The organism is Pantoea sp. RIT413, assembly GCF_003057675.2.
In the GTDB taxonomy this organism is placed as follows: domain Bacteria; phylum Pseudomonadota; class Gammaproteobacteria; order Enterobacterales; family Enterobacteriaceae; genus Pantoea; species Pantoea eucrina.
The window spans coordinates 1-115,343 of record NZ_QBJB02000002.1; the positions used below are offsets into that span (position 1 = coordinate 1).

At 56.5% G+C, this 115,343-nt stretch carries 86 protein-coding genes and 1 pseudogene; 45 read left to right on the forward strand and 42 right to left on the reverse strand.

From position 1 onward, the window contains the following. Nucleotides 1-82: 82 nt before the first annotated feature. The 3 genes from DBY66_RS03695 to DBY66_RS03705 all read right to left on the reverse strand — a co-directional run bounded on the left by DBY66_RS03695 (nt 83) and on the right by DBY66_RS03705 (nt 6,096). Complete coding sequence (locus tag DBY66_RS03695; RefSeq protein WP_108569879.1) at nt 83-3,808, reverse strand: FAD-dependent oxidoreductase; 3,726 nt, start codon at nt 3,806-3,808, stop codon at nt 83-85. A 518-nt stretch (nt 3,809-4,326) separates the two neighbouring features. Then, nucleotides 4,327-5,475 (reverse strand): amidohydrolase, encoded by a 1,149-nt coding sequence (locus DBY66_RS03700; RefSeq protein WP_108569878.1) that lies wholly within the window; start codon nt 5,473-5,475, stop codon nt 4,327-4,329. A gap of 219 nt (nt 5,476-5,694) precedes the next feature. Then, nucleotides 5,695-6,096: an H-NS family nucleoid-associated regulatory protein gene (locus DBY66_RS03705; RefSeq protein ID WP_071668305.1), complete on the reverse strand. Its 402-nt coding sequence runs from the start codon at nt 6,094-6,096 to the stop codon at nt 5,695-5,697. Between the two features lie 582 nt (nt 6,097-6,678). Between DBY66_RS03705 and fhuE the strand changes: the two genes are divergently transcribed. From fhuE to DBY66_RS03750, 8 genes and pseudogenes are all read left to right on the forward strand, one after another. Further along, on the forward strand, nt 6,679-8,853 hold the full coding sequence (fhuE, locus tag DBY66_RS03710; RefSeq protein WP_104085681.1) for a ferric-rhodotorulic acid/ferric-coprogen receptor FhuE: 2,175 nt from the start codon (nt 6,679-6,681) through the stop codon (nt 8,851-8,853). Between the two features lie 648 nt (nt 8,854-9,501). Beyond that, entirely contained in the window at nt 9,502-10,701 is a 1,200-nt protein-coding gene (locus DBY66_RS03715; RefSeq protein WP_104085680.1) for a glycosyltransferase, read from the forward strand. 188 nt (nt 10,702-10,889) lie between these two features. Next, nucleotides 10,890-11,885: an MsnO8 family LLM class oxidoreductase gene (locus DBY66_RS03720; RefSeq protein ID WP_108569877.1), complete on the forward strand. Its 996-nt coding sequence runs from the start codon at nt 10,890-10,892 to the stop codon at nt 11,883-11,885. Nucleotides 11,886-12,048: 163 nt separating this feature from the next. Further along, a pseudogene (locus tag DBY66_RS17975) lies at nt 12,049-14,315 on the forward strand (NtaA/DmoA family FMN-dependent monooxygenase). A 9-nt stretch (nt 14,316-14,324) separates the two neighbouring features. Then, nucleotides 14,325-14,834 carry a GNAT family N-acetyltransferase gene (locus DBY66_RS03735; protein ID WP_108569876.1) on the forward strand — a complete coding sequence of 170 codons (510 nt, stop codon included), beginning with the start codon at nt 14,325-14,327 and terminating at the stop codon, nt 14,832-14,834. A gap of 10 nt (nt 14,835-14,844) precedes the next feature. After that, nucleotides 14,845-15,771 (forward strand): amino acid ABC transporter permease, encoded by a 927-nt coding sequence (locus tag DBY66_RS03740; protein ID WP_104085677.1) that lies wholly within the window; start codon nt 14,845-14,847, stop codon nt 15,769-15,771. After that, nucleotides 15,755-16,549: an amino acid ABC transporter ATP-binding protein gene (locus tag DBY66_RS03745; protein ID WP_040113455.1), complete on the forward strand. Its 795-nt coding sequence runs from the start codon at nt 15,755-15,757 to the stop codon at nt 16,547-16,549. Before DBY66_RS03740 ends, DBY66_RS03745 begins: the two co-directional genes overlap by 17 nt. Then, nucleotides 16,549-17,451, forward strand: coding sequence for an ABC transporter substrate-binding protein (locus DBY66_RS03750; RefSeq protein WP_108569875.1), 903 nt, complete (start codon nt 16,549-16,551; stop codon nt 17,449-17,451). The genes DBY66_RS03745 and DBY66_RS03750 overlap by 1 nt, the downstream gene beginning before the upstream one ends. On the opposite strand, the gene DBY66_RS03755 is transcribed toward DBY66_RS03750, so the two are convergent. Beyond that, nucleotides 17,445-18,839 carry an EAL domain-containing protein gene (locus DBY66_RS03755; RefSeq protein ID WP_108569874.1) on the reverse strand — a complete coding sequence of 465 codons (1,395 nt, stop codon included), beginning with the start codon at nt 18,837-18,839 and terminating at the stop codon, nt 17,445-17,447. The two genes, DBY66_RS03750 and DBY66_RS03755, sit on opposite strands and share 7 nt — an antisense overlap. A 337-nt stretch (nt 18,840-19,176) precedes the next feature. Here DBY66_RS03755 and DBY66_RS03760 point away from each other — a divergent pair, with 337 nt between their 5' ends. The 4 genes from DBY66_RS03760 to DBY66_RS03775 all read left to right on the forward strand — a co-directional run bounded on the left by DBY66_RS03760 (nt 19,177) and on the right by DBY66_RS03775 (nt 23,529). Continuing rightward, the gene (locus DBY66_RS03760; protein ID WP_040113457.1) at nt 19,177-19,737 is read left to right on the forward strand and encodes a non-canonical purine NTP pyrophosphatase; all 561 of its coding nucleotides are present in this window, start codon (nt 19,177-19,179) and stop codon (nt 19,735-19,737) included. Then, nucleotides 19,734-20,528, forward strand: coding sequence for an SIR2 family protein (locus DBY66_RS03765; protein ID WP_034829783.1), 795 nt, complete (start codon nt 19,734-19,736; stop codon nt 20,526-20,528). The genes DBY66_RS03760 and DBY66_RS03765 overlap by 4 nt, the downstream gene beginning before the upstream one ends. A gap of 71 nt (nt 20,529-20,599) precedes the next feature. Next, nucleotides 20,600-20,923, forward strand: a complete 324-nt coding sequence (locus DBY66_RS03770) for a YebG family protein (protein WP_071668310.1) — start codon at nt 20,600-20,602, stop codon at nt 20,921-20,923. A 665-nt stretch (nt 20,924-21,588) separates the two neighbouring features. Then, nucleotides 21,589-23,529, forward strand: coding sequence for a methyl-accepting chemotaxis protein (locus tag DBY66_RS03775; protein ID WP_108569873.1), 1,941 nt, complete (start codon nt 21,589-21,591; stop codon nt 23,527-23,529). A 32-nt stretch (nt 23,530-23,561) separates the two neighbouring features. On the opposite strand, the gene cybB is transcribed toward DBY66_RS03775, so the two are convergent. Both cybB and DBY66_RS03785 read right to left on the reverse strand, forming a co-directional pair. Next, the gene (gene cybB / locus DBY66_RS03780; RefSeq protein ID WP_071668312.1) at nt 23,562-24,101 is read right to left on the reverse strand and encodes a cytochrome b561; all 540 of its coding nucleotides are present in this window, start codon (nt 24,099-24,101) and stop codon (nt 23,562-23,564) included. Between the two features lie 92 nt (nt 24,102-24,193). Next, the gene (locus DBY66_RS03785; RefSeq protein WP_052246545.1) at nt 24,194-24,991 is read right to left on the reverse strand and encodes an SGNH/GDSL hydrolase family protein; all 798 of its coding nucleotides are present in this window, start codon (nt 24,989-24,991) and stop codon (nt 24,194-24,196) included. Between the two features lie 575 nt (nt 24,992-25,566). On the opposite strand from DBY66_RS03785, the gene DBY66_RS03790 reads away from it, so the two are divergent. From DBY66_RS03790 to DBY66_RS03800, 3 genes are all read left to right on the forward strand, one after another. Further along, nucleotides 25,567-26,694 (forward strand): acyltransferase family protein, encoded by a 1,128-nt coding sequence (locus DBY66_RS03790; RefSeq protein ID WP_108569872.1) that lies wholly within the window; start codon nt 25,567-25,569, stop codon nt 26,692-26,694. A 220-nt stretch (nt 26,695-26,914) separates the two neighbouring features. Further along, nucleotides 26,915-28,897: an autotransporter domain-containing protein gene (locus tag DBY66_RS03795; RefSeq protein ID WP_108569871.1), complete on the forward strand. Its 1,983-nt coding sequence runs from the start codon at nt 26,915-26,917 to the stop codon at nt 28,895-28,897. Nucleotides 28,898-29,012: 115 nt separating this feature from the next. Beyond that, the gene (locus tag DBY66_RS03800) at nt 29,013-29,543 is read left to right on the forward strand and encodes a DUF2058 domain-containing protein (RefSeq protein WP_094112280.1); all 531 of its coding nucleotides are present in this window, start codon (nt 29,013-29,015) and stop codon (nt 29,541-29,543) included. A 12-nt stretch (nt 29,544-29,555) separates the two neighbouring features. Here DBY66_RS03800 and DBY66_RS03805 read toward each other — a convergent pair whose 3' ends face one another. Both DBY66_RS03805 and DBY66_RS03810 read right to left on the reverse strand, forming a co-directional pair. After that, entirely contained in the window at nt 29,556-30,242 is a 687-nt protein-coding gene (locus DBY66_RS03805; RefSeq protein ID WP_108569870.1) for an RluA family pseudouridine synthase, read from the reverse strand. 51 nt (nt 30,243-30,293) lie between these two features. Beyond that, nucleotides 30,294-31,622 (reverse strand): glycoside hydrolase family 10 protein, encoded by a 1,329-nt coding sequence (locus DBY66_RS03810; RefSeq protein ID WP_304598652.1) that lies wholly within the window; start codon nt 31,620-31,622, stop codon nt 30,294-30,296. A gap of 114 nt (nt 31,623-31,736) precedes the next feature. Between DBY66_RS03810 and DBY66_RS03815 the strand changes: the two genes are divergently transcribed. Further along, entirely contained in the window at nt 31,737-32,057 is a 321-nt protein-coding gene (locus tag DBY66_RS03815) for a hypothetical protein (RefSeq protein WP_040113465.1), read from the forward strand. A 29-nt stretch (nt 32,058-32,086) separates the two neighbouring features. Here DBY66_RS03815 and gabP read toward each other — a convergent pair whose 3' ends face one another. Both gabP and gabT read right to left on the reverse strand, forming a co-directional pair. After that, nucleotides 32,087-33,481, reverse strand: a complete 1,395-nt coding sequence (gene gabP / locus DBY66_RS03820) for a GABA permease (protein ID WP_071668316.1) — start codon at nt 33,479-33,481, stop codon at nt 32,087-32,089. A gap of 101 nt (nt 33,482-33,582) precedes the next feature. Beyond that, nucleotides 33,583-34,839, reverse strand: coding sequence for a 4-aminobutyrate--2-oxoglutarate transaminase (gene gabT / locus DBY66_RS03825; protein WP_104085669.1), 1,257 nt, complete (start codon nt 34,837-34,839; stop codon nt 33,583-33,585). 109 nt (nt 34,840-34,948) lie between these two features. Here gabT and DBY66_RS03830 point away from each other — a divergent pair, with 109 nt between their 5' ends. After that, nucleotides 34,949-36,463 carry a PLP-dependent aminotransferase family protein gene (locus tag DBY66_RS03830; RefSeq protein ID WP_175540448.1) on the forward strand — a complete coding sequence of 505 codons (1,515 nt, stop codon included), beginning with the start codon at nt 34,949-34,951 and terminating at the stop codon, nt 36,461-36,463. Between the two features lie 49 nt (nt 36,464-36,512). Here the strand turns inward: DBY66_RS03830 and DBY66_RS03835 are convergent, their stop codons facing one another. From DBY66_RS03835 to DBY66_RS03845, 3 genes are all read right to left on the reverse strand, one after another. Next, on the reverse strand, nt 36,513-37,979 hold the full coding sequence (locus tag DBY66_RS03835; protein WP_040113468.1) for an aspartate aminotransferase family protein: 1,467 nt from the start codon (nt 37,977-37,979) through the stop codon (nt 36,513-36,515). A gap of 12 nt (nt 37,980-37,991) precedes the next feature. Then, entirely contained in the window at nt 37,992-39,374 is a 1,383-nt protein-coding gene (locus DBY66_RS03840) for a diaminobutyrate--2-oxoglutarate transaminase (protein ID WP_108569902.1), read from the reverse strand. 213 nt (nt 39,375-39,587) lie between these two features. Next, on the reverse strand, nt 39,588-40,343 hold the full coding sequence (locus DBY66_RS03845) for an A24 family peptidase (RefSeq protein ID WP_108569868.1): 756 nt from the start codon (nt 40,341-40,343) through the stop codon (nt 39,588-39,590). Nucleotides 40,344-40,804: 461 nt separating this feature from the next. On the opposite strand from DBY66_RS03845, the gene arnB reads away from it, so the two are divergent. From arnB to DBY66_RS03895, 10 genes are all read left to right on the forward strand, one after another. Then, entirely contained in the window at nt 40,805-41,953 is a 1,149-nt protein-coding gene (gene arnB, locus DBY66_RS03850) for a UDP-4-amino-4-deoxy-L-arabinose aminotransferase (protein ID WP_071668320.1), read from the forward strand. Beyond that, entirely contained in the window at nt 41,943-42,929 is a 987-nt protein-coding gene (gene arnC / locus DBY66_RS03855) for an undecaprenyl-phosphate 4-deoxy-4-formamido-L-arabinose transferase (protein WP_108569867.1), read from the forward strand. Before arnB ends, arnC begins: the two co-directional genes overlap by 11 nt. Beyond that, nucleotides 42,926-44,905 (forward strand): bifunctional UDP-4-amino-4-deoxy-L-arabinose formyltransferase/UDP-glucuronic acid oxidase ArnA, encoded by a 1,980-nt coding sequence (arnA, locus tag DBY66_RS03860; RefSeq protein ID WP_108569866.1) that lies wholly within the window; start codon nt 42,926-42,928, stop codon nt 44,903-44,905. Before arnC ends, arnA begins: the two co-directional genes overlap by 4 nt. Then, nucleotides 44,902-45,792: a 4-deoxy-4-formamido-L-arabinose-phosphoundecaprenol deformylase gene (gene arnD, locus DBY66_RS03865; RefSeq protein ID WP_108569865.1), complete on the forward strand. Its 891-nt coding sequence runs from the start codon at nt 44,902-44,904 to the stop codon at nt 45,790-45,792. Before arnA ends, arnD begins: the two co-directional genes overlap by 4 nt. Before the next feature lie 13 nt (nt 45,793-45,805). Then, nucleotides 45,806-47,461 (forward strand): lipid IV(A) 4-amino-4-deoxy-L-arabinosyltransferase, encoded by a 1,656-nt coding sequence (arnT, locus tag DBY66_RS03870; RefSeq protein WP_108569864.1) that lies wholly within the window; start codon nt 45,806-45,808, stop codon nt 47,459-47,461. After that, nucleotides 47,458-47,784, forward strand: a complete 327-nt coding sequence (arnE, locus tag DBY66_RS03875) for a 4-amino-4-deoxy-L-arabinose-phosphoundecaprenol flippase subunit ArnE (protein WP_040113474.1) — start codon at nt 47,458-47,460, stop codon at nt 47,782-47,784. The genes arnT and arnE overlap by 4 nt, the downstream gene beginning before the upstream one ends. Next, nucleotides 47,781-48,155, forward strand: coding sequence for a 4-amino-4-deoxy-L-arabinose-phosphoundecaprenol flippase subunit ArnF (gene arnF, locus DBY66_RS03880; protein ID WP_108569863.1), 375 nt, complete (start codon nt 47,781-47,783; stop codon nt 48,153-48,155). Before arnE ends, arnF begins: the two co-directional genes overlap by 4 nt. 123 nt (nt 48,156-48,278) lie before the next feature. Further along, nucleotides 48,279-49,100 carry a TIM barrel protein gene (locus DBY66_RS03885; protein ID WP_108569862.1) on the forward strand — a complete coding sequence of 274 codons (822 nt, stop codon included), beginning with the start codon at nt 48,279-48,281 and terminating at the stop codon, nt 49,098-49,100. Between the two features lie 25 nt (nt 49,101-49,125). Continuing rightward, the gene (locus DBY66_RS03890) at nt 49,126-50,136 is read left to right on the forward strand and encodes a Gfo/Idh/MocA family oxidoreductase (protein ID WP_108569861.1); all 1,011 of its coding nucleotides are present in this window, start codon (nt 49,126-49,128) and stop codon (nt 50,134-50,136) included. Between the two features lie 148 nt (nt 50,137-50,284). Beyond that, nucleotides 50,285-51,523 (forward strand): aromatic amino acid transporter, encoded by a 1,239-nt coding sequence (locus tag DBY66_RS03895; protein ID WP_071668325.1) that lies wholly within the window; start codon nt 50,285-50,287, stop codon nt 51,521-51,523. A 40-nt stretch (nt 51,524-51,563) separates the two neighbouring features. Here DBY66_RS03895 and uraH read toward each other — a convergent pair whose 3' ends face one another. The 9 genes from uraH to malE form a co-directional block, all read right to left on the reverse strand. Continuing rightward, complete coding sequence (gene uraH, locus DBY66_RS03900) at nt 51,564-51,977, reverse strand: hydroxyisourate hydrolase (protein ID WP_108569860.1); 414 nt, start codon at nt 51,975-51,977, stop codon at nt 51,564-51,566. Between the two features lie 127 nt (nt 51,978-52,104). Continuing rightward, nucleotides 52,105-53,208, reverse strand: coding sequence for an NADH:flavin oxidoreductase/NADH oxidase (locus DBY66_RS03905; RefSeq protein ID WP_040113479.1), 1,104 nt, complete (start codon nt 53,206-53,208; stop codon nt 52,105-52,107). Nucleotides 53,209-53,414: 206 nt separating this feature from the next. Beyond that, nucleotides 53,415-54,203 (reverse strand): hypothetical protein, encoded by a 789-nt coding sequence (locus DBY66_RS03910; RefSeq protein ID WP_139239662.1) that lies wholly within the window; start codon nt 54,201-54,203, stop codon nt 53,415-53,417. 222 nt (nt 54,204-54,425) lie between these two features. Continuing rightward, entirely contained in the window at nt 54,426-55,208 is a 783-nt protein-coding gene (locus DBY66_RS03915; RefSeq protein ID WP_158531828.1) for a class I SAM-dependent methyltransferase, read from the reverse strand. 53 nt (nt 55,209-55,261) lie between these two features. After that, on the reverse strand, nt 55,262-56,464 hold the full coding sequence (locus DBY66_RS03920; protein ID WP_158531829.1) for a YcaO-like family protein: 1,203 nt from the start codon (nt 56,462-56,464) through the stop codon (nt 55,262-55,264). A gap of 46 nt (nt 56,465-56,510) precedes the next feature. After that, nucleotides 56,511-56,642 carry a hypothetical protein gene (locus DBY66_RS18070; RefSeq protein ID WP_255402130.1) on the reverse strand — a complete coding sequence of 44 codons (132 nt, stop codon included), beginning with the start codon at nt 56,640-56,642 and terminating at the stop codon, nt 56,511-56,513. A 456-nt stretch (nt 56,643-57,098) separates the two neighbouring features. Further along, on the reverse strand, nt 57,099-57,989 hold the full coding sequence (gene malG, locus DBY66_RS03925; protein ID WP_108569857.1) for a maltose ABC transporter permease MalG: 891 nt from the start codon (nt 57,987-57,989) through the stop codon (nt 57,099-57,101). A 9-nt stretch (nt 57,990-57,998) separates the two neighbouring features. Continuing rightward, on the reverse strand, nt 57,999-59,531 hold the full coding sequence (malF, locus tag DBY66_RS03930; protein WP_108569856.1) for a maltose ABC transporter permease MalF: 1,533 nt from the start codon (nt 59,529-59,531) through the stop codon (nt 57,999-58,001). 58 nt (nt 59,532-59,589) lie between these two features. Next, nucleotides 59,590-60,780: a maltose/maltodextrin ABC transporter substrate-binding protein MalE gene (gene malE / locus DBY66_RS03935; protein WP_071668331.1), complete on the reverse strand. Its 1,191-nt coding sequence runs from the start codon at nt 60,778-60,780 to the stop codon at nt 59,590-59,592. Nucleotides 60,781-61,142: 362 nt separating this feature from the next. Between malE and malK the strand changes: the two genes are divergently transcribed. The 3 genes from malK to malM all read left to right on the forward strand — a co-directional run bounded on the left by malK (nt 61,143) and on the right by malM (nt 64,621). Then, nucleotides 61,143-62,267: a maltose/maltodextrin ABC transporter ATP-binding protein MalK gene (gene malK, locus DBY66_RS03940; RefSeq protein WP_040113486.1), complete on the forward strand. Its 1,125-nt coding sequence runs from the start codon at nt 61,143-61,145 to the stop codon at nt 62,265-62,267. Between the two features lie 26 nt (nt 62,268-62,293). Next, complete coding sequence (locus DBY66_RS03945; RefSeq protein ID WP_040113487.1) at nt 62,294-63,595, forward strand: maltoporin; 1,302 nt, start codon at nt 62,294-62,296, stop codon at nt 63,593-63,595. A gap of 114 nt (nt 63,596-63,709) precedes the next feature. After that, nucleotides 63,710-64,621, forward strand: coding sequence for a maltose operon protein MalM (gene malM / locus DBY66_RS03950; protein ID WP_040113488.1), 912 nt, complete (start codon nt 63,710-63,712; stop codon nt 64,619-64,621). Nucleotides 64,622-64,710: 89 nt separating this feature from the next. On the opposite strand, the gene malQ is transcribed toward malM, so the two are convergent. Both malQ and malP read right to left on the reverse strand, forming a co-directional pair. After that, nucleotides 64,711-66,765 (reverse strand): 4-alpha-glucanotransferase, encoded by a 2,055-nt coding sequence (gene malQ / locus DBY66_RS03955; RefSeq protein ID WP_108569901.1) that lies wholly within the window; start codon nt 66,763-66,765, stop codon nt 64,711-64,713. An 8-nt stretch (nt 66,766-66,773) separates the two neighbouring features. Further along, a complete protein-coding gene (gene malP / locus DBY66_RS03960) occupies nt 66,774-69,176 on the reverse strand; it encodes a maltodextrin phosphorylase (RefSeq protein ID WP_108569855.1) in 2,403 nt (800 codons plus the stop codon). Nucleotides 69,177-69,451: 275 nt separating this feature from the next. On the opposite strand from malP, the gene malT reads away from it, so the two are divergent. The 3 genes from malT (at nt 69,452) to DBY66_RS03975 (ending at nt 73,693) form a co-directional block, all read left to right on the forward strand. After that, complete coding sequence (gene malT, locus DBY66_RS03965; RefSeq protein WP_071668334.1) at nt 69,452-72,154, forward strand: HTH-type transcriptional regulator MalT; 2,703 nt, start codon at nt 69,452-69,454, stop codon at nt 72,152-72,154. An 81-nt stretch (nt 72,155-72,235) separates the two neighbouring features. Then, nucleotides 72,236-72,763 (forward strand): phenolic acid decarboxylase, encoded by a 528-nt coding sequence (locus DBY66_RS03970; RefSeq protein WP_108569854.1) that lies wholly within the window; start codon nt 72,236-72,238, stop codon nt 72,761-72,763. 198 nt (nt 72,764-72,961) lie between these two features. Continuing rightward, on the forward strand, nt 72,962-73,693 hold the full coding sequence (locus tag DBY66_RS03975) for a YoaK family protein (RefSeq protein WP_108569853.1): 732 nt from the start codon (nt 72,962-72,964) through the stop codon (nt 73,691-73,693). Between the two features lie 479 nt (nt 73,694-74,172). Here the strand turns inward: DBY66_RS03975 and DBY66_RS03980 are convergent, their stop codons facing one another. The 10 genes from DBY66_RS03980 to DBY66_RS04025 all read right to left on the reverse strand — a co-directional run bounded on the left by DBY66_RS03980 (nt 74,173) and on the right by DBY66_RS04025 (nt 83,909). After that, nucleotides 74,173-74,478, reverse strand: coding sequence for a HigA family addiction module antitoxin (locus tag DBY66_RS03980; RefSeq protein ID WP_040113493.1), 306 nt, complete (start codon nt 74,476-74,478; stop codon nt 74,173-74,175). Then, a complete protein-coding gene (locus DBY66_RS03985; RefSeq protein WP_071668337.1) occupies nt 74,478-74,756 on the reverse strand; it encodes a type II toxin-antitoxin system RelE/ParE family toxin in 279 nt (92 codons plus the stop codon). The genes DBY66_RS03980 and DBY66_RS03985 overlap by 1 nt, the downstream gene beginning before the upstream one ends. 256 nt (nt 74,757-75,012) lie before the next feature. Next, nucleotides 75,013-76,206, reverse strand: coding sequence for a formaldehyde dehydrogenase, glutathione-independent (gene fdhA / locus DBY66_RS03990; RefSeq protein ID WP_071668338.1), 1,194 nt, complete (start codon nt 76,204-76,206; stop codon nt 75,013-75,015). A 370-nt stretch (nt 76,207-76,576) separates the two neighbouring features. Further along, the gene (locus DBY66_RS03995) at nt 76,577-77,389 is read right to left on the reverse strand and encodes a beta-carotene 15,15'-dioxygenase, Brp/Blh family (protein WP_108569852.1); all 813 of its coding nucleotides are present in this window, start codon (nt 77,387-77,389) and stop codon (nt 76,577-76,579) included. Continuing rightward, nucleotides 77,386-78,099 (reverse strand): bacteriorhodopsin, encoded by a 714-nt coding sequence (locus DBY66_RS04000; protein WP_071668340.1) that lies wholly within the window; start codon nt 78,097-78,099, stop codon nt 77,386-77,388. The genes DBY66_RS03995 and DBY66_RS04000 overlap by 4 nt, the downstream gene beginning before the upstream one ends. A gap of 422 nt (nt 78,100-78,521) precedes the next feature. Next, complete coding sequence (locus tag DBY66_RS04005) at nt 78,522-78,944, reverse strand: DCC1-like thiol-disulfide oxidoreductase family protein (protein WP_040113881.1); 423 nt, start codon at nt 78,942-78,944, stop codon at nt 78,522-78,524. A gap of 53 nt (nt 78,945-78,997) precedes the next feature. Further along, nucleotides 78,998-81,259, reverse strand: coding sequence for a xanthine dehydrogenase family protein molybdopterin-binding subunit (locus DBY66_RS04010; protein ID WP_108569851.1), 2,262 nt, complete (start codon nt 81,257-81,259; stop codon nt 78,998-79,000). Nucleotides 81,260-81,271: 12 nt separating this feature from the next. After that, a complete protein-coding gene (locus tag DBY66_RS04015; protein ID WP_040113496.1) occupies nt 81,272-82,264 on the reverse strand; it encodes a xanthine dehydrogenase family protein subunit M in 993 nt (330 codons plus the stop codon). Next, nucleotides 82,261-82,749: a (2Fe-2S)-binding protein gene (locus DBY66_RS04020; RefSeq protein WP_071668343.1), complete on the reverse strand. Its 489-nt coding sequence runs from the start codon at nt 82,747-82,749 to the stop codon at nt 82,261-82,263. The genes DBY66_RS04015 and DBY66_RS04020 overlap by 4 nt, the downstream gene beginning before the upstream one ends. A 185-nt stretch (nt 82,750-82,934) precedes the next feature. After that, nucleotides 82,935-83,909: an XdhC family protein gene (locus tag DBY66_RS04025; protein ID WP_040113498.1), complete on the reverse strand. Its 975-nt coding sequence runs from the start codon at nt 83,907-83,909 to the stop codon at nt 82,935-82,937. A 183-nt stretch (nt 83,910-84,092) separates the two neighbouring features. On the opposite strand from DBY66_RS04025, the gene DBY66_RS04030 reads away from it, so the two are divergent. From DBY66_RS04030 to mqo, 7 genes are all read left to right on the forward strand, one after another. Then, nucleotides 84,093-84,425, forward strand: coding sequence for a gamma-glutamylcyclotransferase family protein (locus DBY66_RS04030; RefSeq protein ID WP_040113499.1), 333 nt, complete (start codon nt 84,093-84,095; stop codon nt 84,423-84,425). Between the two features lie 34 nt (nt 84,426-84,459). Then, entirely contained in the window at nt 84,460-85,245 is a 786-nt protein-coding gene (locus DBY66_RS04035) for an MBL fold metallo-hydrolase (protein ID WP_071668344.1), read from the forward strand. A gap of 107 nt (nt 85,246-85,352) precedes the next feature. Next, nucleotides 85,353-86,153, forward strand: a complete 801-nt coding sequence (locus DBY66_RS04040; protein WP_071668345.1) for a MetQ/NlpA family lipoprotein — start codon at nt 85,353-85,355, stop codon at nt 86,151-86,153. 550 nt (nt 86,154-86,703) lie between these two features. Then, nucleotides 86,704-92,763 carry an autotransporter outer membrane beta-barrel domain-containing protein gene (locus tag DBY66_RS04045; protein WP_108569850.1) on the forward strand — a complete coding sequence of 2,020 codons (6,060 nt, stop codon included), beginning with the start codon at nt 86,704-86,706 and terminating at the stop codon, nt 92,761-92,763. Between the two features lie 267 nt (nt 92,764-93,030). Then, a complete protein-coding gene (gene kup / locus DBY66_RS04055) occupies nt 93,031-94,899 on the forward strand; it encodes a low affinity potassium transporter Kup (protein WP_108569849.1) in 1,869 nt (622 codons plus the stop codon). Nucleotides 94,900-95,125: 226 nt separating this feature from the next. Beyond that, nucleotides 95,126-95,434, forward strand: coding sequence for a DUF1471 domain-containing protein (locus DBY66_RS04060; protein WP_040113505.1), 309 nt, complete (start codon nt 95,126-95,128; stop codon nt 95,432-95,434). A 295-nt stretch (nt 95,435-95,729) separates the two neighbouring features. Continuing rightward, nucleotides 95,730-97,376 carry a malate dehydrogenase (quinone) gene (gene mqo / locus DBY66_RS04065; protein ID WP_040113506.1) on the forward strand — a complete coding sequence of 549 codons (1,647 nt, stop codon included), beginning with the start codon at nt 95,730-95,732 and terminating at the stop codon, nt 97,374-97,376. 45 nt (nt 97,377-97,421) lie between these two features. Here the strand turns inward: mqo and DBY66_RS04070 are convergent, their stop codons facing one another. Further along, nucleotides 97,422-98,348, reverse strand: a complete 927-nt coding sequence (locus DBY66_RS04070) for a LysR family transcriptional regulator (protein WP_108569848.1) — start codon at nt 98,346-98,348, stop codon at nt 97,422-97,424. Nucleotides 98,349-98,466: 118 nt separating this feature from the next. On the opposite strand from DBY66_RS04070, the gene DBY66_RS04075 reads away from it, so the two are divergent. From DBY66_RS04075 to DBY66_RS04085, 3 genes are all read left to right on the forward strand, one after another. Continuing rightward, nucleotides 98,467-99,597, forward strand: coding sequence for a M20 family metallopeptidase (locus DBY66_RS04075; RefSeq protein WP_071668348.1), 1,131 nt, complete (start codon nt 98,467-98,469; stop codon nt 99,595-99,597). Then, a complete protein-coding gene (locus DBY66_RS04080; protein WP_108569847.1) occupies nt 99,594-100,988 on the forward strand; it encodes a Na+/H+ antiporter NhaC family protein in 1,395 nt (464 codons plus the stop codon). The genes DBY66_RS04075 and DBY66_RS04080 overlap by 4 nt, the downstream gene beginning before the upstream one ends. A 254-nt stretch (nt 100,989-101,242) precedes the next feature. Then, complete coding sequence (locus DBY66_RS04085; RefSeq protein WP_108569846.1) at nt 101,243-103,168, forward strand: methyl-accepting chemotaxis protein; 1,926 nt, start codon at nt 101,243-101,245, stop codon at nt 103,166-103,168. Nucleotides 103,169-103,265: 97 nt separating this feature from the next. On the opposite strand, the gene DBY66_RS04090 is transcribed toward DBY66_RS04085, so the two are convergent. The 5 genes from DBY66_RS04090 to DBY66_RS04115 form a co-directional block, all read right to left on the reverse strand. Further along, nucleotides 103,266-105,383: a TonB-dependent siderophore receptor gene (locus tag DBY66_RS04090; RefSeq protein WP_040113511.1), complete on the reverse strand. Its 2,118-nt coding sequence runs from the start codon at nt 105,381-105,383 to the stop codon at nt 103,266-103,268. Nucleotides 105,384-105,596: 213 nt separating this feature from the next. After that, the gene (locus tag DBY66_RS04100; protein WP_094111609.1) at nt 105,597-106,832 is read right to left on the reverse strand and encodes an MFS transporter; all 1,236 of its coding nucleotides are present in this window, start codon (nt 106,830-106,832) and stop codon (nt 105,597-105,599) included. A gap of 84 nt (nt 106,833-106,916) precedes the next feature. Continuing rightward, nucleotides 106,917-109,271: a GNAT family N-acetyltransferase gene (locus tag DBY66_RS04105; RefSeq protein ID WP_108569845.1), complete on the reverse strand. Its 2,355-nt coding sequence runs from the start codon at nt 109,269-109,271 to the stop codon at nt 106,917-106,919. A 1-nt stretch (nt 109,272) separates the two neighbouring features. After that, complete coding sequence (locus DBY66_RS04110; RefSeq protein WP_108569844.1) at nt 109,273-110,565, reverse strand: lysine N(6)-hydroxylase/L-ornithine N(5)-oxygenase family protein; 1,293 nt, start codon at nt 110,563-110,565, stop codon at nt 109,273-109,275. A gap of 10 nt (nt 110,566-110,575) precedes the next feature. Next, nucleotides 110,576-112,129 carry an aspartate aminotransferase family protein gene (locus tag DBY66_RS04115; RefSeq protein WP_108569843.1) on the reverse strand — a complete coding sequence of 518 codons (1,554 nt, stop codon included), beginning with the start codon at nt 112,127-112,129 and terminating at the stop codon, nt 110,576-110,578. A 607-nt stretch (nt 112,130-112,736) separates the two neighbouring features. Here DBY66_RS04115 and cspA point away from each other — a divergent pair. Then, nucleotides 112,737-112,949 (forward strand): RNA chaperone/antiterminator CspA, encoded by a 213-nt coding sequence (gene cspA, locus DBY66_RS04120; protein ID WP_071668354.1) that lies wholly within the window; start codon nt 112,737-112,739, stop codon nt 112,947-112,949. 264 nt (nt 112,950-113,213) lie between these two features. On the opposite strand, the gene yajD is transcribed toward cspA, so the two are convergent. Then, nucleotides 113,214-113,561 (reverse strand): HNH nuclease YajD, encoded by a 348-nt coding sequence (yajD, locus tag DBY66_RS04125; protein ID WP_065647414.1) that lies wholly within the window; start codon nt 113,559-113,561, stop codon nt 113,214-113,216. A gap of 257 nt (nt 113,562-113,818) precedes the next feature. Between yajD and DBY66_RS04130 the strand changes: the two genes are divergently transcribed. Beyond that, nucleotides 113,819-114,019: a hypothetical protein gene (locus DBY66_RS04130; protein WP_094111613.1), complete on the forward strand. Its 201-nt coding sequence runs from the start codon at nt 113,819-113,821 to the stop codon at nt 114,017-114,019. A 143-nt stretch (nt 114,020-114,162) separates the two neighbouring features. Here the strand turns inward: DBY66_RS04130 and DBY66_RS04135 are convergent, their stop codons facing one another. Beyond that, entirely contained in the window at nt 114,163-115,284 is a 1,122-nt protein-coding gene (locus DBY66_RS04135; protein WP_349254538.1) for a nitronate monooxygenase, read from the reverse strand. Nucleotides 115,285-115,343 lie beyond the last annotated feature (59 nt).

Consider the following 115,343-nt stretch of genomic DNA (forward strand, 5'->3'; position numbering starts at 1 on the left):
CCCCCCCCCCCCCCCCCCCCCCCCCCCCCCCCCCCCCCCCCCCCCGCCCCCCCCCCCCCCCCCCCCCCCCCCCCCCCCCGCCTCAGGCGATAGTTTTGCGATTGCTGAGCAGATCTTTCACGCTCTCTGCTACCCGCTTGCCCGCCAGGAAAGCGTGATCCGAATTGTAATACTCCCATTCGCTGTAGCGCCCGGCCAGATGGATACTTTGCGTGGCCAGCCAGCTACGGATCAGCGCCACGTTGGCACTGCGCGCATGATCGTAAACGACATAGGCGTACGGCATGTTTACGATACTACTGGTGAGGATCTCATCATCCTCATTGATAATGCCTACCCGGATACAGTCATCGATACAGCGCTGGATCAGCGCTTCACCCTCACAGGGCAGCGGTTGATCGTCACGCCAGGTGATTTCACAGGTCAGACCGAATCCGCCCGGAGGATTACAGTGCGGGCTGGCATTACCCTGCAGAAAGATGCGATGGAACAGCGTGTCTCCCGGATAGTAAATCCAGTGCTTTTCACTGATCGCCGGACGTCCGATACCAAGATTAACGCAGCACACAGAGGTATGACGCAGCTGAGAAGCCGCCTGCTGTACCGCCTGCGGCGCGCGGGCGCCCATCAGGCGCACCAGTTCCGGTAAGGGCAGCGTGCTGATGAGCTGGTCATACTGCAGATGCCTGCCGTCGCTGAGCGTGACGCTGCGCGACTGCGGCTGAATCTCGGCTACCGCCGTTCCGGTCTCCAGCGTACAGCTAAGGTGAGGCAGGAAACCGTTCATCAGCGCCTGAAAGCCGCCGCGCAGCGGATAGCCGAAGCGCGCGTTGGGCCCGACCGGTTTCTCCAGCGGCGCAAGCGCACCGCTGACGATCTGCGCCAGATCCGGCAGGGGTACGCGACCGCCCAGCCACGAGGTCTCCATGCTGGCCAGCGGCGTTTTCCACAGTTTACGGTTATAGGGAACGGCAAAATGACGGGCGATGCCTTTGCCCCAGACGCGATAGATAAAATGTTCAAAATCTTCACTGTCGCGCTGTTCAGTGATGCAGCCCTCATCCGCTACCACGCCGTCGGCGCAGCAGTCGCGCGATGCGTCTGCGCCAGGCAGTATGGCGGTATCGTTTTCTGCCGCGCCGTAGCGCGCTTCAATCGCGCCCAGCACACATTCACTAATCACCTCCGCCGGCAGGCCGTGCAGCGCTGACTGGAACGGGTAGCGCGTATAGACATCGTGGCTATAGACCCAGGCTTCGCGCATCTGCCAGTGCTGATTCTCACCCAGCAGCAGATCGTAGAGCTCCAGCACGTAGGGATCGTTGGAGAACATGATGTGACCGGCATAGTCAAAGGTAAAACCCTTATCTTCGATTGACCGGCACCAGCCGCCTGGCGACTCATTTTTCTCCAGTACGACGGCCCCTTTACCGTAATGATAACCGGCACTCAGGCCGGTAGGCCCTGCGCCGAGGATAAGACATTCAACCGGATGCAGCGTGAGCGGCTGCGTGCGTTCAGCCCGCCCGGCCTGCGTCGCAGGCCGGGCGGGCTGACGTTTAATGGCGCTGAGGTGCTGCTGCATCTGCGCCACCGTATTATCCCAGGACGTCGCGGCGACTACGGCAGCCATCGCTTCAGCCTGCATATGACGCCGTTCAGCTGTCTGGCGCAGAGCGTGTTCGCAGCCCTGAATAAAGGCTTCCTGCGAATCGGCTATTGTCACGACGTCAGCATACTGGCGCGCTACGTCAGCGATCGCTGTGCTGACAATCGGCAGCTGCGCGGCCATGTACTCCAGAACCTTTGTCGGGCTGATAAAGCGCGTGGAGGCATTGAGCGCAAACGGCATCAGGCAGACATCCCAGCCCGCCAGAAACTGCGGCAGGGCGGCATAAGGCTGCTGTCCGAACCAGTGCAGGTTTTTACGCTGCGGCAGCGTCGCAGGATCGATCTTGACCACCGGTCCCACCATGATGATCTGCCAGTCAGGGTGCGCGTCAGCCAGCGCGGTGACCAGCGGCAGATCCATGCGCTCATCAATCACACCGTAGTAACCGAGGCGCGGTTTAGGCAGAAACTGCTGCAGCGGATGGCCGTTGCTGCGGTCGAGCGCCTGTGCAAAGTGCCCGGCATCCACGCTGCTGGGAAAACAGTGAACGCGCGAGTGACGATCTTTTTTCGCTTCATACAGGCTGCGTCCGCCGGTAAAGACCAGGTCAGCGCGGCTCAGAAGAGCCGATTCGCGCTGCTGCAGCTGACGCGGCGCCTGGTCAAACGCGGAGAGTTCATCCATACAGTCATAAATGATCCCGCGGCTGTTAAACGCGCTAAGCAGCGGCAGCGCCATTGGGGTGTAGAACCAGACCAGCGGTTCAGTGCCAGGCTCCAGCAGGTTGCTGAGCAGCGGCTGCAGTAGCGCAATCTGGTCGTCATGAAAACCGGGGGCGTGTATCGGCGTATGCGGCTCGACCACGGTGACATTGGCCGCCGGCTGCGAGGTGCGCAATCCCGCTTCACCCGCCTGATAAACCGGCTCTTCAATAAAAATAATCCGGTGGTGCTGTGCAAGGCGTGAGAGCACATGCTGCGGCCGCTGAAACACAAATCCCCAGCGCAGATGACTAAATACCACCAGTACAGATTGATTCATGACGAACTCCTTTGGCCCAGCGGCCGGTGTGAGAAACCCCTGAAAACGCGCGAGTGCGCGTTGTGATTGCCGCAGCGCGGCAGCATAAGCGTGGTTAAGCAGGCGAACGTTTTGCGAATCGCTATCCCACAGACCGCTATGCGGCCAGTGCGTAATATCTTCCCAGAGAGGCCGATCGATAATCGGGTAGAGGCAAATGCCGCGAATATCGCAGCCTGCCAGCTGCGCCTGCGCGACCTGGTCGGTAATATGGGTTATCCAGGCCGCGCGGCCGCTGCCGACGTGGCTGGTTTCTGCCAGCAGCAGGGGGCGCTGATAGCGCGCCGAGAGACGGGCAAGCATGTCGGATAACGGAATGCGCCGGGCATCATCCAGATGCCACTCCAGCCGCTGGCCGGTCTGCGCCAGCCACTGGTTACCGTGATAATAGTTGGCTCCGATCAGATCCAGATAGCGCGGCGACCCGCCCAGCTCCGGTTCACGCAGCCCTGCCAGCATATCCCACGCCTGATACTGCGCGGCCGTCAGAGCGGCGGCGTGCTGTTGTGCGTGCTCGCTTTCATCCTCCGGCACCACATGAATAATGGGATCGCAGTGCAGAAAACGTGCGCGCGGATCGACGGCCAGAATGGCATCACAGCCCGCCAGGGCAGCGCGTACCAGCTGCCGCTTAATGGCATCGGGATCGCTATCGGCGTTGTTACCAAAGAGTCCTACTGAAATACCCCAGGCGAAAAAAGAGAGCTCGTTAACCGGTGAGTAAACCGGGGGCACGTCACGGTAAAATCCGGCCAGACAGGTCGCAACCTGATGGCAGAACCGCGCAAAACGCGGCACAAATTCAGGCGAGAACAGGGTGAGATCGTCCGGCCAGCCATAGTGGCTCAGCGTCCAGTTCACCTGAATACCCTGCTCGCTGGCCGACTGCATGCAGCGGGTCAGCCGGGCAAAGGTACGCTGTGGATCGGCTTCAGCCAGCCGCCAGCCCACGCTTTCACGCACTGACCGAATATTAAATGCAGCGAGCGCGGCATAATCCGTTGCAATATGCACGTCGTGTGCATTGATTACATTCATATCAAGTGCAATCCCGGCGGGATTAATATGATCGGCACCCTCAAAACCGGCCTGCCAGAAGCTGGAAAATGGCAACATTTAATTCTCCTGGAAAACAGGACAAAACAGCAGCCCTGTAAAGTAAATTACAGGACCAGCTTTAGTTGAAATTTATCAGGGCTGTGACTGGATAAATAAAAAGGCTGCCAGCGGGTTACACGACAACGTCAGGGCAGCGGTAAAAATTTATAAAGGTTGTTTGAGGAAATTATAGTCAGGTGCCGGGTTTCAGCAACCCTGTGAAGTTGCTGAAAAAAAGCAAAGCGGCAGCCAATGCTTTGCTTTATTGACTGCTGATCCTCTCTTTTTTCGGCGAATAACGCTATTTTTCAATGGCTACAGTAGAAAAATGGAAAAATTACTATTTCAGCGAAGGATAATTTATTCACAGCGATTTTTGATTTGCGCTTCACGTTTTTTAATCCAAAAAAAAGCTGCCGCTATGTTCAACATGTTGAATGGCATAATAATTGCGCCTGACGGTTTTTATTTGCAGCACTTTTAGGTTTAATTTTTGCGGCTCTGATTAGGCTGCAGAGAAAAAATTGCGTTACGTATTAAACCGGCCGCTGAGCAAAAGCTGCTTCGGCCAGCGCTGCAAGGTAGTGTGCAGCAGGCAACAGCACATCATCGTTAATGCGAAACGCAGGGTGATGCAGAGGCCAGGCTTCACCGGTGCCAATCATGATAAATGCGCCGGGTATGTGCGGCTGATAGTAAGCAAAATCTTCGCCAATCGGGGTGGCAGCAATTTCACGTGCGTCCAGCCCGTTAAGCGCTGCCTGCTGCAGGGCAAACGCTGTCCAGTGCGCATCATTTATCACTGCGGGTGGCCCGGCCTGCCAGGTGATTGCTATTTCAGCCGCAAACGCTGCGCTGATACCTTTTACCAGTTCACGAAATCGCTGTTCAATACGTTCGCGCGCTGCGGCGGAAAAGGTGCGCACGGTGCCTTCCAGCCAGGCGCTTTCCGGAATGACATTCCACGTGCTGCCGCTGTGAAGCTGGGTAATCGAGAACACAGCATTCTCTGCTGAAGGGAGGTTACGGCTGATCAGCGTCTGGACTGCAGAGACAATGTGCGCGGCAATCACAATAGGGTCGTTACCCTGATTCGGGTGTGCGGCATGGCTGCCGGTGCCGGTGATCTGTAGCGCAAAGCGGTCAACGGCGGCGGTCAGGGCGCCCGCCCGGCTGCCCGCCACACCTGCCGGCAGAGAGGGATCGTTATGGAGACCAAATATGGCAAACGCATCCTGCAAAGCACCGCTGGCAAGCACCGCGGGTGCGCCTTCACCGGTCTCCTCTGCTGCCTGAAAAATAAAGCGCACCTGGCAAGCCAGCTGTGTTTCGCGGGATTTCAGCAGAATGGCTGCGCCCAGTATGGCCGCACTGTGAAAATCGTGACCGCAGGCGTGCATGACTCCGGGATGCGCTGAAGTAAACTCTACTCCGGAGTGCTCTTCAATCGGCAAGGCATCAATATCGCCCCGCAGCACCACCAGCGGACCGGTTGCGGGACCCACTTCAGCGACCAGTCCGGTTGTCAGCGCCAGGGGGAGAATGCGGATATTGTGCGCCTCCAGCTGCTCACGAATGCGTTGTGTGGTGGCAAATTCCTGGTTTGACAGCTCCGGGAAACGGTGCAGCTCCTGCCGAAAAGCGACCAGCTGTTCTGTTAACTGCGTTAATTCTGACGGCGACATAGTTTGTTCCTTTCTCACGATTACGCTGCGCGGCGTGCAGCACGTTATCCGGGGAAGGTAACAGCAGAACGAGTGAGCGATATATCTCAATACCTGCAATGATATTGCAATAAGTGAATAACAGCAGCGGCTGATCGGTTCAGGGTTATAAAGAAGGGCAGGAAGAGTGGCGAAACCAGCCTCGGGGAAATGAGGCTGGGAAATATGCGTGTCAGCTAATCAGATTAAAAAATCGTCCAGCGATGCGCCGGCATCAATAGCGCTCTTAATCGGAGAAGGCGTGCGGCCCTGACCGGTCCACTGCTTTTCATTACCTTCTTCATCGGTATATTTATACTTAGCCGGACGCGGCGCGCGTTTGGCTTTAGGTTTAGTTTCTGCCTGGTTTAATTGCGCAAGTTCACTAATATCGATGCCATCATTCATCAGCATCTCTTTGTATAACGCCAGTTTTTCTGCTTTTTCGCGCTGAGCAGCATTATCTGCTTCAGCTTCTTCACGGCGTTCTGCAACGACCACAGCGAGCTTTTCCAGCATCTCATTTAATACCGCTACTTCAATATCACGCGTCTGAGCACGCAGTGTACGAAGATTATTCAATGCCTTTAGTGCATCGCTCATGAATATAACCCTTATTACTGATGTGAAAATTTGAAAGCGCGCATTCTACGATATTTTTTCTCAAATTAAAATATGCATCAGGGCGTTAAATCCGCTATATCGCACAATTATCAGACTCATTGAGTTATCACCTGCATCAGAAATTTATTAGCCGCAAACTGAATATTTAACGGACACCAGAATTTATAAAGTGGTCACGCTACCGGCAGTACGCCAGGGTCGCATTAATGCGACCCCTACGGGGGCATCTGTAGGGGCGGCATTAATGCCGCCCTGGTCACGTTCCGCACCTAACCCCAGGATCGCATCAATACGACAGGGTCGCATTAATGCGACCCCTACGGGGGCATCTGTAGGGGCGGCATTTATGCCGCCCTGGTTAGGTTGCGCCCCCAGCCCGCATCGCATCAAAATGAAAAATATGGTTTTTTTATCGGAGTGCCGGGTGACAGAAGTCGTAACAATTTCTTGCAATAGTAATCTAAATGAGTATATTTCTCATTTGCTTTCTTAGCTATGCCTGCTCCAGGTGACCGGCAGGGTGCGCTGACAGATAAACTAAAATGAGAATTAAGGATGGCTATGTCTTCTAAACCGATGCGCGTCCGCGCTGCGGCTGCAACGGCACAACCTGCGCTGAAAATGTCATTGCTGGCGATGCTGATTGCAGCCGGTGTTGCACAGGCGGCGGAACAGACCCTGATGGTGGAAACCAGCGCGTCTGACGTGGAAAATCAGAACGATCGGGATTACAGCATACCGGTAACGCGCGCAGGCACAAAAATGGCGCTGACGGCGCGCGACATTCCTCAGTCGGTATCGCTTATCAGTAAACAGCGTATGGCCGATCAGCAGCTGCAGTCGCTGAATGATGTTCTGTCCAACACTACCGGTATCAGGGGTGTTTCGGCGGATATGGATCGTACCAGTTACTACTCGCGCGGCTTTCTCATTGACAACTATATGGTAGACGGGATCCCGACCGCGTTTGCATCACGCTGGAATCTGGGTGATGCCCAGACCGACATGGCGCTTTATGAGCGGGTCGAGGTGGTGCGCGGCGCGACCGGGTTACTCACCGGGCCCGGGAATCCTTCTGCGTCGATTAATATGGTACGTAAGCACGCTGACAGTAAAACCCCTACCGGATCGCTGGAAGCGAGCTACGGCAGCTGGAATAAACAGCGCTATGTTGCCGATCTCTCTGCGCCGCTCACCCCTGAGGGTAATGTGCGCGGGCGCGTAGTGGCAGGCTATGAAGATAAAAACAGCTTTATTGAGCGCTACGGTTTTGAGAAAAAATTTATTTATGGCGTGATAGACGCCGATCTGACTGAGAGCACCACGCTTTCCGCGGGCTACGAATTTACGCAGGTCGATACCGACTCGCCGATGTGGGGTGGGGCGCCGCGCTGGTATACCGATGGCAGCCAGACGCATCTGCGTCGCGGCTATAACACTCAACCGGAGTGGGCTTACAACAATAAAGAGAACCGCAAGGTTTTCGTCAATCTGCAGCAGAATTTTGATAACGGCTGGAACATTACGCTCAACGGCACGCATAACGAAATGCTGCTGGACAGTAAGCAGATCTATCTCGACGGCTATTTCAATAAGGTGACCGGTGCAGGCAGCTCTGCCTACGCGAATTATCCGGTCATCGGCGGAACCGGTTATAACACCGGCAAGCGCAAAGTGGATGCGGTAGATGCCTTTGCCAGCGGCCCTTATGAGCTGCTGGGACGCCAGCATCAGCTGATGCTGGGGGTTAACTACAGTCGTCAGGATAATAAATATTACAGCGCCTGGACCAATATCTCCTCTGCTGAACTGGGTAACTTTAACGACTTCAACGGCAACTATCCGGAGCCTGACTGGTCGCCGCGCGAACCTGCCACGGACAGCCAGCTGGTGCGGCAAAAATCGGTCTATATGGCTACGCGCCTGACGCTCGCCGATCCGCTGCATCTGATTGTCGGGGCGCGATATACCAACTGGAACCGTCAGGGCATTACCTCTGAACTGGAAGAGAACAATACCACGCCGTATGGCGGTCTTATCTGGGACATCAATGACGCCTGGTCAGCGTTTGCCAGCTATACCTCGGTCTTTCAGCCGCAGGATAATCTGGATGCCAGCGGCAGTTTCCTGACGCCAGTTGTCGGTAAAAACTATGAGACCGGGGTTAAATCGGACTGGTTTGATAGCCGTCTGACCACCACGATCTCTCTGTTCCGAACCGAGCTGGATAATGCGCCGGTTGATACCGGACGTTTCAGCGAGAGCGGAAGCGCTATTTATGAAACCACCGATGGCGTTGTCAGCCGCGGCGTTGAATTTGAGATCAACGGTGCGCTGACGGATAACTGGCAGATGACGTTTGGCGGTACGACCTACATAGCAAAAGACAGCAAGGGTGAGGCCTATAACTCCCAGCTGCCCCGTACCTCTTTCAATCTCTTTACGCACTATCGCCTGCCTCAGTTCGATAAACTGACGCTGGGCGGCGGCGTTAACTGGCAGTCAAAGACCTGGAAAGATATCGGCGGACCTGAAGGTAACGGAACCTGGCGTGTGCGTCAGGGAAGTTATGCGCTGGTGGACCTGTTTGCCCGCTACGACGTGACAAAAAATCTCTCCCTGCAGGCCAACCTGAAAAACCTGTTTGATAAAGAGTATGACGAGAATGTGGGCAGCAGTGGCATCGTGTATGGCGAACCGCGCAGTTACTCGGTAACGGCGAGTTACCGCTTCTGATCCCGGCAGGCGCGTTCTGAACGCGCCTCTTCCCCTCAGGCGGCTAATGGTTTATACCCATCGCACTCTGCTCTCCTCTTAGGCTAAAGTGCATTCAGGCTGAATAGATTTTTTAATCTCCGGACAAAGTAACGCACCTTACTGTTTAACGCGGTTATGCATTGATGCGCCTCTTTTGCGTATATCACAGGCGGTCGCATGTATAGGCGTCCGGTTATGAATCAGGTCTGCAGGGTGCGCCTTCGTTTAATGGCATGATAATTAAGAATAATATCCACCATATTTACACTCTCCGGCCCGTTATTAAGGATTGTATCTCTGTCTGGTATCAGATAATGCCAGGCTGGCTAATGTTATCAACGTTAATCAAAAGACGATTTAATAGTCGTTAATTTCAATTGATTGATAATGTCCGCTATGCATTCAGGCAGGGAATTTTTAATTAGCAGGCTATAAGTTAGTGCGGTTATTTTAATATCTGCCGTAAAAATAATTAATATAAAATAACATGCTGAAATGATTTTCGGGGAATAATCCGAATAACCAATATGAAGGCTGATAAAGCATTATACTCGTCGGGCGATCTGCAATTTTTAACTTTTTGAATGCCGGGTTTGTAGTGCTTAAAGTTTATGGCCGGAGTATAAAATGAAAATCATCATTAGCGGCAAGGGATATCCCGAAAAAAGAAATATTGTTACTGATGTTAAGAAAACGTATATCGATTTTCACTCCAGAAATATCTGGACGTATATTAATGCGTTTCGTGGGAAAATTCTGAAACGCAATAAGCTGTTTATATTTTCCGCGCCGCTATGGTCAGCCGGTAGCGAAAAAAAGGTAGTTCATCTCTTTAATGAAGTGGCAACCAGCCGCGAGCGCTGGGTGTCAACCTTTGAAACCGAGCTGCCGCGGGTATTGCCGGTACCGGGCGTCGCCAAAACAGCTAATCCGCTGTTAAAAAAGCTGATGTACTATGTTGCAGCACCGGAATGTGCCGGCATTATCGCCATCTCAGAGGCAACGCGAAAAATTGAGCTGAAACTGCTGGACGCTTTTCCCATTGAGCGGGAAGCGATTAGCGACAAACTGCACGTGCTGCATCCGCCGCAGCCGGTGCTCTATGAGGGCGGACGCACGCCAGCGGCCGATAAAATGATCTTCACCTTTGTCGGTAATGAGTTCTACCGCAAAGGCGGAGCCGAAGTGGTAATGGCTTTCTCCGAACTGATGGACGAGGGTGTGATATCAGCTGACCAGATCGGCGTTAACCTGATCGGCGACATTAAAAAGCAGCATAATATTGCGCATCGTGAGTGGCAGGACGATGCCGCTTTCCATCATCAAATTGAAACCCTGATAGCTGAGCGCTCCGTATTCACCCATCATACTGCATTGTCTAATGATGAGGTGATGCAGCTGCTGCGTGAAACGCATGTCGGATTGCTGCCGACCTGGCAGGATACCTATGGCTTCTCCGTGCTGGAAATGCAGGCGTGCGGCTGTCCGGTGATTACCACTAACGTCCGGGCGCTGCCGGAAATTAATCCGGCTCAGAGCGGCTGGCTGATCAACTGTCCGCTCAACGATATGTTTGAACTGAATGTGGATACGCTGGCGGAGAAAATGGCGCTGCGCATATTAATTGTGTCGCAGCTCAAGGCACATATTAAGGCGATACTTGAAGACCGGATGCGCGTGGCTGATTATTCAGCGGCAGCCGTAAACAGGATCCGTCAGCACCACGATCCGGATAAATTTAACCGCGCGCTCTCTGCCATTTATGGCGCAAAAGATACGCATGATTCATTTGATCGCAGTGAAGCAGTCGCACTCAAACGCTCTTAATCTTTATCCGACAGCTACTCTTTTTTTAATCTGACTCCTGCAGCTGCTGCAGGAGTTTTTTTATTTCTGTTCCGGCCAGCCGGGTGATATGCGCAAAACAGCAATAGAACTAACAATATGATGTTTTACGTAACGGAATCATAGCCTGCAAACTAAACGCCATATTCATCAGGACAAGGACAGGGCGTATGTCTTACCAATTAAGCGTGCTCGATAAGTCGCCGGTTGCGGCAGGAGAAAATGCGACACAGGCGCTGGCGCGCTCGCTAAAACTGGCGCAGCGGGCTGAGAGCTGGGGCTATAAGCGCTTCTGGGTCGCAGAACATCATAACAGCGAGCAGCTGGCCAGTCCGTCACCTGAATTGCTTATCGCCTGGATCGCCGCGCAGACGCGCACCATACGCGTCGGCTCTGGCGGCGTCATGCTGCAGCACTACAGTCCCTATAAAGTTGCAGAGAACTTTAATCTGCTGTCATCGCTGGCACCGGATCGCATCGATCTCGGCGTCGGTAAAGCGCCCGGCGGTTTGCCGCTTTCAACGCGGGCGCTTCAGCTCGGGGTTAACCTGGCTGAAAAAGGCAGTTTTGCTGAACAGCTGGCGCTTCTCGATAGCTGGCTGAACGCATCTCCCTCCGCTGACGAAGAGACGCTGCGCGCCACGCCACAGCCACCGCATCCCGCCAGCCGGTTTCTGCTGGGTGCCAGCGAAGCAAGCGCCGGGCTGGCCGCAGAGCTGGGCTGGCAGCTGGTGTTCGCTGCACACCATAACGGCGATCCGCAGCTGATGGCGCGCGTTCTGCAGCGCTATCATGCCCGCAGCCGCGGCGGCCGTGCGCTGGTAGCGGTTCAGGTGGTTGTGGCGGATTCGCCGGCAGAGGCTGAACTGCTTACCGATGCGCTGCGTCTTTATCACGTCAGCGTGAAAAATGGCCCGGCGGTTAACGTTGCCAGTCTGGAACAGGCTGAACGTTACGTACGCCAGGGAGGATACGCGGATTACGTCATAGAGCCGCGCACGCCGTCACTGCTAAAGGGCACGGCTGCACAGGTGCATGCTCAGCTGGAGTCGATGCATCATCGCTACGGCATTGACGAATTTATTATCGATACGCCACTCGCTGACGAAGCCGCCCGGTTTAAATCCCTGGAGCTGCTGGCCACCGCGCGACTGGTTGCGGCCTGAGGATAGCGTAATGATCCGCTCCGCTTTTCTTATCTGCTGCTCATTCTGGCATCGCTGCGAGCGATGTTGCCCGGCACCGATCTGATTCTGCCTGCATAACAACGTTTACCTTTTTCGCCCGGCAACCTCTGCGCTGCCGACGGCTCTGCTTTGTCAGGAGTTTATAATGAGTAAAAGAGAATTACGTCTCGGTACGATATTACACGGCGCGTCAGGCAATATGTCCGCCTGGCGGCATCCGGCTGCGCAGGCTGACGCCAGCATCAGTTTTGACTACGCCAGAAAAATTGCGCGCAAGGCGGAAGCGGGCAAACTCGATTTTCTGTTTGTCGCTGACGGTCTCTATATCAATGAAAAATCGATTCCGCACTTCCTCAATCGCTTTGAACCGCTGACGCTGCTCTCAGCGCTGGCGGCGGTCACAGAGCATCTTGGCCTGGTTGGCACCGTCTCAACCTCTTATAGCGATCCTTTTACCATCGCCCGGCAGTTCGCCAGCCTCGACCATCTCAGCGGCGGCCGTGCCGGCTGGAACGTTGTGACCTCGCCGCTGGAAGGATCGGCAAAAAATTTCTCGCGTCAGCAGCATCCGGAACACGCGCTGCGTTACCGGATTGCGGATGAGTATTTGCAGGTGGTGAAAGGCCTGTGGGATTCCTGGGAAGAGGGCGCCTTTGTACGCGACAAGCGCAGCGGTCAGTTTTTCGATCCGGCCAAGCTGCATACGCCCGATCACCGCGGCGATTTCTTTCAGGTGCAGGGGCCGCTGAATATTGAGCGTACGCCGCAGGGGCGACCGATCATTTTCCAGGCGGGCGCCTCCGGAGACGGACGGCGGCTGGCCGCGCGCCATGCGGATGCGATTTTTACCCACCATGCGACCCTGGAAGAGGCGCAGGCGTTCTGGCGCGATGTTAAACAGCAGCTGGCCGAAAACGGACGCGCCGCGGATGACCTCCATATTTTTCAGGGCGTCAGCGTGATCGTCGGTGACGATGCCGCAGATGTTGAGCAGCAGTATCAGGCTACCGCGCAGCTGGTCTCAGTGCCGGATGCGCTTAATTATCTGGGGCGGTTCTTTGACCACCATGATTTCTCACGCTACCCGCTGGATGAACCTTTCCCAGAACTGGGTGATATCGGTCAGAACAGCTTCCGCAGCACCACCGATGAAATAAAACGCAACGCCCGCGTGCGCGGTCAGACGCTGCGCCAGGCCGCGCTGGAAGCGGCCACGCCGCGGCCGCTGTTTCACGGCACGCCAGAACAGGTCGCCGATGGCCTGCAGCACTGGTTTGAACAGAAAGCTGCTGACGGTTTCATTATCCAGGGCGGAACGCCCGACACGTTTGAACGCTTTGTCGATCGGGTTATCCCGCTGTTGCAGGCGCGCGGACTAAGCCGGCGCGACTATCCGGGCACCACGCTGCGCGCCAGTCTGGGTCTGCAGACCCCCGAAAATCAGTTCACATCATAATAACGATCAGGATGAATGCTATGCAGAAAAAATCATTGATAGCGCTGCTGTTACTGGGGCTAAGCAGCGCTGCCGGGGCGGAAAACGTCGCCGTTAACGGGCAGCAGGTCAGCGTGGAGGCGAATAAGACGCCCATTAACACTGCAAAAAATGCAGCGGCTATCGCGCAGATCCCGGCCGGACACCGGTTTGCTGTACCTGGCGCGTTTACCGTGGCGGTGGCCGCCCTTAATTCCCCTCCGCTTACGGTGTTCAGCGACGACAACAAAACGCTGCTTGGCAGCGAAGTGGATATGGCGCGTCTGGTGGCGGACAGCCTCGGCCTGAAGCTCAACGTCGTGCCAACCTCCTGGGAAGACTGGCCGCTCGGCGTGGCGTCCGGCAAATATGACGCGGCGATCACCAACGTAACCGTCACAAAAGCGCGCAAAGAGCGTTTTGATTTTGCCACCTACCGCAAAGACTCACTGGGCTTTTATGTGAAAAAGAGCAGCCCAATCGTTTCGCTCAGCAAAGCAGAAGATATTGCCGGCCTGCGCATTATTGTTGGCTCCGGGACCAATCAGGAAGCGATCTTACTGGCGTGGGATCAGGAAAACCGCGCAAAAGGCCTGAAGCCGTTTATCCCGGTTTATACCAAAGATGACGCAGCGCAGACGCTTTCACTGCAGGCCGGACGTGCGGATGCTTACTTTGGCCCCAACGTCATCGGCGCCTGGAAAGCGGCGCTCAACGGGCAGACCAGGCTGGTGGGCAGCGTGGACGGCGGCTGGCCTAAAGCGGCGCACATTGCAGTGACGGTGAAAAAAGATGGCGGGCTGGTGCAGCCAGTCAATACGGCGCTTAACGGCGTGATACAAAACGGCGACTACGACAAAGTGCTGAATCGCTGGGGCGAAGGCATTGAGCGGCTCGACCGCTCGGAAATCAATCCACCGGGCCTGGGCGACTAAGGGGGCAATATGCATTTTTTTCGTGATGTTTCACCCGCAGCGGCAGAGCTGCAGCCGATTATTACCGGCCTGTTTGGTGAATATGCTGCCCGCTATGGCGACTATTTCAGCAGCCAGAATGAGGTGGAGCAGGATGAGTGGTTTCTGCCTGCGCAGGGAGGCCTGTTTATTATACTGGAGCGGGATGGCGAAATTATCGCCATGGGCGCCTACAAGCGCTATGACGCACAGACGGCGGAACTGAAACGCATCTGGACGCGCTCCGATCTGCGCCGTCAGGGCCTGGCACTACTGATCCTGCAGGAGCTGGAGCGTCGTGCGCTGCGCGCCGGCTATCAGCGTGTCTGGCTGACCACCGGCTTTCGTCAGCCGGAGGCGGTGCGCCTCTATATCGGCCACGGCTATCAGCCGCAGTTTGCCCTGCTGGAAGATATGGAGATCTACGGCCGGCCGCCGCACGACGGCCGCCTGCGCTTTCTGAAGATAATTGATGTCCACGCTGCGGCACAGGCGAGCTGAGGAGCCGAAAATGAGTGAGACGCAAAAACTGACCGTGGTGCCGGCACGCTATCCGGCGCGCAGCCTGGGCGCCGTGGCGGCGCTGTTTATTCTGGCAGCGGTGGTGGATTCCATCGCGTTCAATCCGCGCTGGGAGTGGGGGGTATTTGCGCGCTGGTTTTTTGACCCGGTGATCCTGAATGGCCTGGGTCAGACGCTGCTGCTGACGCTGGCAGGCACCGTACTGAGTCTGATTTTCGGCGGTCTGCTGGCGCTGGCCCGGCTCTCCTCCTCGTGGCTGCTGAGCACGCTGGCGTTTGGCTATATCTGGCTGTTCCGCTCGCTGCCGCTGATTGTGGTACTGATCATTCTCTATAACTTCTCCTACCTCTATGACACGTTATCGCTGGGGATCCCGTTTACGCCCTGGTCGTGGGGTCACTTCCAGACCATTAATGTGCTGGGCCAGTTTCCGGCCGCGGTGATCGGCCTGACGCTGGTGCAGAGCGCCTATAGCGCAGAGATTATCCGCGGCGGGTTCCTCGGCGTGGACCAGGGGCAGTTTGAGGCGGCGTCAGCGCTGGGACTCTCTTCTTCGCGCCGGACCTTCCGCATCATCCTGCCGCAGGCACTGCGCGCGATCATTCCAACCACCTTCAATGAAATCATCAGCCTGGCCAAAGGGACATCGATGGTTTACGTGCTGGCGATGCCAGAGCTGTTTTACACCATTCAGATGATCTACAACCGCACTCAGCAGGTGATCCCGCTGCTGATGGTGGGCGCCGCCTGGTATCTGATTATCACAACGGTGCTGTCGCTGTTGCAGCACAGCGTTGAACGCTCACTGGCGCGCAGCGTAACCCGCGAGCCGCAGCCATCGCGCTGGCGGCAGTGGCGTAATCGTTATTCAACCCCTGCTGTTATTGAGGAGCGCTCTCATGTCCGAAGCCATTGATTATCGCCCGTCCTATGCTGCCGGGGCGGTTACCATCACCGGCGTCAGCAAGTCGTTTGGTAAACACAAAGCGCTGGACGCGGTCTCGCTGTCGCTGGCGCCGGGATCCGTAACGGTTATTCTCGGGCCTTCCGGTTCGGGTAAGTCAACGCTGCTGCGCACCATCAATCACCTGGAGCGGGTCGATGAGGGCTTTATTCAGATTGATGATGACTATATCGGTTATCAGCGCCGCGGCGATAAACTCTATGAGCTTAAAGAGCGGGCGATACTGCGTCAGCGGGTCAACGTCGGCTACGTTTTTCAGAACTTCAATCTTTTTCCGCACCTGACCGTGCTGGAAAACCTGATTGAAGCGCCGATCGCACATCGTCAGCTTACGCGACGTGCGGCGATTGAACGCGCCGGTGAGCTGCTGGACACGGTGGGACTGCGGCATAAAGCTGACGCCTGGCCGCGCCATCTTTCGGGTGGTCAGCAGCAGCGTATCGCGATTGCGCGTGCGCTGATGCTCAATCCGCGCGTAATGCTGTTTGATGAGCCGACGTCGGCACTGGATCCGGAGCTGGTGGGTGAGGTTCTGGACGTTATTAAAAAGCTGGCGCGCTCCGGCACCACGCTGGTGATTGTGACGCATGAGATTGGCTTTGCGCGTGAAGTGGCAGACAACGTGGTGTTTATGGTTGACGGCCGCGTGGTTGAGCAGGGCAGCAGCGTGCAGGTGCTGAATCAGCCACGCCACGAGCGCACCCGACGTTTTCTGGCCCGGGTGCTGTGATGAAGCGGTTCATCCTGACGCTGGTGGCATCCGGCCTGCTGTTTTCAGCCGCGCAGGGCGCGGCGCTGGATGCGGCTAATAATGAAACGGCGATTCATATCGCCGCCGATCCGCAGGCGATAGCCAGAATTCCGGCGAACTATGCGTTTGTTCACCCCGGCTTTCTGACGGTCGCAACCAGCGCCACTAACTCACCGCCCATCGGGTTATGGGCGTCAGATAACAAAACGCTGATTGGCAGCGATCCCGATATGGCGCGACTTCTGGCTGAAAGTCTGGGCCTTACGCTAAAGCTGGTGCCCGCCTCGTGGGAGGAGTGGCCGCTCGGCATCAGCGCCGGACGCTATGATGTCGCCATGTTTAATATCGCCGTGACCGAGGAGCGTAAACGCAAATTTGACTTTGCCACCTATCGGGCTGACAACCACGCCTTTGCCGTACGGAAAGGGAGTCCCATCTCTGCGATTACCGGACGTCAGGATGTCGCGGGCAGGCGCATCATTGTCGGGTCCGGTACTAATCAGGAGAAGATCCTGCTGGGCTGGGATGCGAAAAACCGCCAGGAGGGATTAGCGCCGGTGCAGCCTGTCTATCTTAATGATGACGCTTCTGCCACGCTCGCGCTGTTGTCCGGACGCGCCGATGCCACCTTTGGCCCGCAGGCGGTGGCGGCGTGGAAAGCGGCGTCGCGCGGGCAAACGGAGGTTGTTGGTCACGGCCCGTATCGGGCATGGGTGGCCGTCACAACCAAAAAGGGTAACGGGCTGGCCCCGGCGCTGCAGCAGGCGGTTAATCATGCCATCGCCAGCGGACAGTATCAGCAGGTACTGACGCGCTGGGGAGAGCAGGATGAGGCGGTAGCGCAGTCGCAGATCAATCCGCCGGGCATCGTTTATCAGTAAAGACGGGTCGCACTGCGGCCCCGTTTTTCACCCTGATATTTTTTCACCCAGCTTATCACCTCTGCCGCTGGCAGAGGCCGGGCAAAGTAATAGCCCTGGAAGAACTGGCATCCGCGACTGCGCAGGTAGTGAAACATCTCTTCACTTTCAACGCCTTCAGCCAGCACGTTCAGCCCCATTTCGCGCGTCAGCTCAATGGTTTTATGCACCACAATAGCGGCAGATTCATTTTCAAAAATGTGCATAATCAGCGACTTGTCAATTTTAATATCATCAATCGAAAAATCGCTGAGCGATTTCAGCGAAGAGTAACCGACGCCAAAATCATCGATCGCCCATTTTACGCCAAGCTGGCTGAAGTGCGCGATAACAGAGCTGATATGCTGCTGATCGTAGATAAAGGTGCTTTCGGTGATCTCAAATTTAAGCCGCTGTGGCTGGATCCTGTAACGCGAGAGCAGCAGCAGAGTTTCAGCGGTAAAGTCACGATGCATTAGCTGCAGAGGACTGATATTGACAGAAAACACCAGGCTGTCGCCGTGCCGGAGACTCTCCCAGGCAGCCATATGCTGCAGCGTGCGCTCCATAACCCATCGGCCAATCTCAATCATCAGGCCACTCTTTTCCGCTACCGGGATAAAAACGTCCGGTGAAATAAATCCTTTAACCGGATGTTTCCAGCGCAGCAGAGCTTCAAATCCGATCAGATGTTTACCGGTATCCACTTGCGGCTGAAAATAGAGTTCGAGCTGATCCTGGCTGACAGCGGCAGAGAGTTCGCGCTTTATCAGGTCAGTTTCAGAGTAATCGCCGCGAAAGGTCAGCGCGGTCAGCAGCAGAGAAACTACGGGCACGATACAGTTAACAATGTAGAAACTGGCTTCCGCCGGCAGCGCAAAATGAAACGATCCCTGCTGCCAGGTCAGGCCGGTCAGGGTAAAAATGAGGTAACAGGCGAGGCAGATTAGCGGAAATATTTTGCTGAGATAGCGCGGCTGCTGCCGCAGGACGAGTGCCGAGCCGATGGTCAGCGCGATCAGATAATTACACGCAGAAGGTTTAACGGCAGGATGGTCATTGTCCAGCAGCAGCAGAGCTGTAATGATAAACAGCAGCGCATGCGTGACGATCGCCAGATGCCGCTGCAGTTTGCCGTGAAAGGCAACGGCGCAGATATAGAGGCCCAGCGCCACGCCCAGATAGTAGAGCGACGGTATTGCTGGCGAACGGCTATGGGCGTTAAGCAGCGCCATATAAATGCCTGAGGTAGTGCTGGCCACACCCGCAATCAGCAGCGTAAAGCGCAGCTTCTTTTCTGCGCTCTCTCCCTTCAGGCTAAAGGGCAAATTACGTACACGCGAATAGCCCGCAGTCAAAAACGCTATCATCACTCTGCTCTGTAATTGATTAGTTTTATTGTATTCAGGAGCGCTATCTTAGTGCTAAGCGAGACGGCTGTCACAGCGCTTTTTCTGCGCGTTGATCTGCTCCGGAGATTTGACATTAGAGATGATATTTATGCGTGGCGGGGGGTTATCGCGCAACTTTTCACGGAAGCGAACCGCAATCTGCCTGCGCTAAATTGCGCGCGCGGTTGTTCCTTCTGCCGGTCACAGAGTAGAATCACTCCCGGCACAGGCGGATGTGCTAAATATAACAACAGGCGGAAAACAGCCGGATCACCTCACTAATGCAGTTTAACCCTACTTAACATTACTGGTTGCAATGAAAATTCGTTTCTTATCGGCTAACGAGCTCAAACTCTCTGAAGTGCGTACCATCCTTGAACCGGTAGGAGTGGAAGTGGTGCCTATCGCGCGGCGGATTGAGGAGATCCAGACGGAAAATGAGGTTGAACTGGTACGCGATAAGCTCACCAAAGCGTTTTCCATTATCGGGCGGCCGCTGTTTGTCGAGCATACCGGCCTGTTTCTGGACGGGCTTAACGGTCTGCCAGCCGGACTGACGCGCATCTTCTGGAGCCGGCTCAATGCCGATCGCTTTACCAAACTGGTACGCGGCCTTGATACGCCCTGCGTGACGGCAAAAACCGTGCTGGGGTATTGCGATGGTCGCAAGATGTATCAGTTTGAAGGACAGCTGCGCGGTCGCATTGCGCCAGAGCCGGCCGGGCCGCAGGAGTTTCAGTGGGACTGCGTGTTTATCCCGGAAGGGTATACGCAGACCTTTGCTGAAATGGGCGATTTAAAGAATGAGATCTCCAATCGGCGCCTGGCGCTGGATCGCTTTGCCGCCTTTCTCAAAACCGCGCGGGGTTATGTATGAAGCCTGAACTCAAACGCGCCTACGATGCCGGCAAACTGATCCTGTTTGCCGGTGCCGGCATCTCCCGCAATCTTGGCCTGCCGGAGTGGCACGAACTGATTGCCCATCTGGCAAAAGAGCTGGGCTACGATCCGAAAATATTCAACACCTACGGGACACACCTGTCGCTGGCGGAGTATTACAAGCAGCGCAAAGGCTCACTGGGGCCGCTGCGCAGCTGGATGGATCGCGAGTGGCACCGGCCCGATATCGATGTGCGCAGCTCCGAAATCCATACCATGATCACCCAGGGTAATTTTTCGCGCATCTACACCACCAATTACGATCGCTGGCTGGAGATGGCTCACGAGGCGCACAACGTCCCCTATAGCAAAGTGGCTAACGCCGCCGATCTCGTCTCACTCACTGAAGATAAGCGCCACATCATTAAACTTCACGGCGATTTCGATGACGATACCTCGATTGTGCTGGATGAGAGCAGCTATTTTGAACGTCTCTATTTTGATTCCCCACTCGATATCAAACTGACGCACGACGTGATGGGTAACTCGGTGCTGTTTGTTGGCTACAGCATCAGCGATTTCAACATCCGCCTGCTGTTCTACCGGCTGACTAAAATGTGGGGACGAACCGGACTCGCAACGGCCCGGCCTAAATCGTATCTTTTTACCAATCGCAATAATCCGGTGGCTAAAGAGGTACTGGGGCAGTGGGGAATTGAGATGATTGTCTCGGAAGAGGATGACCCACGAAAAGCGCTGGCCACCTTTCTGGAGGAATTGCTTGCCTGAAACGCGGGCAGACTTGCTCATCGCTGCATAACAGAATATACTGTATATAAATACAGTTAATGAGGTGCATCATGGCAGTCGAAACCAAATATGTTGTAGTCAGAAAAGGTGAAGAGAAGATGACGTTTGCCAGTAAAAAAGATGCCGATGCCTGGGATAAGATGCTCGATATGGCAGATGCCTTTACCGACTGGCTGCAGCAGATCAAGCCAGAGCTGGCGGATGCGGAAGCGGAAACCTGGGGCATGCTGCTGGCAGAGCAGAAAGACGCGGTACAGCATATTCTGCGCACCAGCAAACTGCCTGATGCGGCGGCAGACAAAGATGCTAAATCTGAAGTGAAAGAGAGTGATTCTGCCCCTGAAAAAAAGGTGCGCGCGGTTAAAGCGGCCTGATCGTTGTGATGCACCCCGGCGCCGTCTTCCTGACGGCGTTTTGCTGTCGCCTTACTCACCTTTGCTACTTTCTGATTAAGCCTGAAAAAGCCCGGCATGCGGGCCATTTTATCAGTGTGAAAAGAGTGAAAAGGTTCCCGAGTAGTAGCTCACCATCCAGACAACATAAACCAGCCACACCAGTAAAAAACCGGTTAAACCCATTTTACCTGTCATTGTATGCTCCTGTAATCGTAAGGGCGGAAAGCCTGCAGGAGATACGTTGACAGCAGTTGCGCACAAAGTTCTTGCGCCAGATCAACCCGCCAGTGAAATACCTAATTAATCCCCAGGGGCGGCATTTATATGCCAGGGTCGCATAAATGCGACCCCTACGGGGGCGTCTGTAGGGGCGTCCGTAGGGGCGTCTGTAGGGGCGGCATTAATGCCGCCCTGGTCACGTTCCGCACCTAACCTCAGGGTCGCATTAATACGCCAGGGTCGCATTAATACGCCAGGGTCGCATAAATGCGACCCCTACGGGCATCGATATTGATTATTTTTTAATCCGGGTGCGGATGCCATCAAGTTCAGCACGGTTGAGCCGATAGAGTGATAAAGGATCGCTGGTGGCCCAGGATGTGGCGCAATTATTGCTCTGATTTGCCAACCCCAGGAGCGCCATCATGGCCACAAAAGCAGTTATAACGCGAAAAATGCGTACCCGTACTCAGATGCTGCTGACGGGCGCGGTCACAATTACCCTTGGTTTTGCTATCACCATCGGCGTGCTCAGCTGGCAATCCAGCAGAGAACAGAAGTCGCTGGCGGAAAACTATCTGCAGCAGATTGCGCAGAGTCAGGCATTGCAGATTCAGCAGGAGCTGAGTTATGCGCGCGATGTGGCGCATAATCTGGGACATAGCCTGATTGCGCTGCCGGCGGCAGGGATCAGCGATCGGAAGGTGGCGGACCAGCTTCTTATCTCCACTCTGCGTGACAACCCCGATTACCTCTCCATCTCTGTGATATTTGAACAAAATGCGTTTGATGGCCGCGATGCGGAGTTTGCCAGCCAGCCTGGTGCTGCACCTCAGGGACGCTACGCCTACTTTGTCGATCGCAACAGCAGCGGCAGCTTCAGGCTGCATCCACTGGCCTCGATGCTGACGCCAGGGCAGGGAGATTACTATCTGCTGCCACAAAAAAGTCGTAAGGATACGCTGATTGAACCCTACAGCTACGCCTATAACGGGGTGCCTGTGTTACTCACTTCCGTCGCCGCTCCCATTATCAGTCAGGGCAAGCTCTGGGGCGTAGTGACCTCTGATATCTCACTGGCGGCGCTGCAGGCGCGCATCAACAAGATCAGGCCCTGGGAAGGCAGTGGCTATGCGATGCTGCTCTCCAGCGGTGGCCGGGTGGTTTCCTATCCGGACCAGACGCAAACCGCGAAACCCTGGCAGGGAGAAACGCATGGGTTCAGCCGTGCCGTTACTGAACAGCATGACGCCATACTGGGGGAAGCGGCGCTGATAACATGGCAGCCAGTGACTATCGGCAGCAGCGACCAGCACTGGTATCTGGGTGTCGTTGCACCGGTGAGCAAAGTGATGGCGGCGGCGCACCGCCAGCTGATGCACGCGCTGATACTGATGCTCATCAGCATCGTTGCCGTGAGTGTGCTGCTGGGATGGGTGTTCAGCCGGAAAGTGCTTAAGCCGATTGGCGGCGAGCCGGCCGAAGCCACGGCTATTGCGCTGGCGGTGGCCGGCGGCAGACTTGATAACGCGATTCCGCTGGTGTCACAGGATCGCAGCAGCCTGTTTTACGCGCTGCATACAATGCAGACGCAGCTGCGCGATATGGCAAGCCAGATTCAGGACGCCAGCGCATCAGTGCGGCAAGGCGCGGGCGAAATCGCCAGCGGCAACCTCGATCTTGCATCGCGAACCGAAGAGCAGGCGGCTGCGCTGGAGCAGACCGCGGCCAGTATGGAGCAGATTACCGCTACGGTGAAACACAACGCGGCAAATGCGCATCAGGCAACCACGCTGACAGAAAATGCCACGCATATTGCCAGCCGCGGCGAAACACTGGTGGGTGAAGTGGTGCAGACGATGGCGCAGATAGATAACAGCGCGAAAAAGATCGGCGACATTACTGCCATTATCAACAGCATCGCATTTCAGACGAATATTCTGGCGCTCAACGCGGCGGTGGAAGCTGCACGTGCCGGCGAGCAGGGGCGAGGCTTTGCCGTCGTGGCCTCTGAGGTTCGTAATCTGGCGCAGCGCAGCGCCAGCGCGGTGAAAGAGATTGCTGCGCTGATCGAGGAGTCCGGGGAGCGCGTCAGCAGCGGCGTCGGGCTGGTTCAGCGTGCCGGTAAAACCATGACTGAAATGACACAGGCGGTAAACTCCGTGCGCAATATTATCGATGAAATTGTTATCGCATCTGATGAACAGGCGCGCGGCATAAGCCAGGTGACCATTGCAGTGAATGAGATGGATAGCGCTACGCAGCAGAATGCGGCGCTGGTTCAGCAGATGTCGGCAGCAGCAAGCTCACTGGAAGATCAGGCGGCGCAGCTCGCTCACACCGCCGCACGTTTCACATTAAGCTGACTGACGCAGCCCGGCCGCGTGTCGGGCTGCCGTTAGCGCGGCTTGCGCGAAGGCATCATGCGCAGCAGCGTATTGTCCTTAAACAGATAATGATGCGCCAGCGCCGCCAGCGCGTGCAGGCCGATTAACCAGTAACCCAGCGGTACCAGCGTTTCATGCCACTCAATCAGCGTATCGGCCAGGTCGGGATCGGGCGCGGCGCTGACCGGCATCGAAATACCAAATAGCCACCAGTCGCGGCCAAGCCAGAATCGGGAGAGAATGCCCAGCACCGGCAGGGTAATAAACAGCAGGTAGATTGCCAGATGAGTAAGGTGTGCCAGGCCGGTCTGCCAGTGGGCGGGCTTCGGCACAATAGCCGGCGTGCGATGGCGAAACCGCATCACCAGACGCGACAGCATCAGCAGCAGCACGCAGCTGCCAGCAGAGAAGTGCGTCACCACCATAAAGAGACGCTGCCAGGAGCCGCGCGGAGCCAGGCCGCGAAACTCCATCGTGCAATAAGCGAGAACAATCAAAATAAATGTCAGCCAGTGAAGCAGAATCTGCGCGGGGGCATATTTTGTGCTCATTATTCCATTCCATTCGGTACGAAGCGGTAGCGCTACAATAGCCGAAAGCAGAGTGAAAAAAATGCCCTTTCTGCGTCATTGCTGCCTGAAACTCAGCGCCGGGCGACCTGTTGCGCCTCATTGCCTGACTTACCGGCCGCCGCAAGCTCACTGTTGAAATGTGCGGTCAGAACGGAGTAGGTCTCCTCAGCTTTCATACGATAGAGCTGTTCAGAGGGATGAATACAGTCAGGTGACATCAGCGACTGCCACTCTTTCATTTGCAGAATACGCTGATACTGGCGTGCCAGCGGCAGCGACTCGGCGCGCGCCAGTGCGTCCAGCTTCGTGACATAAGGCGCAACGTTCCACTTTTTTGCCCCGCCACAAATCGGGTGCGGCTCCTGCAATACCACCTGTTTACCCTCTTCGCGGGCAATCGCGATCAGCTCCGTCATCACTTTAGTATACTGATCCGGGCTGACGATATATTTCGCTTCGGTATCTTTGAAATGAAAGTGTCGCGCATCGTTGGTTGCGAAGTTCAGCAGGATTATTTTAGCGGGCGAGCGCTGCATCTCTTCACGCCAGCTTTTATTCTTTTTATAGAAGTATTTCGGGTGCAGTAAATCCATTGCCTGTGCAGAGGCTGCGCCCTTATTTACCACGCGGATGCCCGGGCCATACTTTTCGCCAAGCCACTTATTTATCAGGGCAATCTCATTGTCTTTGATGTTGATGTTATGTTGTTTGCCATTCTCTCTGACTGCCATTGCGCCCAGCGTACTTGAACCACCGTAAGCTTCAATAATAAAGTTATTACTGGTATCAGGCGTCGTTGCCCATGCGGTATTTTGCAGGATAAATCCGGTAACCAATAATGAAGCAAAACGAATCAGTGAATAAGGCATAGCAAATTTCCCGCCTGGTGAGGCTCAATAATATTTAATGGATCGAATAATTAAAACGTAAAATGTAACCATAACAGCTGTGACGCAGGTCATACAATCTTAAAGCATCAGTGAAAAATCAAAATCAGGTTAATTCTTAAACTCTGGTAATAACGCTGTGAAATTATTTGTTTAATCAGCATGATGTGCATAGTGACTATAAAATATTCTGGACCTGATTTCAGGAGGGGGACAGGGGACTGCTCTGGAGTCTCAGGATGACCACGCTAACCATTTTTATGATTTTCACCTGTCAGGTCAGGATGTAGGAAAAGCGCTCAGGCTAGCGGAGCCGGGCTTCTTTGTCAGTAAGGCCGCCTGCCAGCGCGGCATTAACCCGGTTCAAAGCATTAACTCTCTAACACTTTCAAACAGATAACGCTGCTTTACTGAACAGGTCCGTAAAAAAGTTACAATTTTTACACAATAGCGAAATTCCGAATCGTTAGTCACAGGAATGTATACAGAATTTTCTGGTATTACCCCGTCCACGATTCCCCTATATTCCGCTCACTATCCCCATCAAGGTATGCGATGTGAAAACACAATCCTTTTTGTCCAGCCGAAATATCGGTCTGGATCTGCTGCGTGCCGGGCTAATTCTGGAAGGTGTCTTGTTACATGCCTCAAGAAGTTTGCCCGGCGAGAATCCCTGGTATTATACGGCGCAGCGCGATCCCGCTGAGATATTTACTGCGCTGTTGAGCATGTTTCATACCTTCAGGATGGAAGTCTTTTTCTTTTTATCAGGGATGTTTTCCGCCCTCATTATTCTCCGTAAAGGACAGCAGTTTTTTACCGAGAACCGTCGCAAGCGCGTATTTATTCCGCTTATTTCAGCCTATCTGTTTATTCCGCCACTGATGTATTTTATCTCTGGACAGATAAATGACCGCCCCTACTCGGCGGAAGGCTGGCTGAACAGCTACACCATGATGCATCACCTGTGGTTTCTGGTGTCGCTGAGCATTATGTCACTGGCCATACCCGGCAGTTTTTATCAGTGGAGCGCGCGCCAGCTGGGCAAACTCTCACTGCCTGCGCTTATCGCGCTATTAGTTGTGCTGGGTAACGCCTGTTTTGTGCTGAAATTCCTGGTAAAAGGGCGTGGCGAATTTATCGAGCTAATCCCGATTACGGCGCGCTTCCTGGTCTACTATACGGCGGGTTATGCGCTCTATATCAATCGCGAGAAGATTGCGCATTACGCAAGCAGTAAGCTGATGAATAACTGGCTGATTGCCGCGCTGGTGGCTGTCGTCTGGGCGGGCTGCTACTACGTTGCGCATAATCATATCGGCGGCGTGGTGAAGTACGTGCCGGTAATGATGGGCAGCGTGCTGTCCGCCATGCTCTCTTACTGGATGGTGTTCACCTTTGAAAAAATCCAGGTTAAAGAGAATCGCATACTGACCGCTATCGTGGATTCAGCACTGATCATCTATCTGCTGCACTATCCGGTGGTGATTGCGTTCTCCTGGCTTATTGATGACTGGCTGCCTGCCAACTATGCCGTTCTGTATGTGCTGATTGACTGTGCTATCGGTATCGGCCTGAGCGCCGTCTGCTACTGGTTCATCAAACGTTCACGCATTGCCTCTTTCATGTTTGGCCTGAAGCCAAAAGCGAAGAAGGTGCCGGTGCCGCTCGAAGCCCGCATGTAATCCGTTTTGCCCGTCAGCACGCCTGCTGGCGGGCCCTGCTTTATACCGCCCTGAACCCGATTATTCTGACGGATACCGCAAATCCCCGGTCACAATCTGGTAAATGCCTCTCTGAATGTCTACACCTTTCCTGCAATACCACGCCGCCTGCGGATAAGCCGCACGCGTAGTCCGCCCGTCTCGTCGCCAGCGTGGCGATCGGGTATTTCAGGAGTCTGATATGCCTCATTCCTGTTTTACGCCCCTGGCGCTTGCCGGCGCCATTGCTGCCACTCTTGTTGCCTCAGCGCCTGCTTACGCCTGGGATAGCCTGACTGTATTTGGCGATAGCCTGAGCGATGGCGGCAATGTCGGTCGCTTTACGTATGATGGTGCACAGCATCCCCTCTATGACGAAATTCTGGCAGCAGACTCTGGCCTGTCGCTGCGCCCTTCATCGCAGGGCGGAAATAACTACGCTCAGGGCGGCGCCGTGACCGTTCCGGCGCTTAACCCGGCGTTTAATACGCAGGATCAGCTGGCGCGCTGGCTGCAGCGTAACAACGGCCGCGCGGAGCGCAATGGTCTCTATATTTACTGGGCAGGTGCCAATGACATTGCGGCGGCGGTGCTGGCAAATCCGCTGACTGCGCCGCAAACCGTTGCAGCCAGCGCCAGCGCGGCGGCGGCACAGGTTCGAACGCTGCTGGATGCAGGTGCGGGTACGGTAATCGTGCCGAATGTGCCGCAGCTTGGCACAACCCCGCTGATGATTGAGACGGTGCTGCAGCTGACAGGCCCCCTGGCAGATTCAGCGCTGCAGGCGGCGTTTCAGTCGCTGAACGCGACGCCTGTGCTGAGTCAGGCTGCCCGCGAGCAGGCTATTCAGACCGCATTCAGCCGTGCGGCGGGAGAAGTCTCTGCGATCCCTGCCGTACGCGATGCGCTGGCGCAGCAGCTGTTCGCGCTCTGGCAGGTGCTGAGTGAGCAGGTGACGGCACTCTCTGATGGATTTAACCAGCAGGAGGAAGCGGGGCTGGCTGCGCTTAAAGGCAATATCGTGCGTGCTGATATCGCTGGCCTGCTCAGCGAAGTGATCGCGGACCCCGCGCGGTATGGTTTGAGCAACACCATCGGTATGGCCTGCCCGCCAGGCACATCCGCCGCCCAGTGTACGTCTGCCACGCCAGGCTTCAGCGAGGCGCAGCGCTTTCTGTTTGCTGACCGGCTGCACCCCTCGCCAGCGGTACATGCGATGATTGCCGATTATATCCGCTCGATTCTCGATGCACCGGCGCTGGTCTCATCGCTCACCGCAGCGCCAGCAGGCGCGGCCCGTGATATGCAAAATACGCTGGAGGGACATCTGCAGCAGCAGCGTCAGCAGGCGCAGAGTACCGGTGAGTTTAGCCTGTTTGGTGGCTACGCCGGGCAGCATGCTGACTATCGCCGCAGCGATCTGCTTACGGGTGATGCCACTCAGGCCAGCCTGACGCTGGGTATGGGATATCAGCTGACCGATAGCTGGCAGGCGGGTCTGGTGCTGTCACGCAGCGACCAGCGCCAGCATCCTGACGATCGTTACTCATACAAGCTGCGCGGCAATCTGGTGGCGCTTTACAGCCAGCTTACGCTGTTCGAGCAGGGCTGGATCAACGCAGACGTGCACTACGGCGATCTCAGCTATGACGCTATTGAGCGCCGTGTTCAAATCGGGCCGGCCACCCGTACAGAACAGGGAAACAGCAGCGGTAAACTGCTGGGCTTTCGCGTGCAGAGCGGCTGGGATTTCCCGCTGACCGCACATCTCTCTACCGGTCCGGTTGTGCGCTATGCTCTCGATTACGCGCGCGCCGGTGGCTACCGTGAAAACGGAGAGAGCAGTACCGCAATGCGTTTTTCCGAACAGACCCGGCATACCCAGACTGGCGCAGCCGGCTGGCGTATCGACACCACGCGGTGGCCCGTCAATCCCTGGGCGGAAATCAGCTACAACCGTCAGTTTGGTGATGCTGAGAGCAGCGTTCGCGGTGGACTAAAATCAACGCGCACGGCTTTTACCCGTACGGTTAGCAATGGCGATGATAGCTGGCTGGAGGCGGCAGCGGGTGCCTCGGTGCCGCTGACTGACGCCGTCAGCGCGTTTACCGGCGTTTCTGCGATCGGCGGCAACAGCGATCGGCGGCAGATAACATGGAATATAGGCATGAATGCCACCTTCTGATCGCTGAGAGCGCCGTCTGCTGCAGATATCCGCTCACGTGGATGCGGCTGGCCGGTACAGCCCGGTGAATAACAGGTATAATCCGGCAGATTAGCCAACAGATTCAGGATCGGACATGACCAAACTTACTCTTCAGGAGCAGATGCTCAAAGCCGGATTAGTCTCCAGCAAAAAAATGGAAAAAGTGCAGCGCACGGCCAAAAAGTCACGCGTGCAGGCGCGCGAAGCGAAACAGGCCGTTGAAGAGAATAAAAAAGCGCAGCTTGAGCGTGATAAGCAGCTTAATGATCAGCAGCGTCAGGCGGTGCTGGAAAAAGAGTATAAGGCGCAGGTAAAGCAGCTCATTGAGATGAACCGCATCACCATTGGCCGGGGTGATATCGATTTTAATTTCACCGACAACAATCTGATTAAAAAAATTACCGTTGATAAAACGACGCAGACGCAGCTTATCAACGGGCGTCTGGCGATTGCCCGGCTGGTTACGGAGAAAAGCGATTACGCGATTATTCCGGCCAGCGTGGCGGATAAAATTGCACAGCGCGATGCCAGCGCGATTGTGCTGAACAGCGCGCTGAGTCAGGAAGCGCAGGATGAGGACGATCCATATGCTGATTTTAAAGTGCCGGATGATCTGATGTGGTAAGCGCTCTGGCGTTCAGAACGGGGCCGGCAGCTGCAGATGCAGCGGCTGCTGGCTGACCGGATGAACAAACCGGATCCCACTGGCGTGCAGCATCAGACGCGGCGCCTTTTCTGTTCCCGGCAACTGCCGGCCACCATAAAAGTCGCAGCCCAGAATCGGGTAACCCAGCAGCTGGCAGTGCAGACGCAGCTGATGGGTACGTCCGGTTTCGGGCATCAGCATCACCCGCGTCAGCGGCGGCCCTTCAGGCGGGAAAAGGCGTGCAGTCACCTGATAACGCGAGCGCGCCGGTTTACCCTTCACCGGGCACACCGACATCAGCGGAAAGTGCGCGGGATCCTTTGCTATCGGCGCATCTATCACGCCTTCGTCATCGGGCAGGTGACCGCACAGTAGTGCGGTATAGGTTTTTCCCACCCGGCGCGTACTGAACTGCGCGGAGAGCGCAGCGTTGATCGCTTTGTTCCGGGCGATGATCATCAGGCCGGATGTGCCAAAGTCGAGCCGGTGCACCAGCGAACAGCCGGGATAGCGCTGCAGCAGCCGGTAATGCACCGAATCGTTATTTTGCGGATTCTTACCGGAGAGGCTCAGCAGACCGGCGGGCTTACCTATCACCAGCAGGTGCTCATCCTGCCAGACTACCGCGATCTGTTCATGGCACGGCGGTGCAATAAACGCGTCAAAATCAGCAGACATAGCGCATCCTAATCGGGCTAACGGGCGCTGATGATAGCGGATTGATGCGGGTCAGTCGCGGCTTTTCCAGCGGTTCTGCAGATAGCGCACGGCCTCCTGCGTCTGCGGCTGCGACAGATACCCTTCCCGGAAGAGAATGGTGCCATCCACATCCGGCAGCGACTCATTCAGCTCAATCTGCTTTTGCAGTTCGGGTACCCCATTCTGACGCGTCCAGTCGGGCTCCATTTTAGACGCCACGCCCACTTTATAGAGCGCAACGCCAATGTAGAGCTGCACCGGCGTCGGACGGACCACGTCCGCCCACCAGCGGGTCAGCACGTCATAGCGCGCTGCTGCGCGGGCAAACGGCCAGTAAAGCTGCGGCGCGATATAATCCAGCAGACCACGCTGAACCCAGAGGCGCGTATCGGCGTAGGCCTCGTCGTAGGCGGCTGCCCCGCGCGTATCGGAACCCGCCGGGTCGTGAGAGAGATTACGCCACACGCCAGCCGGACTGACGCCAAACGCCACGCCGGGCCGCACTTTTTTAATCGTGCGGGAAACCTGTTCAATCAGCTGTAGCGTGTTATTGCGCCGCCAGTCAGCTTTAGTGGTAAAACCGGCGCCATATTGCCGAAAAGTCGCGCTGTCATTCAGAAGAGAGGCCGCGGTTTCCGTGTAGAAATAGTCGTCAAACTGCACGCCATCCACGGCGTAGTGCGAAACAACTTCAGCCACGATGCTGGTGATCCAGTCGCGTGCGGCGGGAATACCCGGGTCCAGTACCAGCCGGTCGCTGGCAGTGCGGATCCAGTCAGGATGCAGCACATAGACGCTGGCAGGCTGCTGCGCCAGCGTACGCTGTAGTTCGCGCAGGGTGCCGGGTTTGACGTTAGTCGAGACGCGATAGGGGTTAAACCAGGCGTGCACTTTTATGCCACGCTGATGGGCTTCTTTCAGCAGAAACGCCAGCGGATCGTAGCCGGGATACTCTCCGATATGGCCGGTCAGGGTATCGGACCACGGCAGGATCTTTGAGGACCAGAGCGCGGTACCGTCAGGCTTGACCTGGAAAAACACTGTGTTGATCCCGAGCTGCTTTAACTGGTCCAGTTTTGCGATAAGCGACGCCTGCTGCAGACGCACACGCTCAGCGGGTGCAGCCGTCACCGATGTCACTGGCGGCCAGTCGAGGCGCGAAACGGTGGTGAGCCATACGCCGCGCATCGGCACGCGCCGGGCGTCCGGAGCAGGCGTTACCGGCGGCTTTGCCGCGGGCGGCAGCGGCAGCGGCGTCACCAGCGACTTCGGGGGGGTACCGGCACAGCCTGCCAGTAGCAGCGCCAGCGCAGCGGTGCGCAGCAGCGCTGTCAGATGAAAACGCGATAAACAGGCTATGGTAAACTCCCTTTATAAACGGCTAAAACTGGCGCTGCCATTGTCAGGGCATGCGGCAGAAAGTCAACCTTAACGGGTGGTGCAGTGTCGCCATCCACGCGCGGGAATAAAAATATGCAATATGAAGATCTCTATCGCCGCATCGGACAGATTATTTATAGCTGCGGGCCTGAGAACGCACGTCAGCTGACGGTACAGGCTGAACTGTTTGCTGATGAGGAGGGGGGACAATATCAGTTTAACTATCTGGATGAGCAGGGCGAACCTGACTGGTTTGAGCCTGATGCGCGTGCCGTAGGCGACCTGACGGAGGCGCTGAGAGCGTTTCAGCACTATTTCATTGAGCATGAACTGTCACCGGGCCAGCCCGTCTGGACGCACTGCGTGGTGAAAATTGATGTGCCGGAGTCAGCCATCAGCATCGACGTATACTGAAACCGGGCATCCCTGCCCGGCACTGTGACTCAGGAACGAACGGCGACCATTCTGGCGTGGCGGCGTGCCGCGCGTTTGCGGTGTACCAGCCGGCTGGCAGCCAGCACCAGCAGCGTCAGAATAGCGGTTGCGATGATCTCCGGGCGATGCTGCTGATTAAACAGCATGGAGCCCAACACGCCGATGATAAACACAATGGTTGCCCAGGTGAGTCCCGGGAAGAGCCACATGCGGTAGCTCAGGACCTCACCACGCGCCTCGCGCTTTTTACGCAGCACCAGGTGAGAGGCTGCAATAACCAGATAGACCAGCAGCGCAATGGCTCCGGAGCTGGCCAGCAGGAACTCAAAGACGGCGCTGGGTGCCACGTAGTTGGCAAATACCGCCAGAAACGCCGCTGCGGTTGAGAGCAATACCGCAACCCATGGCGTACCGCTGCGCGTGGTGCGTGATGCGGCCGCGGGGGCATCCTGACGGCGCGACAGCGAAAACAGCATACGCGAGGCGGTATAGAGCGCAGAGTTCAGGCAGCTGCAGACGGCAATCAGTACCACAATATCGACAATCAGACGCGCGTGCGGGATGTTCATTATCTCCATAGCGGTCTGATAAGAACCGTTCTTCATCAGCGCCGGACTGTTCCACGGCACCAGCGAAATTACCAGGAAAATTGACAGCAGATAAAACAGCGCGATACGCCAGATGACGGAGTTAGTCGCCTGGGTGATTTGCTTTTTCGGTTCACGCGACTCCGCTGCGGCAATGGTGACAATCTCCGTGCCCATGAAAGAGAACATCGTGGTCAGAATAGCCGCCAGTACGGCGCTGATTCCGTTTGGCATAAAGCCTTTGGTATCCCAGAGATGTGAGATCCCCTGCGTATTGCTGCCGGGCAGCAGGCCAAATACCGCCAGGCTACCGGCGACCAGGAAGCCGACGATTGCCACCACCTTCAGCAGGGCAAACCAGAACTCAAACTCGCCATAGTTTTTCACGCTGAACAGATTACTGATGGTCAGAAACGCCGTAATCGCCAGGGTATATTCCCAGACGTCTACCTGCGGAAACCAGCCGTGCAGGATAGTGCCTGCGGCGTTAGCTTCAAGCGGGATCACCAGCACCCAGAACCACCAGTAGAGCCAGCCGATGGTAAAACCGGCCCAGCGCCCCAGCGATTTATCAGCATAGGTGGAAAAAGAGCCGGAATCAGGCGAGGCGACGGCCATTTCAGCCAGCATGCGCATAATCAGCACCACCAGCGTACCGGCGGCAATATAGGCGAGCAGCACCGCCGGTCCCGCTTCGGCGATGGCGTGACCGGATCCGACAAACAGGCCGGCCCCGATAACGCCGGCAATAGATAGCATCCTCACGTGGCGCGGCTTCAGGCCTGGTGCCAGTACGTCGGCATTCTGAGCAGTCATAGTTTTTTCTCCGAATCGTCTCTCAGGCGACGTACAGCGCCGCCTGGCGTGAAGGTGGACAAGTCAGGCCTGCAGCGGACAGGCCTGAGGTGCAGCGCGGTTTAACGCTGCGGAGTGAGCAGACCGCCGAGAATATCGAGCGCCTGACGGAACTGCGCGTCCGGAATCGTCAGCGGATAGAGGAAGCGGATGACGTTACCCTGCGGTCCGCAGGTCAGCAGCAGCAGCCCCTGCGCCATCGCCTGCTGCTGCAGCGCCTGTGCACTCTGCGCATCAGCAAACTCCACGGCCACCATGGAACCCAGCGCGCGGATATCGGTAATAGCAGGCTGCGTGGCGCGTACTCCCTGCAGAAATTCGGTCAGCGCAGCGCCAAGCTGTACGGAGCGTTCGCAGAGCTGCTCTTCGGCGATGACATCCAGCACCGCGTGCGCTGCCGCAATAGAGAGAGGGTTACCGGCATAGGTTCCCCCCAGGCCGCCGGGACCGGGCGCATCCATAATTTCTGCTCGTCCGCTGACGGCGGAGAGCGGCATACCGCCGGCGAGGCTTTTTGCCATAGTGATAAGGTCCGGCTCCACGCCATAGTGTTCCATGGCAAAGATTTTTCCGGTGCGGCCAAATCCGCTTTGTACTTCATCAGCAATCAGCAGAATGCCGTGCCGATCGGCCAGCGCGCGCAGCTGCGTCATAAATTCAGGGGGGGCGATATGGAAGCCACCTTCGCCCTGGACCGGCTCCAGCACGATCGCGGCCACATCCTGCGGGGCGATATCCTGCGTAAAGAGGTCATCCAGACTTGCCAGCGCATCTGCTGTGGTGATGCCGGTGACGCTGTTTGGATAACGGGCGTGGAATACGGAGGCGGGCATCGGGCCAAAGTCGCGCTTATAGGGAGCCACTTTGCCGGTCATCGCCATGGTCATAAAGGTGCGGCCATGAAACGCATTGCCAAAGGTGATGATACCGTGACGCCGCGTGGCGGCGCGCGCAACCTTAACGGCATTCTCTACCGCTTCAGCACCGGTGCTGAAAAACGCGGTTTTCACTTTACCGGCGATAGGAACCAAATCGTTAATGCGTTCCGCCAGCGCAACATAGTTCTCATAAGGCGTGACCTGGAAAGCGGTATGGGTAAACTTCTCTAACTGATCTTTGATGGCCTGCACGACGCGCGGATGGCGATGGCCGGTGTTCAGAACCGCAATACCGCCGGCAAAGTCGATCCAGCTATTACCTTCAGTGTCGCGCAGCGTGGCGTTTTCCGCCTGCTCAACAAACCACGGGCACAGGTTGCCGGTGCCGCGTGGCAGGGCGTCATCTTTACGTTGTTGCAGCTGGCTGTTTTTACCTTCCATAACCTTTCCTTAGCGATAAGCTTCTTTACAAATCACGACAAACACGCTTATTTATGCCTGCAGCGGCACAGGTTGCCAGAGCCAATTCAACGAAAAAGGATGGAGCCAATTGCGGAGTTTGTATGCCGATCATGTTCTGGAACGTCTGCAATTTGTTGCAGAGGGCACGCTGCAGCAGCGCCTGCTTATCTGCATGCAGCAGGCGATTGCTGAAGGTATTTTCCCGCGCGCCTCGCGCCTGCCCGCCACGCGCGATCTGGCACGCGAGCTGGCGGTATCGCGTAATACGGTGCTGAACGTCTATGAAAATCTCATTGCGCAGGGATACGTCACGGCGCGCACCGGCAGCGGCACCTGGATTGCTGAAACGCTGCCTGAGGGGTGTCTGAACAGCCCGCAGCGCGTTCCTGAGCCTGCTGCCGCGTTGACAAAACCTGCTGCGCTGTCGCGACGGGGGGCAACCCTGCTCGGCCACGCCAACGCCTCACCGTGGCAGTGGGGCGCATTTGTTCCGGGCGCGCCCGATGTGCGTCAGTTTCCGCATAAGCTGTTCAGTCAGATCCAGGCGCGGCTGAACCGCGATCCGGAGATAGAGCGGCTGATCTACAGCAGCAGCGGAGGCTGTCCGCTGCTGCGTCAGGCGCTGGCGGAGTATCTCAGCGTGGCGCGTTCGGTACGGGCGGACGCCGACCAGATTATTATTACCGAGGGTGTGCATCAGGCGGTGGATCTGGTGACGCGCGTGCTGTGCGACGCGGGGGATCCGGTCTGGATCGAGGAGCCAGGCTACTGGGGAACGCGTAATTTGCTGCGCATCAACGGCCTTAAAATCCAGGCGAAAGCGGTGGATGAGCAGGGCATCATTCCAGATCTGACGTCGCGCAGTAAACCGCCAAAAATGATATTTGTGACACCGTCACACCAGTATCCGCTGGGCGTACATCTTAGCCTGGAGCGTCGCAGGCAGCTGCTTGATTTTGCGCGAAAACATAAAAGCTGGCTGGTAGAAGATGACTACGACAGTGAATTTCGTTTTTCCGGCCAGCCGTTTCCGTCGCTGCAGGGCTTTGAGGCGGATGCACCGGTTATCTATATGGGCACGTTCTCTAAAACGCTCTATCCGGCGCTGCGGCTGGGCTATCTGGTGGTGCCAAAAGCGCTGGCACAGCCGCTGCGGCTGGCGGCAGCGGAGCTATACCGGGGCGGTCACCTGCTGATCCAGCGCGCGCTGGCAGAGTTTATTCAGAAAGGGCATTACATGGCGCATATCCGCCGCATGCGCAAGCTTTACAGCCAGCGGCGGCAGTTTCTGACCGGGCTTATCTCCCGCTATCTTGGGGAGGCGTTTATGCCTGCGGTGAACTATCAGGCGGGTCTGCATCTGGTACTGCCGCTGCCGCAGGGGTGTGATGACGTGGCGATAGCTGCGCTGGCGCTCAGGCGCGGCGTGAAGGTGCGTGCGCTGTCGCAGTATTATATGCATCCGCAGGAGAAACGCGGTTTACTGCTGGGATATGCCTGCGTTGACGAGCGTCAGTGTCAGGATGCGTTTGGCGCGCTGAGAGGCTGTCTGCTGGAGGCGGGCGTGATCGCGCGTGGCAGCGGCACGGAAAATCTGGCATAAAAAAAGCCGGCAACCCGTGAAGGTTGCCGGCCTGATGTCAGCCGGAGAATCAGGCGCTCAGCAGCTGATCGGCGGTTTTTTCCACCAGAGCCAGCAGCAGCTTGATATCATCCAGCGTCACGGTCGGATTCAGCAGCGTCAGCTTCAGGCAGGTCACACCCTGATTTTCGGTCACGCCTACGTTAGCGCGGCCCGACTCCAGCAGCACATCGCCGATGCGCTGATTAAACAGGGCAATCTGCGCGATATCGGTGAGCTGCTGCGGACGATAGCGGAACAGCACGCTTGCCAGCTGCGGCTGCATCACCAGCTCCAGGCGCGGTGTCGCTTCAACATACTGCGCCACTTCCTGCGCCAGCGTGACGCCGTGGTCGATAATTGCCGCATACTGTTTCTGACCCAGCGCTTCCAGACCCATCCACAGCTTCAGCGCATCGAAGCGACGCGTGGTCTGCAGCGATTTAGAGACCAGGTTTGGTACGCCCGCCTCTTCATCAAACTCAGAATTCAGGTAAGCCGCCTGATAACGCATCAGTTCATAGTGACGCGCATCCTTCAGCAGAAATGCGCCGCAGCTGATGGTCTGGAAATATTGCTTATGGAAGTCCAGGGTAACGGAGTCCACCATTTCCAGGCCATCCAGATAGTGGCGATACTTCTCTGACAGCAGCAGCGCGCCGCCCCATGCCGCATCCACGTGCACCCAGATGTTACGTTCAGCAGCAATGGCAGCAATTTCGCGCAGCGGATCGATAGCGCCTGCGTCAGTGGTACCCGCCGTAGCAACAATCGCCAGTACCTGTTCGCCATTCGCTTCAGCCTGCGCCAGTTTGGCCTGCAGATCGTTGACGTCCATGCGCGCAAAGTCATCCGACTTCACCTGAACCACTGACTGATAGCCGTGGCCGAGCAGCGCCATGTTCTTTTGTACGGAGAAGTGCGCATTTTCAGAGCAGAACACTTTCATCTTACGCAGATCGCCGGTGATGCCATCCTGCTGCACCGAATGTCCCTGGCGGGCAAAGAAGGCATCACGCGCCAGCATCAGACCCATCAGATTGCTCTGGGTGCCGCCGCTGGTAAAGACGCCCGCGTCGCCGGCAGCGTAACCCACCTGAGCACGCAGCCATTCAATGAGTTTGACCTCAATGATGGTCGCTGATGGGCTCTGGTCCCAGGAATCCATGCTCTGGTTTGTGGCGTTGATCAGAACTTCAGCGGCCTGGCTTACCACCAGGCTTGGGCAGTGCAGATGCGCCACACACTGCGGGTGGTGCACTGACAGGCTGTCTTTCAGGAAATACTCAATTGCGCGCTCAATCGCGGCCTGGTTACCCAGGCCGTCAGGATTGAAGTCAAGCGCAATTCGCTCGCGCAGTTCGGCAACCGTTTTGCCCTGATACATCTCAGGCTGTTGCAGCCACTGCACAACCGCGGCGCTGCTCTGGGCAATCGCCTGCTGATACGCCTCAATGCTCTGCGCAGAGCCGGCCAGAATCGGGTTCACTTCACTCATTTACTTTTCCAGTCAAACAGGTTTGACGCCAGCGCCCAGCAGCGCCTGCTCAAATTTATCCAGGAATACAGCCAGCTCTTCGTTTGTGATAAGCAGGGACGGCAGCAGGCGCAGGACAGAACCGTGACGGCCGCCGCGCTCCAGAATCAGGCCCGCTTCGAAGCATTTCTTCTGCAGCAGCGCAGAAAGCTCGCCATCTGCCGGGAAGCTGCCCATGTGATCGGCTGGCTCATCAGGCTTAACGATTTCGATACCGATCATCATGCCCATGCCGCGAATATGACCGATAACCGGGAAGCGCTGCTGCATCTCTGCCAGCTGTGCTTTCAGCCATTCACCCTGTTCCGCAACTTTGGCAGCAATATTCTGCTCGGTCAGCACTTTCAGGGTAGCCAGACCAGTCGCCATCGCCAGCTGATTGCCGCGGAAAGTACCGGTATGGTGTCCTGGTGACCAGGCATCAAACTGCTTTTTAATGCCCAGCACAGCGAGAGGCAGGCCACCGCCAACCGCTTTTGACATCACGATGATGTCCGGCTCAATGCCGGCGTGTTCAAAGGCGAAGAATTTGCCGGTGCGGGCAAAGCCTGCCTGAACTTCATCCAGAATAAGCAGGATGCCGTGCTCCTGCGTGACTTTGCGAATGCGCTGCAGCCACTCTGCCGGTGCCGGGTTCACGCCGCCTTCACCCTGGACCGCTTCCAGAATAACGGCTGCCGGCTTGCGCACGCCGCTTTCTACGTCATTGATCAGGTTATCGAAGTAGTAGGTCAGCGCTTTCACGCCTGCGTCGCCACCGATACCCAGCGGGCAGCGGTACTGGTGCGGATAAGGCATAAACTGCACTTCCGGCATCATGCCGTTAACCGCTTCTTTTGGCGACAGGTTGCCGGTCACCGCGAGCGCGCCGTGCGTCATGCCGTGATAGCCGCCTGAGAAGCTGATAATACCGCTGCGGCCGGTGACTTTCTTCGCCAGCTTCAGCGCAGCTTCAACGGCGTCCGCACCGGATGGGCCGGTGAACTGCAGGCAATACTCTTTGCCCTGGCCAGGCAGCAGAGAAAGCAGTGATTCAGAGAATTGATCTTTCAGCGGTGTGGTCAGATCAAGAGTATGTAACGGCAAGCCGCTGGTAATGACATTTTGGATGCTCTGCAGAACATCAGGATGGTTATGACCAAGTGCCAGCGTCCCTGCGCCAGCCAGACAGTCAAGATATTGCTTATTCTCAACATCCGTAATCCACACGCCGTTGGCTTTAGCGATAGCTAAAGGCAATTTGCGCGGGTAACTCCTGACGTTTGATTCAAACTCAGCCTGACGGGCTAAGAATGCGTCGTTGTTTCCGTTGAATGAGCTGGCACCAAAATTATCAATACGGACTTTATCCGTCATCATATCTCTCCTTCAACCGGGGCTCGCAGTGGCTGGCCGATTGACTAATTGAACAAAAAAGTATCAGTAATGTAAAAAGCGCGGCCAATATAGAGCCTTTTGCCTCACATCACAATGATTAATTTTGTGTAGAATTGTTTATTCTTTTCATATACGAATCATAACGTTGGACAGAAACTGGCCGCTGTTATTTCTCCGCTAAAATAGCCAGCTTTAAATTATTGAATGAATAAAGAGACTTATACCCGCCAGTGAAAGCCACGGACCAAACGGAACAGGGCGGTCTGGCCGCTGAAAACAGCAGGGTTTGATAAAGATCACAAAAATCAGCGCGCTGCCGCAGGCGATAAGCAGCAGCGCCGGCAGCGACGTCCAGCCAAGCCAGGCACCCAGCGCTGCCATTAATTTTGCATCCCCCAGTCCGATGCCGGGCTGATTTCTCAGCAGCTGATAGCACCAGCCGGTAAAGCGAATCACGCTATACCCGGCCGCTGCGCCGGTAACGGCATCACGAAGCGTACCGGGCATCGCATCACCGGCATGCAGTAGCAGGCCAAGCCAGAGCAGCGGCAGCGTAATCGCATCCGGCAGCAGCAAATGCGTCATATCGATAAGCGAAAGCGCCAGCAGTGACCATGCCAGCAGCAGTGCGGCAATCAGGCGGCTGTCCGCGGGCAGCAGCTGCATCAGCAGCAGGGCGATCAGCGACGTCGCGGCCTCAGTAACCGGATAACGACAGCTGATAGGGCCATAGCAATCGCGACACCGGCCGCGCAGCAGCAGCCAGCTCAGCACCGGGATCATGTCATACCAGCGCAGGGCGCGTTCACAGTGTATGCAGCAGGAGGAGGGAGCCAGCAGGGAAGTGAATGTGGCCGCCCCGGCGATGTGTCGTGGCAGCCGGTACACCACAACGTTAATAAAACTGCCCGTCGCCAGCGACAGCAGCGTCACCATTACCAGCATCATATTCTCCTCCTTCTCACATGACGTAATTCATCTGCGAGTAACCTACCTGATATCCGGCGAGTGAGGTATTTAAAATCAATATTTTCAGGTAGTTGCAGAAAAAATTGCGCGCCACATCCAGAAAAATCAGCGTGTAAAAATCTCAACGGCAGCCCTGCTTTTTGTCATGCCGCGCTCTGCACAATTATCAATCAACCCTAAACGCTGAAGAAGTTGGCTGAGTAAACACTGCAAATTTAATGTTGCGTTAAGTTTTGTTGCTTATGGTGATTACGCAGGAAAAATAGCAGGTGCACTAATGTTTTAGTCGATCGGCTATGTCAGCGCTGAGCCAGTGAACGGGCGTGATGTTAACCAGTTTTTCACTATAACACGTTGAGAGTGCGTTGAAGTTGCGCAGAGTGACAGGTGCAGAGTTTATTCCTGCATTGTGGTCAGAGCATAATTGATAAGGTGGATTTATGTCTTTCTTACCCTTTTCGCGTCCCGCTTTGGGCGAAGAAGAGCTGGCCGCCGTCAGTGCGGTGTTCGCTTCAGGCTGGATCACCACCGGCCCGAAAAATGCTGCGCTGGAGCAGGCTTTCTGTGAATTGACTGGAAACCAGCACGCCATTGCCGTCAGTTCAGCGACTGCCGGCCTGCACGTTACGCTGCTGGCGCTGGGCATTCAGCCCGGAGATGAAGTGATCACCCCTTCGCTAACGTGGGTCTCTACGCTCAATATCATCACGCTGCTGGGAGCCACGCCGGTTATGGTTGATGTCGACCGTCATACGCTGATGGTGACGGCACCGCAGATTGAAACGGCGATCACACCACGCACCCGGGCGATTATTCCGGTGCATTACGCCGGTGCGCCGGTTGATCTGGCGTCAATCTGCGCGCTGGGTGAGCGCTACGCCATTCCGGTGATTGAGGACGCCGCGCACGCTACCGGCTGCCACTATAACGGCCAGCATGTCGGACAGCGCGGCACGGCGATCTTTTCACTGCACGCCATCAAAAATATCACCTGTGCCGAGGGCGGCGTTGTTGTAACGGATGATGCTGAACTGGCCGACCGGGTGCGCAGCCTGAAGTTTCACGGCCTGGGGGTGGATGCCTGGGATCGCAATACGCACGGGCGCAAACCGCAGGCAGAGGTGATAGAACCCGGTTTTAAATACAATTTGCCCGATATCAATGCCGCTATTGCGCTGGTTCAGCTCGGTAAGCTTGAGGCTATCAACCGGCGCCGCCGGGAGATTGCGCAGCGCTACCTGCAGGCGCTGGCGGATACGCCTTTTCTGCCGCTGAAACAGCCGGACTGGCCGCATCAGCACGCCTGGCATCTGTTTATCATTCGCGTGGATGAAGCTACCTGCGGCATCAGCCGCGATGCGCTGATGGAGGCGCTGAAAGCGGAGGAGATCGGCACCGGACTTCACTTCCGCGCGGCGCACACGCACAAATATTATCGCGAGCGTTATCCGCATCTTTCCCTGCCTGACACGGAATGGAACAGCGAACGTATCTGTTCGCTCCCGCTGTTTCCTGATATGCAGGATGAGGATGTCAGCCGGGTGATCGGCGCGCTGCGTACGCTGGCAGGAGGCCGCCATGCTGGATGAAAAACCGCTTCAGAAAATCTCTGTGGTTATCCCGGTCTATAACGAAGAGGAGAGTTTGCCGGAGCTGGTACGCCGCACCAGCGCAGCCTGTAGCACGCTGGGTCTGAGCTTTGAGATCCTGCTGGTGGATGACGGCAGCAGCGACCGCTCGGCGCAGATGATCGCTGATGCCGCTGATATGCCAGGAAGTCACGTCGTCGGCGTACTGCTTAACCGAAACTATGGTCAGCACTCTGCGATTATGGCGGGCTTCGCCCATGTATCGGGCGACCTGATTATTACGCTGGACGCCGATCTGCAGAACCCGCCCGAAGAGATCCCGGCGCTGGTCAAAGCTGCGCAGCAGGGTTACGACGTGGTGGGCACAGTACGCCAGAACCGGCAGGATAGCTGGTTTCGTAAACGCGCCTCACGCGCCATCAATCAGCTGATCCAGCGCGTGACCGGCAAAGCGATGGGCGACTATGGCTGCATGCTGCGCGCCTATCGCCGGCATATTGTTGACGCCATGCTGAACTGCCATGAACGCAGCACCTTTATTCCCATACTGGCCAATACCTTTGCCCGCCGCACTATCGAACTGCCGGTCGCACACGCTGAACGCGAGTTTGGCGATTCCAGATACAGCGTCATGAAGCTTATCAATCTGATGTATGACCTGGTGACCTGTCTGACCACGACGCCGCTGCGCCTGCTGAGTATTGCTGGCAGCCTGATTGCGCTGGCGGGCTTTGCCTTTTCGATAGTGCTGGTGATCTTGCGCCTGTTTTTTGGCGCCGGCTGGGCCGGCGACGGTCTGTTTATGCTGTTTGCAGTGCTGTTCATTTTTGTCGGCGCGCAGTTTATCGGGATGGGCCTGCTGGGCGAATACATCGGGCGTATCTACAACGATGTACGCGCGCGGCCGCGCTATTTCATTCAGCGGGTGATCCACCCGCAGCAGGAAACTCCTCAGGTTCAGGAAATCAAACCATGAAAACAGTTGTTTTTGCCTATGCGGAAATGGGTTGCGCAGGAATCAACGCGCTGCTGAAAGCGGGTTTTGAGATTGCGGCGATCTTTACGCACACCGACACCGGCGCAGAGAGCCATTTTTTTGATTCCGTCGCGCGCCTCGCCGCTGAGCGCGGCATTCCGGTGCATGCGCCTGAAGAGATCAATCACCCGTTATGGATTGAACGCATCCGCGCCTTGCAGCCTGACTATATTTTCTCCTTTTATTACCGCGCCATGCTGAGCGACGCTATTTTGGAATGTGCGGCACGCGGCGCGTTTAATCTGCACGGCTCGCTGCTGCCCGCCTATCGCGGACGCGCACCGCTTAACTGGGTGCTGGTTAATGGCGAAACGGAAACCGGCGTGACGCTGCATCGCATGGTTAAGCGGGCCGATGCCGGTGACATTGTCACGCAGGAAAGGGTGGCGATCGATGAGCAGGATGACGCGCTGACGCTGCACCGTAAGCTGGTCGCCTGTGCTACGCAGCTGCTGGAAGGTACGCTGCCAGCGCTGAAGCGCGGCGAGATTGTAGCCCGGCCGCAGGATGAGCGGCTGGCAACCCGGGTCGGACGCCGCACGCCGGAAGATGGACGTATCCGGTGGGAGCAGAGTGCGCAGCAGGTGAATAATCTGGTGCGCGCGGTAACCTGGCCGTGGCCCGGTGCTTTTGCCTTTGCCGGTACGGTGAAGTTTATGGTGTGGAAAGGACGTGTGCACGCCGGCACGCCGGATGCCAGAGCCGGGACCATACTCTCTGTCGATCCGCTGCAGGTCGCCTGCGGCCAGGGCGCACTGGAAATTATCACCGGCCAGTGTGACAACGGCGTGTTTATGAATGGCAGCCAGCTGGCGCAGAGCCTGGGGCTGGTGCCCGGCGCGCTGCTTTACTCTGAGCCGGTGGCGGCTGTTAAACGCCGCACGCGGGTGCTGATCCTCGGGGTGAACGGCTTTATCGGCAATCATCTGACTGAACGCCTGCTGCAGGATGATAATTTTGAGGTTTACGGGCTGGATATCGGCTCTGATGCGATAAGCCGTTTTCTGAACGAGCCGCGTTTCCACTTTGTTGAGGGCGACATCAGCATTCATTCTGAATGGATTGAGTATCACATCAAGAAGTGTGACGTGGTGCTGCCGCTGGTGGCGATTGCTACGCCGATTGAGTACACCCGTAACCCGCTGCGCGTATTTGAACTCGATTTTGAAGAGAACCTGAAAATCATTCGCGACTGCGTTAAATATAAAAAACGCATCATCTTCCCTTCTACCTCTGAAGTGTACGGCATGTGTACCGATCGGCATTTTGATGAGGATAGCTCTAACCTGGTGGTCGGTCCGATTAACAAGCAGCGCTGGATCTACTCGGTTTCCAAACAGCTGCTCGATCGGGTGATCTGGGCCTATGGTGAAAAAGAGGGCCTGCGCTTTACGCTGTTCCGCCCCTTTAACTGGATGGGCCCCCGGCTGGATAACCTCAATGCTGCACGCATTGGCAGCTCGCGCGCCATTACGCAGCTGATCCTCAATCTGGTAGAGGGATCGCCCATCAAACTGGTGGATGGCGGGGCGCAGAAGCGCTGCTTTACCGATATCCGTGACGGCATTGAGGCGCTGTTTCGCATCATTGAAAACCGCAACGGTAACTGTGACGGGCAGATCATCAATATTGGTAATCCTGAAAATGAAGCCAGTATTCGTGAGCTGGCGGAGCATCTGCTGGCAAGCTTTGAGCGCCATCCGCTGCGCGACCGTTTTCCGCCGTTTGCCGGGTTCCGCGAAGTAGAAAGCAGCAGCTACTACGGCAAAGGGTATCAGGATGTGGAGCATCGCAAGCCCTCGATAAAAAATGCGCGCCGGCTGCTGAACTGGGCACCGGATGTGGATATGGATACCACCATCGATAACACCCTTGATTTCTTTCTGCGCACTGTTGAACTGCAGGAGAAGCCATGAAAAAAGTGGGGCTGCGGGTCGATGTTGATACCTGGCGCGGCACCCGGCTGGGCGTCCCGGCACTGCTGGAACAGTTCAGCCTGCATCAGCTGCAGGCGAGCTTCTTTTTCAGCGTCGGGCCGGACAATATGGGGCGCCATATCTGGCGCCTGCTTAAGCCGCACTTTTTTCACAAAATGGTGCGCTCGCGGGCGGCATCGCTCTATGGCTGGGATATTCTGCTGGCCGGTACCGCCTGGCCAGGACGCCACATCGGACGCGGCCAGGCGGACATTATCCGCGCCACCGCCGATCATCATGAGGTTGGCCTGCACGCCTGGGATCACTTCGCCTGGCAGACCTGGGCGGGCGTCTGGTCAGAACAGCGGCTGGCGCAGGAGATCGGGCGGGGCAGGCAGATGCTGGAAGCGCTGACAGGTGACGCCGTCACTTGTTCAGCCGTTGCCGGCTGGCGGGCAGACAGCCGGATTATTGCTGCAAAAGAACCTTTCCATTTTCGGTACAACAGCGACTGCCGCGGCAGCGGCCCGTTTATCCCGCTGCTACCGGACGGTACAGAAGGCACAGTACAGATCCCGGTCACGCTGCCTACCTGGGATGAAGTGGTGGGGCAACAGGTGAGTGCTGCGCGCTTCAACGATTTTATCCTTGAGCGCATGCAGCACGCTGCGGGCACCGCGGTTTACACCATTCATGCCGAAGTTGAGGGGATCGCCGCGCGCGACGCCTTTAGCAACCTGCTCGATCGCGCCCGGCAGGCCGGTATTCAGTTCTGTCCGCTCAGCGAGCTTCTGCCTGCCGATCTCTCCACTCTGCCGCGCGCGCCTGTGATACGCGGCCGGATTGCGGGTCGGGAAGGGTGGCTGGGCTATCAGGCAGAAAACTAATCAGGGAGTTCTGATGCGTACAGGCACCAAAATTACGCTGCTGCTGATGCTGTTTGCGCTCTATTATCTGCTGCCGGTTCCGTTTCGCGATCTGTGGCAGCCCGATGAGCTGCGTTATGCAGAGATCAGCCGCGAGATGATTGTCAGCGGCAACTGGGTTGTGCCGCACTTTTTTGATTTGCGCTATTTTGAAAAACCTGTCGCCGGCTACTGGATAAATAATCTGGGCCAGCTGCTGTTCGGACACACTAATTTTGGCGTCCGCGCCGGCGCGCTGTTCAGCACGCTATGCAGCGGCCTGCTGATTTTCTGGCTGGGATGCCGGATGTTTGCCAGCCGCAACGTCGCCCTGCTGGCCAGCACCGTTTTTCTGACCTCGCTGCTGGTTTACGGAGTCGGCACTTATGCGGTGCTGGACCCTGTTCTGCTGCTGTGGCTGACGGGAGCGATGTGCAGCTTCTGGTACGCGGCTCAGGCATGCACATTCCGGCAGCGCTTCTCCGGCTATCTGCTGCTGGGTGCGTCCTGCGCCATGGGGTTTATGACCAAAGGCTTCCTGGCGCTCGCGGTTCCGGTGCTGGCGATTGTGCCGTGGATGGTGTGGCAGCGCCGCTTCACGGAACTGCTACGCTGGGGGCCGCTGGCGCTGCTGACCGCAGTACTGCTGAGCCTGCCGTGGGCGCTGGCGATAGCGCAGCAGGCGGGAGATTTCTGGCACTACTTTTTCTGGGTTGAGCATATTCAGCGTTTTGCTGAAGAAAACGCGCAGCACAAAGCGCCTTTCTGGTATTACCTGCCGGTGCTGGTTGCGGGCACGCTGCCCTGGCTGGGGCTGCTGCCCGGCACGCTGATAAGCGGCTGGCAGCAGCGTCGCCAGCAGGCAGGCGTGTTTTATTTACTGAGCTGGGTCCTGCTGCCGCTGCTGTTTTTCAGTATTGCAAAAGGCAAGCTGCCAACCTATATCCTGCCCTGTTTTGCTCCGCTGAGCCTGCTGATAGCAGGTTATGCATCAGGAAACAGCGCACGCTTAAACACCGCGCTGCGGTTTAACGGCTGGATCAACCTGCTGTTTGGCGCGCTGACCGCGCTGGCGGTGATAAGCGTACTGGCACCGTGGGGGCTGGCTCACCGGCCGCTCTACAGCAGCGACGAGAAGCTGCGTGCGACTCTGGCTGCGCTCGCTTTTACCGGCTGGGCGCTGGCAGCAGGTGTCAGCCTGCGCACCGGGCGCTGGCAGCTGGCAGCGCTCTGCCCGCTGGCGCTGGCGCTGCTGGTGGGATTTGCTATTCCCGACCGGATACGGGACGCCAAACAACCGCAGAACTTTGTTCGCCACATAGAGGAGCGGCTTGCGCAGAGCCGCTTTATCCTGGCGGATAATCCCGGCGTCGCCTCGGCGATCGCCTGGCAGCTCAAACGCAGCGATATCTTTTTTTACAGCAGCAAAGGCGAGCTGGAGTATGGTCTCAGCTATGCCGATGCCCGAAAGCGCTACGTTGCCGGAGCGGAGTTTGCCGACTGGCTGCGCGTCCATCGCAGAGAGGGTGGTGTCGCGCTGGTACTGATGCTGGATGCCGGGCAGAAAACGCCGGATGCGATGCTGCCGGTGCCGGATGATGTCTGGCAGCAGGGACGGCTGGTTTATTACAGCTACCGTCGCGCGCCATGAATCTGCTGCTGATTGTTCTGGTCAGCCTGCTCAGCTGTGCAGCCCAGCTCTGTCAGAAGCAGGCCGCGCTGATGGCGTCAGGCGGCAGGCGCATGGCGCTCTGGGTCGCGCTCAGCCTGCTGCTGCTGGGGGCGGCGATGCTGCTCTGGCTGCTGGTATTGCGCAGTGTGCCGGTCAGCCAGGCCTATCCGATGCTCAGCCTTAACTTTGTGCTGGTGGCGGCAGCCGCACGCCTGATCTGGCGCGAAGCCTGTACGCTGCAGCAGTGGCTGGGCACGCTGCTGATTGTCGCGGGGGTGGCGCTGATGGGGAGTCAGCTATGAAAGGTACAGGGCTGGCGCTCGTAAGCGTCGCGCTGGTGACGCTGGCGCAGCTGATGCTGCGCAGCGCGATGATGGAGTTTCCCGCGTTCAGTGCGCTGCTGCAGGGCGGCGCACGCCCTGTGCTGATGCTCTGCGCCGGCCTTGCAGCCTACGGGTTATCGATGCTCTGCTGGCTTGCCGCGCTGCGCTATCAGCCGCTCAGTCAGCTCTATCCGCTACTCAGTCTGAGCTACGTACTGGTCTGGCTGGCTGCTGTCGTTCTGCCGTGGTTTCATGAGCCTTTTCGCTGGAGCAGTCTGGCGGGCGTAGTACTGATTGTGGCGGGTCTGCTGGTGGTATCGCTGCCGCGCGGTAAAAAACAGGACTGCTGATATGCGCTTAGTCAGCACGATACGGGGCTGATGTAAATCACTCAAAGAAGCAGCGGAGCCGCTCAGCCTGATGTTTTAGTATCCCTTCAGTTGCCTTCCAACCCGTACGCATCAGGACTGAATATGACCGGTAAACTAAGCAGCGACCGCCTCTGTATTAATCGCAAAATTGCTCCCGCTCTGAGCATCAGTGAATTTTTTGCGCTGGTGGCAAAGCTGGGGCTGCACAAGGTTGAAATCCGCAACGACATGAAAAGCGGCAGCGTGACCGACAATCTCGGTGGCGCGCAGGTCAGCGCGCTGGCGCGCGAGCACGATCTGACTATCGAAACAATCAATGCGGTTTATCCATTTAACCAGCTCAATGATGAGGTTCTGGCAAAGACCCGCGGCCTGCTGAAAGACGCAGCTGAAAGCGGTGCCAGAGCGCTGGTGCTCTGTCCGCTCAACGATGGTGCGCCGGTCAGCGACGCACAGACTATCGATGCGCTGCAAACGCTGGCGCCGCTGTTTGCAGAATACGGCATTCAGGGGCTGGTTGAGCCGCTGGGCTTTCCGCAGAGTTCGCTGCGTTCTGCCGCGCAGGCGCAGCAGCTGATCAAACAGGCCGGGGTGCCGTTCAAAATTGTGCTGGATACCTTCCATCATCATCTTTATGAAGGTGCCGAGGCGGACTTTGCCGGGCACGTCAACGTGCATGAGATTGGTCTGGTTCACCTGTCCGGCGTGACCGATACGCGGCCGGCGGCAGAGCTGACGGATGAAGAGCGTATTATGCTCAGCGCCGATGACAGACTGCAGACAAAACAGCAGGTGGCCCGCCTTGAAGAGATGGGGTATCGCGGGATCTATGCATTTGAGCCTTTCTCATCGGTGATGGAGAGCTGGAGCGCTGCTGAGATTGAGCAGCAGATCCGCAGCAGTATCGACTATCTCAACCGCTAACCGCAACCGGCTCAGGAAACAGACTATGACACTCAATATTGGCGTAATTGGCACCGGTGCAATCGGTCGTGAACATATCCGGCGCTGCAGTCAGGTGCTGCAGAACGCGCGCGTAGTGGCGCTGAATGATATCGACCGCCGTCAGTGTGAAGAGGTCGCAGCTGCGCTACAGCTGCAGGCGGAGATCTACGACAGCGCGCACGATCTGATTAATGCGCCTGACGTACAGGCCGTGCTGGTGACCTCCTGGGGCCCCACTCATGAAGAGTTTGTGCTGGCGGCGATCAAAGCGGGCAAGGCGGTATTTTGTGAAAAGCCGCTGGCAGTGACGGCGCAGGGCTGTATGAACATCGTTGAAGCGGAGATGGCCGGCGGTAAAAAACGCGTACAGGTCGGCTTTATGCGACCCTATGACAGCGGCTATCGCGCGCTGAAGCAGGTGCTGGAGAGCGGTGAGATTGGCGCGCCGCTGATGCTGCACTGCGCGCATCGCAATCCGGAGGTGGGTGACAGTTACACCACGGATATGGCGATTACCGATACGCTGATCCATGAGCTGGATGTGCTGCGCTGGTTACTGAATGATGATTACGTCAGCGCGCAGGTGATCTGGCCACGCAAAACGCGTCACGCCAGTTCACACCTGAAAGATCCGCAGATTGTTCTGCTGGAAACGGCGCAGGGTACGCGCATTGACGTCGAAATTTTTGTTAACTGCCAGTATGGCTATGACATTCAGTGTGAAGTTGTCGGAGAAAGCGGCATTGCCCGGCTGCCGGAACCTGTGGCGGTGCAGACGCGCAGTAACGCAGCGCTCTCTGTGGCCATCCTGACCGACTGGAAAAAGCGCTTTATCGATGCATACGATGTGGAGCTGCAGGCGTTTATCAACAATGTGCTTGCCGATGAGCTGACCGGGCCTTCTGCCTGGGATGGTTATGCGGCGGCGGTAGCGGCAGACGCCTGCGTCGCGGCTCAGAAGAGTGGCGATATTGTTCAGATTACGATGCCACCCCGTCCGGCTTTTTATCAGTAACCCCCGCCTGAACTGCGCGCCTGCTCTGCAGGCGCGCTGCTGTCATTATCTGCTTACAACCCTGCCAGTCTGTTTTTGCGTTTTGTACTCTACATACTAGTACATGATGTGTATCATCCCGCCTTTGCTAATTTTCTGAGTCGTCTTAATGTCAGTACCTCAACTCACGCCGCGCCAGCCCTCAGTCTGGTGGGGCGCTATGATTATCTGTGGCACCGTTGTGGGTGCCGGTATGTTTACGCTGCCTGTGGTTATGGCAGGAAGCTGGTTTGGCTGGGGCGTGCTGCTGCTGTTTATCAGCTGGGGCGCGATGCTGCTCTCCGGCCTGCTGTTTATGCGCGTCAGCCTGCACTATACTGCCGGCGCCGGCTATGACACGCTGGTGCGCGATCTGCTGGGACGCGGCTGGGCAAGGCTCAACGGGTTAAGCATCCTGTTTGTACTGGGTATTCTGACCTACGCCTACATTTCAGCCAGCGGTCCGGTCTATCAGCACTCCCTTAATCAGCTGGGACTGCCGCTGACAGCGGCCGGTGCGAAAATTGCGCTGACGCTGCTGGTTGCAGGGGTCGTGCTGCTCGGCACGCGTGGCGTGAGCCGGCTTATGACCTTCTGCGTAGTGGCAAAAATTGCGCTGCTTATTATGCTGTTTGGCGGACTCCTGATGCAGGTTGACAGTGCCTCACTGCTGCAGCCAGCGCCAGAAGGCAGCGCTTACTGGCCCTATGCGCTCGGCGTGCTGCCTTTCTGCCTGGCCTCTTTTGGGTATCACGGCAATATCACCGGGCTGGTGAGCTATTACCATCGCGACCGGCGCAGGATCGCACGTGCGCTGCTGCTCGGGACCCTGATGTCGCTTGCGCTCTACCTGTTCTGGATCGTCAGCACGATGGGAAACCTGCCGCGCAGCGCGTTTCCGGGTATTGTTGCGCAGGGCGGGGATATCGCCGCGCTGATGGCGGCGCTGGGCTCGCATCTGCAGGTGCCGGCATTAACCCTGATGCTGTCGCTCTTTTCCCATTTTGCCGTTATCGCTTCGTTTCTTGGCGTCACCGCAGGATTGTTCGACTATATCGCCGACCGTATGGGGCAGGGCGATACGCGCCGGGCACGGGTGAAAACGGCGCTACTGACCTTTTTGCCGCCGCTGCTGGCGTCGATTGTCTGGCCACACGGGTTTGTGGCGGCCATCGGCTATGCCGGATTGTTTGCCACCCTGTGGGCGGTAGCGATCCCGGCCTTGCTCGCATTACGGGCAGAAAAGCGCTTCGCCACGCATAAAAAATCTTCCCTGGCAATCACGCTGGTACTGCTATTTGGGGGACTGAACATCGTAGCGTGGCTGCTGAGCTGGCTGGAGTGGTTGCCGCGATTTGGCCCAGGCTGACAGGAGAACGCGCTGGCCTGACGCCAGCGCGTTTTATCAATCAGTTACCGCGATAGGTTGAATAGCCATACTGGCTCAGCAGCAGCGGGATATGGTAATGCTGATCGGTTTTCTCAAGGTTAAAAATCACCGGAATTTCCGGAAAGAAAGTCTGCTGATTAACTGATTTATAATACTCCCCGGTTTTAAACACCACGCGATAAATACCTGACTGCGCCATTTTATCTTTCGGATAGAGTGCCGGGATCCGCCCCTGCGCATCCGTGGTGGCTTCTGCCAGTTTTGTCCAGTTATCGCCTGCTTTCTGATCCAGTTCTACTTTTACGCCAGCGGTGGGGATGCCGGTCTGCAGGTTGAGCACGTGCACGCTCACCGGGTTTTTCATGGTATCGGCCGAGGCGACGCCAGCGGTGCAAAGTAAAACAGCAGAAAGCAGAAGGTGTTGAGGTTTCATTTCATCGTCCTTTAATGTGAATGCGTGAAATGAAGCATAGAGGCTAAGGGCCGGAGCGCCTCACGCTGGCCACAATCTGTGAAATTTCCCAGAAGGGTGCGGCAGGCGGAGCGCCTGCCGCAATGGATCACTTGCCGTTCTGTACCAGAGTGCCTTTCAGACCGTGCGGCTCTGAACGCAGATACTGCGGCGGAGCCTTAACGGTGGCGCCCAGCTCAGCGGCAGCGTGCCACGGCCAGTGCGGATCCCAGAGCATGCCGCGCGCCAGCGCAATCAGGTCCGTATCACCGGTGTGCAGAGCCTGTTCCGCCTGCTGCGGATCGGTTATCAGTCCGACACCGATTACCGGTATATCCACCACTTTGCGAATATCGCGCGCAAAAGAGAGCTGATAGCCTGGGCCGATATCGATCTCCTGATCGGGCGACAGTCCGCCGCTGGAGACGTGAATATAGGCACAGCCTGCGGCGGCCAGCTGCTGGCTGAACGCAATAGACTGCTCATTATCCCAGCCGCCTGCGACCCAGTCAGTTGCTGAAATACGCACGCCCACCGGTACTGAATCTGGCAGAGCATCGCGTATCGCCTGAAACACTTCCAGCGGATAGCGCATGCGGTTTTCCAGCGATCCGCCATATTCATCATCGCGCTTGTTACTGAGCGGAGAGAGAAACTGATGCAGCAGATAGCCATGGGCAGCATGCAGTTCAACCAGTTCGATACCGATGCGGACCGCGCGCTGCGCGCTGTCAACAAAGGCCTGTTTCAGGCGCATCAGCTCCTCTTTACTCAGCGCGTGTGGCGCCTGTTCGCCCGACTGGTAAGCCTCTGCGGAGGGAGCCACCGTCTGCCAGCCGCCCTGTTGAGCCGAAAGCTGCTCGCCGCCTTCCCACGGCACGGCACAGGAGGCTTTGCGACCTGCGTGACCCAGCTGGATACCTATTGGCAGGGTTGCCCATGGACGGATATCCTCCAGCACGCTGGCCAGTGCCGCCTCAGTCTCATCGTCCCACAATCCCAGATCGCCCGGCGATATGCGGCCGATATCCTCAACGGCTGTTGCTTCGATAATCAGTAAGCCCGCACCGGACAGGGCAAGCTGCCCCAGATGGATACGGTGCCAGGCGGTGGCTTTACCCGCCTCAGCGGAGTACTGACACATGGGCGCAATAATAATGCGATTCTCCAGCGAGAGCTGTCCCAGTTTCGTGGCGCTAAATAACAGACTCATCTTAACCTCATGTTTTCAGGGGATCTCAGGTGAAATAAGTGTAGATGGTCATCGGCGAACGGAGGCGGCCCGGCACAGGGATTCTGTTTCTAAGCGTTAACCGGAAAGATTTGGCTTTCTAGTTACAACATACTATTTCACTATAAATACACCCTCTGCAGCCGCGGCAATGATATCGCCTGACAGGGCTTGCGGTGGCCTTTAATTTACCTCTGAAGCGAGCAGAGATAACGATAAACAGCGGCATCCTGCGGATCCGGCCTGAAGCGCTGGCCATTACGACACTGAGCACAGATGGTACGATAGTGCCGGTTCAGTCCAAGTTCGCATAAAATACGCAGCCAGCCATTGGCTCCGTAGCACTGTTGTTCATAGATTTTTTCCCGCATTTTCTTAACGTCGAGACGCAATAACACAGCATTCAGATCGCTGTACTCAGGATGTTTTTTGGTTTTACCTATCCGGGTAAACATGAAATTGCGCATATAAAAAGGCGCTACGTTCTCTTTAACCTGAATAAGCAGATCGTCTACCTGCTCTACAAAAATCGTATAAATCATAATCCTGAGATAGAGCATAAACACCAGATTGTCCTGCTGCTGCGTCTGCTTGACCGACAGCGTACCCAGCTCTACGACTTTCCGGTTTTCCAGCCCGAGGGCGGCTATCTCTGCACCAAACAGCAGGGAGCAGGGCAGCTGCTGGTTTCGCTGAGCAATCACGCTGATTGTGCCGAGGATCTCCTGTTTTTTACGCGCCAGAAACAGGGTGCTGTCAGGATGAAGCAGGCCTTCGTTATAAAGGAACAGCGCACGCTTGCTCTTGATAATACCGCTACGCTGGTAGGCACTATGCGTGACTTCCATGCCTTTCAAAAAATCGAGAAAAGCGGTCGCTGGCGCAATATCGATCAGCTTATCGCTATCATTAAGCAATCTGCATAGTTTGAGCGTTCTTTTACTCAGAACGCCATCCGATACCGCGCTGACAGTCACTGATTTCCTTAGCGAATCCACAATTATCCCTGACAATAAATTTTAGTATCGCTAATGTATTCAGGGTATCTAATGATTGGAATTAGTTTTGATCGAAAATTTAGTAATCACTGCTTAAAGTAAAATCTGTTATTCAGCTTAAAGAGCAGCAGCGCCACTGCAGCATTTTATGCTTAATGTTAAGCGGTATGTCGCACGTGCCTGTGGCCTCAGCGCAGTCTTTCAAAGTGTCTGTAACAGATAATACTGGAAAAAACCTGCTGAACGTTCGCTATAGCCGCTTGTCATTTTAAGAGCAATGTTTTTGCCTCGCACATGATTTTTAACATCACAATTTACAGGGGTATGACCAAAAATAATTAAATACCCTTTCTTATTAAGCAGCGTAATAAGTTTATCGATAACAGGTGCTGCCTGATCGTGTCTTATCACTTCATGATTGGCGAAGCGGCAAAAAATAATATCATACCTGTCACGGTCACAGGATTGCATATAGTCGCTCTGTACAACCTGCGGCAGTTGCTGCCTGGCCTTCAGGACCATTTTTTCCGCGCGATCGGCAGCGAAATAGTTTAGCCGGGGAAGCTTTTGTTTTACTGAGGCAAGGAAGGTTCCGGTAGAGCAGGCCGGGTCAAATACGCGGCAGTCGGGAAAAGCAATCTCACGCAGCAAATTTACGGTATGCAGGCGGAAGTGCGCTTCCTGTATGTCCAGCTTCTCCGGTGTACCGGCCATCTGATCCCAGAATGATTCCGGGCATATAGCCTCATTCCCTTCATCATCCAGCGGCGGCCATGGAAAGTGGATATTGTAATCCGGGCAGGGGGGAAGTAATTTTTCACGCCACGCCGGATCGTCCAGCACTCTGATGCCGAGGGTTATTTCATCTTTGGTTTCATCCAGCGAAATGAGCGGGCCTTTTATCATATCGGGAAGAATGATGCTGTAAGCCACGTGGCTTAACGGCTTTCGTATGCCGGCAAAAATCGATTCAGAGGTTGTCATGATAAAAATATCATGCCGTTCCCGATTCGGGACCCGGATGTAAATTATTCTACTCATATCTGATCCTGATAGCTTCGGCAGGGAATAACGACGTTACCCAAACTGACCAGGGCAAATCGCTCCATACCGGGCATGACGGCACAGGCCAGTGATACGCCGGCAGGATCGCTGTCTATTTCTTTAAGCCATACAGGCAATCCGGCCATTTCGCACAGGGTTGTCAGGCGGTGAAGGTGCTCTTGCAGAGTCAGTTCAGCGCGTTTCTCTGGCAGCTCAACGCTGACAGAAGCGAGGCTGCCAAAATCGGCAACAAGGCTGCGATATAATTTTTCATGCTCTCTCAGGTTATGCTGGTGTTTTTCCAGTTCCTCAGTAAAGCAGGTAAAATTATCGGCCAGTTTATGCAGCTGGACCAGTTCTTTGATAGCCCGGGCAACCGCATGGTCAGCATAAAGTGAACAGCCAGCGCCGTAGATGTTTATCCCCAGGCGCGGCTTACTCTTACAGTAAGCAAGATAAACAGGAGGCAGTGACGGTTCTGAGGCATCAATAATATTGATTTCATCCTCTAAAGCAGACTGAGCATCATTGAAAAGTTTTTCAGCTGCAGGGGGCAGTGAATCCGTATTAACAAGTCGAACCTCTTTTTGTGTACCATAGAAAAATGTTTTTGCCAGCAGGATACCTGTGCAGTGCCGCTCTATTATTTCTCCGATGGCGTGAATCGCTGCTTCAGTAAAACCATAACCCGCAGCGATACCTGCATTACTGGTATAGCGTCGCGCTGCGCTATAGTCTGTAGTGTCTCCCTGAATGATATGGCTAAAATATTCGCAATCCGTTAAAAAAAGAGGCCAGAGCAGTGACGCACAACCCTTTTTATCTGTAAATTCCACTGCTGCAATTTTGGCGGGTGATGATTTCGCAAGAATAGTCAATGGCAACATCCCGCGAAGTTCTGCCTGCTGAATGACTGACCCGAAGGGATATAACCTGCTTTTCTCTCTGAGTGCCGGAAAGCTTCTGTAATGTTCATAAGCTTCATAGAGTGCACCAACACTGGCTTCCTCTGCATAGCCTTTACCGCAGCCAGAAATCGGTTTGGTGCCACTTTCCCTGTTTAACAGCGTAACCGTAGCTGAAAGCGTATTGCCAAAGTTGTCATTTTTTATCTGAATATTCTGTCGGGAAAAATAACGCTCTATTGCGTTTCTTGACCGGGTAAGGGTGACAGATCTTTCAGGCAGGATAGTCATGATAAATGTCCATATTAAAGCGGCACAATAATGTGCCGCTGAAATGTTAGTCTTCAGACTGACTCTCTTCATCCGCCTGTGAGGCGGACGCTAACACTTCCTCTTCTTCAATAGTGAGTACGGCTTTGTTCGCATTCTCGCTATTGCTGTTGCTGATGCCTGAGTTTAAATATCCCATGATTAGACTCCTTTATTAGCAAACCGCTGATTGCGGCAGGGATATATTTAATTAACGTTCACTCTGAATTCAAACCCTGAATAATATAAATGTGCGCCAGATCAATTTATACTTATTGAAGTTTTTGGCAGTTTTATCTTTAATTTTTCATATTACTTTCCCGGAAATATTACTATTTATAAAATAATTCCTTGCCGCTTTATCGTTCATTTTCCGGGTGATTGATTTCAAAGGTAATATTAGAATTTTTATCTGCGCGGCTATGCCTCTTTTTTTCTGAATAATTTCCTGATGGAGTTGCATAAATCAATCATTTCTTATTCCAGGGGAGGTCGGGTTCAGTAAGAAAAAATGTTGATTATTTCCCTCGCCATAAAAAAAGACGGCCCGGGGGCCGTCAAACGCCCCAGCGGTGGTTAAACACCGGGGCAGCGAGGTCACACAATGATGAAGAGGTTAGCCTTTAACACCGCCCGCTGTCAGACCGCTGACCAGCCAGCGCTGTGCCAGCAGGAATACCAGCGTAATGGGAATGGCAGACAACACCGCAGCGGCGGCAAAGTCGCCCCAGAGATAGTTCTGCGGATTTAAATATTGCTGCATACCAACGGCCAGCGTATAGCTGTTAACGTCACGCAGCAGCAGCGAAGCGACCGGCACTTCGGTGACCGCGGCGATAAAGGCCAGAATAAAGACCACTGCCAGAATCGGCACCGACAGCGGCAGCAGCACCAGACGAAACGCCTGCCAGGGCGTTGCGCCATCCAGCGCGGCCGCTTCTTCCAGCGAGCCATCGATGGTTTCGAAGTAGCCTTTAATGGTCCAGACGTGCAGCGCAATGCCGCCAAGATAGGCAAAGATTACGCCGCCGTGCGTATTGAGTCCGAGAAAGGGCACATACTGACCCAGCCGGTCAAACAATGCATAGAGCGCGACCAGCGACAGCACCGCCGGAAACATCTGGAAGATCAGCATACCTTTCAGCAGGGTTGCGCGGCCGGCAAAACGCATGCGGGCAAAGGCGTAGGCACAGGTCGTGGATAGCGTCACGATACCCAGCGCGCTTATCGCTGCGATTTTCACCGAGTTCCACAGCCAGAGCAGTACCGGGAAGGGTGGCGGTGTGACGCTGCCATCCGGCTGAGTAACGCTGAATCCCAGCGCCAGCTTCCAGTGCTCCCAGGAGATCTGCTCCGGGATCAGCGAGCCGGTCGCAAAATTGCCGTAACGCAGTGAAATAGCGACCACCATCAGCAGCGGAAACAGGATGGCGGCAATAAAAACCAGCAGCAGCAGATGCGTCAGCAGCAAACGAAGCTTTTGTGATTTGGGTTGTACCATTGCCATAATTTTTCCTCAGTCAAACTTCATGCGCACGGCTTTCAGGTTGATGACCGCCAGTGCCCCGACCAGCATGAAAATCAGCGTTGCAATCGCCGCCGCGAGGCCAAAGTCCTGCCCGCCGCCGCCCTCAAACGCAATACGCCAGGTGTAATTGACCAGCAGATCCGTGTAGCCGGCGGGCGTGGTAGTCCCGATCCGATCCGGTCCGCCGTTGGTAAGCAGCTGCACCAGAACAAAGTTATTAAAATTAAAGGCAAAGCTGGCAATCATCAGCGGCATAAGGGGCTTAAGCAGCAGCGGCAGCGTGATGCGGAAAAAATTCTGCAGCGGACCCGCGCCATCCATCGCGGAAGCCTCATACAGATCGTCCGGGATAGCTTTTAACAGCCCCATGCACAGAATCATCATGTAGGGATAGCCGAGCCAGGTATTCACGATGACCAGCATGGTACGCGCCAGCGCGGGATCGCTGAACCAGGCAGGCTGGACGCCAAACAGCGCCTTGAGCATGACGTTAACTTCACCAAAACTCTGGTTAAACAGCCCCTTGAAGATAAGGATGGAGATAAAAGCCGGTACGGCGTAGGGCAAAATCAGCATCACGCGGTAGATAGCCTTACCGCGCAGCGCTTCCCACTGCACCAGACAGGCCAGCACCATGCCCACTGCAACGGTCAGGATCACCGTCACCAGCGAGAAGATCAGCGTCCAGCCAAAAATGGCGAGAAACGGTTTCTGGATCCCTTCGTCAGTAAAGACGCGAACAAAGTTTTTCCAGCCCGCGTTAACGGTAAATCCAGGGCTCAGCTGTTCACTGCCCCAGCTGCCGTCAGCCGCAATCTGCTGGTAAAACCCCGTGTCCTGATTAGCCTGATAGCGTACGCCAGTTTGCTGATTTTTCAGCACGCCCTGGTGCCCGGCGACATAGAGCGGACGGGTACCCGAGAACTGGCGTAAGGAGCTCATCACCAGCTCACGTCCATCCGGCAACCGGGCACGGATCTGGCTTAGCGCCTGGCGATGCGTGGTGATGACTTTCAGCGTGGCGCGCTGAGTAGCGGGCAGCGGCGCCTGCTGCAGCGTCAGGGTCTGTACGCTGCCGAAATCGAACGGCGTGGAGACGTAGCGTTCATCGCTGCTGCTGTCGCTGAGCACCAGCTGCCAGCGCCGATCGTCCGGGTAGAGCGCAAAATTCAGCCCGGCGCCATCCTGATACTGCCTGCCAAGCAGCACCTGCTGCGCCCGTTCCTGCGAAAGCTGATTGGTACTGCTGTAATTGGTGAACGCGATAGCGATAGTGCAGGCCAGCGGAAACAGCACAAAAATAGCCATGCCGGCCAGGCCCGGATAGACATAGCGCCAGGCATAAGCGCGGCGATTAGCATAAATCCAGATGCCGGTTGCGCTGACAATCAGCGTCATGAGCGCAAACAGGTACTCTCCCTGCACATACATCAGCACCAGCAGATAGCCGACTAACAGACAGCAGCCGCCAACCAGTGCGCCTTTCAGCATATGGCTGTACCGTTCCGTTTTTCCTGACATGATCCGAAATTCCTCAACAGCTGATAAAAAGCCGGACAGCGCCGGCTTCAGACAGGGTTTACTTGTTCAGACGGGTCTGCGCATCTTTCAGCGCGGCGTCCACGCTCTGGCGTCCTTTCAGCGCGTTAAGGGTGGCAGTGCGCATGGCGTACCAGAAGGCCGACATCTGCGGGATGTTTGGCATGATATCGCCGTTCTGTGCGTTGCTCATGGTGGCGGCGATACGCGGATCTTTCTCCAGAATTGCCTGATACGATTTCAGCGCCACGGCGCCCAGCGGCTTGTCTTTATTGACCGCCTCAAGCCCGCTGTCGGTCAGCAGATAGTTCTCCAGAAACTCTTTTGCCAGCTCTTTGTTGGGGCTGGCGGCGTTGATACCGGCGCTCAGTACACCGACAAAGGTTTTAGAGGGTTTGCCATTGAGCGTTGGCAGGGTGGTCACCCCGTATTTGATGCCGCTCTTGTCGATGTTGCTCCACGCCCACGGACCATTAACCGTCATCGCCGTCTGCCCTTTATTGAATGCCGCTTCAGCGATGGAGTAGTCGGTATCCGCATTCAGCACTTTGGCTTTGACCTGATCCACAAGGAACTGCATGCCCGCTTTCGCCCCGGCGTTATCCACGCCGGTGTCTTTGATATCAAATCCACTTTGCGTAGGTTTGAAAGCATAGGCACCGCCTGCCGCCAGCAGTGGCCAGGTGAAGTAAGGCTCCTGCAGGTTAAACATGATGGCGCTCTTGCCTTTGGCGCGCAGCTGCTTGTCCAGATCGGCGATGGCTTCCCAGCTTTTTGGCGGTTCGGCGACCAGATCTTTGTTATAAATCAGCGAGAGGGACTCGACCGATACCGGATAACCAATCAGCTTGCCGTTGTAGCGCACCGCATCCCAGGTAAAGGGAAACAGCTTGTCCTGCACATTTTTGTCAGGTGAGATCTCCGCCAGCAGACCTGACTGCGCATAGCCGCCAAAACGGTCGTGAGCCCAGAAAATGATATCGGGGCCATCACCGGTGGCGGCCACCTGCGGATACTTCTCCTCCATCTTATCCGGATGTTCCACGGTGACTTTGATGCCGGTCTCCTGCTCAAATTTTTTGCCAACCTCGGCCAGTCCGTTGTAGCCCTTGTCACCGTTGATCCAGATAACCAGTTTTCCCTCTTCGATCTTTGCGAGAGCCGAAGCAGAGAACAGCACGGCGGAGAGCGCGGAGAGGGCGAATAAGCGCGAGACGGTTTTCATTGTCATAAGTCCATCCTGTAAACGAAAGCGGGAAGTAAGCGTCCCGTTTATTGTCAGGTTCTGTAGCACGGTTTCATCCTCCTGCTCTCTACGCCTGCAGGCGTAAACGCGTGATCCTGCTTGCAAAAATCCCTGTTTTTATGGGCTGGCGCACACTTTCTCCCGCTTTTTTCTGCGTCTGACATCACAAAAATTTCTTCATCCGGCAGCTGGCAACCGGCACGCATCCTTTCTCCTCCTCCCGGCTCATCCCCCGTGCATTCACGTTGTGGTGGAGGATGTCAGCGGCTGCCGGGGCTTTCATGATGAGCCACAGAATCGGCCAGCAGTCATATCAGCCAACAGGGCACGTTGAGAGGAAAAGTATTATGGCGAGCGTTGCGTTACGTCATGTCTCCAAAACATGGGGTGAAACCGAAGTCTCGAAAGATATCAATCTTGAGATTGCCGAAGGTGAATTTGTGGTGTTTGTCGGACCATCCGGCTGCGGTAAGTCGACCCTGCTGCGGATGATTGCCGGGCTTGAAACCATCACTAAAGGCGACCTGCTGATCGGCGGCAAGCGCATGAATGAGGTACCGCCAGCAGAGCGCGGGATCGGCATGGTGTTTCAGTCATATGCGCTTTATCCGCATCTGGACGTTGCGGAAAATATGTCCTTTGGCCTGAAGCTGGCCGGCGTCAGGCGCGCCGAGATCCAGCAGCGTGTAAACCAGGTAGCCGAGGTGCTGCAGCTGGCGCATCTGCTGGACAGGCGGCCCAAAGCGCTCTCTGGCGGTCAGCGGCAGCGGGTGGCGATTGGCCGGACACTGGTGGCTGAACCGCGCGTTTTTCTGCTCGACGAGCCGTTATCCAACCTTGATGCCGCGCTGCGCGTCCAGATGCGCATCGAAATTTCGCGACTGCATAAACGGCTGAAGCGCACCATGATCTACGTTACCCACGATCAGGTAGAAGCGATGACGCTCGCCGACAAAATTGTGGTGCTCGAAGCAGGGCGCATCGCGCAGATTGGCAAACCGCTGGAACTTTATCATTACCCCGCCAATCGCTTTGTCGCCGGATTTATCGGTTCCCCGCGGATGAATTTCCTTCCGGTAAAAGTAACCGCCACCGCAATCGATCAGGTTCAGGTGCGTCTGCCCAACAATCAGCTGGTCTGGCTGCCGGTCGAGAGCACCGGCGTGCAGATCGGCAGCAACATGTCGCTGGGTATCCGGCCTGAGCATCTGCTCTCCAGCGACATCGCCGATGTCACGCTGGAGGGAGAGGTGCAGGTCGTTGAGCAGCTCGGCAATGAAACGCAAATCCACATTCAAATCCCCGCCATCCGTCAAAACCTGGTTTATCGCCAGGAGGACGTGGTGCTGGCAGAAGAGGGCGCCCTGATGGGCATCGGCCTGCCGCCGGAACGCTGCCATCTGTTTCGTGAAGATGGCAGCGCCTGTCGCAGGCTGCATCAGGAGCCTGGTGTGTACCCTGCAAAACAATAAAAGCAATGATCTCAGGAGATAAATAAATGATAACTCTGCGCAAACTCCCCGTGGCGATCGCTATCGCTGCGGGTACCCTGTCCGCCTCCTCTATGGCGGTGGACTTCACCGGTTACGCCCGTTCCGGCATTGGCTGGACCGGCAGCGGCGGTGAACAACAGTGCTTCCAGGCGACCGGCGCACAAAGTAAGTACCGTCTGGGTAACGAATGTGAAACCTACGCCGAGCTTAAGCTGGGACAGGAAGTCTGGAAGGAGGGCGATAAGAGTTTCTATTTTGACACCAACGTTGCCTACTCCGTATCGCAGCAGAATGACTGGGAGGCAACTTCACCTGCCTTCCGCGAAGCCAACGTTAAAGGCAAAAACCTGATTGATGCTTTGCCGGGCTCTACTATCTGGGCCGGTAAGCGCTTTTATCAGCGTCACGACGTGCATATGATCGACTTCTACTACTGGGATATCTCCGGTCCCGGCGCAGGCCTGGAAGATGTTGACCTCGGCTTCGGCAAACTCTCTTTCGCCGCCACGCGCTCATCAGAAGCGGGCGGCTCCTACACCTTCTCCAGCGATCGCATCCGCGACTACGCAACCAGCACCGCGAACGACGTGTTTGATGTGCGCCTGGCGGGTCTGGAAACCAACCCGGATGGCGTGCTGGAACTCGGCGTCGACTATGGCCGTGCTAACGCGCGCGACGGGTATCGTCTGGAGGATGGCGCGTCCAAAGATGGCTGGCTCTTCACCGCCGAACATACGCAGAGCATGCTGAAAGGCTACAACAAGTTTGTACTTCAGTACGCAACGGACGCGCTGACTTCGCAGGGCAAAGGGCTGCCGCAGGGCACGAATATCAATAACGACGGCAAAATGTACCGCGTGCTGGATCACGGTGCCATCTCGCTGGCCGAGCGCTGGGACCTGATGTACGTCGCGATGTATCAGAACACCGACCTCGATAATAATCGCGGCAACGAGTGGTACACCGTGGGCGTGCGCCCGATGTACAAATGGACGCCTATCATGAGCACGCTGCTTGAGCTGGGCTACGACAACGTGAAGTCGCAGCAGGTCGGCGATCGCAACGGGCAGTACAAAATTACCCTGGCCCAGCAGTGGCAGGCGGGCGACAGCATCTGGTCCCGTCCGGCGCTGCGCCTGTTTGCAACCTATGCCAAATGGGATGAGAAGTGGGGCTATAGCAAAAATGCCGATGGCAACCTGACCACGCTGGCCGCTGCTGACAGCACCGGTAATGGCCTGTTCACCAACAGCCGGGGCGACAATGATGAGTGGAGCTTTGGCGCACAGATGGAAATCTGGTGGTAAGCCTCAGCGTTACCCTGTAACAGAATGGCCGCACCCGCCGGTGCGGCTCACCGATTAGGCAGCGCTGGCCATTGCCTGGTGCCGGCGCTGCCTCCAGCTATCAGAGATAAAACGATGAAAAAAACGCTTACCGCGCTCTGCCTGAGCGCTGCGCTGCTGACCGGCGTTACGCTGCCCGCTGTCGCTGATATTAATCTGGTGCCGCAGGATCTCTCCACCGCACCCGCCGTTTCACCTGAAACTCTGCAGCGCCTGAACTGGCAACCTGCTGACACGTCGCGTGCGGTAACCACTCAGCTGCGCGACAGCGGCACCGGAGATGCTCTGCCGGGGATCCGTGGTCCGGTTGCGGCGTATAGTCTGCCAGCCAGTCAGGGTGAGCTGACCGTTACGCTGAGCAGTGAGGTTGCTGACAACCGCGTGTTCGCGCCTAATGTACTGGTGCTCGATGAAAACCTGCGTCCGGCAGCGTGGTTCCCGTCGCAGTTCTTTGCTTACCAGCAGCCGGGCGTCATGAGCGCCGATCGTCTTGAAGGCGTAATGAAACTGACGCCGGTGCCGGGACAGCAGAAAATTTATCTGCTGGTCTTTACCACCGACCGGGATCTGACCCAGACCACCACGCTGGTCGATCCGGCCAAAGCTTACGCGAAAGGCACCGGCCATGCGGTTCCTGATATTCCCGATCCGGTTGCCACACACAGCCAGAGCGGCAGGCTGAAGCTGAAAGTCTCCACCAGTTCCGCGTCCTCTATTCTGGTCGGCCCGCTGTTCGGTTCATCGGCATCGGCTCCGGTTGTGATCGGCAATACTCAGGCGCCTGCGCCCGCTGCCGTGCGTCCCGCCTCTGCCGTGAAGCCGGTGCCGCTGGAAAACGACACCGAAAGTTACTTCAATCAGAATATCCGTCAGGCGGTCAGCCAGGGCAACATTGATAAAGCGCTGAAGCTTCTGAATGAGGCCGAGCGACTGGGGTCCACCTCAGCGCGGCAAACGTTTATCAGCAGTGTAAAAGGCAAGGGGTGAACCTGCCCCGACAGTGCTGAGTTGCAGCACCTGGTGCGCTCCGGCGCACCTTTTTTATTGCAGAAACCGCCCCGGTCCGGGGCGTCTGATCAGGGGTGCCGCTGACGCACGCGACTGACCTCCTGCAGCAGGTGCGTAATCCCTTCATCCGTAAACATCGCCTCCAGCGACAGCGTGAGCTTGCGGCGCCAGTTAGGGTAACTGTCCACCGTACCGGGCACGTTTACCGGCCGATCCATATCGAGCCACTCCTCCGGCTGCAGGCCAAGCAGGGCGCTGTTACTGGCCGCCACCAGGCGGTGAACCGCACGGTTTATCGCGCGGCGCATGGGCGCACGGCCGCGCTGAAGCGGATAGCGGTGTGCCAGCGCTCCCTGCTGCTGCAGCGTATGCAGCAGCGCCTTTTTTGCCGCCGCGCGCTCGCGGTACAGACCCGCCAGGATCGCTTTATCCGGATAGAGTTCCAGCCTGCTGCCCAGCGTTAAGTCATCACTCTGCCACCAGCCGCGCAGGGTAGGCATATCATGCGTGGTGACAACCGCCATCGCCTGCCGTGGCCAGGCTTCCGGCGCGCGAAACGCGCGCGTTGCCGTCTGCTCAAAGTAGAGCACTTTGTAGGAGTAGACGCCGCTGTCGCGCAGCTTAGCGACAATCGCTTCCGGTACGGTGCCCAGATCCTCACCTATCACCATACAGCGATGGCGCTGGCTCTCCAGCGCAAGAATGGCCAGCAGGGCATCAACCGGATAGTGAACGTAGGCGCCCTCAGCGGCCTTCTCATGTTGCGGGATCCACCAGAGGCGCAGCAGTGCCATTACGTGATCAATGCGCAGCGCGCCGCAGTCGCGCATATTGGCCCGCAGCAGATCGATCCACGGGGTAAACGCACGCATTGTCAGGATCTGCGGATCCATCGGTGGCAGCCCCCAGTTTTGCCCCAGCGGCCCCAGAATATCGGGCGGCGCACCCACGCTGGCCTGCAGACAATAGAGATCGCGTTCGCGCCAGGTCTCTGCGCCATCCTGCGCGACGCCTACCGCCAGATCGCGGTAGAGGCCAACCGGCATCTGCTGCGCGCAGCACACGGACCAGCAGGCTGCGAACTGAGAGGCAGCCAGCCACTGCAGCCAGAGGTAAAAGCGTACTTCGTCGCTATGTTCAATACGAAACGCCAGCACGGCGGCGCTGTCGGGATGCTGATACGCTTCCGGCCAGCTTTTCCAGCCGTACAGCGCAGGATTTTTGGCGCGCTGGTGCGCCTGCAGCGCATCAAACAACGCCTGACTCAGCAGGCTCTGTCCGCCCGCTTTAACAAACGCATCAAATTCCTGCATTACCGGTTCATCCGGCGAACGTCGCCTGAACTGTCTCCAGGCAAGGCGTAAGCCCTCCAGCTTTAGCGCGGTAACGGCGGCGTAATCCACGTATTCGCTGTCACGCGCGGCCGCAAGCCGCTGTTGGGTATCAGGCTGCTGCCACCACGCCTGCGCCGCCTCACTGAGTCTGAAATCCTCCACGCTATTGACGTCGATATAGAGCACATTCAGCCAGCGGCGCGAGGAGGGGCTGTAAGGGCTGGCACCCTCAGGATTAGCCGGAAAGAGGGCGTGCAGCGGATTAAGCCCGATAAATGCGCCGCCGCGCTGCGCGATCTCTGCCGCCATCTGGCGCAGATCGCCAAAGTCGCCGATGCCCCAGTTATGCTGCGATCGTAGCGTATAGAGCTGCACGCAGCAGCCCCAGAGCTTGTCGCCGGCCAGCAATGCCGGTGGCTCATAGCAGCGCGGTGGCGCAACAATCAGGCTGCAGCGCGACAGCAGCGCCGGCTGCGTCAGGGTCAGCTGATGATAGCCTTCCGGCAGTGCCGGCAACCGCAGCGTTTCACCAGGCTGGCACTCACCTGACCAGCGCTCGCCCGCTTCACTGGTCAGCTCCCATGCTGCCGCCCCGCTCAGCGCTGGCTCTACTACCACGGCTTCTCCGCCACGAAAAATTGCTACCGGGGGCAGCGCTGACGGTGTAGCGAGAGGCGGCTGTATGATCGTGTGCAGCCACTGCTCGGTGGCGGCCGGAATGCGGCGCGGTCTGCCGTGAGCATCAATATATTCCGGCGCGATCAGCGCTGCCGGAGTAAGCGTTGTCATTGTCATCTTCAGCGCACCGCCTGCCAGATTCGTTGCTGATAGTCACGAATAGCGCGATCGGCGCTGAACATGCCGCAGCGTGCGGTATTCAGGATCGCCGCGCGGGTCCAGGCTTCACTATCGGCCCAGCGTTTTTCTGCATCCTGCTGCGCATTGAGATAGTGACGGAAATCGGCCAGTACCAGATAAGGATCGCCACCCTCCGCCCCGAGACTTTTCACCAGCGCATCAAATGCCGTGCAATCGCCGTCGCTAAACGTCCCATCCTCCAGCGCCGTCAGCACCTGATGCAGCTGTTTATCTTTTTTGCGCCAGACTGCCGGGGCGTAGCCCGCGCTCTTCAGCGCGCTGACCTGCTCCACGGTATGGCCAAAGATAAAGATGTTCTCGTCGCCAACCTCGCGGGCAATCTCCACGTTAGCGCCATCCAGCGTACCGATAGTCAGGGCGCCGTTCAGCGCCAGTTTCATATTGCCGGTGCCTGACGCTTCTTTGCCGGCCGTGGAGATCTGTTCCGAGAGATCGGCCGCCGGGATCAGCCTTTCTGCGACCGAGACGTTATAGTCCGGGATAAACACCACTTTCAGCCGATCGCCCACGCGCGGGTCAGCATTTATCGTCATGGCAACTTTGTTAATGGCATAGATAATATTTTTGGCCAGCGCATAACCAGGTGCAGCTTTTGCGCCAAACAGCATCACGCGCGGCGCCAGGTTAGCCTGCGGATCGCTGACCAGCGTCTGCCACAGCGCAATAATATGCAGTAGCATCAGATGCTGACGCTTGTACTCATGCAGCCGTTTTATCTGTACATCAAACAGCGCGTCCGGATTGATCACAATGCCGGTTTTCTGTTCCACCCACTGTGCCAGATCGCGTTTGTTCTGCTGTTTGATGGCGCGATATTCTGCGCGGAATGAGGCGTCCTCTGCCAGCGGCTCCAGCGCGCGCAGCGCGTCGAGATCGGTCAGCCAGGGTTTATTCAGCGAGCGGTCGATCAGTGCAGCCAGTGCCGGGTTGCACTGGTTGATCCAGCGGCGCGGCGTCACGCCGTTTGTCACATTGTGGAATTTCGCCGGCCAGAGCGCGTGATATTCCGGAAAAAGATCCTCTGTCACCAGTTTTGAGTGCAGGGCAGCAACGCCGTTAACGGCAAAACAGGTCACCACGCAGAGGTTAGCCATACGCACCTGATGATTATGCACCACCGCCAGTCTGGCCCAGATGGCAGCATTACCGGGCCACTGCGCCTCAACCTGCTGCTTAAGTGCCGCATTGATGGCATTCACAATCATTATGTGGCGCGGCAGCAGGGTACGGAACAGCGTCAGATCCCAGCACTCCAGCGCCTCCGGCATCAGCGTGTGGTTGGTATAGGCGAAGGTGCGCTGCGTCAGCTGCCAGGCGCTTTCCCAGCTGAAATCATACTCATCCAGCAGCAGGCGCATCAGTTCCGGAATCGCCAGAGTGGGATGCGTATCGTTGAGCTGAATGACTTCGCGATCGGCCAGCGTGTCAATAGCGTGACCCGCCTGCTGATGGCGGCGCAGAATATCCGCCAGCGAACAGGCGCACTGGAAATATTGCTGCATCAGGCGCAGTTTCTTACCCGCCTGATGGTTATCGTTAGGGTAGAGCACTTTAGTCAGCTTCTCTGCATCAATGCCCTGCTTTTCCGCCCGCAAAAAATCGCCGTTATTGAACCGCTGCAGGTCAAATGGCTGCGCGTGGCTCGCCTGCCACAGGCGCAGCGGCTGAACCACCCCGTTCTGGTAACCCACAACCGGCAGATCCCAGGCCTCACCCTGCAGCTGAAACGCCGGGATCCAGCGGTTTTTTCCCTGCTCAGTTTTCACCTTGCCGCCCAGATTAACCGTTACCGTCAGCGCCGCATTATGGCGAAACCAGGGGTAGCGATTTCGCCCCCAGTCATCCGGCCGCTCCTGCTGCGCGCCGTCGCTGAAATGCTGCCGGAACAGTCCGTACTGATAATTGAGGCCATAACCGATAGCGGGCTGACCCGTGGTTGCCATCGCATCGAGAAAACAGGCGGCCAGGCGGCCCAGACCGCCGTTTCCCAGCGCCGGATCGATCTCCTGTTCCAGCACATCGCTCAGCGACTGCCCCTGTTGCTGCAGCAAATCGTTCAGCGCCGGGTACCAGCCGAGGTTAAGCAGGTTATTGCCGGTCAGACGGCCGGTGAGAAACTCCATCGAAATATAGTTAACGTGGCGCTGCGGTCCCGCTGCCAGCTGCGCGGGCAGTTCAGCCAGCAGTTCGGCAAGCGCACCGCTCAGGGCATGCCACCACTGCTGCCGGCTCATCGCCTGCGCGTCGGGCAGGCCAAAGCGCTGCCACTGTCGCGTCAGGGCAGCAGAAAAACGGTCGGAATCAAAAGGTAACTGGGTCATGGCTTAAGCATCCGTCAGAAGAAGAGGTCAGCGTGCATTTTGCCTGCGCCGGTTGTGTATCTCCTCCTCCCCGGCACTATTCAGGCAGGAGGATAGAGAGGGAGGAGAGGGTAAGGAAACTCCGAAAGCGTGACAGGAGTGTGATACCCCTCGCTTTTGTTAAGCCGCGCTGCTGAGTTCGCTTGCATTAAGATGGCGTATGGATAACGTGTATGTCGAATAATTACGAAGCGTAAAATAATACTGCGCAGACGTTAACGGAGGAGCGTGCGTCGATGTTGATCCCGTCAAAACTGAGTCGTCCTGTGCGCCATGACGCCATGGTGGTCCGTAGCCGTCTGCTGCAGAAACTGAATGCCGCCGCCGTTTACCGGTTAGTGCTGATTACCAGTCCCGCAGGGTACGGTAAAACCACGCTGATTTCGCAGTGGGCGGCAGAAAAGCGCGACCTGGGCTGGTATTCGCTGGATGAGGGGGATAATCAGCCGGAACGGTTTGCTGACTATCTGATTGCTGCGCTGCAGCAGGCCACTCAGGGCAGCTGCAGCCGCAGTGAATCACTGGCGCAAAAGCGGCACTACGTTAATCTCAATGCGCTTTTCTCGCAGCTGTTTATTGAGCTGGCTGACTATCAGCGTCCGGCCTGGCTGGTTATTGACGATTACCATCATATTACCAATCCGGTTATTCATGAGGCGATGCGCTTTTTTCTGAAGCATCAGCCGGAAAATCTGACCCTGGTGGTGCTGTCGCGCGGTCTGCCACAGCTGGGCATCGCCAATCTGCGCGTGCGTGAACAGCTGCTGGAGCTGAGCAGCCAGCAGCTCGCCTTTACGCACGATGAAGCTAAACAATTTTTTGATAACCGGCTGCAGGCGCCACTGCCCGGTGAAGAGAGCGACCAGCTGTGTGATGATGTGGCTGGCTGGGCGACCGCACTGCAGCTGATTGCTATCTCAGCCCGGCAGGGCGCAGGCTCAGCGCAGGACTCCGCGCGCCGTTTATCAGGCATCAACGCCAGCCATCTCACCGATTATCTGGTTGAGGAGGTTTTGGATACTGTCGATGCCGATACCCGCCAGTTCCTGCTGAAGAGTGCGCTGCTGCGCTCGATGAATGATGCCCTCGTGACGTCAGTCACGGGTGAAGATAATGGCCGCATGCGGCTGGAGGAGATTGAGCGGCAGGGGCTGTTTTTGCAGCGCATGGATAATGCGGGCGAGTGGTTCAGCTACCATCCGCTGTTTGGCAGTTTTCTGCGCCAGCGCTGTCAGTGGGAGCTTAGCGCGGAGCTGCCGGCCCTGCATCGTGCGGCGGCGCGAGGCTGGATGAGGCAGGGTTTCCCGGGCGAGGCGATCCACCATGCCCTGGCCTCGGGTGATACCGATATGCTGCGCGACGTGCTGCTGGAGCACGCCTGGACCCTGTTTAATCAAAGCGAACTGGCGCTGCTGGAGTCTTCCCTGCGGGTTCTGCCATGGCCACTGTTGCTGGAAAACCCGGAGCTGGTGCTGCTGCAGGCGTGGCTGATGCAGAGCCAGCATCGTTTTTCCGAAGTTAACAGCCTGCTGGCGCAGTTTGAACAGCAGCGCTGCTGTGAGATGGATGCCTCTCTGCAGGGCGAGCTGCACGCAATACGCGCTCAGGTGGCCATTAACGATGGCAATGCGGAAGAGGCCGCGCAGCTGGCGCGTCTTGCTCTGCAGCTGCTGCCGGCGTCGAAAAGCTACAGCCGCATTGTCGCGACCTCTGTCCACGGTGAGGTCATGCACTGTAAAGGAGAGCTGGCTGATTCACTGGCGCTGATGCGTCAGACAGAGCAGATGGCGCGGCAAGAAGAGACCTGGCACTACGTTCTCTGGAGCCTGATCCAGCAGAGCGAGATTCTGTTTGCGCAGGGATTTTTACAATCGGCATGGGAGATGCAGGAAAAGGCGTTTCGTCTGGTTCACGAACAGCATCTCGCACAATTTCCGCTGCATGAGTTTCTGTTACGCATTCGCGCGCAGCTATTCTGGGCCTGGGGTCGGCTTGATGAAGCTGAACAGGCGGCTCGCAGTGGTATGCAGGTACTGCGCGGCTTTCCTCCGCAGCAGCAGATCCAGTGTCTGGGACTGCTGATCCAGTGCTCGCTGGCGCGGGGTAATCTGGATAATGCCCGGTCGCACATTACCCGGCTGGAGAATCTGCTCAATAATGGCACGCTGCATATCGACTGGATCGCCAACGCGGATAAAGCGCGTATCCTTTACTGGCAGCTGACCGGGGATAGCGCCAGCGCCAGTCAGTGGCTGCGCGTTACCTCCCGGCCGGCCAGCGCCAATAATCACTTCTTACAGGAGCAGTGGCGTAACGTGGCGCGGGCACAGCTTCTGGCGGGCGATCTGATTCAGGCGGAAGTGATTCTGGATGAGCTGAATGAGAATGCCCGGACGCTTCAGCTCACCAGCGATTTTAACAGCAACCTGCTGCTGCTTAATCAGCTTTACTGGCAGACTAATCGTAAACCCGATGCACAGCGGGTGCTGATTGCCGCCCTGAAGCTGGCGCGCAGTACAGGGTTTATGAGTCAGTTTGTGATTGAGGGCGAGATCATGGCGCAGCAGCTGCGGCAGCTGTTGCAGCTTTCGGTGCTGGAAGAGATAGATGAACATCGCGCCCGCCGCATCCTGCACGAAATTAATAAGTATCACCGGCATAAATTTGCCCATTTTGATGAGGGCTTTGTCAGCCGTTTACTCAACCACCCCGATGTTCCGGAGCTGGTCCGCACCAGCCCACTGACGCAGCGCGAATGGCAGGTGCTGGGTCTGATCTATTCCGGTTACAGCAATGAGCAGATTGCCGGCGAGCTTGATGTCGCCGCTACCACCATCAAAACCCATATCCGCAACCTCTATCAGAAGCTGGGAGTGACCCATCGCAATGAAGCCATGCACGAAGCGCGGTCGATGTTGAGACTAATGGGGTATGTGTAAACGTCGTTAAGCGATACGCAATCCCGTATTACGCGCTATACCTTACCAGTACGCTTTTTTTACCCATTGGTGAGGTGAAGCATGAGTTCAATCGCATCAGCGACAGAACAGGCCAGCGATCTGTCTGCATTTATCGGAACCCACTTTGTTTATACCTACGACAACGGCTGGAAATATGAGTGGTATGCCCGCAATGCAACCACCTGCGACTACCGCATTCATCAGGGGCTGGTAGGAGGCCGCTGGGTTACTCATCAGAAGATGCATGCGGTGCAGTTTGCGCCCGGTATCTATAAGGTTGACTGGCATGAACCCACCGGCACCTGCGTAAGCCTGCTGTTTGATCTCGAACGTAAACTTATTCACGGTACGATTTTTTTCCCGCAGTGGATCGCCGGGGAGGGGCAGCATCCGGAAAAAACGATCTGTTATCAGAATGAATTCATTGAAGATATGCAGCGTTTTCGTGACGAGGGACCGGCCTATCCCTATATTATTATCCCGGAATTTGCTCAGGTCACTTATATGAAAAATGAGGGGCCGGACAATGACGACGTGATCAACATGGCACCGGGACAGATGCCGGCTGATTATTTTGATAATAAGTAACGCCATAGCCGGAATCGCCCGTATTATGTGACAATGTCACTAAAAGCGGGTTATTCCGGCTCTCACTCTGAATTTGCATTTTCTGACATTATTAACTATTGAAAGCAGTTAGTTACAGGCGTCCTGGCCAGACTTCGCTATGCTGAATAGTGCGCTACGCTAATATTATGTGCCTTAACGCTGCGAGGTAAGAGAAGGATGCTGCTGAGAAAAAAGAAGTTACGTTCGCACAGCGAAGATCGCCTGCTGGCGCTCACGCTGGCGACCACTGCAGGTATACTTAACGCCATGGCATTCGGTGCTTTTGGTTTTTTCCCCTCTCATATGACCGGTAACACCTCCCAAATCTCTGCTGAAGTTTCAGGTTCCGATCTGCAGGATCTGCTGTTTCTGGCCGGCTTAATTCTGGCATTTGTCACCGGCTCAATGATCGCGCGCCTGACGGTTGCCTGGGGGCTTAAACGTAATATCAGGACCATTTTCTGTCAGGTGCTTTTCGTCGAGGGGCTGCTTCTGCTGATGACGTCAGTGGTGGAGATCCTGTGGTACTCCGAACGCAACAACGGTGAAATCCTTGTCACGCTCGGCCTGCTGATGGGGATCCATAATTCCACCTCGACACAGCTCTCGTCTGGTCGCGTACGCTCAACGCACGTAACCGGTACGCTGACCGATGCCGGTATTGCGCTGGGCTCGTTTCTGCGGGCAACGTTCAGCAGCAGCGAAGCGGGGGAGCGCCATCTGCATCGCAAGCTTCTTTATACCCACCTTGTAACCATCTTCTCTTTTCTTACCGGCTGCGTGGCGGGCTATCTGCTGTTCCGGCACTTTGGCTTTAACGCAATGGCTATGCTGGGAATCGCGCTTTCGCTGATTGCAGCAGGCGGCATCGCCCGTACGCTGCATCTTACCGGCGTACGTTTCTGGTAACCCGACAACCTACACAGCACTCCGGTGCTGTTTTTTGCTGATAAAACCGGCAGCGCTGGGTGAAATCTGCAGGGTAACCAGTGCTGCAATACCTGCAGAATTCACGTAGCGACGCCGGTTTTTTGAGCTGAAGCACCACGCCCATCATCACAACTCCCGTCAATACCCTCTTTATAAGTTCATATAAGTCCCATTATATGAACTTATGTACATAAAAGATCATTAGCAGTGACAGCCGTTGTTCTCACTGAGCACTACGCGGAGAGTATTCAAACATAATCGGTAAGGTATCGGGACACACACGCCGCGCGCGAATGATTTTCCCTGCAGCGTTCATCCGCAGGCAGGTGGCAACTGAAGAAAGATATCGTGTTCCACATATATCGTTCTGCTTAAGCTCTTGCCTTCAGTGAAACGGCGCGCGTGATAACGGAGTGTAATGAGCAATTAACACCAGCTGCTCACGTTGCCCACAGGCTTCAGTTGACACCCTGCAGCGGGTCAGGCTTGAAGCTGGTATTCAGAACCGAGAGGTCAACAGTTTTGGCTGCCCGCTCTAAATCATAAGCGGCCTGAATGCGCAGCCACATCGCAGGCGTACTGCCAATCACGGCCGATAATTTGATCGCCATCTCTGGCGTTACCGCCGTTGCTCCCGATACTATTCTTGAAGCGGTAGAGGGGGCTACAGCTAAAGCACGCGCCAGTTCTCTGATACCGATCTGAAGATCTTCCATAATATCGGCAATGATTTCACCCGCGTGCGGGGGGTTGTGCATAGTCATTAATGATAATCCTCATAATTCAGAATATAGGCGTCACCATCTTTGAATTCAAAAGTGATTCGCCAGTTTCCTGTCACCGTGATAGACCAGATACCTTGTCTGTCACCTTTAAGAGGATGCAACCTGTAGCCACTAAGGTTCATATCCTCAATTTTCTCAGCCAGGTCAATTACCCTCAGGCGCATACGTAGCCGCTTCTCATGAGCTGCGTTAATCTTGCGGGTAGGGCCGGTTGTATAAAATTCTTCAAGTCCTTTATGTAGCCAGGTTTTGATCATCCTTGTATCCCAGTGTTGCTTAACAGGGAACACTATAGCATGTGTTGCATGGTAAGCAACATCTCATGGCGTGTAATTTAAGAGATGAACGTTAAGATAAAAAGGGAGAATAATTGTCTGGACTAGCGGGCTACAGATGAACTAAAAAGATAGTGCATTTAACATAATCATGATTATGCGCACTTAAACGCGTGTAAGGCACAGCGCATATTCGCGCGTGCCTTACACCTTGCCGGATAAGTTTATCTGCACCAGACTATTTTGCCGTCAGCATGCCGTGCGGATCCAGCACATATTTGGCGGCAACGCCGGCGTCAAACTGAGCGTACCCCTGCGCCGCTTCTTCAAGCGGGATCACTTTGGCATTAACGATTTTCGCAATCGGCAAACGATCGTGCAGGATGGCGTTCATCAGCTGCCGGTTGTAACGTACCACCGGGGTTTGCCCGGTATGGAACGACTGCGCTTTAGACCAGCCGAGACCAAACTTCAGGCTCAGGGAGCCTTCCTGTGCTGATTTATCGTGCGCGCCCGGATCTTCCGTCACATACAGACCCGGAATGCCGATATTACCGGCCACGCGGGTGATCTCCATCATCTGATTCAGCACCACCGCCGGCTGCTCCTTGCCGGAATGGCCGCGCGCTTCAAATCCGACGGCGTCGATAGCTGAATCGACTTCCGGCGTACCAGTGACCTGCGCAACCATCTCTCCCAGGCGGTCATGCTGACTCAGGTCGATCGGCACAAACCCCATTTTCCTGGCGTGCTCCAGACGCTCTTTGTTGAAGTCACCTACCATTACCACCGCCGCACCGAGGATCTGTGCTGATGCCGCCGCGGCCAGACCAACCGGACCGGCGCCTGCAACATAGGTGGTTGAGCCGACGCCCACACCCGCATTGATTGCACCGTGAAACCCGGTCGGTAAAATGTCTGACAGCATGGTCAGATCCAGAATTTTCGCCAGTGCCTGGTCACGGTCAGGGAATTTCAGCAGGTTAAAGTCCGCATAGGGCACCATCACATATTTCGCCTGCCCGCCTACCCAGCCGCCCATATCAACATAGCCAAACGCGCCGCCCGCGCGTGCCGGATTGACTGTCAGGCAGACGCCGGTATCGAGTTCACGGCAGCACCGGCAGCGCCCGCAGGCAACGTTAAACGGCACAGAGACAATATCACCGACGTTAAGCATCTCAACGTCAGCGCCCTTTTCGATAATTTCACCGGTAATTTCATGGCCGAGCACCATACCCGCAGGCGCGGTGGTACGTCCGCGCACCATATGCTGATCTGAGCCACAGATATTGGTGGAGAGCACTTTCAGGATCACGGCGTGCCCAATCTTCTTGCCGGCCGGATTAGCAAAGACCGGATCGGCAATATCCTGCACCTCGACTTTACCTGGCCCCTGATACACCACACCGCGGTTGGAATTTGCGCCCATAAAATCTCCATTATATGTTGATATGCACATTAACTGCCGGACACTTACGAAACCGTAAGATAATAAAGAGTGATGACGCGTTAAATCTAATACGCAATAGTGCGTAATTAAACAGGGAATGGATTACGCGTGCCGGAGTTGTGACTGGCTTCATGAATGCAACAAGTGGCTATACAGGAAAACCCATTAAATACATGTAGATAAATATATTAATTTTGAAATATCCGCGTTATGTCGCAAACTGATAGCACAATGTCGCACAGTGATACGCTATTAATTAAAACAGTTATTCGGGCAGGGAATTATTATTATCTCACCTGCCATTTCCTGCTTATATTTGAATAGAAGATAGCGTAATGAATGGCACGCATTATTTACGGTGCGGCGGTTTCTCAAACCACGGCGTGATCAGTAAATGCGGGATAGCGAGCGCGGCCAGCGCGGCAAACAGTGAACGCACGCCGGCGGTATCGGTGGGCTGCATCATAAACATGATCAGTACCGCCAGCAAAATAGCTGCCGTCAGCACCGGCCAGACGGCACGCAGGTAGTCAGCGTAATGTCTGAACCCCAGCAAATCGCGCCGTTCGCGGGTCTGCGGTAGCGCATGCAGGATCAGAAAGCCTACAGAAAAACCGACAAAAGGCGGCAGAAGCAGCAATGCCAGCGTCCCGGCTAGCAGACGCCTGTCGCGCCGTACAATGCCTGTCAGCAACAGCGCTGCGGCGGTAAAGCCGCCCGCTATAGCCAGACCCGCAGTCACGCTATCCGGCATGGCAGATGCCAGCCCGGCCTGATGTAAAATCGTTCTGTACGCTGTCAGATGCAGCGCGGCAGGCGTTGCAATCAGACTGATGCCGCGCGCCAGTCGTTCAGCCAGAGAGCCGTGCGGCGCATCTTCCAGCGCAAAATGGATGGCAGAGGCGAGCAGAAAGCCCGGTAGCGCGATTGCCGGACGCCAGTGCCACCAGAACAGGCACAGCACAATCATTACGCCGTAACCTGCCAGAAAAGCGCACTGCTGTTCGCGCCTGACAATCTCAAGATCGCTTGCACCGTGCGCCATGCCGATAATGCCAATGGCCACGACGGCAAACAGCAGCTGAACCGGCAGCGGGCTGAAAGAGGCAGCCAGAGCTGCCCCCCAGAGCGTCAGCCAGCCGGTATGCTGCCGCAGGATCATACCCGCACGGCACCATCGCGTTTTGCGTAGCGCAACGCTTTTTCCAGATTCGCCGCCGCGTAAAAGGCGTAGAAAACTTTGGCGATAATATCGAGAATCAGAAATGCCCAGATTGAAGCAGGATCAGAAATGATCTTCAGCCCTTCCGGCCCGATCAGAAATACCACCGGATAGATAAACCAGACCACCGTCAGCAGCGCCACGTTTTTGTTGTAGGCGCCTGCCAGTGCGCTGCCCCGCTCCGCCGCCATCGTACGCAGCGGTCCCCACAGCAGATAGATCACGCCGAGGAATGCAGCGCAGGACCAGAAATACCAGACCCATTTTCCTGCTGCGGTTTCCGCCAGCGAGGAGACAAGACCGGTCACAATCATCATCACATCCAGCACGATAATAGCGGTCAGAAAGCCGCCCATCTCGCCTGGCTTGCCATGCTCATGAAAGGCCAGCATAACCAGCCCCGCCAGCAGAATCGGCGTGGTCACAGACCAGTCAGCATAACGCGCCATATAGACCGTCGTGCCGCTGTCCAGGGTGAGGTTGCCATAGCCAAACGCCATTGCCAGATACGCCGTAGCGGCAATAAAAGGCACTGATGCATGCATCAGGGTGTGGTGACGGGAGGGAAACGTTTTACTGCCGGTGGCGTAAATCGCCAGTGATGCAAGCGCCATCACTGAAAATCCAATGAGAAATGCAGTCTGATCCATGTTGATTGCTCCTGTACAGCGGCGTCATTATCACGCCCGCTGCGCTGCCATAGAAAATTAAAAGGTAATGTTATATTCCGGGAGAGAATACGCTTAAAGTATATGGTGCTATTTGTATTGTGCCATTATTCAAAGCCATGATGGTCTTCAGGAGAAAGAACTGGCAAAAAGTATCGTCCTCCGCGGGACATTATTTGTTTTTAATCAGGCATAAAATGTAATTTTTTATGTAAAGAAGAGTATACAAAATAGACACCTGCGGTTTAATGAAACAGAAAGTTAATTAATTTACTTTAAAATCAAAAATATAAATAGATGCTGCTGCACCAGCCTGATGTAGTGCACAAAAGGGATTGATGCAGGAAATTTATTTACCTGCATCTCTGATTTTCATTTTCTGCTATCAAAGCAATAACGCTGCTTTAGCGTGCAATAAACCTTTCGGGGAAGTCGGGAGAGAGGTGCTTAACGTCGTCATAGCGGCCAAAAAGGCGATAGCGGTTGCGGGCAATAAGGTTATATATCGCGTTGCTTACCGCATCGGGGAAATAACGCAGCAGCGCAAAAATACGCCAGCGGCTGTGAAGGTTTTTTATTACGCGACAGATTGCCTGGGCGCGCAGCCAGTGTCCGTTTTCACCAATCAGCACGATGGTGCGGATATCGTCAACGGGCATGCTGACATGACGCAGCAACGTTTTGCCCTCCTCACTCTGCACGGTGGCAAACCGTACCCGCCGATCCAGCCGGTGTCGCAGCAAAAATGCCACCCATCCATTGCAGAGTTTGCACACGCCGTCGTAAAGCACTACCTGTTCACCAGGCCTGAGATAGGGAATAGTCATGTAAGCGCCCACGGGATGAAGCGGCGGCATCCTCCTGACGCCGCCAGCCTGCATTAATCGATCAACTTCTCCAGGGAAAGCGGCAGATCGCGAATGCGCTTGCCGGTTGCGTGATAAACAGCATTACTGATGGCCGCAGCCATACCCACAATACCCAGTTCGCCCACGGCTTTTCCGCCCATCAGCGTGGCGTGATGATCCGGCTCACCCACGTCGATAGTGATAATTTCCGGTACGTCAGCGTTAACCGCAATCAGATAATCGGCGAGATTATTGTTCACGATGCGGGCGTTACGCGGATCAACCGCCCCGCCCTCCAGCAGCGCCTGACCGAGCCCCATCACCATTCCGCCAATCCACTGGCTGCGCGCCAGTTTCGGATTATAAAGCCGTCCGCTGTCAAAGGCAGAGACCATACGTCTGACGCGCACCGTACCGAAATCCTCGTCAACGCGCACTTCAACAAACTGCGCGCCCCAGCTGTGTGAAGAAAATTCTTCCGGTGTGGTCATCCGCGACATCGAGTGCACCGCTTTATCCCGCTCTTCTGCGCTTTCGCCCGGCTTAAAGGTGCCGTCCGTTACCGCCAGCGTCTCTTCACCGCTCAGCCGCACCAGATCGCCCAGCGACACCGCACGCTCCGGCTGACCTTTCAGGCACACGCCTCCCGCGCAGAGCGTCAGCTGTTCAGCGTCGGTCTGCGGGAACGGCGCATCTGAAGAATCACCTGCCAGCGCGTAGAGCCGGTCACGCAGCGCCACCGCCGTCTTATGCACGGCACCGGTCAGGTTGCCGGCCAGCTGCGAACCGCCCGCCACGCCGGCACGCGGCAGCCGGGTATCACCCAGTTCAACTTTAATGCGGGTAGAGTCAAGACAGAGCACTTCTGCCGCAGTCTGCGCCAGAATGGTGTAGGTTCCGGTGCCGATATCAGCACCTGCACTCTGCACCACCAGCTCACCCTGACTGTTGAGGATCAGGCGCGCCTCAGCCGGGGCTTTGTTTACCGGATAGGTTGCCGTTGCCATGCCCCAGCCTATCAGCTCGCGGCCTTCGCGCATTGAGCGCGGTGCCATAGTGCGATCTTTCCAGCCGAACGCTTCAGCCGCTGCGCTGTAAGCCTCTTTCAGACGGCGCGTACTCCACGGCAGATTTTCCTGCGGATCCTGTTCTGCATAGTTGCGCAGACGCAGCTCCAGCGGATCGATACCCAGCGCATAGGCCATCTCATCCATCGCCACCTCAAGTCCGAACGCGCTCGGGTTCTCGCCGGGCGCACGCATCCAGCCTGGCGTAACGGTGTTGATAGCAGCCACATAATGACGCGAATAGACGTTTGGCACATCGTAGATACGTCCGGTGACTTTGTTCGTCCCTTCCGCGAACGTGTCAATGAGCGAGGTATCGCTCAGTCCTTCATGCAGGATCGCCAGCAGTTTTCCATCCTGTGCGGCACCCATCTCAATAGTCTGCTGCGTCGCCGGACGACCGCCCAGTCCGGTAAAGGTCTGCGGGCGCGACAGCGCCACTTTCACCGGACGCGTCAGCGCGCGCGATGCCACGCAGGCCAGCGCCACATGGGTATAGGGCACGGGTTTTGATCCAAAACCGCCGCCCACATAGGGAGAAATCACCCGAACCTGCTGCTGCTCAATGCCGAGCCATTCAGCTATTTCAGTCTGTGCTCCCATCACCCACTGGCTTGGCTCCCATACCGTGAGCGCATTATCCTGCCATGAGGCGATGCAGGCGTGCGGTTCCATCGGCATGTTATATTCACGCGGTGTGGCGTAGCAGCTTTTGATTTTCACTTCTGCCTGCGCCATCGCCTGCTGCGCATTACCCATTTCAACGGTAGCGCTCTCCTGGCGCTCTGCTGCCGGATCGTCCATCCAGACCAGCGGCTTCGCTTCCTCATAGCGCACTTTCACGAGGCTGGCAGCCCAGGTCGCCTGCTCAAACGTTTCTGCCACCACCAGCCCGATGTTCTGACCGTTATGAATGATTTTGTCATCCTGCAGCGGTGTGTAGGTAGACTGCGCCGCGCCGCCGTCAGCAATGGCGGTGGGCTTGTTGATCTTCAGCGGATTGAGATGGGTATAAATCGCCACTACGCCAGGCTGCTGTTCCGCCTCTGCGGTGTCAATATCCGTCATCCGGCCGCTGGCGATAGTGGACTGCACCACCACGCCATACAGCATATTCTCAGGCTGATACTCCGCCGCATAGCGCGCGGCGCCGGTGACTTTTACCACGCCGTCGCCCCGACTGCGTCCGGCACCGAGTGCCTGATAGTTCTGTTCCTGCTTGTCCATACAATTTCCCCGTTACGCCTTGCCGCCAGCCTGAAGTAGTGCACGTGCAATCACGCGCGGTGTCAGCACTTTTTTGTGCTGATTCTGCGGCAGGGTTTTCGCATCCTGCACGATACGCTCTGCGGCACGACGCAGCGTCTGTTCATCAAACGGCTGGCCGCGCAGCGCCCCTTCCACCTGCTGCGCCCGCCAGGGTTTTGTCGCCACGCCGCCGACGGCGATACGCACGTCGCGGATCCGGTCGCCATCCAGCTCAATACCGACAGCAGCGCTGGCGGCAGCAAACTCATACGAGCTGCGATCGCGCACCTTCAGGTAGTGCGAATGTTTAAGCGCGGCGGTGCGCGGCAGTTCCACCGCGATAATCATCTCATCGCTGGCGAGATCGTGCTCGAGATGCGGCGTATCGCCGGGGAGCAGATAGAACTGATCGATCGGGATACGGCGCTCCCGCTGTGCGGCATTGCGCACGATAACCACGGCATCAAAGGCGGTCAGTGCGACAGCCAGATCGCCCGGATAAACCGCAATACAGCTGTCACTGGTACCCAGAATGGCGTGGTTGCCGTTAATGCCCTCCAGCGCGGCGCAGCCCGAGCCCGGATTGCGCTTATTACAGGCGCTGAACGTATGCGGATCGCGGAAGTAAACGCAGCGGGTACGCTGCAGCAGGTTGCCGCCGATGGTGGCCATGTTACGCAGCTGCGGCGACGCCGCCTGCCACAGGCTGTGATAAATCGCCGGCGCTTCACGCTGACACTCTGCGTGATGCTCCAGTTCACTCATGCGCGTCAGCGCGCCAATGCGCAGGCTGTCAGAGCTGAACGCAATTTCACGCATCTCCTGCAGGCCGCTGATATCCACCAGCGCTGCAGGCTGTTCCACGTCACATTTCATTAAGTCAATCTGCGTGGTGCCCCCTGCCAGAAACCGGCTGCTGGCACGCTGCTTCTGCTGCAGCGCCTGTTCAGGGCTGCTCGCCGCAAGGTAGTCAAACGGATTCATCGCGCCTCCGAACTGAGATCGGCGGCGGCCTGCTGAATAGCGTCGACGATATTAGGATAAGCACCGCAGCGGCAAAGATTACCGCTCATATATTCCCGGATCTCATCGGCAGATCCGGCATGTCCTTCGGCAATGCAGGCGGCGGCAGACATGATCTGCCCCGGCGTGCAGTAGCCGCACTGAAACGCGTCATGCTCCAGAAAACGCGCCTGAACCGGATGCAGCGTGCCATCAGGTCGCGCCAGACCTTCAATAGTGGTGACCTGCTGCCCGTTGGCCTGTACAGCCAGCGTCAGGCAGCTCAGCACCCGCTTGCCATTGATATGCACGGTACAGGCGCCGCACTGGCCCTGATCGCAGCCCTTTTTTGTACCGGTCAGCGTCAGGTGTTCACGCAGCGCGTCCAGCAGCGTCACGCGCGGGTCGACGCTAAGTTCAATGGGCTGCCCATTGACTTCGAGGTGCAGTTGTATGTTTTCTGACATGGCTCATTTCCAATAGTGAAAGAATCGATCGGGATGCGCGTTTAGGATCTCTTAATAGCGTGCGCACCCGCTAAGTCTAGACGCTGAGCGCATTTCGGAAGGCGTTGTCAGAAAAAAGGACAAACTTTGTGAGGGATTAGCGCAAAAATGCCATAGCGCAAAGGGCTATGGCTGCCGGAACGGGCTTACTGGCGTGCTGCAAGGCCATTTTTATGGCGCACAATGTCCGCCATAATCGATAGTGCGATTTCTGCCGGCGTTTTGCTGCCAATATCCAGCCCCACCGGCGCGTGAATGCGCGTCAGCTGCTCAGGGGTCAGTCCGGCGATCTCCGCCAGACGCGACAGCCGCCGGCTGCTGTTGCGCTTCGAGCCCATCGCGCCGAGGTAAAATGCCGGCAGCATCACCGCTTCCATCATCGTCAGGTCATCGATTCGCGGATCGTGGGTCAGTGACAGAATCGCCGTTGCGCTGTGACACCCCTCACGCTCCAGATAACGGGCCGGAAAACAGCGTATAATCCGCACGCCAGCCTGTAACTCCGCACCCATATTCTCCAGCACCTCATCGCGATGCTCGCAGACCAGCGTCTCAAACCCCAGCGCCTGCGCAAAGTTGGCGCAGTAAATGCCTACGCTGGAGAGACCGGCGATAATCAGGCGCGGCGGCGCAGAGAGCGTCAGCGTAACCTGGTTGCCAGTAATGTGCGCTGCGGTCTGCTGCGTATAGGGGTGCGTCTCTATGCCGGCGCAGGGGTGCGGCAGCAGCAGCGTTTTACTGATGGCTTCGGCCCGAACCAGCGCATCGTGCATCTGACGAAGATAGTGAATGGATGCCGCTCCCTGCGGCAGCTTTTCCACCAGAATATCCAGCACGCCGCCGCATGGCAGTGCCCGGTCAGGCGTCAGCCCGCCATCGCCATAGCGCACAACAGCGCTCGCCTCGCTGAAAGCATCTGCTGCTATGCGCTGGCGAAAATCCTCCTCCACACAGCCGCCGGAGAGCGAGCCGCAGAAGTGTCCATCGGCGCGGATCGCCATCATGGCGCCCGGCGGACGCGGCGAGGAGCCAAAGGTGCTCAGTACGGTACAAAGCCATACCGGATGTGCTTCTGCCCAGTGCTGCGCGGTTTCAAGAACCTGCACATCAAGGTGATACATGAATTGCTCCGTCGTAATGTCCCCCTTTTTTACCTGCAGGGACCTGAATCTTCCTATGAGTAAATGTCACATTTGGCGTTTCGTCTAATCGGCGCGAAATTTTTCCCGCCCGTGACGTTTACCGGCCCCGCCCGCTGCGTCACAATAGCCGGTTCGTATAACGCAACCCTTTACAGGAGTGGTATGAAACCTCTGTTTGTCTACGGTACGCTGCAGCCCGGGCACGATAACGCCTGGCTTCTGGAGCAGATAGGCGGCGAGTGGCTGGCCGGCAGCGTCAGCGGCACCTATTATGCGCGGGGCTGGGGCGCTGCCGCGGACTTTCCCGGCGTGGTGCTCTCACCGGAGGGCGCGCGCGTACCGGGCTATCTGTTTTTCTCGCCGCATCTCGACGCGCACTGGCCGATGCTCGACGCGTTTGAAGAGGGATACGATCGCGTGCCGGTCGCCGTGACCACCGACCGGGGTGAGCAGATTAGCGCCTGGGTTTACGAGCTGCAGCCCGCGACAGAGTAACTATCCTTATCGGATCAGCTGATAAGGAGAGATTATGATTACGCTCTGTACTGCCTGCGGCACCTCTTACGCCGAACCGGCTCCCCGGCGCTGTCCCGTCTGTGAAGATGAGCGCCAGTTTATTCCGCCAGGCGGACAGCGCTGGATAGCGCAGGCGGATTTACGCGCCGCACATACCAACCGATGGCAGCAGCACCTGCCCGGACTGCTTTCGCTGCAGAGCCTGCCGGCATTTGGTATTAATCAGCGCGCTTTTCTGCTCTGTACCCCGCACGGCAATATTCTCTGGGACTGCATCGCTCATCTGGATGACGCCACCGAAACGCTGATCCATGCGCTGGGAGGATTGCAGGCGATAGCCATCTCTCATCCCCACTACTACACCACGATGCAGGACTGGGCCGCCGCATTCAGCGCACCGATCTGGCTGCATGCCAGCGACAAAGCGTGGATTATGCGCGACAGCCCGTGGATCCGTTTATGGCAGGAGGAGGAGCATGCCCTGCTGCCAGGCATCACGCTGCTGCGTCTTGGCGGCCATTTTGCCGGTGGCACGGTGCTGCACTGGCAGCGTGATTCGGGGGTAATGCTGAGTGGCGATATTTTGCAGGTAACGCCAGGCGCGGATGCCGTCTCGTTTATGTGGAGCTATCCCAATATGCTGCCGCTCTCTGCCCGGGTGGTGCGCGACATGATGCAGCGGTTGCAGAACCGGCATTTTGCCCAGCTTTACGGCGCATTTGACGGCCGTGAGATCCTGCAGGATGCCGATAGCGCCGTCGCACGTTCCGCGCAGCGCTATCTCAACTGCCTGAAGTAGCGCATAACTTATGCAGTAAAAGCATAAGCCACCTGTTAATTATGGATGTACAGACGTCTGGACGCATATTATAGTCCGGGGCTGACAAGAATAAGGATGCTGCAAACATGAAAAAATATTTACTGACCGCGCTGCTGGCCGCTTCTGTTACGCTGCTTAGCGCCTGCGACAATAATAACGACGAAAAAATCAAAGTTGCGATCAACAGCGGCCCGGATGAACAGCTCTGGCAGACAGTGAAGCAGGTCGCCCATGACAAATATAAGCTGGATGTTGAGGTGATTGCGTTTAACGATTATGTGCAGCCCAACGAGGCGCTCTACAATAAAGACGTGGATGCAAACGCCTTCCAGAGTCTGCCCTATCTTGAGATGCAGTCAAAAGAGCGCGGTTATAAATTTGCGGTAATCACCAATACCTTTGTATTCCCGATTGCCGGCTACTCCCGCAAAATTAAAAGCCTGAACGAACTGCCGGATGGCGCGACGATCACGCTGTCAAACGAAGCCACCACGCTGGGTCGCAGCCTGCTGCTGCTGCAGGCGCAGGGCCTGATTAAAGTGAATCCTGAAGCGGGTCTGCTGCCTACCACGCTGGATATCACTGCTAATCCTAAAAAGCTGAAGTTTGTTGAAGTTGATACGCCGCAGCTGGCACGCACGCTGGACGATCCGCAGGTCTATCTTTCCATCATCAATAACAACTTTGCGGCGCTGGTAAATCTCTCCGCCTCACGCGACGGTATGTTTATGGAAGGTAAAGCATCGCCATACGTCAATGCCATTGTGGCGCGTGAAGATAATAAAGAGAGTGCGAACGTGCAGAAACTGAAAGAGGCCTTCCGCTCGCAGCCGGTACTGGATAAAGCCAACGAGATTTATAAAGGCGATATTATCAAAGGCTGGTAAACGCTGCCTGCTCCACGCCTCTTCTCCGGAGAAAGAGAAGAGCGCGTCATTATTACGTTTTACTGCTCTTCTGAACTATCTGCCGTGGCGTCCCGTCCGGGCCGCCACGCTCTTTTTTAATTAGCAGGCATGATAAATGCAGCATCCGGCTTTGTGCATTGCTTCACAGTTACGGTAAATAATCCTCCGGTTAAATCCTGTAACTGTTTTTTGAATTCTGATCCAGTCAATAGTAAAGCCCGGAAATTAAATAAGTGTCATAACAGTCGGCTAACCTTTAAACCTGATAAAGAACAGGGTTATGCCTTCCTGTTTTTGATCACGCTGTTATTTTATCCTGTTAAAAATCGCCACCTCGCTTGTTTGCCTTCTGCGCCCGCAACGTCTATAAAACCAACAGAATTTGCCTTAAATATCGTCACGCCTGCCCTGCCTGAACATAAAGCCAGGCACTTAGTTCATGCTGAAAAACATTATTCGCTTCGTGCTGTCCGCTCTTTTAGCGCGGTGAATTCATCATGTTGCTGAAAAATCGTTTACCGGAGGATGTATGAGATTCACCCTGAATCCCATTGCGTTAGGAATAGTGGCAGTACAGACCGCGCTCTGCGTCCCATTTGCCAGCCAGGCTGCCGCTCTTGGTCCCTACAATCCCCGCGATAACGATCAACAAAACGGCGCGCTGATTGTCACCAGCGGCAGCCAGACCCTGACCGGCAATCAGGCATTTGAAACAGGCATTGATGGCGCAACAAATACGACGCTCGGGCAGGTCAGCATCGTCTCTGGCGCCGGATTTATCGATGGGGCGAGACTTGATACCGGCCCGCAAAATTTTGCTATTACCGTGCCGGATCTCACCACAGGCGGCAATACGACCTTTCAGGTTTTCGATTCAGCCAGTCTGGTAGCACTGGCACCGGTTAGCAGCACCACCGTGGTGCCAGACCTGCAAAACGTGAATAACAATCAGTATATTAACGCGCGCGTAGCGGATGTAACCGGCAGCGGAAGCTCGCTGGATGTCGCTATCGGGCAGAGCAATGCCAGCAGCAGTGCCAGTACCAATGCCTGGAGCATGGCGGCAAAAAACACCACGCTGTTTCAGGCCAGTAATGGCGGGGTGATTAACTGGAACAGCAATAACCGTATCACCTTCACCGGTTCAGCAGCAGATGTAGCCGGAAGTGGCGCAACTGACAGTCTGAGCGTGCAAAACCTCGCCACTTACCACGGCAGCTTCAGCGTACAAACGCTGGATGGCAGGCGCACCTCTTTTAACGTGACCAATGCCAGTCAGCTGCAGCGCTATAACAACTGGCTGGTGAGTCAGCTGCAAAACGGCAATCTCGCCACGGCCAGTTACCTCAGCGAATTTAATAAAGCCGTCACCCTCACTGATGAACAAATTGTTTACAGCGTCAGCGCCACGCCGCCGGATGAGATCACACAGCCCCTGGGTAACCGTATCGTGATCAATGCTGAGGGTGCTGGTTCACAGATTACTGTTGCCGCAGATAAAACGCTTGAGGCGGTCGGCGCGAACGGCGGTGCCGTGCGGGTTGCATCCGGTGCCAGCGCCACCATCGATGGCAAGCTGGCCAGCCGGGGTACGGCACTCTCGCTGGATGATGCCAGCGCAACTAATAGCAGCAGCGGGGTGATCAACGGCGGCTTTCTCAACCGGATTGACGGCACCGGTGTGGGCGCGGCCAGCAGCAACGCGACGGCGGTTACGGTACAAAACAACGGCAGCTTTACCAATAATGGCGTGCTGAACCTCGGCACCACCGGCAGCAATCTTGCCAATGGCGTCGCTGGTATCCGGCTGGATACCAGCGCGCAGGCGAGTAACAGCGGGAATATTAACGTTGGCGTTAATGGCTCGGCCGCACGCGGCACCACCTCTGGCGTTCTGCTCACGGCCGATAGCAGCCGCTTTACTAATAACAGCGCGGGCACCATTTACATCGGACGCGGTCCGCAAAACAGCCTGAGCGATAGCGTGGCGGAAACCGCGATGAATCAGAGCGGTCTGACCAGCGGTATTGCCCTGCTGGCGAATGGCAGCGCGATCAGTGAAGGCAGCATCGTACTGGGTTCCCGAGTGCAGAATGCGGCCGGCATGTCCGTCAGCAGTGCGAACAACGCCACGCTCATCAACAGCGGCACTATTGATGTTAACGGCAGTGCGGCGCGCGTGCCGCGCGAAAACACCGGCATGCTGGTCAGTAACAGCAGCGGTACACTGGAGAATCGCGGCACTATCAATCTCAACGGTGTTAACGGCACCGGCCTCAAAGTACTGGCTGGCAATGGCAGTACGGCGGCAGCGAGTTCCACCGGTACGATCAACGTGGCAGGCGGTGCCGATCCCGCCAGCGGCACACGCAACTTTGGCGTCTGGGTAGAGGGACAGGGTAGCGGCACAGCACAGGCTAATGTGGATGGGCGCATCAATCTGACAGGCAACGGTGCAATTGGCGTACACGCACGCGGTAATGCCACCGTGAATGTTACCGAGGATGCGATCCCGGCTTTCAGTACCGGCAGTCAGCAAATCGGCTTCTTTGCCTATGGTCCGAATGCGCTGATTAACGTAGCGGATAACAATGCTTTTGACGTCACCACCCGTAACTCCACGCTGTTTCGTATCGAACAGGGTGCCGAATTTGATGGTTCAGATACCACGCTGACTGCCTCCGGCGCGGGAAGCGTGGCGATCAACGGCACCGGTGCTGACGGCACCACGGTTAACACCCGTAACGCCACGCTGAACGTCAGCGGGATCGGTGCGACGGGCGTAAATATCGAAGGCGGTGCGCTGGGCAATATTGATGCTGCAACCACTATTAATCTCACCGGCAGCAATGCCATCGGGGCGATCGCCGACGGACAAAAACATACGCTGACCGGTGCCAGCAGTCGCGCTCCGGTTGCCGATACGCGACTTATTTCAGCGGCAGAGCTTGATTCGGCGCAGGACGCTATTACCGGCTATCTGGCGCGTAATCGCGCCCGGCTTACCAACAGCGGCAATATCATCTTCAGCGGCGCCAGCACCACCGGGATGCGCGTGGAGAGCGGTGCCAGCGGCAGCAACAGCGGCAATATCAGTATCAGCGGAGGCGGCAGCGGCATCGTGGTTAATAGTGCGGGCAGCACGTTTGCTACCACCGCCAGCAATAGCGGTAACATTGATGTCAATGGCGGCAGCGTACGTAATCGCACGCGCGGCGTGACGGCCAGCGGCGCACTGGCCGTAGCCACGCTTGATGCCGGCACGCTTACCCTGAATGGTGTCGGTGCAATGGGTGCTGAAGCGCTCAGCGGTGCACAGGTTAATATCGCCGCGGGATCAACGCCGATCTTTAACAACAGCAATCAGATCGCTTACCACGCAGCGGGTAGCGGCTCTCGTATCACTTCGGCAACGCGTGCGCTGGACATCACGACTGCGGGCTCCACCGGCTACCGCATTGACGAGGGGGCAGCGCTCGGTTTCAACGCCGCGAGTACGCTCAACGCCAGTGCAGCAAACGCCACCGGCGTCATTGTTTCCGGCAATGGCAGCACGCTAAACAGCACGAACGCCAGCTTTACCGCCAGCGGCGCAGGCAGTACGGCGGTTCGCATCGAGGGAGGCGCGACAGCCACGCTGGACCGCAGCAGCACGCTTAACCTGAGCGGCGAGAATGCCGTTGGCGTACTGGTGAATACGCTGCGCAGCGACCTCAGTAATGCGCTGGATGGCAGCGCTGCCGCAACGCGGGTTACCAGCAACGCCAGTATCCGCGGTGCCGGCGTTGGTGCCACGGGTTTCGATATCACCAATGGCGCTACCCTGATCAACAATGGTGCGCTTAGTCTGAGCGGAAATAACAGTATCGGCATCCGCTCCCGTGCCGGCAGTACCTTAACCAATAACGGTGTGGTCACAATCACCCGCGGCACCGGGCTGGATGTTGCCGGTCGCGGCAGTACGCTCGCGCAGGGTGGCATCATCACTGTTGAAAACGGCGTAGCCGGTGTGCGTATCAGCGAGGGGGCCAGCCTGGCGCTGACCGGTCGTAATACCGCAATTACCGCGCGCGGTACTGCCCACGGCATTTTACTGGACGAGGGGGCCGCCGCGCTCAGCGCCCGCGATGCCAGCATCAATGTCTCCGGCAGCGGCAACGGCATAGAGAACCGGGCAGAACTCAGTAATGTCACGCTCAGCAACCTGACGCTTAACGTCAGCAACGGCAACGGCATTCGTACCGGCGTGGCGTTTGATCCCGCTTCCACCGTCACGGCAAACGTCAGCGGCAACGGCAACGGTCTGAACATTGCGAATGCCGACGGCAGCACGACGCGTGGCGATCTGACGCTGGGTTCGGGCTACGTGTTCAACGTCACCGGCGCAGGCGGTAGCGGGATTCGGGCCAATACCACCGGTGATATTTTCACCGCTGCCAGCGTGAACATTAATAATGCCGCAGGCGGATCGGCGCTGATCTCCAGTACGGCTGGCACCATTGTGAACACCGGAACGCTCCGCTCCGCCAGCCTGAGTGCACCGGTTGTGGATTTACGCGGTGGTAAGACGGTGTTCGAAAACTTCGGCACGATTATTACCGCCACGCCGCAAACTCAGGCGGTGGCTGGCAGCAATGCCGATGACGTTATTTTGCTGACCGAAGGCGAAGTGCGCGGCGATATCAATCCCGGCGGCGGATCTGACACCTTTCGCTGGAGCGGCGGCTCGCTCAACGGCAGCCTGACAATGGGCAATGGTAACAACAATCAGGCCAGCGTCAGCGGCGTCAGCCTCAGCACCACTTACCATCTCACCAGCGGCAGCGGAGCCGGCAACAGTCTCACATTCAGCCAGATTGACGGGCGTGGCGGCAGCTTTAGCGCCGACGATCGCAGCAAGGGCGTCAATCTCGGCACCGGCTGGAGCACCATTAACTTTGCGGATGCGCGCTGGACTCTGACCGATAATCTGCAGCTGGCACGCAGCACCATCAACATTGACAGGGCATCCACCTTGTACGCGGGTAATAATGTACATCCGCTGCTGGCTGGCGGTACGGCCAGCTCGCTGGTGGTTAATAACAGCGGTACGCTGGACCTCACCAACGGTGCCGGTTCACCGGGCAATACGCTGGACATCAACGGCTCGCTGGTGTCGGCGGGCGGTCAGGCCAACCTGATCACCCGACTGAACGAAGGGGGAGCGCCAGGCAATCAATTTACCGATCGCATTAACGTGACCGGCAACGCCAGCGGTACCACGCTGCTGAATGTGCAGCCGGACGCAGCCAGCAGCGGTGCGCTGACCGATCTCAATCGCAACGGTGGCGTGGAAGGCAATGAAGGTATTTCGCTGGCGCAGGTAGGTGGTAACGCGGCTGCCGGCAGCTTTGCGCTGGCGGACGGCTATCTTGGGGCCGGACCGTGGCAGTATCGTTTATACACTTTCGCACCGGGCAGCAGCGATCCGGCGCAGCGCCTGGTCAGCGGCAGCGGGAACCGCTACTGGGATTATCGCCTGGCAAACTATCTCATTTGCGAGAACAGCAGCAGCTGCCAGCCTGCGCTGATTACCGATGCCTTTGGTAGCGAACAAACTTATGACGCGCGTCCGGCCGTGGTACCACAGGTGCCCTCTTATGTTTCAGCGCCCGTGGGGCTGGCTTATTATACCGCTGCCATTGTTGATGACCTGCATAAACGTCTGGGTGAGCTGCGCCACGGAGAGCGGCGCGCTGACGACAACGGCGGCGAGATGTTTCTCCGCTACATTGGTTCTGACCTGAAATACCAGAGCGATCGCAGCTTCCGCAATTACGGATACGATTTTGATCTCGATTACAGCGCAGTCCAGCTTGGTGGCAATCTGCTGCGGCTTGATGGCGATAGCGACTCCCTGCGCGGCGGTATAGCGTATACGCGCGGCAATACGCGCCTGCGCCCGAAGGCAGCGGATGGCTACAGCAGCACCACCTTTAACAGCGACAGCCTGGCGCTCTACAGCACCTGGCAACGTGATAACGGCTTTTATATGGATGGGGTGTTGTCATTTGACCGGCATCGTGGTGACACCAACATCGCGCGGCAAAAACAGGTGGCTAAGCTGAAAGGAGACGGCTGGACCGCTTCACTGGAGAGCGGCTATCCGTTTGCTCTGGGTGACGGCTATCAGCTGGAACCGCAGGCGCAGCTGCTCTATATGCAGCTAAACATGAATGATTTTACCGACAAGGATGGCAGCAAAGTGCGCTACGGCGATTATGACCAGACGATTGGCCGGCTGGGCGCACGCCTCGATCGCACCTGGAGTGATGAGCATCAGCGCCAGTATACGCCCTGGCTGCGGGCAAATTATTACAAAGGCTGGGGCGGCGCGGCGCGGACATCGGTCGCTGCTGCAGATAATCCGGCGCTGGGCGCGACGTTTACCAGCGGGCGTTTTGGTCAGATGTGGGAAGCGGGCGCGGGCGGCACGGTGACGCTGCGCAATGACGTTTCGCTCTATGCCGAAGCGGATTACCGTAAAGCGCTCGACGGGAACGGTGCCAAAGGATGGCGCTACAATGCTGGCGTACGCTGGCAGTTCTGAACCGGCCGGAGACACAGGACGCTCCCGACAGGTCGTCCCGTGTCTCCCTGTACCTGCTCTCCAGGCTGGCTGAGTCAGCACGCTGTTTATCTGGCTGTTAAACGCGCAGCGATATAAAAAACGCGTAAAAATTTGCGCTCCCGGCGTAAAAATGGTGTGTAAATATTCGCCACCCTCTCCCTGCCTGCGCCGAAAACCGCTATCTTCGCCGCTATAACTCCGGCGCTGAAGAGACCGCGCCTCTCTGTTAACCTGAGCAGGAAATTCATGAAACACCCGCACAAAGCCTCGCTGCCTGCCGGCATGCTGGCTGCTGCCGGTATCGTCTTTGGTGATATCGGGACCAGCCCGCTTTATACCCTGAAAGAGTGCCTGTCGATTCTGCCCGACGGCAGCGTCACACCGGCTGCCGTCATGGGCTTTTTATCGCTCATCTTCTGGGCGCTGACGCTGATTGTTACCCTGAAGTATGTCTGTTTCGTCATGCGCGCGGATGATGACGGAGAGGGAGGCATCCTGACGCTGATGGCGCTGGCGCGACGCGGCGTCAGCAGCAAAGCGGGGCACGCTGTGATGCTGGCCGGTCTCATCGGCGGCGCGTTCTTTTATGGTGACGGGGTGATCACCCCGGCGATTTCGGTGCTCTCCGCCATTGAAGGCATTGAAGTGGTTTCACCGGCGCTGGAGCGGATTGTGGTCCCGCTGGCGCTGGTTATTCTGACGCTGCTGTTTGTCATTCAGCGCCAGGGCACTGAAAAGGTCAGCCGCATATTCGGGCCGGTAATGTTTGTCTGGTTTGCCGCCATTGCGCTGCTCGGCGTACGCGGCATTTTGCTTAACCCGCAGGTGCTTCAGGCGCTGAGTCCGCACTATGCGCTCGACTTTTTGCTGAGCCACTCTGCGCTGTCGCTGGCGGCGCTCGGCATGGTGGTGCTGGCCGTTACCGGTGCCGAGGCGCTCTATGCTGACATGGGGCATCTGGGTAAAACCCCTATCCGCCTTGCCTGGCTGGTTATCGCTATGCCGGCGCTGGTGCTTAACTATTTTGGTCAGGGCGCACTGGTGATGGCGAACAGCGCCGCGATCAGTAATCCCTTTTACCTGCTGGCGCCGGCGTGGGGGCAGATCCCGCTGATTGTGCTCTCGACGCTGGCAACGGTTATCGCCGCGCAGGCGGTGATTTCGGGCGTCTATACGCTGACGCATCAGGCGATACGGCAGGGCTTTCTGCCGCCGATGCGCATTATCTTTACCTCGCATACCGAGTCAGGTCAGATCTACATTCCGGTCGTGAACTGGCTGCTGTTTACCGCCGTGATGCTGGTGGTAGTGGCCTTTCGTGAGTCGTCGGCGCTCTCCTCTGCTTACGGCATTGTCGTGACCGGTACAATGGTGATCACCGCCGGGCTGGCAGGCGTGGTGGCGCAACGCAACTGGCGCTGGCCGCTGCCGCTGGCGGGGCTGTTCCTGCTGATGATGCTGTGCATCGACGTGCCGCTGTTTATCTCAAACCTGATGAAGCTGCTGTCAGGCGGCTGGATCCCGGTGCTGCTGGCGCTGACCATGATGGCGCTGATGCTTATCTGGAGCAGCGAGCGCAACCGGCTGATCCGGCGTCTCGACAGCAGTCAGGCCAGCCTGCTGGCGCTGGTCAGCTCGCTGGAAAAAAGCCCGCCCAGCCGCGTGGAGGGCACCGCCGTGTTTCTGGCGCGTAAAGAGTTTGAGATCCCGCAGGCGCTGCTGCACAACCTTAAACATAACCGCGTGCTGCACCGTCGCGTCGTGCTGCTGCATATCCGCACCGTCGACACGCCGCGCGTGCATAACCAGCAGCGTATAACGCTGACGCCGCTTTCCGCCTCCTTCTGGCAGGTCACTGCCGCCTATGGCTGGCGTGAAACGCCGTCGATGGCTGAGATCCTGCACCTGTGCGGGCTGGAGGGCTTTGGCTGCTCGGTCAATGAAGCGTCTTTCTTTACTTCCCACGACACGCTGGTGATGAAACAGCGTCGTGGTCTGGCGCGCCTGCGCGGCGGCATTTTTCACTTTTGCCAGCGCAATGCGCTGCGCGCTCATGAACAGTTTCATATCCCGCCCAACCGCGTCATTGAACTGGGTGGTCAGCGCGAGTTTTGATCGGGTAAGTGCACCAAAACACAGCATAAACCTGTAAGCAGATGCAACCAGGTTGCTGTAAGAGTGACAAAGTTGTGGCAGAATTTTTCTTAACAACTTATTAGCAATTAAAGCTAAACCAGACGGCGCGGCAGAGTGTTTAGTCACTCTGTCGCCCGCGCTTTTTAAGCCGGGCAGAAAAATGCATAACGAACCCATACCGTGCAATTCTCTCAGGAGCAGGCCTATGAAAGCGTTAATCAATGATGTTATCTCTATTTTTACCCCGCAGGATATTCAGCCGGTGCTGGTGCGTGCCGATCTGACGCCACAGCAGATCGCTTCGCTGCGCCCCACCAGCGTAACCAGCGTGAGCTGGGCAACCTCAATGGAAGATCTGACCGATGCGGTGGTTAAAAAGACGCTGGCTGCCGGGGCGGCGGGATATCATATCAGTGATGTGGAGTCGCATGAGCCGGCGCATGACGGGCACCCGGTGCTGGCGGCGAAAGCGACGCTCTATCACACCGGTGATGAGATTGCGCTAAACGGCTAACGCTCTGCGCCTGCTGAATAACCGGCGGGCGCAATTATCCGCACTTTTATTTGCTTTAAGTTCAGCCTGTGGTTATAAAGAATAACCGCGCAACAGAAGCGGTTATCCTGCTGATATTGACATCGCCTCTCCCGCCTTATTTGCTGCTTATTTAACCTGAATATAATTATGTAACTTAATTAATCCGCGTAAATAGTTAAATAACTAAAAACAGGTTAATCTTTCCGTAACAATATTTTAATTTGCCATCCGAATTTTTAACGTTCATCTGCATTGAATAAAGAACAGGACTGGCATGAATCAGACCAAAAAAATTGTGTCCGCGCTTTCGCTGACCGCACTGCTTGTTTCTTCAGCGGTTCACGCTGAGAACGCACCAGAAAAAACCGACGTGCTGCTGATTGGCGGCGGGATCATGAGTGCCTCTCTGGGCACCTGGCTGCAGGAGCTGCAACCGGGCTGGAAACAGCTGATGGTTGAGCGTCTCGACGGCGTGGCGATGGAGTCGTCCAATGGCTGGAACAATGCCGGTACCGGTCACTCTGCTAACATGGAGCTGAACTACACGCCAGAGCGTGCAGACGGTTCAATCGACGTTAGCAAAGCGCTGGAGATCAACGAATCATTCATGATCACCCGCCAGTTCCTGACCAGCCAGGTTGAGCGCGGTGTGCTGCACGATCCGCGTTCGTTCATCAACTCTACGCCGCACATGAGCTTTGTCTGGGGTGATAAGAACGTTGAGTATCTGACTAAACGTTACGCCGCGCTGCAGAAAACCACCCTGTTCCAGGGCATGAAGTTCTCAACCGATCACAAGCAGATTGAGCAGTGGGCACCGCTGGTGATGGAAGGCCGCGATCCGGCACAGAAAGTTGCTGCGACCTGGACACCGGTCGGTACTGACGTCAACTACGGTGAAATTACCCGTCAGCTGATCGGCAGCCTGAAAAAAGATCAGAACTTCACGCTGGAAACGTCGTCTGAAGTCACTGATTTCAAACGTAACGGTGATAACTCCTGGCACGTTACCATTAAAGATGTGAAGAGCGGTAAAGATCGCAGCGTTGATGCGAAGTATGTCTTTATCGGTGCCGGCGGCGCGGCCATCAAGCTGCTGCAGAAAACCGGCATTCCGGAAGCGGATAATTACGGCGGTTTCCCGGTAGGCGGCTCATTCCTGATGACCGAAAACCCGGAGATCACCAGCCGTCACCTGCAGAAAGTGTATGGTCAGGCTTCCGTAGGTGCACCGCCAATGTCGGTTCCGCATATCGATGCGCGTAACCTCGACGGTAAAAAAGTGGTGCTGTTCGGGCCGTTCGCCACCTTCTCAACCAAATACCTGAAAAATGGTTCGCTGTTCGATCTGCTGAGCGCGACCACCACCAGCAACGTTATGCCGATGACCCACGTGGGTATCGATAACTTTGACCTGGTGAAATATCTGATTGGTCAGGTAATGCTGAACGATGACGACCGCTTTGCCGCGCTGAAAGAGTACTATCCGAACGCGCGTAAAGAGGACTGGAAACTGATCCAGGCGGGTCAGCGCGTACAGATCATCAAGAAAGATGCGGACAAAGGCGGCGTGCTGAAACTCGGTACAGAAATTGTCACCGATCAGCAGAAAACCGTTGCGGCCCTGCTGGGCGCGTCACCGGGTGCTTCAACCGCTGCGCCTATCACTCTGAACGTAATGAAATCGCTGTTCCCGCAGCAGTTTGCTTCACCGGAGTGGCAGGAAAAAATCCGTACTATCGTGCCGAGCTTTGGCCAGAAACTGAATGGCAATACCGCGCTGACGCAGCAGGTGTGGGATAACACCGCGTCTGTACTCCAGCTGACCAAACCACCTGTCATCAATATGAGCGAGCAGCAGGCCGCGCCGATGCAGGCTAAGCCGCGCGAAGAATCTGCTAAACAGGATATGGCGCTCTAATCGCGACCAGCCCTGAATCCCGAGCCGGACACTGTCCGGCTTTTTTTATGCCGGTAATCCGTTAGCGGAGCGCGCAAAATAGCTGTTGAGCAGACGCCAGAGATAGTGCGCAGCGGGCGTCATGCGGTGATCGGCGCTGTGCAGCAGCTGACACTGACTCTCGCGCGCAATGCGGTGATCGAGCGGTATCGCGACCAGCCGATCGCAATCGTGAATGCTTCTCAGCGTCTGCGGCGTCATAAACGCCACGCCCTGCCCGGCCAGCGCCAGAGAAACGGCGCTGGTAAACAGGTTACAGCTACAGGCGGGCGTAAAGATGAGTCCTTCACTCCTGAACATGGCATTCAGATAGCGCTGGAGACCAAACTGCTCATCCATGCCGATGAGCCGGTGCTCACCCAGCTGTGACAGCGTAACTTTATCCAGCGCGGCCAGCGGATGTGAGGGGGGCACGACCGCACAGATCGGACCGCGCCTGAAGCTGTTACAGCGGAGTCCGGGCGGGCCGGAGGGGCCAAAACTCACCGCCATATCCACCTCACCTTTTGCCAGCAGCGTCAGCGTGGTCTGCATATCTCCCGACTGAATATTCACAAAAACCGCCGGGTAAGCCTGAGAGAACTCGGCAATAACGTGACGGATCACTTCGTCTGCCATCCCCTGGCCCACGCGCAGCGTAACGCTGCCGCCGCGCATATGGCGCATATCCTGCAGCTGCCGCTCCAGCTGACGGCGGCGCTGACTGGTCAGCGCATAATCCTCTGCCAGCAGTTTACCCGCATCGGTCAGGACCACATTTCTGCCGCGTCGTTCCAGCAGCGGCAGCTGCAGCGCGCGCTCCAGCTGCGCCAGCTGGCGGCTGATGGCGGAAGCATTGACGCCCAGCGCATCTGCAGCGCGGCGGATCCCGCCGTGCATTCCGACCTCATACAGGTAGCTTATCGATTTTTCGGGATAGCTGGATAATGTCATACTTTCCGCTTATCTGTTGATCTGAGAGCAACAATAATAGCCAGCGCAGCTTATTTTTCTACCGTGTTTTTTCTGCGCATACTGCCTGTGCAAACCCGACAGACAGGAAAACTATAAAATGAAAGCGATTACTCTTTATCTGGAACAGCATGCCGCAGATATTCTGGCGGACATAAAAACGCTGGTGGCGGCTGAATCTCCCTCTGATGACAAATCTGCCGTTGACGCCTGCGGTGAAGTGCTGCAGCAGCTATTTCAGCAGCGTCTTAACGTGCGTGCGGAAATAACACCGCAGCAGCACTATGGTAATAACCTGAAATTTTCGCTGGGCGGACAAACGCCGCAGAGCACCATTATTGGCCATTTCGATACCGTCTGGAATAAAGGCGAGCTTACGCTGCGTGAAGAAGAGGGACGCCTGTACGGCCCCGGCATTCTCGATATGAAAGCGGGCCTGGTGCAGGCGATCTGGGCAGTACGCGCACTGCAGCAGCTTGATCTGCCAGGCTGGCAAAATGTGGTGTTTCTCTGCAACAGTGATGAGGAGCTGGGCAGCCCCGGTTCGCAGCAGTGGATTGAAACCCACGCCCGAGGCTCCGCCCAGGTATTTGTTGTCGAGCCAGCGGTAGCGGGCAGCGGCGCGCTGAAGGTCGCCCGCAAAGGCACCGGCCGCTATGACCTTACGCTGACCGGCCTGGCGGCGCACGCCGGCAACAATCCGGAAGAAGGTGCCAGCGCGGTGCAGGAGATGGCGCAGCAGATTCTGGCGCTGCACGCGCTCAACGCGCCCGAACGTGGCACTACGGTCAACGTCGGCGTTGCCAGCGGCGGCAGCCGGGCGAACGTGGTGGCGGATCGCGCGCGTCTGGAAGTGGATACGCGCGTCACCTCTGAAGAGGAGGCGGCCCGCCTGCACGCGGCAATTATGCAGCTCCAGCCGCATGACCCGCGCGTGACCCTGCATATCAGCGGTGAACAGGGGCGCCCGCCCATGCGCCAGAGCGCGGCATCACGCGCACTGTTTGCCCGCGCGGCGCACATCGGTCGTCAGCTGGGCCTGACGCTGGAAGGCGCCTCCGTGGGCGGCGGCAGCGACGGCAACTTTACCGCCGCACTCGGGCTGCCCACGCTGGATGGGCTGGGCGCCACCGGTGCCGGTATTCACGCGCGGCATGAGCATATTATTGTTGCGGAGGTGGTGCAGCGTACGGCGCTGCTGGCTGGCCTGCTGAGCGGAGAGACGCCATGACACAGATATCGCTGGAAAAACCGGACAGGGCTGTGCGCCAGCGGGAGGGCCTCAGCCCCTACCTGCTGCTGTTTATTATTCTGGCGCTGGCCGCCGTGGCGACCTGGATTATACCGGCGGGCGTCTACGATTATGAGACGCGCGACGGCATTAAGTTTGCCGTCAAAGAGAGTCTGCATGCGGTGCCGCAGAGCGGTGTGCTGCCGCTGGAGATCTTTATGGCGATCGCTGCGGGCATGGTTAAACAGGCCCCCATTATCTTTCTGATCCTGTTTACCGGAGGCGTACTGGCGGTAATCGAGAAAACCGGGGCGATAGCGACGGCTCTGCAGGCGCTGTCGCGCAGCAGCACGCTGAGTGATACGCGCATCATCATTATTTTCGCCGTGATTTTCTCGCTGCTCGGCACCACCGGCGTGGTCGTCAATGCGGTGGTCGCCTTTGTGCCGATCGGACTGCTGGTGGGGCGCTCACTCGGACTCTCCCCTATGCTTGGGGCCTCGCTGGTCTATCTGACCTGCGCCGCCGGATATAACGTCGCGATCCTGAATCCGTCCACCACCGGGCTGACGCAGCATCTGGCGCAGCTGCCGCTGTTCTCCGGCATGCTGCTGCGCGCCCTGACCTGCCTGCTGTTTGTGGTCAGCGCCGCGCTTTATCTGATCCACGCCGTGCGCCGTGCGCGTAAAAACGGTGAGTGCCGGCCCGCTATGTCTGCCGCTGCGGAGAGTATTGCTCCGGTAACCGGACGACATAAGCTGATTCTGGCGACCACGGCGCTGGCGCTGCTGCTCTTTATTGCCGGTACGGTGCGCTATCACTGGGGCACCCGTGAGATGTCAGCGATGTTTATTCTGCTGACTATTATCGTCGGACTGATGGGCCGTCTCTCAGGATCGGACATTGCCAACACCTTCCTGGCAGGCTGCGCCACGCTGGTCAAAGGGGCGTTTATCGTGGGGATGGCCGCTGCCATTTCACTCGTGCTGCAGCAGGGCAATGTCCTCGACCCGATCGTCGGATTTCTTTCCGATCTGCTGGAGCCGGTGCCCGCCTGGCTGGCAACGATTGGCATGTTTATCAGCGCCGCACTGATCCACTTTGGTATCTCATCCGGCTCGGGAGAATCGGCGCTTCTGATCCCTATTTTCTCACCGCTGGGCGATAACCTTGGCCTGACGCGTCAGGTGATGGTGCAGTCGGTACTGCTGGGTGAAGGGATCGTCAACTGTATGAGCCCGACGTCCGGCGTGCTGATGGCGGTGCTCGCCACGGCAGGCGTTTCATTCGGTCAGTGGCTGCGCTTTGTTGCCCCGGTCATCGCAATCTGGTTTGTGATCTGTGTGGTGATGCTGCTGACAGGGGTCGCTATCAACTGGGGGCCATTCTGACCCGACGCTTTTCAGGCAGCGCCGCCTGATACCAGGCGCTGCCGTATCCGGTGGCGGGGATCCGCTTATTTAGCGCGATCCTGTTTTCCCCGACGCCATATTGTTCTGGATCATCATTTATTTATTTATAAAAAGACGAACGTTAAAAATAGATATCAAGCTTCTGTGAGCCGTGACGATAGTAAATTGACGGCAGAGCACGCGTTCCGCCTCCCTCTGACCTGCATTTCATTATCTCACTAAAGGTGAATTTTATGGGCCTTGCTCACTCCCTCTCAAATATTAAAATCGGAAAGAAACTGGGAGCCGGTTTTATTATTGTGATAGCCGCCTCACTGGCAATCACTGTTATCGCATTTGATTGTTTTCGCAGCATTAAAGATAACTCAGCCCGGCGCACCGTGACGGTTGAGATGGTGAATACGCTCAGTAAAGCACGGCTGAATCGCACTCTGTATCAGTACACGAAAGATGAGCAGTTTGCCGTGCGGAACGTTGAGGCGCTGAAAGAATTTACCGCGCTTTATCAGCGTCTGGAAAGCTTTAGCTGGAACGCAGAGGGGCTGCAGAAAGTGAACCAGCTGGGTGAACTGATGCACAGCTATCAGGATCAGCGCGAAAAATTTATTGCCGCCGCTAAAGAAACCACCGCGGCCTTCAGTGCAATTACGCCTGCCGCGCTGATTAAGCTGGCACATCAGCTGGAGTCGCTGAATCGCGGCCTGACGCCAGAGACCGCGCCGCCGGTTATGCAGCTTACGGCGACCCTCTACGATACCGCTAATATTGAAGAGAACTTCCTGAAAAATCCCGGCGAAACCAGCAGAGACGCCATAGCGGATAAATTTATCACCATCACCACCCTGACCGAACTGCTCGACAGTTTTAATCAGGGGGATATCACTACCGCAACGCAGGCCGTGCTGGCCGCGGTCAATCAGCAGCGCCCCGCCCTGGCGCCCTACCTGAACGCTTTTAACAGCGAGAAAAGTGAATCCATCATCCTGACGGGCGCGGCGGAGCGGCTGAATGCGGGCGTGGCAGATATGTTCAGCTATCAGTCGCAGCTTTCTGCCTCGTTTATCAAAGGCGCTGAGTGGCGCATCGCTATCGCCGCCGCGATCTGCGTGGTGCTGAGCCTGCTGATTGCCTGGCGCATTACGCGCAGCATTACGCACCCGCTGCGTGAAACGCTCAGCGCGGCGCAGCGCATTGCCGCAGGCGATCTGACCACGTCGCTGAAAACCACCCGTGGCGATGAGCTGGGAGAGCTGATGCAGGCGGTTGACAGCATGAACCATAGCCTGCAGACGATTATCGCTAACGTGCGCAGCGGCGTCAGCAGCGTGGCGCGCGCCTCCGCAGAGATTGCCGCCGGCAATACCGATCTCTCTTCCCGCACCGAGCAACAGAGTGCTGCCGTGGTGCAGACCGCCGCGAGTATGGAACAGCTGACCTCTACGGTGAAGCAGAACGCTGAGAATGCGCATCACGCCAGCCAGCTGGCGGCCGACGCCTCCGGCAATGCTGGCCGCGGCGGCGAGATTGTTCGCGACGTGATCGCTACCATGAGCGGTATCAGTCAGAGCTCCGGTAAAATTGGTGAAATCATCAATGTCATCAACAGTATCTCGTTCCAGACCAATATCCTGGCGCTGAACGCAGCGGTTGAAGCGGCGCGGGCCGGAGAACAGGGACGCGGTTTTGCCGTGGTAGCGGGCGAAGTCAGAAACCTGGCGCAGCGCAGCTCTGTGGCGGCAAAAGAGATTGAGACGCTGATCCGCGAATCACTGGATCGCGTCAGCGACGGCTCGGCACTGGTGGATCGTGCCGGTACGACAATGAATGATATCGTGCAGTCGGTGACGCAGGTGCGCGATATTATGGGTGAGATTGCCGCCGCCTCTGATGAACAGAACCGGGGCATCTCGCAGATTGCGCAGGCGATGTCGGAGATGGATACCACCACCCAGCAGAATGCGGCTCTCGTTGAGGAGTCTTCAGCCGCAGCAAGCTCGCTGGAGTCGCAGGCGATTGAACTGGAGAAAACCGTGGCCATCTTCCGTCTTTCCGCGGAACAGGAAAATGCCGCCCGGGTTGCTCCGAAGCCCGTGCTGACGCCGTCGCCGGCTAAACCCCGGCCTGTGTCCACAGCGGACGCCAGCTGGGAAAGCTTTTAACCTGCGCCGACCAGAAAAAAGCCCGTAAGCGGATAAACCAGCTTACGGGCTGTATGTTTGCCGGCGTCAGGCTGTACGCCGGCCACCTATTATCCGATCAGAAATCGTAACCCACGGTCGCAACAATTGAGCGCTCAGCGCCCCAGTAGCAGTAGCCCGTGCCGTAGCAGGCGGCGACATATTCCCGGTCGGTGAGGTTATTGGCATTAACCTGTACATAAGCCCCTTTCAGCTGGCTGTTCCAGGCACCGAGATCGGCGCGGACCGACGCGTCAAACAGAGTGGCAGAAGGCAGGCGCCGGGTATTTTCATTATCAGCCCACTGTTTGCCGATGTAACGCACGCCGGCACCCACGCTCAGACCATAGTCAAACTGATATTTACTCCAGAGCGAAGCCATAGAGTTGGGGGTGACATAAGGCGTGTGGCCATCGTTGCCATCCACCGAATCTTTATACCGTACGTGACTGAGGGTGTAGTTAGCGATGGTGCTGAGACGCGGCGTCAGCTGGGTATGCGCCTCCAGCTCCAGCCCCTGTGAATGCACTTTACCGGCAGGCACAAAATAAGAACCCTGCACAATACGGTTGCCGACATCTTTCTGCGTAAGATCGTACACCGCTGCGGTGTAGAGATCGGAGGTCCCCGGCGGCTGATATTTCACGCCCGCTTCATACTGCTCTGCGGTAGTGGGTTTCAGCAGGTTGCCGTTCTGGCCCGAGAGCGACTGCGGCGTAATAGCCTGGCTGTAACTCACATAAGGTGAGACACCGTTGTCAAACGCATAAAGCAGCGCGGCACGACCGCCCACGTGGTCATCCTGACGCCGGTTTTTGGTTGCCTGATCGTAGTTCTCAGTCTGCGACACAATGCGGTCATAGCGGCCCGACAGGTCAAGATGCCACTTATCCCAGACCATCTCATCCTGCAGGTAGACGCCGGTCTGATAGTAGTAGCGCTGCGAGCGCTCGAAGGTATACACGTCGTTGGCACCCACGGAGGCCCCGGTCCGCGCATTCAGCTGACTGGCGTTGCCGCTTGCGTCATGCAGGTCGTTTTTATACTGGTGATATTCCGCGCCCAGCACCACTTTATGGTCGACTGCGCCGGTGGCAAAATCTGCTTCCAGCTGATTATCGATCGCGTACGCTTTCAGCGATGAGCGCGAGCCGGAGTAGTAGCGGTTCAGCAGATCTGAACTGTTCCCTGTCCAGCCGATTTGATACACCTGATCAAGATCGACGTTTGAGTGAGAGTAGCTGGCATTAGAGCGGAACGCCCAGGTGTCATTAAAGCGGTGCGCAAATTCGGCGCTGTAGATCTGCTCGCGGCGTTTGAACTGGTCGAGTGAACTCTGGCCGTCGTAGAAGCCATTGCTCAGCTTATAGCCGTTGTGTTCGGTGATGCTGCCCTCACCCGGTACCGCGCTGTGGTAGCCGCCTGAGGGATCTTTCTGCAGATAGGCGCGCAGCAGCAGCGAGGTATCTTCCGACGGCTGCCAGAGCAGCGAGGGTGAAATCGCATATTTCTCCTCCCGCGTGTGTTCGTACTGGGTGTCGCTGTTGCGGGTAATACCGGTCAGGCGGAACGCCAGCTGATCGTTCAGCGCATCGGTGTAGTCAAAGGCGGCTGAAGTGGTGTTGTTGTTACCCGCCGAGAGACGGAAATGCCCCTCCTGCCGAAACTGCGGACGTTTTGACGTCTCCATCACCAGCCCGCCCGGCACCGTCTGACCATAAAGCGCAGATGAAGGGCCTTTAATCACATCGATACGCTCAAGGAACCAGGGATCAACCTGCAGCACGTTATAGCTGCCGGGATCGCTCATCAGCCGCAGGCCATCCAGGAAGACATTATCGACATCGCCACCGTGGAAACCGCGCAGTGATACCGTATCGTAACGCGACGCCGCACCGGCGAAGTTTGTAAAGGCGCCTGCGGTATAATTCAGCGCCTGATTTACGCTCATCGCGCCCTGATCTTCCATCTGCTGACGCGTCACCACTGAAACGGCCTGACCGGTAGTGATCAGCGGGCGATCGGTTTTAGTCGCGCCCTGGCTGGTTTTCGCCGTATAGCCGGTGGTGGGAGTCGTAGCCGTTTCAGCCGGCTGCGCGGTGACAACCAGAGTCTCAGCTGCATACAGCAGCGGTGATGCAGATAATGCGACGGAGCAGAACAGAACAGAACGCTTCAGAGTAAAAGGCACTCGCATGGTTAATTCCCTTAAAAACACGCAGTTCTCTCCGGTGCAGCCGGAGAGCCGATGGATGCCAGAGGCAATGGTAATGCTAATATTAATGAGAATTATTATCTTTTTGATAGTGGCATTTCAAGATGTGTCTGCAGTTAAATTTTCTGCCGGAAACAGGTTAAAAAGTGGGGGAATGGCTGAAAAGCGAGCCGCAGCTCGCTTTAGATAAATGCGTCAGGCCTGCTGCAGCGCGGGCTGCCGCCGCCGGTTTTCACGCAGAAATGCGCGGATCAGCCCCAGCCAGAGCAATCCGCAGGCCAGATTAATCAGGCTAAAGCCGGTACTGTAAAAGCTGAAATAGGCGTATTTTGCCGCTTCAATGCCGAGTGCAAAAATCAGAATTGTTACCATACCCACCATCGCTGCCACGCTGCCCTTGCCCGCCTGGCTGGAAAAAAGCGTCATACGATAGAGTCCGGCATTAACCAGTCCGGTGCCGAAACCGTAAAGGCTGAGGCCGGCGGTCAGCCACAGATAGCTGTGCCGATCGGCTATGGTCGCGACTGCCGCCAGCGCAAGACCGGCTACCACCGGCCAGGCTCCCAGCTGCAGCGGTCGCTGGATCGGCAGCCGGCTGCTGAGGCGCCCCAGCGTCAGGTTACCGGCGATCATCGCCAGAAACACCGGCAGCTGCAGCAGCGCATACTCCATACGGCTCAGGCCGGCATCGTGCATCAGAATAACCGGCGACAGCGCTACCCAGGCGAGGCAGGGAATGGTCACCAGGCCGATTGCCAGCGAGCCGCGCATAACCTGGCGATCGCGCAGCAGCTGCCAGTAACCCCTGCCCAGCGCGCCGGGTGAGATCGAGCGCGTACGATCCCCTGCGGTTTCCGGCATAGTGCACCACAGGCCCAGCAGGGCCAGCGCCGTCACGCCGCCGAAGAGCCAGAACAGGGTGCGCCAGTCGCTGATAGTCAGAAAAGCGGCCCCGGCCAGCGGCCCGGCCAGCGGAGCCAGCAGCGCGACGTTTGCCATCAGCGCCATGATCTTCACGCTCAGCGCTTCACTGAACGCCTCCTGAATAGCGGCGTAGCCTACAGAGCCGATAAAGCACAGGCTGACTCCCTGCAGAAAGCGCAGCAGTACGAACTGCTCAATGCTCTGCACCCAGTGAGTGGCAATGCAGGTCAGCATAAAAAAAGCGACGCCGCTAAGCAGCACCGGACGCCGCCCGATGCGATCGGAAAGCGGCCCCAGCAGCCACTGCAGCATCATACCGCCGATCAGATAGGCGGTTAGCGAAGCGGAAACCCACTCAGGTCCGGCACCAAACTCCTCAGTGACCAGCAGCATGCCGGGCTGGATCATGTCATGCGCGATATAGGTGGCGAATTCAAACAGTACCAGCGAGAGCGGAAAAATTATGCGGCGGCGCGTGAGCTGCGACACCGGTTCATACAGGGCCATTACCGATCCTTACCCGTTGCAGAATGATAAAAAACGCGGTTGCCGGAGCAACCGCGTCACAGATGTCAGCCAGCGAACGCCTTATCAGCGCCAGCGGGCAATCGGGTTATCCAGCGTACCGGCAAACTTGAGATTTTCCGCCGGGTCGGTGAGGTTAATCATCTGCTGATTATTCGCCAGCTGCAGCCGGTTAAGGCAGGAGCGGGTAAACGCCGGGGTAAACATATCAAAGCGTGCAAATTTAGCTGCCAGCTGCGGATGCGCCTGCTGATACTCTTTCACGCACTGCGCTACCGCCTGCCAGAACTGATCCTGCGACAGCGTACCGGCGTCGTGCAGAATGGCGCTGATAAAGCGGAAAATGCAGTCGAATACGTCGGTAAAAATCGACAGTAACTTGAGATCGTCCGGCACATCCACTGCCAGTCGGCTCACTTTTTCCGGCAGCTGCGCGTCCGGATCCATGACGGCAATCTCTTCACCAATATCTTTCATGTAGGCGCTGACCGGCACATTGTTCTCCAGCAGCACGATCAGGTTTTCGCCGTGGGGCATAAACACTAAATCGTGCTGGTAGAAGCAGTGCAGCAGCGGGCTGAGATAGCAGTTCAGATAGCGCGCCACCCACTCTTTTGCCGGCAGGCCTGAGTCAGCGATCAGCGCTGGTAACAGCGCCTGCTGGTGGTGATCAACATGCAGGAGTGCGGCCATCGTCATCAGGCGCTGACCCGGCTGCAGGCGGGCTGCCGGATTATCCCGCCACAGCGCAGCAAACATCTTTTTATAGGCGGAATCGCCGCTGATGGCCTGCTCGTAGTAACGGTTGTGATAGCCCACCGCCGCAACCTCCCGCAAAATACGGAAATCACAGCGCTGCAGCCACGCATCCCTGCTGACCAGCTGTTCCAGCCACTCGTTAATCGCGGGCGTGGTCGCCATATAATAGGGTGAGAGACCGCGCATAAAGCCCATGTTAAGCACCGACAGCGCGGTTTTGACGTAGCGCTTCGCGGGCTGACTGCGGTTAAAGAAGGTGCGGATCGATTGCTGCGCCTGATAGCGATCGTCGCCCTCGCCGAGCCAGACGATATCCTGCTGAGCAATATCGGCCGCGAATACCGTCAGCAGTTTGTTTTGCCACTGCCACGGATGCACCGGCATCAGGATATACTCATCCGCATTCAGCCCGCGCGCGCTCAGCTGCTCTGTAAACCGCGCCAGAGTCTCCGCGCCCAGCTCATCACGCATCAGCTGCTCATAACTCAGCGTACTCAGACTGGAAAAATGGGCGTTGCGCTGATGTACCGCAACCCAGATAAGCTGGACCGGTGCGGCGGCCTCTGGCGCAAAAGCGAGATAATCGCGGGCGTCAAAACCAATGCGGCCATTATTGGCGACAAAACAGGGGTGCCCCTCGGTCATTGCCGCCTCAATGGTCTGGAAATCAGCGTGCACCAGAGCCTGCGCATCCGGATTCTGCTTCTGCAGCTTATAGACGCTGCTGCTGAGCGTGCTGCTGATCTCTTCCATATAGGTTGCCAGCAGCGCCTGCGGAATGCCGATTTGCTGATTAAACTCCACGATAAACTGCAGCGCATCCAGCGTCAGCGGCCGGCCATTTTCCTGCTTCAGCAGTGACGCGGCGTCGATATTCCAGTGGTCCAGCGCCAGACGTTCTGCGCGGAACTGATAATGTGCTTCGCCGCCCGGTACGGCCAGCGTATAGCAGCCTGCGCCGTTTTCAACGGGCGTAACCAGCTTTTCGTGGGCAAACTCGCTTATCGCTTTGCGGATCAGCATCCGGTTTGCCTGTGCCCAGTTATCGCCCGTAAGGTGGGATCCTGTCAGCAGCGCAGAGGGTGTGTTCATGGTCAAAATATCCTGCTCCAGAGCCTGTTGATAATCTTCCCGCTGGCAAAACGCCAGCCAGGCGGTTTTATGCCCGAGATCGAGCGTGTGCTGATAGCGAAAGCCGGCCCGATTATTCAGCCGGTGAATTTTCTCATTGCGTACGTCAGGCTCCACCACCACGCGTCCGACCTGCGGCAGACTGAACAGGTATCCCATGGCAACGGTAAAGACCTGCCAGCTGAACTGCGGAATGGGTGTGCTGGCGGGCGCAATCAGAATATGCATCCCGTAATCATCGGGCGCGGCCGGATAGAACCGTCCGATTTCATCCTCGCTGGCGCGGTAGCACTCCATCAGAAACACCGGCTGCCCTTCACAGCAGCCAATCAGGGCGGCGTGGGGATTATTTGCGGTCAGCCCGTGATAAAAAGCGGCGACCTGCTCCAGGGTGTCGTTCTGCATGCCCCAGAAGCGGGCGTAGTCGCGCGTTACCCAGCTGTGGATCAGTGCGGCATCGGCGGCCTGCATCGGGCGCAGGCTAAAGGTGCCTGCCGGTCGCTGAACGCGGTAAATCATCTCTGTGCTCATGTCAGCGCTCCGTCTGTGCCGGGAAAGTCTGAAACGCGATCTGCCGCTCTACCGGATAAACTTCGCGTCCGGTAATTTCGCGTAAAATAACGGAGTTGCGATAGCAGGCCATGCCGAGATCCGGCGTCACAAAACCGTGCGTATGCAGCTCTGCGTTTTGCACAAAGATTTGATTGTGATGATCGATGCTGTAATTACGCTGCACATCGTAGCGCCCCTGCTCGTCCCAGCGCAGCCGCTGACTGATGCCTTCGATAAACATCGGCGGACGGTAGTGATAGCCGGTTGCCATCACCAGCCCTTCGGTACGACGGGTAAAGGCGCACTCCTGCTCCTGCTGCCAGAGCGAGAGTTCAAACTCCCCTGCCGGCAGCCAGCGCAGATCGGTCAGCGCTGAGTGTGTGAAGAGATTGACGTCGAGCGGGCCGTCGAGCTGTTTGACGTACATCAGATCATAAATATCGTTGATCAGGCTGCTGTTGATACCTTTATAGAGATTCTTGTGGTCTGCATTCAGCCGGTCGCGCTTCGCCGGCGGCAGCGCATGAAAATAGTCCACCCACTCCGGTGAGGTCATCTCCAGCGTCAGCTTGGTGTACTCCAGCGGATAGAAGCGCGGCGCACGGGTGATCCAGTTCAGCTGATAGTCAAACCGGTCGATATCGCTGAGCAGGTCATAGTAAATTTCAGCCGCGCTCTGACCGCTGCCCAGCACGGTGACAGACCGCTTCTGCTGCAGCTCTGCTTTGTTTTTCAGATAGTCGCTGGAGTGCGTAATACGCTGACGATGCGGCTGACTGCACTCCGGGAGCCAGGCCACCGGACCGGTGCCGAGGATCAGATGACGCGTCAGCCACTCTTCGGTCGCGCCGCTCTGATAATTCACCGCCTGAACGCGATAAACCGCCCGCTCCGCATCATAACTTACGTACTCAACGTGACGGTTCCAGCGCAGGTTACTGAGGCGCTCGCAGGCCCACTGGCAATACTGGTTATACTCTTTACGCATCAGGAAAAAATCTTCCCGGATGTAGAATGAGTAGAGTTTTCCTTTCTCTTTCATGTAATTCAGCAGGCTGTAAGGGCTGGTGGGGTCAGCCAGCGTCACCAGGTCGGCCATAAATGGCGTCTGCAGGTGTGCGCTTTCCAGCATCATGCCGGTGTGCCAGTCAAAACCCGCATTCTGATCGAGAAATATGCCGTTGAGTCCCTCTACCGGTTCGCTGAGACAGGCCAGTCCAAGGTTGAACGGGCCGATACCGATGCCTATAAAATCGTAAACGGTGTTATTCATAACAGAGTTCTCACTGATTTGCCGCGTGGAGCGCGGTCGTGCGCAGCTGTTCGCGCCCGTAATGCGCAACCAGGTTAATCACCTCTTCCAGATCTGCCGCGGTGGTGGCAGGATTTAACAGGGTGAATTTCAGATACTGCCGGCCGTCGACTTTCGTGCCTGCCACAATTGCATTGCCGGAACGGAACAGCGCTTTACGGATCGCAGCGTTGATATCGTCGAGCTGCGGGCCGCTGAGCGACTGGCGCGGCACAAAGCGGAAGATTTGCGTGGTGAGTTCTGGTGCGTGCAGCACCTCGATTGCCGGATGCGCGCGCAGCAGCTGATGCGCACGCTGTGCAAGGTCAATCAGCGAGTCAAACGCTTCACCCAGCGCGGCCGGGCCCATGACGCGCAGCGTCAGCCACATCTTCAGTGCATCAAAGCGACGCGTGGTCTGAATACTTTTGTTGACCAGGTTTGGCGTCCCTTCCTGCTGCGCGCTCAGTGGATTGAGGTAGTCAGCATGGTGCGTAACATGTTTCAGATGGTCTTTGTTACGTACAAAGAACGCCCCGCAGCTTACCGTCTGGAAGAACGATTTGTGGTAATCAACGGTGACTGAGTCTGCCTGTTCAATACCGCGCAGACGCTGGCGGTGCTGTTCTGAAACCAGCAGACCACAGCCATAGGCGGCATCAACGTGCATCCATAATCCATTGCGCTGACACAGCGCGGCGATCTTTTCCAGCGGATCGATGCTGCCAAAATCGGTAGTGCCGCTGGTTGCTACCACCGCAATCGGGATCAGCCCCTCTTCGCGGCAGCGCTGGATTTCGTGCTCCAGCATACCCGCATCCATACGGTAATCGGCATCATGGTCAACCGGCACAACGGCATCGTAGCCCAGGCCGAGGATCGCCATCGATTTCTGGATACTGAAATGACTCAATTTAGACGTGAATACGCGCCACTTACCGGCGGTTTCAGGCAGGCCGCGATATTTGATCAGATGCCCCGGATGATGCGCCTCGCACCAGCTGTCGCGAGCCAGCAGCATCGCCATCAGGTTTGACTGCGTACCGCCACTGGTAAAAATACCGTCCGCGGCGGCGGGCAGGCCGATACGCGCCAGCGTCCAGTCGATAACTTTTTGCTCAATCAGCGTGCCGCCAGCGCTCTGGTCCCAGGTATCAACAGAGCTGTTCACTGCGGCCATCACCTGCTCTGCCATCAGCGACGGCAGGACGACCGGGCAATTAAGGTGTGCAACATATTTGGGGTGGTGAAACCAGACCGCATCGCGCAGATAAAGCTGAGACAGCTCGGCCAGTGCAGCTTCGTTATTGCCCAGTGGAGAATTAAGATCCACACTGCGGAACTCGTTTGCCAGCTCGTGCGGCAGAATACCGCTAAACGGCTTTTCTACGCCCTGCACCGTCTGGGTCAGTAGCTTAAGCACCTCCTGCGTCTGTCCGGCCCAGGCATCAAGCTGACGATCGTTAAAAAGCCAGCTCTCCGGCGCGCCTGACTGCGGCTCAGAGGTTACGATTGGTAATGATTGCGCAGATGAACGTGTAAACATAATCCTTTCCTGTTACTAAAAATCTTTAAATCCTGCTGACAAATAAGACAACAGGTGTCATAGGCTCTGTTGCTTCTGCAAAAATCTAAAAAACAATAACTTATAAATATCATTAACATACGCCATCAGTTGGCATACGTGGGCAGACCTGTATAAGTCGGCCTTAAAATTTGAATGAGATTATAAATGATAATTATTATCATTCAATAGGGTAATTTCAGTAAATTTTACATCAGCGTTTCTGAAGGATGGATTTGTGATCTTTGTCACAATTCCGTTTGAGGCGTATAAAAATACCTCTTTCACTATGTGGTTTTCCGCCTCCCGGATGATGACCGGGAGGTAAAACGTGGTGCAGGGCTTATCTGGCGGAGGCATTAAAGAGGATGTAATATAAGTGTTGCTAAACCGGAACAGGTGTGGCTTAATAGCGTCATCGGTTTGGAATACAGACCTTATGAAGCAGTTTTAGTAAAGCAGTCCTCAGTTCAAGTGTTATCCACAGATACCCCTTCTTCATGAGCCTCCTCCTAAGTGCCCAATAAGTAACGCTCTGATACAGGCCACCATCGCCATAGTTTATGGCTCATCAATTAAGGAAGTATCTATGTCTAACAAAATGACTGGTTTAGTAAAATGGTTCAACGCAGATAAAGGTTTCGGCTTTATCACTCCTGAAGATGGCAGCAAAGACGTGTTCGTACACTTCTCTGCAATCCAGAGTGACAGCTTCAAAACCCTGGACGAAGGCCAGAAGGTCTCTTTCACCATCGAGAATGGTGCTAAAGGTCCAGCTGCTGCTAACGTTACCGCACTGTAAGCTGCGCTGACGATCGGCAGCGCTTACGATAGCGATGAAGACAGTAGTCTGAGCAGTTAAATGCTGCTGATAAAAAAACCCGCCTTGTGCGGGTTTTTTTGTGCGCGCGTAACCGGGCTAAAAAGAGCCCGACACCCGGCTGGGCGTATCGGGTTGGCACAAGCGCCAGTGAAATTCGCGACTTAGAAAAGTACGCAAACGCACTATAACACAGGTTTCCCGCCGTCTCATTTTACTGACCTGTAAATGTGTGTGGCAGCGCTGCTACTTCTTCTTGCTGATAAGCGATTTCAGATCGGCAAACGGGTTATATGTCGCGGCACCCACTTCATCCTGCGCATCCTCTCCCGCCACCACTCGCGTACCGTACTGATCGGCTTCGGTATATTTTGAATGTTCATGATCGTGGCAGTAGAGACAAAGCAGCTCCCAGTTGCTGCCATCTTCCGGATTGTTGGTATGATCGTGATCGATATGGTGTACCGTCAGCTCGCGCAGGTTTGAGTAAACGAACTCCCGCGCACAGCGCCCGCACACCCACGGATAAATTTTAAGTGCTTTCTCACGGTAGCCGCTCTCCAGCCGCGAGTAGTTTTTCGGAATAACTGCCATTAACGTATGCCTGTACTTAGCGTGATTATTTCAACGATCAGCAGGCTAGCCCGATTGTACGTTGATAGCAAGCAGCACGTTTTTTTAATGAACCGCCAAGTTAAAAAGACGCCTTAGCGGGCAATAAAACATGACTCAGATCTATATTTAAAATTTATTTTCTCTATGGCATTATATATACCAGCAATCATTGCTGTAACGTATTACTGCCTGCGGCTTTGTGCTGACTGGCATATTTTATCTGTGGAGAAAACCTGGTGAAACCGGTTGATGTACAACCTATTAACGACATTAATCAGGCGATAGGGCGCGCCGTGACTACCCTTATTGCAGCGGGCGTGCCCGTTGAAAAATATGCCATTCTGGCGGAGTTACAAGAGTCTGAAGCGCAGGCTATTGATGGCGTTAAGAAAATTTATGGTGAAGCCATTCAATTTATATCAGTCCAGATGAGTTAATAGTTTATCTACGGATATCTTACCTGCGCTAAATAAGCGCAGCGGTAAAATTATCGCTGCGCTTATTTGCTGTCCCACCCGTTTTTTTATTTAATCAGCAGATGTCCGAAACGCAATCGCGTTTATAATGCATTCCTGCCACGTTATAAAGACGACCGTTGTATCGCATTAGTCGGGCTACCCTGACCAGAGGCAGCATGCCACTCTGTGACCAGCTGCCGGATGAGTTCCGCCGCCGGCAGTTCGCGTACCAGTGCTGCTCCCTCTCCCGCCCAGTATGCCCCAAACCCCGCCTCGCCCTGCGCCAGCGCAGCCTTAGCCAGCGCCTTACCCAGTGAATAAGCCAGCGGATAAGCAGGGATCTCGGTGCGGGGGATATCGCGCGTAATAGTGCAGAATGCGTTGCGCAGCGCGCGCGCTTCACGACCGGAAATTGCCGCAGTCATGGTAGTACCCGTTACAGCGGCATGCCGGAGCGCCTGACGCCAGGCGGGTGCAGTAGCGGATTCAGGGCAGAGAAGAAAAGCGGTACCGGCCTGTACGCCGCTGGCACCCAGAGCCTGCATTGCTGCGATTGCTGCACCGTTCATGATCCCGCCTGCGGCAATCACCGGCAGCGTAACCCGCGCACAGATGGCCTGTACCAGCGTCAGCGTGGAGAGCTGATGATCCTCCTCATCGACGGCAAAACTGCCGCGATGGCCACCTGCTTCATAGCCCTGCGCCACAATCATATCCACTCCCTGCTGCGCGATCGCTTCCGCTTCCGCCACGCTGGTGGCTGTTGCCAGGGTCACTATCCGGCAGGCTTTCAGCCGTCGCAGAGTATCCGCCGGTGGCAAACCAAAATGAAAACTCACGACCGCCGGACGCGTTTCCTCAATGACCTGCAGCACCGCTTCATGACCGCAAAAAGTGGGATATATCTCCTCCAGATTCACGGGAACCTGAGCGCCAAGAGCAGCAAAACGATCGGCGAAACGTGCTATCCACGCCTTTTCGACTGCGTCGTTGCGCAGGCCGGGCGGATGGCAAAACAGATTGACGTTAAAAGGCTGCCGGGTAAGCGCCTGAGTCTGCCGTATAAGGCGTGCAGCCTCTTCCGCAGAGAAGGCGCCCAGTCCCAGCGAGCCAAGCGCACCGGCATTGCTGACTGCAGCAGCCAGTTCCGGAGTTGAAACGCCTGCCATCGGGGCCTGGATAATCGGATAGCGCAGATTTAATTCTTTACACAGGGATGTCGTCATCACAAAGCTCTCCGTCAGTAGCTGCCATTCTGCTTATCCGCTCTCTGTAGCAGATATAACCTATATTTTATTTACAT

What these genes read in the sequence shown, in the direction of transcription:
- DBY66_RS04000 (WP_071668340.1), bottom strand. Translation starts at nt 78,099, where the DNA reads ATGGATCAGACTGCATTTCTCATTGGATTTTCAGTGATGGCGCTTGCA.
- DBY66_RS03740 (WP_104085677.1), top strand. Translation starts at nt 14,845, where the DNA reads ATGAGTGAGACGCAAAAACTGACCGTGGTGCCGGCACGCTATCCGGCG.
- DBY66_RS04115 (WP_108569843.1), bottom strand. Translation starts at nt 112,129, where the DNA reads ATGTTTACACGTTCATCTGCGCAATCATTACCAATCGTAACCTCTGAG.
- DBY66_RS03945 (WP_040113487.1), top strand. Translation starts at nt 62,294, where the DNA reads ATGATAACTCTGCGCAAACTCCCCGTGGCGATCGCTATCGCTGCGGGT.
- DBY66_RS03885 (WP_108569862.1), top strand. Translation starts at nt 48,279, where the DNA reads ATGACCGGTAAACTAAGCAGCGACCGCCTCTGTATTAATCGCAAAATT.
- cspA (WP_071668354.1), top strand. Translation starts at nt 112,737, where the DNA reads ATGTCTAACAAAATGACTGGTTTAGTAAAATGGTTCAACGCAGATAAA.
- DBY66_RS03795 (WP_108569871.1), top strand. Translation starts at nt 26,915, where the DNA reads ATGCCTCATTCCTGTTTTACGCCCCTGGCGCTTGCCGGCGCCATTGCT.
- malG (WP_108569857.1), bottom strand. Translation starts at nt 57,989, where the DNA reads ATGGCAATGGTACAACCCAAATCACAAAAGCTTCGTTTGCTGCTGACG.
- DBY66_RS03800 (WP_094112280.1), top strand. Translation starts at nt 29,013, where the DNA reads ATGACCAAACTTACTCTTCAGGAGCAGATGCTCAAAGCCGGATTAGTC.
- fhuE (WP_104085681.1), top strand. Translation starts at nt 6,679, where the DNA reads ATGTCTTCTAAACCGATGCGCGTCCGCGCTGCGGCTGCAACGGCACAA.
- DBY66_RS04035 (WP_071668344.1), top strand. Translation starts at nt 84,460, where the DNA reads ATGATTACGCTCTGTACTGCCTGCGGCACCTCTTACGCCGAACCGGCT.
- DBY66_RS03750 (WP_108569875.1), top strand. Translation starts at nt 16,549, where the DNA reads ATGAAGCGGTTCATCCTGACGCTGGTGGCATCCGGCCTGCTGTTTTCA.
- DBY66_RS04110 (WP_108569844.1), bottom strand. Translation starts at nt 110,565, where the DNA reads ATGAATAACACCGTTTACGATTTTATAGGCATCGGTATCGGCCCGTTC.
- DBY66_RS04030 (WP_040113499.1), top strand. Translation starts at nt 84,093, where the DNA reads ATGAAACCTCTGTTTGTCTACGGTACGCTGCAGCCCGGGCACGATAAC.
- DBY66_RS03845 (WP_108569868.1), bottom strand. Translation starts at nt 40,343, where the DNA reads ATGATGCTGGTAATGGTGACGCTGCTGTCGCTGGCGACGGGCAGTTTT.
- arnD (WP_108569865.1), top strand. Translation starts at nt 44,902, where the DNA reads ATGAAAAAAGTGGGGCTGCGGGTCGATGTTGATACCTGGCGCGGCACC.
- DBY66_RS04105 (WP_108569845.1), bottom strand. Translation starts at nt 109,271, where the DNA reads ATGAGCACAGAGATGATTTACCGCGTTCAGCGACCGGCAGGCACCTTT.
- arnC (WP_108569867.1), top strand. Translation starts at nt 41,943, where the DNA reads ATGCTGGATGAAAAACCGCTTCAGAAAATCTCTGTGGTTATCCCGGTC.
- arnA (WP_108569866.1), top strand. Translation starts at nt 42,926, where the DNA reads ATGAAAACAGTTGTTTTTGCCTATGCGGAAATGGGTTGCGCAGGAATC.
- DBY66_RS03755 (WP_108569874.1), bottom strand. Translation starts at nt 18,839, where the DNA reads ATGATAGCGTTTTTGACTGCGGGCTATTCGCGTGTACGTAATTTGCCC.
- DBY66_RS03905 (WP_040113479.1), bottom strand. Translation starts at nt 53,208, where the DNA reads ATGAGTCTGTTATTTAGCGCCACGAAACTGGGACAGCTCTCGCTGGAG.
- gabT (WP_104085669.1), bottom strand. Translation starts at nt 34,839, where the DNA reads ATGGAAGGTAAAAACAGCCAGCTGCAACAACGTAAAGATGACGCCCTG.
- malF (WP_108569856.1), bottom strand. Translation starts at nt 59,531, where the DNA reads ATGTCAGGAAAAACGGAACGGTACAGCCATATGCTGAAAGGCGCACTG.
- DBY66_RS03895 (WP_071668325.1), top strand. Translation starts at nt 50,285, where the DNA reads ATGTCAGTACCTCAACTCACGCCGCGCCAGCCCTCAGTCTGGTGGGGC.
- gabP (WP_071668316.1), bottom strand. Translation starts at nt 33,481, where the DNA reads ATGACTGCTCAGAATGCCGACGTACTGGCACCAGGCCTGAAGCCGCGC.
- DBY66_RS03815 (WP_040113465.1), top strand. Translation starts at nt 31,737, where the DNA reads ATGCAATATGAAGATCTCTATCGCCGCATCGGACAGATTATTTATAGC.
- DBY66_RS03970 (WP_108569854.1), top strand. Translation starts at nt 72,236, where the DNA reads ATGAGTTCAATCGCATCAGCGACAGAACAGGCCAGCGATCTGTCTGCA.
- DBY66_RS03835 (WP_040113468.1), bottom strand. Translation starts at nt 37,979, where the DNA reads ATGAGTGAAGTGAACCCGATTCTGGCCGGCTCTGCGCAGAGCATTGAG.
- DBY66_RS03980 (WP_040113493.1), bottom strand. Translation starts at nt 74,478, where the DNA reads ATGACTATGCACAACCCCCCGCACGCGGGTGAAATCATTGCCGATATT.
- DBY66_RS03995 (WP_108569852.1), bottom strand. Translation starts at nt 77,389, where the DNA reads ATGATCCTGCGGCAGCATACCGGCTGGCTGACGCTCTGGGGGGCAGCT.
- DBY66_RS03805 (WP_108569870.1), bottom strand. Translation starts at nt 30,242, where the DNA reads ATGTCTGCTGATTTTGACGCGTTTATTGCACCGCCGTGCCATGAACAG.
- mqo (WP_040113506.1), top strand. Translation starts at nt 95,730, where the DNA reads ATGAATCAGACCAAAAAAATTGTGTCCGCGCTTTCGCTGACCGCACTG.
- yajD (WP_065647414.1), bottom strand. Translation starts at nt 113,561, where the DNA reads ATGGCAGTTATTCCGAAAAACTACTCGCGGCTGGAGAGCGGCTACCGT.
- DBY66_RS03770 (WP_071668310.1), top strand. Translation starts at nt 20,600, where the DNA reads ATGGCAGTCGAAACCAAATATGTTGTAGTCAGAAAAGGTGAAGAGAAG.
- DBY66_RS03735 (WP_108569876.1), top strand. Translation starts at nt 14,325, where the DNA reads ATGCATTTTTTTCGTGATGTTTCACCCGCAGCGGCAGAGCTGCAGCCG.
- DBY66_RS03840 (WP_108569902.1), bottom strand. Translation starts at nt 39,374, where the DNA reads ATGACGGATAAAGTCCGTATTGATAATTTTGGTGCCAGCTCATTCAAC.
- malK (WP_040113486.1), top strand. Translation starts at nt 61,143, where the DNA reads ATGGCGAGCGTTGCGTTACGTCATGTCTCCAAAACATGGGGTGAAACC.
- DBY66_RS03920 (WP_158531829.1), bottom strand. Translation starts at nt 56,464, where the DNA reads ATGACTATCCTGCCTGAAAGATCTGTCACCCTTACCCGGTCAAGAAAC.
- DBY66_RS04015 (WP_040113496.1), bottom strand. Translation starts at nt 82,264, where the DNA reads ATGAATCCGTTTGACTACCTTGCGGCGAGCAGCCCTGAACAGGCGCTG.
- DBY66_RS03720 (WP_108569877.1), top strand. Translation starts at nt 10,890, where the DNA reads ATGTCTTACCAATTAAGCGTGCTCGATAAGTCGCCGGTTGCGGCAGGA.
- DBY66_RS03765 (WP_034829783.1), top strand. Translation starts at nt 19,734, where the DNA reads ATGAAGCCTGAACTCAAACGCGCCTACGATGCCGGCAAACTGATCCTG.
- DBY66_RS03985 (WP_071668337.1), bottom strand. Translation starts at nt 74,756, where the DNA reads ATGATCAAAACCTGGCTACATAAAGGACTTGAAGAATTTTATACAACC.
- malM (WP_040113488.1), top strand. Translation starts at nt 63,710, where the DNA reads ATGAAAAAAACGCTTACCGCGCTCTGCCTGAGCGCTGCGCTGCTGACC.
- arnE (WP_040113474.1), top strand. Translation starts at nt 47,458, where the DNA reads ATGAATCTGCTGCTGATTGTTCTGGTCAGCCTGCTCAGCTGTGCAGCC.
- DBY66_RS03705 (WP_071668305.1), bottom strand. Translation starts at nt 6,096, where the DNA reads ATGAGCGATGCACTAAAGGCATTGAATAATCTTCGTACACTGCGTGCT.
- DBY66_RS03695 (WP_108569879.1), bottom strand. Translation starts at nt 3,808, where the DNA reads ATGTTGCCATTTTCCAGCTTCTGGCAGGCCGGTTTTGAGGGTGCCGAT.
- DBY66_RS04060 (WP_040113505.1), top strand. Translation starts at nt 95,126, where the DNA reads ATGAAAGCGTTAATCAATGATGTTATCTCTATTTTTACCCCGCAGGAT.
- arnB (WP_071668320.1), top strand. Translation starts at nt 40,805, where the DNA reads ATGTCTTTCTTACCCTTTTCGCGTCCCGCTTTGGGCGAAGAAGAGCTG.
- DBY66_RS04080 (WP_108569847.1), top strand. Translation starts at nt 99,594, where the DNA reads ATGACACAGATATCGCTGGAAAAACCGGACAGGGCTGTGCGCCAGCGG.
- cybB (WP_071668312.1), bottom strand. Translation starts at nt 24,101, where the DNA reads ATGAGCACAAAATATGCCCCCGCGCAGATTCTGCTTCACTGGCTGACA.
- malP (WP_108569855.1), bottom strand. Translation starts at nt 69,176, where the DNA reads ATGACCCAGTTACCTTTTGATTCCGACCGTTTTTCTGCTGCCCTGACG.
- arnF (WP_108569863.1), top strand. Translation starts at nt 47,781, where the DNA reads ATGAAAGGTACAGGGCTGGCGCTCGTAAGCGTCGCGCTGGTGACGCTG.
- DBY66_RS03890 (WP_108569861.1), top strand. Translation starts at nt 49,126, where the DNA reads ATGACACTCAATATTGGCGTAATTGGCACCGGTGCAATCGGTCGTGAA.
- DBY66_RS04020 (WP_071668343.1), bottom strand. Translation starts at nt 82,749, where the DNA reads ATGTCAGAAAACATACAACTGCACCTCGAAGTCAATGGGCAGCCCATT.
- DBY66_RS03785 (WP_052246545.1), bottom strand. Translation starts at nt 24,991, where the DNA reads ATGCCTTATTCACTGATTCGTTTTGCTTCATTATTGGTTACCGGATTT.
- DBY66_RS04045 (WP_108569850.1), top strand. Translation starts at nt 86,704, where the DNA reads ATGAGATTCACCCTGAATCCCATTGCGTTAGGAATAGTGGCAGTACAG.
- DBY66_RS04090 (WP_040113511.1), bottom strand. Translation starts at nt 105,383, where the DNA reads ATGCGAGTGCCTTTTACTCTGAAGCGTTCTGTTCTGTTCTGCTCCGTC.
- DBY66_RS04040 (WP_071668345.1), top strand. Translation starts at nt 85,353, where the DNA reads ATGAAAAAATATTTACTGACCGCGCTGCTGGCCGCTTCTGTTACGCTG.
- malT (WP_071668334.1), top strand. Translation starts at nt 69,452, where the DNA reads ATGTTGATCCCGTCAAAACTGAGTCGTCCTGTGCGCCATGACGCCATG.
- uraH (WP_108569860.1), bottom strand. Translation starts at nt 51,977, where the DNA reads ATGAAACCTCAACACCTTCTGCTTTCTGCTGTTTTACTTTGCACCGCT.
- DBY66_RS03715 (WP_104085680.1), top strand. Translation starts at nt 9,502, where the DNA reads ATGAAAATCATCATTAGCGGCAAGGGATATCCCGAAAAAAGAAATATT.
- DBY66_RS18070 (WP_255402130.1), bottom strand. Translation starts at nt 56,642, where the DNA reads ATGGGATATTTAAACTCAGGCATCAGCAACAGCAATAGCGAGAATGCG.
- DBY66_RS04070 (WP_108569848.1), bottom strand. Translation starts at nt 98,348, where the DNA reads ATGACATTATCCAGCTATCCCGAAAAATCGATAAGCTACCTGTATGAG.
- DBY66_RS03915 (WP_158531828.1), bottom strand. Translation starts at nt 55,208, where the DNA reads ATGACAACCTCTGAATCGATTTTTGCCGGCATACGAAAGCCGTTAAGC.
- DBY66_RS04010 (WP_108569851.1), bottom strand. Translation starts at nt 81,259, where the DNA reads ATGGACAAGCAGGAACAGAACTATCAGGCACTCGGTGCCGGACGCAGT.
- DBY66_RS04085 (WP_108569846.1), top strand. Translation starts at nt 101,243, where the DNA reads ATGGGCCTTGCTCACTCCCTCTCAAATATTAAAATCGGAAAGAAACTG.
- malQ (WP_108569901.1), bottom strand. Translation starts at nt 66,765, where the DNA reads ATGACAACGCTTACTCCGGCAGCGCTGATCGCGCCGGAATATATTGAT.
- DBY66_RS03745 (WP_040113455.1), top strand. Translation starts at nt 15,755, where the DNA reads ATGTCCGAAGCCATTGATTATCGCCCGTCCTATGCTGCCGGGGCGGTT.
- DBY66_RS03760 (WP_040113457.1), top strand. Translation starts at nt 19,177, where the DNA reads ATGAAAATTCGTTTCTTATCGGCTAACGAGCTCAAACTCTCTGAAGTG.
- arnT (WP_108569864.1), top strand. Translation starts at nt 45,806, where the DNA reads ATGCGTACAGGCACCAAAATTACGCTGCTGCTGATGCTGTTTGCGCTC.
- fdhA (WP_071668338.1), bottom strand. Translation starts at nt 76,206, where the DNA reads ATGGGCGCAAATTCCAACCGCGGTGTGGTGTATCAGGGGCCAGGTAAA.
- kup (WP_108569849.1), top strand. Translation starts at nt 93,031, where the DNA reads ATGAAACACCCGCACAAAGCCTCGCTGCCTGCCGGCATGCTGGCTGCT.
- DBY66_RS04075 (WP_071668348.1), top strand. Translation starts at nt 98,467, where the DNA reads ATGAAAGCGATTACTCTTTATCTGGAACAGCATGCCGCAGATATTCTG.
- DBY66_RS04100 (WP_094111609.1), bottom strand. Translation starts at nt 106,832, where the DNA reads ATGGCCCTGTATGAACCGGTGTCGCAGCTCACGCGCCGCCGCATAATT.
- malE (WP_071668331.1), bottom strand. Translation starts at nt 60,780, where the DNA reads ATGACAATGAAAACCGTCTCGCGCTTATTCGCCCTCTCCGCGCTCTCC.
- DBY66_RS04005 (WP_040113881.1), bottom strand. Translation starts at nt 78,944, where the DNA reads ATGACTATTCCCTATCTCAGGCCTGGTGAACAGGTAGTGCTTTACGAC.
- DBY66_RS03775 (WP_108569873.1), top strand. Translation starts at nt 21,589, where the DNA reads ATGGCCACAAAAGCAGTTATAACGCGAAAAATGCGTACCCGTACTCAG.
- DBY66_RS03975 (WP_108569853.1), top strand. Translation starts at nt 72,962, where the DNA reads ATGCTGCTGAGAAAAAAGAAGTTACGTTCGCACAGCGAAGATCGCCTG.
- DBY66_RS03700 (WP_108569878.1), bottom strand. Translation starts at nt 5,475, where the DNA reads ATGTCGCCGTCAGAATTAACGCAGTTAACAGAACAGCTGGTCGCTTTT.
- DBY66_RS04025 (WP_040113498.1), bottom strand. Translation starts at nt 83,909, where the DNA reads ATGTATCACCTTGATGTGCAGGTTCTTGAAACCGCGCAGCACTGGGCA.